Annotated in this window: 102 protein-coding genes (2 of these 102 cut by a window edge); 31 read left to right on the plus strand and 71 right to left on the minus strand. The window is 59.2% G+C overall.

The features are described from left to right. Nucleotides 1-194, plus strand: the final stretch of a protein-coding gene (locus tag VE934_RS12990) for a chromate transporter (RefSeq protein ID WP_324888134.1). The gene continues 391 nt to the left of window position 1, outside the view; the window shows 194 of its 585 coding nt (coding positions 392-585); its start codon lies off the left edge, out of view; its stop codon occupies nt 192-194. Further along, the gene (locus VE934_RS12995) at nt 191-763 is read left to right on the plus strand and encodes a chromate transporter (RefSeq protein ID WP_324888136.1); all 573 of its coding nucleotides are present in this window, start codon (nt 191-193) and stop codon (nt 761-763) included. The genes VE934_RS12990 and VE934_RS12995 overlap by 4 nt, the downstream gene beginning before the upstream one ends. Nucleotides 764-773: 10 nt before the next feature. Here the strand turns inward: VE934_RS12995 and rlmB are convergent, their stop codons facing one another. Further along, nucleotides 774-1,526, minus strand: coding sequence for a 23S rRNA (guanosine(2251)-2'-O)-methyltransferase RlmB (gene rlmB / locus VE934_RS13000; RefSeq protein WP_324888138.1), 753 nt, complete (start codon nt 1,524-1,526; stop codon nt 774-776). A gap of 122 nt (nt 1,527-1,648) precedes the next feature. On the opposite strand from rlmB, the gene VE934_RS13005 reads away from it, so the two are divergent. Continuing rightward, nucleotides 1,649-2,530: a Tll0287-like domain-containing protein gene (locus VE934_RS13005; protein ID WP_324888140.1), complete on the plus strand. Its 882-nt coding sequence runs from the start codon at nt 1,649-1,651 to the stop codon at nt 2,528-2,530. A gap of 94 nt (nt 2,531-2,624) precedes the next feature. Further along, a complete protein-coding gene (locus VE934_RS13010; RefSeq protein ID WP_324888142.1) occupies nt 2,625-4,748 on the plus strand; it encodes a protein kinase domain-containing protein in 2,124 nt (707 codons plus the stop codon). A 76-nt stretch (nt 4,749-4,824) separates the two neighbouring features. On the opposite strand, the gene VE934_RS13015 is transcribed toward VE934_RS13010, so the two are convergent. After that, on the minus strand, nt 4,825-5,541 hold the full coding sequence (locus VE934_RS13015; protein ID WP_324888144.1) for an ABC transporter ATP-binding protein: 717 nt from the start codon (nt 5,539-5,541) through the stop codon (nt 4,825-4,827). 88 nt (nt 5,542-5,629) lie between these two features. On the opposite strand from VE934_RS13015, the gene VE934_RS13020 reads away from it, so the two are divergent. Together VE934_RS13020 and mnmH are read left to right on the plus strand one after the other, a co-directional pair. Then, entirely contained in the window at nt 5,630-6,259 is a 630-nt protein-coding gene (locus VE934_RS13020) for an arylesterase (RefSeq protein WP_414693851.1), read from the plus strand. Between the two features lie 9 nt (nt 6,260-6,268). Further along, nucleotides 6,269-7,324: a tRNA 2-selenouridine(34) synthase MnmH gene (gene mnmH / locus VE934_RS13025; RefSeq protein ID WP_324888148.1), complete on the plus strand. Its 1,056-nt coding sequence runs from the start codon at nt 6,269-6,271 to the stop codon at nt 7,322-7,324. A gap of 141 nt (nt 7,325-7,465) precedes the next feature. Here the strand turns inward: mnmH and VE934_RS13030 are convergent, their stop codons facing one another. The 22 genes from VE934_RS13030 to VE934_RS13135 all read right to left on the minus strand — a co-directional run bounded on the left by VE934_RS13030 (nt 7,466) and on the right by VE934_RS13135 (nt 29,496). After that, nucleotides 7,466-7,636, minus strand: coding sequence for a hypothetical protein (locus VE934_RS13030; RefSeq protein WP_324888150.1), 171 nt, complete (start codon nt 7,634-7,636; stop codon nt 7,466-7,468). A 26-nt stretch (nt 7,637-7,662) separates the two neighbouring features. Next, nucleotides 7,663-8,850: a PLP-dependent transferase gene (locus tag VE934_RS13035; protein ID WP_324888152.1), complete on the minus strand. Its 1,188-nt coding sequence runs from the start codon at nt 8,848-8,850 to the stop codon at nt 7,663-7,665. Between the two features lie 234 nt (nt 8,851-9,084). After that, nucleotides 9,085-9,609 carry a phosphoribosyltransferase gene (locus VE934_RS13040; protein ID WP_324888155.1) on the minus strand — a complete coding sequence of 175 codons (525 nt, stop codon included), beginning with the start codon at nt 9,607-9,609 and terminating at the stop codon, nt 9,085-9,087. Between the two features lie 86 nt (nt 9,610-9,695). After that, on the minus strand, nt 9,696-11,024 hold the full coding sequence (locus VE934_RS13045; RefSeq protein ID WP_324888552.1) for an adenylosuccinate synthase: 1,329 nt from the start codon (nt 11,022-11,024) through the stop codon (nt 9,696-9,698). Between the two features lie 62 nt (nt 11,025-11,086). Continuing rightward, nucleotides 11,087-12,292, minus strand: coding sequence for an ATP phosphoribosyltransferase regulatory subunit (locus VE934_RS13050; RefSeq protein WP_324888157.1), 1,206 nt, complete (start codon nt 12,290-12,292; stop codon nt 11,087-11,089). Nucleotides 12,293-12,419: 127 nt separating this feature from the next. Continuing rightward, nucleotides 12,420-12,608, minus strand: coding sequence for a DUF2065 domain-containing protein (locus tag VE934_RS13055; RefSeq protein WP_324888159.1), 189 nt, complete (start codon nt 12,606-12,608; stop codon nt 12,420-12,422). An 8-nt stretch (nt 12,609-12,616) separates the two neighbouring features. Continuing rightward, on the minus strand, nt 12,617-13,513 hold the full coding sequence (gene hflC, locus VE934_RS13060; protein ID WP_324888161.1) for a protease modulator HflC: 897 nt from the start codon (nt 13,511-13,513) through the stop codon (nt 12,617-12,619). Between the two features lie 11 nt (nt 13,514-13,524). Further along, nucleotides 13,525-15,009: an FtsH protease activity modulator HflK gene (gene hflK, locus VE934_RS13065; RefSeq protein ID WP_414693846.1), complete on the minus strand. Its 1,485-nt coding sequence runs from the start codon at nt 15,007-15,009 to the stop codon at nt 13,525-13,527. 45 nt (nt 15,010-15,054) lie between these two features. Continuing rightward, nucleotides 15,055-16,188 (minus strand): GTPase HflX, encoded by a 1,134-nt coding sequence (gene hflX / locus VE934_RS13070; protein WP_324888163.1) that lies wholly within the window; start codon nt 16,186-16,188, stop codon nt 15,055-15,057. 44 nt (nt 16,189-16,232) lie between these two features. Then, entirely contained in the window at nt 16,233-16,484 is a 252-nt protein-coding gene (hfq, locus tag VE934_RS13075; RefSeq protein ID WP_414693847.1) for an RNA chaperone Hfq, read from the minus strand. 68 nt (nt 16,485-16,552) lie between these two features. Next, complete coding sequence (der, locus tag VE934_RS13080; protein ID WP_324888167.1) at nt 16,553-17,896, minus strand: ribosome biogenesis GTPase Der; 1,344 nt, start codon at nt 17,894-17,896, stop codon at nt 16,553-16,555. Nucleotides 17,897-17,956: 60 nt separating this feature from the next. After that, nucleotides 17,957-19,123, minus strand: coding sequence for an outer membrane protein assembly factor BamB (bamB, locus tag VE934_RS13085; protein WP_324888169.1), 1,167 nt, complete (start codon nt 19,121-19,123; stop codon nt 17,957-17,959). Then, nucleotides 19,123-19,833 carry a tetratricopeptide repeat protein gene (locus VE934_RS13090; RefSeq protein ID WP_324888171.1) on the minus strand — a complete coding sequence of 237 codons (711 nt, stop codon included), beginning with the start codon at nt 19,831-19,833 and terminating at the stop codon, nt 19,123-19,125. The genes bamB and VE934_RS13090 overlap by 1 nt, the downstream gene beginning before the upstream one ends. 52 nt (nt 19,834-19,885) lie before the next feature. After that, nucleotides 19,886-21,199 (minus strand): histidine--tRNA ligase, encoded by a 1,314-nt coding sequence (hisS, locus tag VE934_RS13095; protein WP_324888173.1) that lies wholly within the window; start codon nt 21,197-21,199, stop codon nt 19,886-19,888. A gap of 13 nt (nt 21,200-21,212) precedes the next feature. Continuing rightward, nucleotides 21,213-22,475 (minus strand): flavodoxin-dependent (E)-4-hydroxy-3-methylbut-2-enyl-diphosphate synthase, encoded by a 1,263-nt coding sequence (gene ispG, locus VE934_RS13100; RefSeq protein ID WP_324888175.1) that lies wholly within the window; start codon nt 22,473-22,475, stop codon nt 21,213-21,215. Nucleotides 22,476-22,486: 11 nt separating this feature from the next. Next, nucleotides 22,487-23,494: a helix-turn-helix domain-containing protein gene (locus VE934_RS13105; protein WP_324888177.1), complete on the minus strand. Its 1,008-nt coding sequence runs from the start codon at nt 23,492-23,494 to the stop codon at nt 22,487-22,489. After that, complete coding sequence (gene pilW, locus VE934_RS13110) at nt 23,487-24,296, minus strand: type IV pilus biogenesis/stability protein PilW (protein WP_324888179.1); 810 nt, start codon at nt 24,294-24,296, stop codon at nt 23,487-23,489. Before pilW ends, VE934_RS13105 begins: the two co-directional genes overlap by 8 nt. Then, nucleotides 24,293-25,438: a 23S rRNA (adenine(2503)-C(2))-methyltransferase RlmN gene (gene rlmN, locus VE934_RS13115; protein ID WP_324888181.1), complete on the minus strand. Its 1,146-nt coding sequence runs from the start codon at nt 25,436-25,438 to the stop codon at nt 24,293-24,295. Before rlmN ends, pilW begins: the two co-directional genes overlap by 4 nt. A gap of 96 nt (nt 25,439-25,534) precedes the next feature. Further along, nucleotides 25,535-25,960: a nucleoside-diphosphate kinase gene (gene ndk, locus VE934_RS13120; RefSeq protein WP_324888183.1), complete on the minus strand. Its 426-nt coding sequence runs from the start codon at nt 25,958-25,960 to the stop codon at nt 25,535-25,537. A gap of 108 nt (nt 25,961-26,068) precedes the next feature. Continuing rightward, nucleotides 26,069-27,688, minus strand: coding sequence for a pseudouridine synthase (locus VE934_RS13125; protein ID WP_324888185.1), 1,620 nt, complete (start codon nt 27,686-27,688; stop codon nt 26,069-26,071). Between the two features lie 8 nt (nt 27,689-27,696). Next, nucleotides 27,697-28,401, minus strand: coding sequence for an SMC-Scp complex subunit ScpB (gene scpB, locus VE934_RS13130; RefSeq protein WP_324888187.1), 705 nt, complete (start codon nt 28,399-28,401; stop codon nt 27,697-27,699). A gap of 111 nt (nt 28,402-28,512) precedes the next feature. Then, nucleotides 28,513-29,496 carry an RluA family pseudouridine synthase gene (locus VE934_RS13135; RefSeq protein WP_324888189.1) on the minus strand — a complete coding sequence of 328 codons (984 nt, stop codon included), beginning with the start codon at nt 29,494-29,496 and terminating at the stop codon, nt 28,513-28,515. Nucleotides 29,497-29,555: 59 nt separating this feature from the next. Between VE934_RS13135 and VE934_RS13140 the strand changes: the two genes are divergently transcribed. Continuing rightward, complete coding sequence (locus VE934_RS13140) at nt 29,556-30,377, plus strand: outer membrane protein assembly factor BamD (protein WP_324888191.1); 822 nt, start codon at nt 29,556-29,558, stop codon at nt 30,375-30,377. Here the strand turns inward: VE934_RS13140 and VE934_RS13145 are convergent. Both VE934_RS13145 and VE934_RS13150 read right to left on the minus strand, forming a co-directional pair. Then, nucleotides 30,340-32,343 carry an ATP-dependent DNA helicase gene (locus VE934_RS13145; protein WP_324888193.1) on the minus strand — a complete coding sequence of 668 codons (2,004 nt, stop codon included), beginning with the start codon at nt 32,341-32,343 and terminating at the stop codon, nt 30,340-30,342. The genes VE934_RS13140 and VE934_RS13145 overlap by 38 nt on opposite strands. Next, a complete protein-coding gene (locus VE934_RS13150) occupies nt 32,343-32,546 on the minus strand; it encodes a DUF465 domain-containing protein (protein ID WP_324888195.1) in 204 nt (67 codons plus the stop codon). The genes VE934_RS13145 and VE934_RS13150 overlap by 1 nt, the downstream gene beginning before the upstream one ends. A gap of 84 nt (nt 32,547-32,630) precedes the next feature. On the opposite strand from VE934_RS13150, the gene VE934_RS13155 reads away from it, so the two are divergent. Then, nucleotides 32,631-33,389, plus strand: a complete 759-nt coding sequence (locus tag VE934_RS13155; protein ID WP_324888197.1) for a PP2C family protein-serine/threonine phosphatase — start codon at nt 32,631-32,633, stop codon at nt 33,387-33,389. A gap of 7 nt (nt 33,390-33,396) precedes the next feature. On the opposite strand, the gene VE934_RS13160 is transcribed toward VE934_RS13155, so the two are convergent. The 13 genes from VE934_RS13160 to VE934_RS13220 form a co-directional block, all read right to left on the minus strand. Beyond that, nucleotides 33,397-34,044, minus strand: a complete 648-nt coding sequence (locus tag VE934_RS13160; RefSeq protein ID WP_324888199.1) for a hypothetical protein — start codon at nt 34,042-34,044, stop codon at nt 33,397-33,399. Then, nucleotides 34,041-35,141 (minus strand): cell division protein ZapE, encoded by a 1,101-nt coding sequence (gene zapE / locus VE934_RS13165; RefSeq protein ID WP_324888201.1) that lies wholly within the window; start codon nt 35,139-35,141, stop codon nt 34,041-34,043. Before zapE ends, VE934_RS13160 begins: the two co-directional genes overlap by 4 nt. A 71-nt stretch (nt 35,142-35,212) precedes the next feature. Then, nucleotides 35,213-36,640 carry a dihydrolipoyl dehydrogenase gene (gene lpdA / locus VE934_RS13170; protein ID WP_324888203.1) on the minus strand — a complete coding sequence of 476 codons (1,428 nt, stop codon included), beginning with the start codon at nt 36,638-36,640 and terminating at the stop codon, nt 35,213-35,215. Between the two features lie 10 nt (nt 36,641-36,650). Beyond that, nucleotides 36,651-37,925 (minus strand): 2-oxoglutarate dehydrogenase complex dihydrolipoyllysine-residue succinyltransferase, encoded by a 1,275-nt coding sequence (odhB, locus tag VE934_RS13175; protein WP_324888205.1) that lies wholly within the window; start codon nt 37,923-37,925, stop codon nt 36,651-36,653. 61 nt (nt 37,926-37,986) lie between these two features. Continuing rightward, complete coding sequence (locus VE934_RS13180) at nt 37,987-40,869, minus strand: 2-oxoglutarate dehydrogenase E1 component (RefSeq protein ID WP_324888207.1); 2,883 nt, start codon at nt 40,867-40,869, stop codon at nt 37,987-37,989. Nucleotides 40,870-41,114: 245 nt separating this feature from the next. Then, nucleotides 41,115-42,830, minus strand: a complete 1,716-nt coding sequence (soxB, locus tag VE934_RS13185) for a thiosulfohydrolase SoxB (protein WP_324888209.1) — start codon at nt 42,828-42,830, stop codon at nt 41,115-41,117. Between the two features lie 71 nt (nt 42,831-42,901). Further along, a complete protein-coding gene (soxX, locus tag VE934_RS13190; protein WP_324888211.1) occupies nt 42,902-43,546 on the minus strand; it encodes a sulfur oxidation c-type cytochrome SoxX in 645 nt (214 codons plus the stop codon). 14 nt (nt 43,547-43,560) lie between these two features. Continuing rightward, entirely contained in the window at nt 43,561-44,358 is a 798-nt protein-coding gene (soxA, locus tag VE934_RS13195; RefSeq protein WP_324888213.1) for a sulfur oxidation c-type cytochrome SoxA, read from the minus strand. Between the two features lie 34 nt (nt 44,359-44,392). Beyond that, nucleotides 44,393-44,704, minus strand: a complete 312-nt coding sequence (gene soxZ / locus VE934_RS13200) for a thiosulfate oxidation carrier complex protein SoxZ (RefSeq protein ID WP_324888215.1) — start codon at nt 44,702-44,704, stop codon at nt 44,393-44,395. A gap of 153 nt (nt 44,705-44,857) precedes the next feature. Further along, nucleotides 44,858-45,325, minus strand: a complete 468-nt coding sequence (soxY, locus tag VE934_RS13205; protein ID WP_324888217.1) for a thiosulfate oxidation carrier protein SoxY — start codon at nt 45,323-45,325, stop codon at nt 44,858-44,860. A gap of 138 nt (nt 45,326-45,463) precedes the next feature. After that, on the minus strand, nt 45,464-46,573 hold the full coding sequence (locus tag VE934_RS13210; protein ID WP_324888219.1) for a c-type cytochrome: 1,110 nt from the start codon (nt 46,571-46,573) through the stop codon (nt 45,464-45,466). Then, nucleotides 46,557-47,882, minus strand: a complete 1,326-nt coding sequence (soxC, locus tag VE934_RS13215; RefSeq protein WP_324888221.1) for a sulfite dehydrogenase — start codon at nt 47,880-47,882, stop codon at nt 46,557-46,559. Before soxC ends, VE934_RS13210 begins: the two co-directional genes overlap by 17 nt. Further along, nucleotides 47,879-48,262: a metalloregulator ArsR/SmtB family transcription factor gene (locus tag VE934_RS13220; protein WP_324888224.1), complete on the minus strand. Its 384-nt coding sequence runs from the start codon at nt 48,260-48,262 to the stop codon at nt 47,879-47,881. The genes soxC and VE934_RS13220 overlap by 4 nt, the downstream gene beginning before the upstream one ends. Before the next feature lie 241 nt (nt 48,263-48,503). Between VE934_RS13220 and VE934_RS13225 the strand changes: the two genes are divergently transcribed. After that, on the plus strand, nt 48,504-49,832 hold the full coding sequence (locus VE934_RS13225; RefSeq protein WP_324888226.1) for a porin family protein: 1,329 nt from the start codon (nt 48,504-48,506) through the stop codon (nt 49,830-49,832). A gap of 21 nt (nt 49,833-49,853) precedes the next feature. Next, on the plus strand, nt 49,854-51,329 hold the full coding sequence (locus VE934_RS13230) for a FecR family protein (protein WP_324888228.1): 1,476 nt from the start codon (nt 49,854-49,856) through the stop codon (nt 51,327-51,329). 7 nt (nt 51,330-51,336) lie between these two features. On the opposite strand, the gene VE934_RS13235 is transcribed toward VE934_RS13230, so the two are convergent. Continuing rightward, entirely contained in the window at nt 51,337-52,362 is a 1,026-nt protein-coding gene (locus VE934_RS13235; RefSeq protein WP_324888230.1) for a glycosyltransferase, read from the minus strand. A 126-nt stretch (nt 52,363-52,488) separates the two neighbouring features. Between VE934_RS13235 and VE934_RS13240 the strand changes: the two genes are divergently transcribed. Beyond that, entirely contained in the window at nt 52,489-54,570 is a 2,082-nt protein-coding gene (locus VE934_RS13240; RefSeq protein ID WP_324888232.1) for a tetratricopeptide repeat protein, read from the plus strand. A gap of 29 nt (nt 54,571-54,599) precedes the next feature. Next, nucleotides 54,600-55,493, plus strand: coding sequence for a glycosyltransferase family protein (locus VE934_RS13245; protein WP_324888234.1), 894 nt, complete (start codon nt 54,600-54,602; stop codon nt 55,491-55,493). Between the two features lie 50 nt (nt 55,494-55,543). Here the strand turns inward: VE934_RS13245 and VE934_RS13250 are convergent, their stop codons facing one another. The 4 genes from VE934_RS13250 to VE934_RS13265 form a co-directional block, all read right to left on the minus strand. Further along, nucleotides 55,544-57,457 (minus strand): propionate--CoA ligase, encoded by a 1,914-nt coding sequence (locus VE934_RS13250; protein ID WP_324888236.1) that lies wholly within the window; start codon nt 57,455-57,457, stop codon nt 55,544-55,546. Nucleotides 57,458-57,655: 198 nt separating this feature from the next. After that, nucleotides 57,656-58,795, minus strand: coding sequence for a DUF3616 domain-containing protein (locus VE934_RS13255; RefSeq protein ID WP_324888238.1), 1,140 nt, complete (start codon nt 58,793-58,795; stop codon nt 57,656-57,658). A 27-nt stretch (nt 58,796-58,822) separates the two neighbouring features. After that, the gene (locus tag VE934_RS13260) at nt 58,823-59,455 is read right to left on the minus strand and encodes an isochorismatase family protein (RefSeq protein WP_324888240.1); all 633 of its coding nucleotides are present in this window, start codon (nt 59,453-59,455) and stop codon (nt 58,823-58,825) included. Nucleotides 59,456-59,520: 65 nt separating this feature from the next. After that, nucleotides 59,521-60,261, minus strand: a complete 741-nt coding sequence (locus tag VE934_RS13265; RefSeq protein ID WP_324888242.1) for a DNA-formamidopyrimidine glycosylase family protein — start codon at nt 60,259-60,261, stop codon at nt 59,521-59,523. Nucleotides 60,262-60,477: 216 nt separating this feature from the next. On the opposite strand from VE934_RS13265, the gene VE934_RS13270 reads away from it, so the two are divergent. The 3 genes from VE934_RS13270 to VE934_RS13280 all read left to right on the plus strand — a co-directional run bounded on the left by VE934_RS13270 (nt 60,478) and on the right by VE934_RS13280 (nt 63,079). Next, the gene (locus VE934_RS13270) at nt 60,478-61,218 is read left to right on the plus strand and encodes a glutathione peroxidase (protein ID WP_324888244.1); all 741 of its coding nucleotides are present in this window, start codon (nt 60,478-60,480) and stop codon (nt 61,216-61,218) included. A gap of 113 nt (nt 61,219-61,331) precedes the next feature. Further along, on the plus strand, nt 61,332-62,036 hold the full coding sequence (locus VE934_RS13275; RefSeq protein WP_324888246.1) for a hypothetical protein: 705 nt from the start codon (nt 61,332-61,334) through the stop codon (nt 62,034-62,036). Between the two features lie 131 nt (nt 62,037-62,167). After that, nucleotides 62,168-63,079, plus strand: coding sequence for a DMT family transporter (locus tag VE934_RS13280; protein WP_324888248.1), 912 nt, complete (start codon nt 62,168-62,170; stop codon nt 63,077-63,079). On the opposite strand, the gene VE934_RS13285 is transcribed toward VE934_RS13280, so the two are convergent. Next, nucleotides 63,045-63,503, minus strand: coding sequence for an Lrp/AsnC family transcriptional regulator (locus VE934_RS13285; RefSeq protein WP_324888250.1), 459 nt, complete (start codon nt 63,501-63,503; stop codon nt 63,045-63,047). The two genes, VE934_RS13280 and VE934_RS13285, sit on opposite strands and share 35 nt — an antisense overlap. A gap of 284 nt (nt 63,504-63,787) precedes the next feature. Here VE934_RS13285 and VE934_RS13290 point away from each other — a divergent pair, with 284 nt between their 5' ends. Beyond that, complete coding sequence (locus VE934_RS13290; RefSeq protein ID WP_324888252.1) at nt 63,788-64,759, plus strand: tripartite tricarboxylate transporter substrate binding protein; 972 nt, start codon at nt 63,788-63,790, stop codon at nt 64,757-64,759. A gap of 68 nt (nt 64,760-64,827) precedes the next feature. Then, complete coding sequence (locus VE934_RS13295) at nt 64,828-65,439, plus strand: thioredoxin fold domain-containing protein (protein WP_324888254.1); 612 nt, start codon at nt 64,828-64,830, stop codon at nt 65,437-65,439. Nucleotides 65,440-65,507: 68 nt separating this feature from the next. On the opposite strand, the gene VE934_RS13300 is transcribed toward VE934_RS13295, so the two are convergent. The 3 genes from VE934_RS13300 to VE934_RS13310 all read right to left on the minus strand — a co-directional run bounded on the left by VE934_RS13300 (nt 65,508) and on the right by VE934_RS13310 (nt 69,895). Then, nucleotides 65,508-66,452: a DMT family transporter gene (locus tag VE934_RS13300; protein ID WP_324888256.1), complete on the minus strand. Its 945-nt coding sequence runs from the start codon at nt 66,450-66,452 to the stop codon at nt 65,508-65,510. Between the two features lie 147 nt (nt 66,453-66,599). Beyond that, nucleotides 66,600-68,834 (minus strand): hybrid sensor histidine kinase/response regulator, encoded by a 2,235-nt coding sequence (locus VE934_RS13305; protein ID WP_324888258.1) that lies wholly within the window; start codon nt 68,832-68,834, stop codon nt 66,600-66,602. After that, a complete protein-coding gene (locus VE934_RS13310) occupies nt 68,834-69,895 on the minus strand; it encodes a 5-methyltetrahydropteroyltriglutamate--homocysteine methyltransferase (protein WP_324888260.1) in 1,062 nt (353 codons plus the stop codon). The genes VE934_RS13305 and VE934_RS13310 overlap by 1 nt, the downstream gene beginning before the upstream one ends. A 137-nt stretch (nt 69,896-70,032) precedes the next feature. On the opposite strand from VE934_RS13310, the gene VE934_RS13315 reads away from it, so the two are divergent. Next, nucleotides 70,033-70,617 (plus strand): restriction endonuclease, encoded by a 585-nt coding sequence (locus VE934_RS13315; RefSeq protein ID WP_324888262.1) that lies wholly within the window; start codon nt 70,033-70,035, stop codon nt 70,615-70,617. 55 nt (nt 70,618-70,672) lie between these two features. Here the strand turns inward: VE934_RS13315 and VE934_RS13320 are convergent, their stop codons facing one another. The 10 genes from VE934_RS13320 to VE934_RS13365 form a co-directional block, all read right to left on the minus strand. After that, a complete protein-coding gene (locus VE934_RS13320; RefSeq protein ID WP_324888556.1) occupies nt 70,673-71,863 on the minus strand; it encodes a YbfB/YjiJ family MFS transporter in 1,191 nt (396 codons plus the stop codon). Between the two features lie 47 nt (nt 71,864-71,910). Continuing rightward, nucleotides 71,911-72,603, minus strand: a complete 693-nt coding sequence (locus VE934_RS13325; protein WP_324888264.1) for a hypothetical protein — start codon at nt 72,601-72,603, stop codon at nt 71,911-71,913. Next, nucleotides 72,600-73,583: an MlaD family protein gene (locus VE934_RS13330; protein WP_324888266.1), complete on the minus strand. Its 984-nt coding sequence runs from the start codon at nt 73,581-73,583 to the stop codon at nt 72,600-72,602. Before VE934_RS13330 ends, VE934_RS13325 begins: the two co-directional genes overlap by 4 nt. A gap of 6 nt (nt 73,584-73,589) precedes the next feature. Further along, nucleotides 73,590-74,393 carry an ABC transporter permease gene (locus VE934_RS13335; protein ID WP_324888268.1) on the minus strand — a complete coding sequence of 268 codons (804 nt, stop codon included), beginning with the start codon at nt 74,391-74,393 and terminating at the stop codon, nt 73,590-73,592. 29 nt (nt 74,394-74,422) lie between these two features. Further along, on the minus strand, nt 74,423-74,857 hold the full coding sequence (locus tag VE934_RS13340; RefSeq protein WP_324888270.1) for a response regulator: 435 nt from the start codon (nt 74,855-74,857) through the stop codon (nt 74,423-74,425). Between the two features lie 122 nt (nt 74,858-74,979). Beyond that, complete coding sequence (locus tag VE934_RS13345) at nt 74,980-77,133, minus strand: response regulator (RefSeq protein WP_324888272.1); 2,154 nt, start codon at nt 77,131-77,133, stop codon at nt 74,980-74,982. After that, complete coding sequence (locus tag VE934_RS13350) at nt 77,130-83,447, minus strand: HAMP domain-containing protein (RefSeq protein WP_324888274.1); 6,318 nt, start codon at nt 83,445-83,447, stop codon at nt 77,130-77,132. Before VE934_RS13350 ends, VE934_RS13345 begins: the two co-directional genes overlap by 4 nt. A gap of 239 nt (nt 83,448-83,686) precedes the next feature. After that, nucleotides 83,687-84,655, minus strand: coding sequence for a class I SAM-dependent methyltransferase (locus tag VE934_RS13355; RefSeq protein WP_324888276.1), 969 nt, complete (start codon nt 84,653-84,655; stop codon nt 83,687-83,689). Between the two features lie 189 nt (nt 84,656-84,844). After that, on the minus strand, nt 84,845-85,696 hold the full coding sequence (asd, locus tag VE934_RS13360; protein WP_324888278.1) for an archaetidylserine decarboxylase: 852 nt from the start codon (nt 85,694-85,696) through the stop codon (nt 84,845-84,847). 48 nt (nt 85,697-85,744) lie between these two features. After that, entirely contained in the window at nt 85,745-86,893 is a 1,149-nt protein-coding gene (locus VE934_RS13365) for a PQQ-dependent sugar dehydrogenase (RefSeq protein ID WP_324888280.1), read from the minus strand. Nucleotides 86,894-87,110: 217 nt separating this feature from the next. Here VE934_RS13365 and VE934_RS13370 point away from each other — a divergent pair, with 217 nt between their 5' ends. Beyond that, on the plus strand, nt 87,111-87,662 hold the full coding sequence (locus VE934_RS13370) for a C40 family peptidase (RefSeq protein WP_324888282.1): 552 nt from the start codon (nt 87,111-87,113) through the stop codon (nt 87,660-87,662). 98 nt (nt 87,663-87,760) lie between these two features. Here VE934_RS13370 and VE934_RS13375 read toward each other — a convergent pair whose 3' ends face one another. Further along, the gene (locus VE934_RS13375) at nt 87,761-89,566 is read right to left on the minus strand and encodes a hybrid sensor histidine kinase/response regulator (RefSeq protein ID WP_324888283.1); all 1,806 of its coding nucleotides are present in this window, start codon (nt 89,564-89,566) and stop codon (nt 87,761-87,763) included. After that, nucleotides 89,563-90,225 carry a response regulator transcription factor gene (locus VE934_RS13380; protein WP_324888285.1) on the minus strand — a complete coding sequence of 221 codons (663 nt, stop codon included), beginning with the start codon at nt 90,223-90,225 and terminating at the stop codon, nt 89,563-89,565. Before VE934_RS13380 ends, VE934_RS13375 begins: the two co-directional genes overlap by 4 nt. A 281-nt stretch (nt 90,226-90,506) precedes the next feature. On the opposite strand from VE934_RS13380, the gene VE934_RS13385 reads away from it, so the two are divergent. Continuing rightward, nucleotides 90,507-90,878 (plus strand): MAPEG family protein, encoded by a 372-nt coding sequence (locus tag VE934_RS13385; protein WP_324888287.1) that lies wholly within the window; start codon nt 90,507-90,509, stop codon nt 90,876-90,878. Beyond that, on the plus strand, nt 90,875-91,768 hold the full coding sequence (locus tag VE934_RS13390) for an alpha/beta hydrolase (protein ID WP_324888289.1): 894 nt from the start codon (nt 90,875-90,877) through the stop codon (nt 91,766-91,768). The genes VE934_RS13385 and VE934_RS13390 overlap by 4 nt, the downstream gene beginning before the upstream one ends. 99 nt (nt 91,769-91,867) lie before the next feature. Here VE934_RS13390 and VE934_RS13395 read toward each other — a convergent pair whose 3' ends face one another. After that, a complete protein-coding gene (locus VE934_RS13395) occupies nt 91,868-92,257 on the minus strand; it encodes a hypothetical protein (protein WP_324888291.1) in 390 nt (129 codons plus the stop codon). A 292-nt stretch (nt 92,258-92,549) separates the two neighbouring features. On the opposite strand from VE934_RS13395, the gene VE934_RS13400 reads away from it, so the two are divergent. Next, entirely contained in the window at nt 92,550-93,197 is a 648-nt protein-coding gene (locus VE934_RS13400) for a hypothetical protein (protein ID WP_324888293.1), read from the plus strand. Between the two features lie 226 nt (nt 93,198-93,423). On the opposite strand, the gene lpdA (VE934_RS13405) is transcribed toward VE934_RS13400, so the two are convergent. Genes lpdA (VE934_RS13405) through aceE form a run of 3 tightly spaced genes read right to left on the minus strand, consistent with a single transcriptional unit; the run spans nt 93,424 to nt 99,732 of the window. Next, nucleotides 93,424-95,262 carry a dihydrolipoyl dehydrogenase gene (gene lpdA, locus VE934_RS13405; RefSeq protein ID WP_324888295.1) on the minus strand — a complete coding sequence of 613 codons (1,839 nt, stop codon included), beginning with the start codon at nt 95,260-95,262 and terminating at the stop codon, nt 93,424-93,426. A 40-nt stretch (nt 95,263-95,302) separates the two neighbouring features. Continuing rightward, on the minus strand, nt 95,303-96,970 hold the full coding sequence (gene aceF, locus VE934_RS13410; protein WP_324888297.1) for a dihydrolipoyllysine-residue acetyltransferase: 1,668 nt from the start codon (nt 96,968-96,970) through the stop codon (nt 95,303-95,305). A 20-nt stretch (nt 96,971-96,990) separates the two neighbouring features. Beyond that, nucleotides 96,991-99,732, minus strand: a complete 2,742-nt coding sequence (aceE, locus tag VE934_RS13415; protein ID WP_324888299.1) for a pyruvate dehydrogenase (acetyl-transferring), homodimeric type — start codon at nt 99,730-99,732, stop codon at nt 96,991-96,993. A gap of 305 nt (nt 99,733-100,037) precedes the next feature. Here aceE and VE934_RS13420 point away from each other — a divergent pair, with 305 nt between their 5' ends. The 4 genes from VE934_RS13420 to hemP all read left to right on the plus strand — a co-directional run bounded on the left by VE934_RS13420 (nt 100,038) and on the right by hemP (nt 105,016). Continuing rightward, nucleotides 100,038-102,548 (plus strand): PAS domain S-box protein, encoded by a 2,511-nt coding sequence (locus tag VE934_RS13420; protein ID WP_324888301.1) that lies wholly within the window; start codon nt 100,038-100,040, stop codon nt 102,546-102,548. Nucleotides 102,549-102,580: 32 nt separating this feature from the next. After that, entirely contained in the window at nt 102,581-103,207 is a 627-nt protein-coding gene (locus tag VE934_RS13425) for a response regulator transcription factor (protein WP_324888303.1), read from the plus strand. Between the two features lie 84 nt (nt 103,208-103,291). Continuing rightward, nucleotides 103,292-104,146, plus strand: coding sequence for a bifunctional methylenetetrahydrofolate dehydrogenase/methenyltetrahydrofolate cyclohydrolase FolD (gene folD, locus VE934_RS13430; RefSeq protein WP_324888305.1), 855 nt, complete (start codon nt 103,292-103,294; stop codon nt 104,144-104,146). Nucleotides 104,147-104,803: 657 nt separating this feature from the next. After that, entirely contained in the window at nt 104,804-105,016 is a 213-nt protein-coding gene (gene hemP, locus VE934_RS13435) for a hemin uptake protein HemP (protein WP_324888558.1), read from the plus strand. Between the two features lie 212 nt (nt 105,017-105,228). Here hemP and VE934_RS13440 read toward each other — a convergent pair whose 3' ends face one another. Next, on the minus strand, nt 105,229-105,636 hold the full coding sequence (locus tag VE934_RS13440; protein WP_324888307.1) for a heme-binding protein: 408 nt from the start codon (nt 105,634-105,636) through the stop codon (nt 105,229-105,231). Nucleotides 105,637-105,829: 193 nt separating this feature from the next. Between VE934_RS13440 and VE934_RS13445 the strand changes: the two genes are divergently transcribed. Continuing rightward, nucleotides 105,830-106,519, plus strand: a complete 690-nt coding sequence (locus tag VE934_RS13445) for a Bax inhibitor-1/YccA family protein (protein WP_324888309.1) — start codon at nt 105,830-105,832, stop codon at nt 106,517-106,519. Nucleotides 106,520-106,561: 42 nt separating this feature from the next. Here the strand turns inward: VE934_RS13445 and rlmD are convergent, their stop codons facing one another. Further along, a complete protein-coding gene (gene rlmD, locus VE934_RS13450) occupies nt 106,562-108,034 on the minus strand; it encodes a 23S rRNA (uracil(1939)-C(5))-methyltransferase RlmD (protein WP_324888311.1) in 1,473 nt (490 codons plus the stop codon). 65 nt (nt 108,035-108,099) lie between these two features. On the opposite strand from rlmD, the gene VE934_RS13455 reads away from it, so the two are divergent. After that, nucleotides 108,100-108,528, plus strand: a complete 429-nt coding sequence (locus VE934_RS13455; RefSeq protein ID WP_324888313.1) for a VOC family protein — start codon at nt 108,100-108,102, stop codon at nt 108,526-108,528. Between the two features lie 59 nt (nt 108,529-108,587). Here VE934_RS13455 and VE934_RS13460 read toward each other — a convergent pair whose 3' ends face one another. The 4 genes from VE934_RS13460 to surE form a co-directional block, all read right to left on the minus strand. Then, on the minus strand, nt 108,588-109,373 hold the full coding sequence (locus tag VE934_RS13460; protein ID WP_324888315.1) for a 3'-5' exonuclease: 786 nt from the start codon (nt 109,371-109,373) through the stop codon (nt 108,588-108,590). A gap of 84 nt (nt 109,374-109,457) precedes the next feature. Beyond that, the gene (locus VE934_RS13465) at nt 109,458-110,351 is read right to left on the minus strand and encodes a peptidoglycan DD-metalloendopeptidase family protein (protein ID WP_414693852.1); all 894 of its coding nucleotides are present in this window, start codon (nt 110,349-110,351) and stop codon (nt 109,458-109,460) included. A 79-nt stretch (nt 110,352-110,430) separates the two neighbouring features. Next, nucleotides 110,431-111,237, minus strand: coding sequence for a protein-L-isoaspartate(D-aspartate) O-methyltransferase (locus VE934_RS13470; protein WP_324888319.1), 807 nt, complete (start codon nt 111,235-111,237; stop codon nt 110,431-110,433). Beyond that, a complete protein-coding gene (surE, locus tag VE934_RS13475) occupies nt 111,234-112,022 on the minus strand; it encodes a 5'/3'-nucleotidase SurE (protein WP_324888321.1) in 789 nt (262 codons plus the stop codon). The genes VE934_RS13470 and surE overlap by 4 nt, the downstream gene beginning before the upstream one ends. Nucleotides 112,023-112,128: 106 nt before the next feature. Here surE and VE934_RS13480 point away from each other — a divergent pair, with 106 nt between their 5' ends. Together VE934_RS13480 and VE934_RS13485 are read left to right on the plus strand one after the other, a co-directional pair. Further along, nucleotides 112,129-113,103 carry an NADPH:quinone oxidoreductase family protein gene (locus VE934_RS13480; protein ID WP_324888323.1) on the plus strand — a complete coding sequence of 325 codons (975 nt, stop codon included), beginning with the start codon at nt 112,129-112,131 and terminating at the stop codon, nt 113,101-113,103. 56 nt (nt 113,104-113,159) lie between these two features. Continuing rightward, the gene (locus VE934_RS13485) at nt 113,160-114,098 is read left to right on the plus strand and encodes a hypothetical protein (RefSeq protein WP_324888325.1); all 939 of its coding nucleotides are present in this window, start codon (nt 113,160-113,162) and stop codon (nt 114,096-114,098) included. 95 nt (nt 114,099-114,193) lie between these two features. Here the strand turns inward: VE934_RS13485 and VE934_RS13490 are convergent, their stop codons facing one another. Next, nucleotides 114,194-114,697, minus strand: a complete 504-nt coding sequence (locus VE934_RS13490; RefSeq protein WP_324888327.1) for a hypothetical protein — start codon at nt 114,695-114,697, stop codon at nt 114,194-114,196. Nucleotides 114,698-115,046: 349 nt separating this feature from the next. On the opposite strand from VE934_RS13490, the gene VE934_RS13495 reads away from it, so the two are divergent. After that, nucleotides 115,047-115,343: the 5' portion of a DUF6538 domain-containing protein gene (locus tag VE934_RS13495; protein ID WP_324888329.1), read on the plus strand. It continues 1,068 nt past the right edge of the window; 297 of the gene's 1,365 nt are visible here — the first part of the coding sequence; its start codon is at nt 115,047-115,049; its stop codon lies beyond the right edge, outside the window.

A 115,343-nucleotide genomic window follows, 5' to 3' on the forward strand; every position in this document is an offset into this window, starting at 1 on the left:
CCGGCTTGATTGCTGCAACTGGCTTGAAATTGATGGGTGCTCTTAAAACTCATCCCCTCGGGACTCCCATTTGCACTGCCCTGGCGGCGCTGTGTTTTGCGGGCATCGCCCTGCTGCGCCTGCCTCTCGTCTATGTGTTGCTCGGTCTGGGCGTGGTGGCGTGCACCTTGACTTATCGCAGGCTTGCCCCATGAGCGTTACCTTGCAAGCCAGCGACTGGCTGGCCATGTTCGGACACTTTTTGGTGCTGTCCTTGCTGTCAGTTGGTGGAGCCATCACAACCGCTCCGGACATGCACCGTTATCTGGTGGACCAGCAGCACTGGATGACGGATCCGCAGTTCAATGCCTCGGTGGCGCTGGCTCAGGCGGCGCCCGGTCCCAATGTGCTGTTTGTAGCGTTGATGGGCTGGCACGTGGGCCTTAATGCAGGCGGCGAGTTGATGGGCCTGTTTGGCGTGCTTGTGACCATGCTGGGCATCATGCTTCCCAGCACCACCCTCACCTACCTGGCGGCAAGCTGGGGCCATCGCAACCGTCAGTTACGCGGCGTCCGGGCCTTCAAACAGGGCATGGCGCCCATCGTGATTGCCCTGCTCATTGCAACCGGCTGGATTCTGGCCAGCGCCAACGCCAGCAGCCTCAAGGACTGGCCTGTGGTGTTGCTGACCGTGGTCACCGCAATCGTCGTCTGGCGCACCAAAGTACACCTGCTCTGGCTGCTGGGCGCGGGCGCAGCGCTGGGCGCTGCCGGCTTGATCTGAACGGACGCTGCTACAGAATGCGCTGGCGCATGGCCTCGTAAAGGCAAACGCCGCTGGCCACCGACACGTTCAAGCTCTCGACCGCGCCCCGCATGGGAATGCTCACCAGTTCATCACATGTTTTGCGGGTCAGCTGCCGCATGCCTTCACCTTCGGCGCCCAGCACCAGCGCCACCGGCCCGGTCAGCTTGACGTCGTAGATGGTCTTGGGCGCGTCGTCACTGGTGCCTATACACCAGATGTTGCGCTCTTTAAGCTCGCCCAGCGTCCGGGCCAGGTTGGTCACCATGAAATAAGGCACGGTTTCGGCCGCACCGCTGGCCACTTTGGCCACGGTGGCGTTGATGCCGGCCGCGTGATCTTTCGGCGCAATCACAGCATGTGCGCCGGCCCCATCGGCAACCCGCAGGCAGGCGCCCAGGTTGTGCGGGTCGGTTACGCCGTCCAGCACCAGTAGCAATGGGGGTTCTCCACCCCCCGCTTCCAGTTGCTCCAGCAATTCATCCAGCGACTTGACCTGCGCCAAGGGGTCTACCCGTGCCACCACGCCCTGGTGCCCGTGGCTGCCACACATCTTGGCCAGTCGCAGGCCGTCAGACTCAATAAGCCGTATGCCGGCCTCCCTCGTGCGGTCCACAAATTGGCGCATGCGGGCATCACGGCGCGAAACATCAAAAAAAACTTCAAAAACGGACTGGGGAGCGGTTTTAATACGCACTCCCACGGCGTGGAAGCCAAACAGGACTTTGGGGGTGGAAGACATCCCCGGATTATCACTTGCCACTGGAGCAACCGATAACAGGCGCCGCATGCCGGACCGGCGGTGGAGGCAAATCCGCCAAAAAGTAACAAAATGTTGGACAAAACAGGGATAACAGGGATGTCATGGGGCTGAGACTTAAATTCAATCTGGTGCTGGTCATCGTTTTCGTCGCCGGCCTCTCCGCCGTCGGGCTGATCTCGCGTGAGCTGCTGCAGGCCAATGCCCGGGAAGAAGTGCTCCGCAATGCCCGCCTGATGATGGACACCGCCCTCTCAGTGCGCGCCTACACGGTTGAACAGGTCAAACCGCACCTGGACAAGCAGTTACAGGAAGTCTTTTTGCCGCAAACCGTACCGGCTTATGCTGCGACAGAGACCCTGCACCACATTCAAAAGAAATACCGCGACTATGGCTACAAGGAAGCAACGCTGAACCCCACCAATCCACGCGACCGCGCCACCGACTGGGAAGCGGACATCGTTCAGCAGTTTCGCCTGAACACGGATTCGCAAGAGCTTGTATCCGAGAGAAGCGGCGCAACGGGGCGCATCCTGTACATCGCCAAACCGATTCAAATCACCAATGCCGCTTGCCTTCAGTGCCACAGCGTGCCCGCAGCGGCGCCAGCCAGCATGATCAAAATTTACGGCGAGGCCAATGGTTTTGGCTGGAAGCACAACGAGATCATTGGGGCCCAAGTGGTGACCGTGCCCATGGAAATCCCCATCCAGAATGCCGATCGCGCGCTCAAAACCTTCATGATTTCCGTGGCGGGCGTGTTTTTAATCGCGTTTATTGCGCTGAACCTGATGCTGAACTGGCTCATCGTGCATCCCATCCGCAGCATGTCGCTGGCTGCCGACAAAGTGAGCACCGGGGATTTTGACGTCCCTGAATTTTCGGATGCAGGAAAAGACGAAGTCGCGGTGCTGGGCAGCTCGTTTAACCGGATGCGCCGCAGCCTCGAAAAAGCCATGCAGATGATTGAGCGCGACGGAGCCTGACCATGCCGCGGGCCATTTTGACAATCAGCCCAAAAGACCCCGGGCATTGGGTGGGTGTTGATACGCCATGGCGCTTGCCTGGAGCAGGCGGTACATGAACACCATTCCGGTCATGGACACCGAGCGCAAAGCCGCCAGCATTGATCCGGCCGCCCTGCCGCCCGGTCACAAGATTTTTGAATATCGCATCGACAAAACCCTGGGCGGCGGCGGGTTTGGCATCACCTACCTGGCGCAGGACATCAATCTCGAGCTGCCTGTCGCCATCAAGGAATATTTCCCGGGTGATGTCGCGCTTCGCGCCGCCGACCTGTCGGTCAACGTCAGAACAGCCGACGGCGAAAAGCAATTTCACTGGGGGCTGGAACGCTTTCTGGACGAAGCCCGCGCGCTGGCCGCATTCCGGCACCCCAACATCATTCGCGTGCTGCGTTACTTCAAGGTAAACGGTACCGCCTACATCGTCATGGAGTACGAATCGGGCGACCCCCTCAAGCGCTGGCTGGCCAGGCTGGCCGAGCTGAACCAGAAGACGCTGCTCAAGGTTGTGTATCCCTTGCTGGATGGTCTGGAGTCGGTGCACAAACTGGACTTTTTGCACCGCGACATCAAACCGGACAACATCTACATTCGGGCTGACGGCACCCCGGTTTTGCTGGATTTTGGAGCGGCGCGCCGCCTGGTCCACGAACGCGACATGACCAACATTGTCAGCCCCGGTTTTGCGCCTTTTGAGCAATACCACAGCCAGGGCAACCAGGGACCGTGGACCGACCTGTACTCACTGGGTGCGGTGATGTACTGGATGGCAACGGGCGAAAAACCTGTCGAGGCGGCGGCCCGTGTGCAAATTGACACCATGCCCAAGGCTGCGGCCATCGGCGACGCCTGTGTCTTTGGCGACGAGCTTTTGCGCGCCATTGACTGGGCGCTTACCCCGGATGAAAAAAGCCGGCCCCAGCGCGTGTCCGACCTTCGGGAAGCCCTGGTAGCAGCCGAACACGCCCGGGATGACTCGCTCACGCTGAAAAACCGCCCGATGACGGATTCCCAGACAGGACCCAGCAGCGATGTGCTCGCCTTCGTCGCCAAGTCTCAGTCGGTCTCGGGCGGCAGCGCCGACAAGATCCGCAGAAACGTGTTGGGCACGGTGATGGTGCTGACGCTGGTGGGCTACACCCGACAGTCGGTTGATGACCAGGTGGTGATCAAGGCCAGGTTCAACGAACTGATGGACAAGTCACTCAGGGGCGTGCCGGAAGACTCGCGCGTAGTGATTGACGCGGGTGACGGCGCCGCCACGTGTTTTCTGGGTGATCCGGAGGAAGCCCTGCAATCGGCCATGTTGCTGCGCAGTCTGCTGTTGCAAAAATATGGGCAAATGCTGTCGATGCGCATAGGCATGCATTTGGGCCCGATACGCATCCTGACCGATGTCAACCAACAAGTCACCGTGGTGGGCGATGGCATCAATGTTGCCCAGCGCATTGCCGCTTTTGCGCATCCAAACCAGATTGTGGTGTCGCGCGCCTATTACGACATCATCTCGCGGATCACGGACCACGCAATCGGCATGTTCAACGCCCTCGGGCCACATCTGGATCAGCACCTGCGCTCGCATGAAATCTATGCTGTCCTGGACCTCCAATCCCGACCACAACATCCGCCGGTGCAGCGCCACAGTGAGTTTGAAAACACGGCTTCGTTTGCGGCACTCGCTTCATTGACGCCGGAAATGGTGGCCGAAATTGAGGTTGAGCTAGCCAAAAGCATAGGGCCCCTTGCCAAGGTGCTGGTCAAAAAAGCCGTGCCGCGTTCCATCAGCGCCCAGGGATTGCGCGATCTGCTTGCCGTGTCCATTCCGGACCCGACTGCGCGCGACCTTTTCATCAGACCCAAGAGCCACAAGACCCTGCCCCCAACTCACTCGGGGAGCCGTTCCGACGCAAGCATTGCTTTCAGCCGGACTATGGCAGACGTGAGTCAGCCCATCAGCGGGCGATCGGGGCCGGTTTCATCGCCCAACTTCTCTGACTCCCAGTTAGCGTTGCTGGAGCGGGCCCTGAGCCAGTTTATTGGGCCACTGGCAAAAATGATCCTGAGGAAAGAAGTGGCGAGACACACCTCGCTTCAGGCCTTGCGCCAGGCATTGGCCGCCCAGATTGACAAGCCGGGGGACCGGGAGAAGTTTTTGTCGTCTACCCACACCCCACACTGACTTGCATCAAAATGCTATGCTTTTCATAGCATTCTTCGCCCGTGTTTAAAGGGCCAGTGGTCGATTTGATTGATGTTTACACCAACTGACCGGCTTCAATGGTGATGCGACGCTCACAGCGTTTCGCAATGCCTTGATCATGCGTAACCAGTACCAGCGTGGTGCCCAGCTCTTGATTCAGCTCAAACATCAGCGCCATGACTTTCTCGCCGGTCGCAAAGTCCAGGCTACCAGTGGGCTCGTCGGCCAGCAGCACCGCCGGGTGCACCACAAAGGCCCGGGCCAGCGCCACGCGTTGCTGCTCCCCGCCCGACAGCACTTTGGGGTAATGCCCCAGCCGCTCGCCCAGTCCCACGCGTTTGAGCATTTCTGTGGCCTGACTGCGGGCATTTTTCACGCCCGCCAGCTCCAGCGGCAGCATCACGTTTTCCAGCGCGTTGAGGTTACCCATCAGCTGAAAACTCTGAAACACAAAACCAACCTTCTGGGCACGCAAGGCGGCGCGATCGTCTTCGCTGATGGCAAACAGGTCCTGACCGGCCAGCCGCACGGTCCCCTGCGTGGGCGTGTCCAGCCCGGCAATGATGGACAGCAAGGTGCTTTTCCCGGAGCCAGAGGCCCCCACAATGGCCGCAGTCTCCCTGGGGGCCAATGCAAAATGAATATCGCGCAAAATGGTCAATGTGCCGGTTGAATCACTCACGCTCTTGAAAACGTGCTCAACAGAAACAATTGAAGAAGTACTGGACGCAGATGAGACGTCGTTCAGCACATTAACCGCAGGTTCAAACATGGCAGCCTTGTCAAAAAACTTGAAATCCGACTTTACCAAGCTTGTCCACGGTGTGGCACACAGCCTTGCAAGACCCCTGGGCGCGCTAATGGTCAGCGCCTTGGCGGCAGGACCTACCTTGGCTCTGACAACTGCCGAGCCTGCCAAAACCGGTAAAGGCGCGGAGGTCATCCTGATCGTTGGCGACTCGCTGAGCGCGGAGTACGGCCTCAAGCGCGGCACGGGCTGGGTCACGTTGCTGGAGAAACAGCTCGCCAGCGAAAAAAAGGTGGCGAAGGTCATCAACGCCAGCATCAGCGGCGACACCACCTCGGGCGGCCGCTCCCGCCTGCCCGCCCTGCTGGCGCAGCACAAGCCGACCACCGTGGTGCTGGAGCTGGGCGGCAACGATGCGCTGCGCGGCTTGCCGCTGGACATGACCGAAAAGAACCTCACCGCCATGACACAGGCAGCCCGTAAGACCGGCGCCAAAGTCCTGCTGCTGGGCATGCAGGTGCCGCCCAACTACGGCGGCGCCTACGGTGCAACTTTTTCAGGCCTCTTTACCAAGGTGGCAAAAGCAGAAAAAGTCGCGCTGGTGCCCTTTTTCCTCAAAGGCGTGGCCGACGTAGAAGACCCGGTCGTCAATTTTCAGGCGGACCGCATTCACCCGAACGAGGCATCTCAGGCAAAAATGCTGGCCAACGTGTGGCCCGAGCTGAAAAAGCTCATCAAGTAACAATACCGCATGAGTCTTGAACGAATTTCCGCCAGCGATGCGCTTGGCACGCTGCAAACTTACTCCGTCGTGATTGACGCTCGCAGCGAAGGGGAATTCGCCGAAGACCGCCTCCCCGGTGCCGTTAACTGGCCCAGTTTGCATGACGATGAGCGAAAAATCGTCGGCACGCAATACAAGCAGATCAACGCCTTTGAAGCCAAAAAGCTGGGTGCAGCGCTGGTTGCCAAAAACATCGCCGAGCACATCCACCGCGAAGTGTTGGACAAGCCCAAAGACTGGCAGCCGCTGGTGTACTGCTGGCGCGGCGGTAAACGCAGTGGGTCGCTGGCCTTGATCCTGGATCAAATCGGATTTCGGGTCACGCTGGTTGATGGCGGGTACAAAGCTTTTCGGGCAGCGTTGGTCGCTGATTTGACGGAGCTGGCTTCCCGCTTTCAATACCAGGTGGTATGCGGCACAACCGGTTCAGGCAAAACCCGCCTGCTGCAGGCCTTGCAGGCCCAGGGTGCACAGGTGCTGGACCTGGAAGCGCTGGCCAACCACCGCAGCTCAGTGTTGGGGCTCATTCCCGGTGTCCCCCAGCCGAGTCAAAAGGCTTTTGATACCAGCATCTGGGAAAGCTTGCGCAGCTTTGACCCCGCGCGTCCGGTCTATATCGAAAGCGAAAGCAAAAAAGTTGGCAACGTCGCCCTGCCGGAAGGCTTGGTGACAGCCATGCGCTCAAGCCCATGTTTGCAGCTGGATCTGTCAGAGTCCGAACGGGTGGCGCTGCTGCTTGAGGACTATGATTTTTTCGTCACGGACATCGAGTTTTTCTGCGAGCGCCTGGGCGCGCTCACGGAAGCGCGTGGCAAGGAAACCGTGCGCGACTGGCAGGCCCGTGCCCGCAGCGGCGATGTGGCGTTTGTGGTGCAGGAGTTGCTGGTTCGTCACTACGACCCGGCTTACCTGCAGTCGATACGCAGAAATTTCACCCAGTACGGCACAGCAAAGGTGCTTACACCGCGCGATCACAGCGAAGCCGCCATGCGCGAGGTGGCCCAGGCCCTGCTAACGGACTGAGGGTCGCCCAAAAACAAGGCCCCGGGGACAGCGTACTGTCCGGCGGAGCCTGTGGGGAATAGTTTGCTACCTATTCAATAGCAAACTATTCCCGTCGTTATTGGGCAGAAGTTCAATTTTCTTGAGACTCTTCGCTGAAACTCAGGCGGAGGGGTCTGCTGGTGCATGAGCGTCACCCGCTTCACCATCGGCCGCATCGTCATCAGGCAGGTCCGGTTTGCCTTCGGCTTTGCGTTTGAGTTTTTCCTCTTTCTTCTTCTTTTTGGCCAGCTCTTTCTGGCGCTTTTCGTAGGAGTAATTGGGAGTTGCCACGGTGTGCTTTCTTCAGGGGAGATGTGTCAACTGTACTGCATCAGTGCCAGCGCTTGGGCCAGGTCAGCCTGCAGGTCAGCCACAGCCTCCAGCCCGATCGAAAACCGCACCAGACCACCTTTATAAGGCCATGGCGTGGTGCGGATAGACGGCACGTCGTAAGGCGCGCACAGGCTCATGGGCCCTGCCCAGCTGTAACCGAGTTTGAACAGGCGCAGGCTGTCACAAAAGCGGTCTATCTCAAGCTGGGAATATGCGGGCTTGAAAACAACGCTGAGCAAACATGCGGCTGCCGAGCAATCGCGTTCCCAGATATCGTGGCCCGGAGAGCCAGGCAATGCCGGATGAAGCACCGCTTCGATCTGGGGCTGCTGCTGCAACCACGTCGCCACCGTGCGTGTGGCCGTGTCCTGCGCGGCATAACGCAGCGCTATGCTGCCCAAACCGCGCAGCACCAGCTCTGCATCGTTGCCACTCACGCCGTAACCCACACGCATATGGCAAAAATGCACGAGGTGGTGAAGTGCTTCATTACGCGTGACCACAGAGCCCATCAGCACATCGGCGCCGCCGCTGGGGTATTTGGTCAGGGCTTGCACACAAATGTCAGCGCCAAGCTCAAAGCCGTTGAAAGCGATGCCGGCACCCCAGGTGTTGTCCAGCGCAGTCACGATGCCCTGAGCGTGTTTGTGAGGATGCGCCTTCACCGCGGCCACCAGCGCCGGCAGATCCACAAACTCCAGCGTGATCGAGCCCGGCGCTTCCAGCCAGACCAGACGGGTTTTGGCGCTGAGTTTGGCCGCCAGATCACCCGGAGACATCGGGTCGTAATTGCGATACGTGACACCCCAGCCAGCAAGTTCGTGCTCGGCGAAATTCTTGTTCGGACCATAGGCGTTGTCGGGAATCAACACCTCGTCACCAGCCTCGAGCAGCGCCATATCCACCAGAGCCACAGCAGCCAGACCGCTGGGAACCAAGGTACAAAATTTGCCGCCTTCCAGCGTGGCGATGCGCTCTTCTAGCGTAAACGTGGTGGGCGTGCCGTGCAGGCCGTAGGTGTAGCCGGTCTTGTGTTTCCAGTCGCGGTTGCGCAGTGCGGCAACGTTTGGAAAGATGACGGTCGAGGCCTTGTGAATGCCGGGCTGGACGGCAGCAAAACCGGCTGGCGGCTTGTAGGGGTGGTGGATTAGATCTGTAGACTTTTCGCTCATGCGCTCATGTTAACGGCAGAGGCAGTCTGCATTTGCCCACGTTTGTCATCCGGACTTGATCCGGGATCCAGGCGACATTTCAGCGTGCGAGCATGGATTGCGGATCAAGTCCGCAATGACGACACCGATGGCTATCTTATTCAAGCGGGAGCAGCGGAACCGGCTCCACCGGGCCGCAGGCGCAACGGCCCCCTCGGGAGGCAGGAAGCTACGCGAAGCGAGCAACCGTGGGGGCTATATCTTCCACTTCTCCATCAACTGCGCTGGCTTCAAGGCGTCATACCCTTCAAACGGCTGATGAATCCACGGATTGGTGGGCAGAAATTCGACTGAGTAGTCGGGCGAGAAGGTCGAGACGCCCTTGGTCCAGATCACCGCGCTGCGCAATTCGGTGATCGGCTTGTAGTTGTTGCGCAGCTGATGGATAACGGCGTTGAGCGTGTGGCCGGTGTCTGCCAGATCATCGACCAGCAAGACCTTGCCGGCAATCTCGCCTTTGGGCGTGGTGATGAAACGTGCAATGTCCAGATTGCCCTGGGTCATGCCCGCATCGGCCCGGTAGGAGCTGGTCGACATGATGGCGAGCGGCTTGTCAAAAATACGCGAGAGGATGTCGCCGGGGCGCATGCCGCCGCGGGCCAGACACAAGATGGTGTCGAACTCCCAGCCCGACTGGTGCACCTTGATGGCGAGTTTTTCAATCAGGTTATGGTATTCGTCATAACTCACGTAGAGGTGCTTGCCGTCTTCTGTCAACATACATTTGCTCCTGATTTAATAGCGTCTTCCGCCCGTACTATATGGGCAAACAGGCGATTTGACTATGAATGTCGGGTTGAATGGCTTCAGGCTGTGAACGGGTGGCGCAGCAAGATGGTGTGGTCTCGGTCGGGGCTGGTGGAAATCATGTGAATCGGCACGCCGGTCACTTCCTCAATGCGCTTGAGGTAGCGTTGCGCTGCGTCCGGCAGCTTGTCATAGTCGGTCACACCAACCGTGCTTTGTGTCCAGCCTGGCAGGGTTTCGTAAATGGGTTTGCAGCGCGCAATGTCTTCAGCGCCCATGGGCAGGATGTCTATGATCTGGCCGTCCAGCTCGTAGCCCGTGCAGAGTTCAAGCTTTTCAATGCCGTCCAGCACGTCAAGCTTGGTGATACACAGACCCGACAAGCCATTGACCTGGGCTGAACGTTTGAGCAGCGCCGCATCGAACCAGCCGCAGCGGCGGCTTCGGCCAGTGGTCACGCCTTTTTCAGCGCCCACGGTACTCATGTGATAACCCGGCGTACCCGGTGCTTCCCAGTCCAGCTCTGTCGGGAAAGGGCCGCCCCCGACGCGGGTGCAGTACGCCTTGGTAATGCCCAGGATGTAATGCAGCATGCCGGGGCCGACGCCCGCGCCTGCGGCCGCGTTACCAGCCACGCAGTTGCTGGAGGTGACAAAGGGATAGGTGCCGTGGTCGACATCTAGCAGCGTGCCCTGTGCGCCCTCGAATAGAAGATTCGCGCCTTCGGCGTTGGCGTCATTGAGTTCGCGCGAAACGTCGGCCATCATGGGCTTGAGCAGTTCGGCGTGGCGCATGGCCTCGTCATACACCGGCTGAAATTCCACTGCCGGTGCATTCAGGTAACCGGTCAGCACAAAGTTGTGCAGGTCCAGCAGCTCGCGCAGCTTGGCTGCAAAACGCTCGGGGTATTTGAGGTCCTGCACGCGCAGGGCGCGGCGTGCAATCTTGTCTTCGTAGGCGGGCCCAATGCCCCGGCCGGTCGTGCCAATCTTCACAATGCCACCGGTTTCACGGCGGGTCTCACGCGCAACATCAAGCGCCACATGAAAAGGCAGAATCAACGGGCAGGCTTCGCTGATGCGCAGGCGCGAGCGCACCTCAACACCGGCTTTCTCAAGCCCTTCAATTTCTTCAAACAGCTTGGCGGCAGACAGCACGACGCCGTTGCCGATGTAACACTTGACGCCCGGGCGCATGATGCCGCTGGGGATCAGGTGCAAAGCCGTTTTGACACCATTGATGACCAGGGTGTGGCCGGCGTTGTGGCCGCCCTGAAAACGAACCACGCCCTGCGAGCTTTCAGTCAGCCAGTCAACCAGCTTGCCCTTGCCTTCGTCGCCCCACTGGGTACCCACGACCACCACGTTACGGCCGGCAGTTGCGGCTATTGTTTTTGTCATCTGTTTGCTCTCTAAAGATTCGTTGGGGATGCGGTGTGTTAGGACGGCAATCAAGCCTGCAGGGGCCGGACCTGCCACTGCCCGGATACGTTAGCCAGTTCACGGTCGCAGGCAAATTCGTCGACTTCATGTTCGTGACCGGGCAACACGCAGGCTACGGTTTCGCCGCTGGCGCGGAGACCTGCAATGGCAGCACGCAGATCGGGCTCTTCCCCCCACGGCGCGCGGATAGCGGCTCTTGGTGGCTTCGGAAGCAGCACGCTGACAAGTTCTTTGAGGTCGAGGCTGAAGCCTGCCGCGGGGCGATTGCGTCCAAATACCGCGCCGACCTCGTCGTAACGACCGCCGCGAACCAGCTCAGCGCCATGCGCGCCCTCGCGCGGACCGTGCCCGTAAATGGCAAAACGCGTGCCGCTGTAATAGGCGTAGCCCCGCAGGTCAGCAAGATCAAAGCCGATTTTGACGCCCGGCGCCAAACCGGTCACATGGGTTGCCAGCCAGTTCAGATTTTTCAGGGCCAGCAAAGCTTCGGGAAAGGCCTTGAAGGCCTTCTCTGCTTCAGCCAGAACCTTGTCATCACCGTACAACTGCAGCAAGGTCGACAGGCCCTGCTGCGCGGCGGCAGGCAACTCGTTGCCAAGACTGGAGGTCAGGCTGGAAAGCTCACTGGCATCCTTGGCTGCAAGCGCCGCGTGAATTCGGGCGAGCATTGAGGTGCTGACCTTCGCGCCGGCCACCAGGCTGCTGACAATACGAACATCGGCCATGTCTACCGAGAGTTGCGTCACGCCCGATGCGCTCAGCCCCTCAAGAGCCAATAGCTGGGCTTCCAGGTCCGCCTCAAGTCCGGCGTGACCATAAATTTCAGCCCCGAATTGCAAAGGCTCGCGCGTGGCGTGCGGCCTGTCAGCCCGGGTGTGCAGCACGGGGCCGCAGTAACAAAGCCGCGCAACGCCCCGGCGGTTCAGCAAATGGGCGTCGATGCGGGCAACTTGCGGCGTGGTGTCAGCGCGCAGACCCAGGGTGCGGCCAGAGAGTTGATCTACCAGTTTAAAAGTCTGCAGGTCTAGCGCCTCACCGGTGCCGGTGAGCAGGGACTCCAGGTGCTCCAGCAGGGGCGGCATGACCAGCTCATAGCCATAGCTGCGGGCCGTGTCCAGAAACAAGCGGCGTAGCTCTTCGATGTGGCGCGCCTCGGAGGGCAGGACATCGGCAATTTGATCCGGCAATTGCCATGATGACGACCAGGCGGGCATGTATTTATCGGAGGCTGTTAAAAACAGGATTTTACCGGGCTTGGGCGCTGTTTTCGGCCACTACAGAACCGGATGCGACATTGCGCCGCAAAATCCGGGATCAGACAGGCGGGAGCTGGCCCGCCGGTCAGAGCAGGATGGCCAGCAGAACCAGGCCGACAGCCACACTGCAGAGACCGAAAAAACGGATCTGCCCGTTGCTCATCTTGAGGATTTGCTCGAACATGCCCCGCCAGCCAGCGGGCGAAATAAATGGCAGCAAGCCTTCAAAGACCAGCATGCACGCGAGTGCGAGCCAAAGCGTGCTGCTGTCCAACGGAAAATTTATTTTTTGGCTGGCGCAGCGCCCGCGCCTGAACCGCGCATGGTCTTGAAAAACTCCGAGGAGGGATCAATCACCATCACATCGCTCTTCTTGCTGAAGCTCGCCTTGTAGGCGTCCAGGTTGCGGTAGAACTGGGCGAACTGCGGGTCTCGGCCAAATGCATCGTTGTAGATGCCCGCCGCCTGGGCATCGCCCTCACCCTTGATTTTCTGTGCATCACGATAGGCGTTGGCCACGGTCACTTCGCGCTGGCGGTCTGCATCGGCCCGGATCTTTTCGCCCTCGGCAGCACCCGTAGAGCGCAACTCATTGGCCACACGCTTACGTTCAGCTTCCATCCGGCGGTACACCGACTCGGTAATGGCTTCTACATAGTCTGCGCGGGTCAAACGCACATCGACAATCTCCATACCCCAATTTTTGCTGCGAACCTTTTCCTGCACCTCGCGCTGCACTTCGGTCATCAGTGCGTCGCGTTTGGTAGAAATCAGTTCGCGCACCGTGCGTTTGCTGATCTCTTCCTGAAAAGCGTTGCGAACTTCGCGGCTCAGCTGGTTGGCGCCGGCTTTTTCGTCAACACCAATGGCACGGATGTATTCGGACGGGTTGGTGATGCGCCAGCGCAAATACCAGTCGATCACCAGACGCTGCTTTTCTGCCGTGAGCACGGGCTCGGTGTCAGTACTGTCCAGCGTGAGCAAACGCTTGTCCAGGTACTTCACATCCTGAAACGGTGGTGGCAATTTGAAGTTGAGCCCTGGCTCGGTGATGACTTCCTTGATCTGGCCCAGGGCGTACACCACGCCAAACTGGCGCTGGTCGACAACAAACAACATGGAACTGGCCAGCGCAAGCACGACCAGCAGGGAAGAAGCAATTAATCCAACTCTGTTCACTTTGTTCTTCCTTAGCGGGTGTCGCGGTCACGTGTGCGCGATGCATCACGGGCACGGGTGTCGGTCGTACTCGTGGCTGGCACGGCTGGAATCGCCGGAGCTACAGGGGCAGCACCATTGGCAGGCTCGGCGGCCGCAGCACCTGCCGTCTGCTGCATGATTTTGTCGAGCGGCAAATAAAGCAGGTTAGAGCCCTGCCGCGACTCGACCATGACCTTGGTCACACTGCTGTAGACCTGCTGCATGGCATCGGTATACATGCGGTCGCGGGTCACCTGCGGCGCCTTCTGGTACTCAGTCAGCACCGATTTGAAGCGCTGCGCGTCACCCTGGGACTGAGCAACGATACGGGCTTTGTAGGCTTCGGACTCTTCCTTCAGGCGTGAGGCAGAACCAACTGCCCGGGGAATCACGTCATTGGCATAGGCCTGAGCTTCGTTTTTGGCGCGCTCCCGCTCCTGGCCGGCTTTGAGAACATCGTCAAAGGCTGTTTGTACCTGCTCAGGGGGACGCACACCGCCCTGCTGCATGTTGATGCCTACGACTTCTACCCCCACCTTGTAGCGATCCAGAATGGTCTGCATCAGCTTGCGGACGCGTGGGCCGATTTGCTCACGCTCCTCGCCCAGAGCTGCATCCATGCGCATTTTTCCAACCACCTCACGTACCGCCGTTTCCGCGGCTTGCACCACAGCATCGGCCGGGTTTTTGCTCTCAAACAGATAGGCGCGCGCGTCGTTCAGACGGTACTGCACGGCAAACTTGATTTCGACAATATTTTCGTCTTCGGTCAGCATGGCCGACTCACGCAGGCCGGTTGACTTGACGATGCTGTCACGGCCGACGTCAACCGAACGGATCTGGGTTACGAAGAGCACCTCGTGACGCTGCACGGGATAAGGCAGACGCCAGTTAAAACCCGCCCCGACCGTCGACTTGTATTTGCCGAACTGGGTAATGACCGCCTGCTGGCCCTCTTGCACGATAAAGAAACCGGTGCCCAGCCAGATCAGCACCGCCACACCTGCAATCAGTCCGATGCCGATGCCGGCGTTTTTCATATCAGGCTGAAAACCACCCGGGCCGCCGGGGCCACCACCGCCGGTTCCGCCGCCGCGCACCCGCTGGCCGGCATTTTTGGCTCCGCCAAACAGCCCGCCCAGCTTCCGATTGAAGTCGCGCCACAGTTCGTCCAGGTCAGGCGGACCTTGATTGGGGCCTTTTCCCTGGCCTTGCGGACGCTGGGGAGCCGGTGGCCTCACAGGAGGTGGTTCTTCGCGGCCTCCTTCGGGTTTCGGCTCGTCGGTAGAGGTCTTGTCGTCGTCGCGGCCCCACCGGGGATCGTTCAAATTAAACATTCCCCGCGCGCCTCGCTTCAAACGCTCCGCCAGAGTCAATTGCTCCGATGCTTCGCGCTGCCCGGCAGGGTCGGTTGCTCGATCGGGACGGCCCGCCGTAGCGCGTGTCAGCGTCTGTAGCACTGTGTTCAGGTTCATGGGATCAGGCTCACTTTATTTTCAATACTCCGACATTGTGCCCAATCAGGCGACCGCTTCACCAAATGGAGGGGTATCCGCAAGGGGTAATAGGGACGCCTGCCGGGCCAGCAACTGGCGCAACAAGGGCAAACCCTCCCCGGTTTGCGCACTCACAAATACCCGGTCGACGCGGGCACCGGTGTCCGAAAAGGCGTCCTTGATCTCGAAACTGTCACTCAATTGAAGCGGCCGGTGTGCTTTTTCAAGGGCGTCGAGCTTGTTGAACACCAAAATTTGCGGCACTGTTGCGGCGCCGATTTCTGCGAGCACACGCTGAACTTGCTCGATTTGCTCCAGATGGTCTGGATTTGCAGCATCGACCACGTGAAGCAGCAAATCAGCATCTGCCGCCTCCTGCAAGGTGGCTGCAAAGGCGTCAATCAGCCCATGCGGCAAGTCGCGAATAAAGCCGACCGTATCCGAAAGCGACACCGAACGGGCTGCGTCCCCCAAATACATCTGGCGGGTGGTGGTGTCCAGGGTGGCAAACAACTGGTCTGCGGCATAGGCGCGCGCCTTGACCAGCGCATTGAAGATGGTTGATTTGCCGGCGTTGGTGTATCCCACCAGAGAGACGGTGAAGGCGTTGCGACGCTCGCGCTGACGGCGCTGGGTTTGTCGCTGCTTCTTGACCTTGCTCAAGCGTTCTTTGGTGCGTTTGATCGATTCGCTGATCATGCGTTTGTCCAGCTCGATCTGCTTTTCACCGGGTCCGCCGCGCACACCCGCACCGCCCGTCTGGCGCTCAAGGTGCGACCAGCGGCGAACCAGTCGCGTCGACAAGTATTGCAGACGCGCAAGCTCCACCTGCAGCTTGCCCTCATGACTGCGGGCGCGCTGCGCGAAAATTTCGAGGATCAGCATGGTCCGGTCATTGACCGGCATTTCCAGCAGGCGCTCAAGATTGCGCTGCTGTGCGGGACTCAGTGACTGGTCAAACAGGATTTCAGTGGCACCGGTTTCGACTGCCAGCATCTTGATCTCATCGGCCTTGCCACTGCCTATGAACAAAGCCGCATCTGGCGCCTTGCGTTTGCAAACCACACGCGCAACCGGCTGCATGCCGGCCGTTTGAGCAAGCAATCCCAGCTCTTCAAGGCCGGCATCGAAGTTGGGGAGACCCAGGTCGACCCCCACCAGAATGGCCGATGGAGGCTTTGGCTGGCGTAAGTCCGGAGAACTCAGCTGGCAGGGCTTTCTTGGGTTTCAGCAGCCGCAAAGTTTACGGCGCGGCCAGGAACAATGGTCGAAATGGCGTGTTTGTAAACCATTTGCGTCACGGTGTTGCGCAACAACACGACGTATTGATCGAAAGATTCGATCTGACCTTGAAGCTTGATGCCGTTCACGAGGTAAATCGAAACCGGCACATGCTCACGGCGCAAAGTGTTGAGGAAGGGGTCCTGCAACAGCTGACCTTTGTTATTGCTCACGATATTTTCCGTGTTCAAGAGTTAATGGAAGTTCACCTTACCACAGGGTTTCCGCCGCCAACGTAGTCCTAAGCTGATTCTTTGTCCGCAAAAGGGTTGCTCGAAGATTTCATCTGGATGCGCAGCGGCGTGCCGACGAGATCGAACTCCTTGCGAAAGCGCCCTTCCAGAAAACGCTTGTAGGCGTCAGTCACATGCTCCAGCGAATTGCCGTGAACAATGATGATGGGCGGGTTCATCCCACCCTGATGGGCGTAACGCAGCTTGGGACGGAACATGCCGGCGCGCTGCGGGCTCTGAAATTGCACGGCTTCCATCAGCAGGCGGGTCAGCACCGGGGTGGACATCTTGCGATTGGCCGAGGCATGGGCCTGGATGATGGACTTCCACACCGGGGCAAGGCCCTGCCGTTTGATGGCTGAAATGTTGTGGATGGTCGCAAATTTCAGGAAGGCCAGACGTGTCTCTATGGACCGCTCAAGAATTTCCCGCTGGTAGCTATCCACCGCATCCCACTTGTTGACGGCCAGCACAACAGCGCGGCCACTTTCCAATATGTAGCCGGCAATGTGCGCTTCCTGGTCGGTCACGCCCTGGGTCGCATCCAGCAGCAGCAATACGACGTTGGCGCTTTCGATGGCCTGCAGGGTCTTGACCACCGAGAACTTTTCAATGGCTTCAAAAACCTTGCCCTTGCGGCGCAGCCCAGCGGTGTCGATCAACTCAAACTTTTGCCCCGCGCGCTCAAAAGGCACGGAGATGGCATCCCGCGTGGTGCCGGGCTGGTCAAAAGCCACAAGCCGTTCCTCGCCAAGCCAGGCGTTGATCAGGGTGGACTTGCCCACATTGGGACGCCCGGCCACTGCCAGCTTGATCGCAGAGGGATCAGCGAGCAGATCCTCGTCCGCCGGATCTGGAAGGTTCAGTGGCTGCAGCGCCATTTCCACCAGCGAACGCATGCCTTGACCGTGAGAAGCTGACACGGCCAGCACTTCACCAAGTCCGAGCTCGAAAAATTCTGAAAGCTGTACGCCTTCGGTCATGCCCTCGGCTTTGTTGGCCGTCAACACCGTCGGTTTGCCGAGTTTGCGCAAATAGCGGGCGATTTCGTGATCCTGCGCGTTGACCCCTGCCCGCGCATCCACGACAAAAACCACGACATCCGCTTCAGCAACCGCCTGGCGGGTCTGCTTGGCCATTTCTTTGTAGATGCCATCAACCGCGTCTGGTTCGAAGCCGCCCGTATCAATGACGATGAACTCCTGCGGCCCCAGCCGGCCGTTACCGTAATGGCGATCTCGCGTCAGACCGGCGTAGTCGGCCACAATCGCATCGCGCGTTTTGGTCAGACGGTTGAATATGGTCGATTTGCCTACGTTGGGGCGACCGACCAGAGCGAGAACAGGTTTCAAGAAATATCCAGCGGAGGTGGCAGCGAACTACGCGAAGCAAGGAGCGTGGTGGACACGCATTTATTCGGGGGCAAAACCATAAACACCGCCGGCACGTGTGACCGCGATCAATGTGCTGCCAGCCAGTAAAGGCGAAGCTGCAATGGACGTGCCGTCCGTCGTGAGCCGATTCAAAGGCGATCCATCTTCCCGCGAAAGCAGGTGAATCAGACCAGCCGAGTCGCCTATGGCGATAGACCGACCCACCACCAGCGGGGAAGTCAAGCTGCGGTACCGCAGAAGATCGGTGGACCACACAGGCTCGCCATCAGCCCGGCGTAATGCCAGCACCCTGCCGTCAGCCTCAGCACCAAACACATAGCGCTCGTCGCTGTCTACGCCTTGGGCCGCATTGGCGGGTTTGGTCCAGAGCAAGGCGCCGCGCTGGGCATCCACACAACCGATATTGGCCTGGAAAGCGCGAGCGCAGACGGTGTTGCCATTACGGCCAACGTGCCCAACCAGGTCTACCAGCCGCTCGACGTCATTCACGCCGCGGGGTGAAGCGATCGGGGCCTCCCAACGGATGCTTCCGTTCAGCGGGTTCAGCCCGGTCAGGCGTCCTGCCAGACCGACAACCAGCGTATCACCCACGGCCAGCATGACGCCCCCCTGGCGCAGAACCAGGGGTTCGCTGGGTCGTTGCTGGGCCCAGAGTTTTTTCCCTGTCTGTCCATCGAATGCATTGACCGACCGGTCCGCCGCGAGAACAAACACGCGGCCGCCTGCAACAAACGGGGAGGTGAAGGCCTGAGCCGCCAGCTTTTGACGCCAGATCTCACGCCCGTTGTCCAGAGCCACGACCTCGTTAGCGCGGGTGACCACGGCAGCTACTTTTCCATCACTGCCCACCCCCGCTGCAATAGGCGCGCCAATACTGGTGCGCCACCGGTCACGTCCGGTGCGCGTGTCCAGCGCTGCAACCGTGCCATCGTTGCTTGCCACTACCAGGGTTTCACCGCTGATATTGCCCTGAAGCGGAAACGTCACCTCGCCAATACGTGCACTCCAGACCTGCCGTGCAGGTACAAGCGCGACAACGGGCTGCAGCTCAGCGGGTTGGGGCTTTTTCGCGGAGCCTCCGAAGAAGCCGCTGAATGTGGAGCACCCGGCAAGAGTTGCTACCAAAATAATAGCTGCCGGCGCCCGTAGTGATTGGGCAAAGGGCCTAAAAGACTTGATAAACATCACTGTTTGACCTCCGTGGCGGACGCGGGACTGGCTGCGGCAGCGACCGCAGGGGTAGACGCAGGGGGTGCAGGATTGGCACCGAGCGCATTGAGTTTGACCTCGACCAGACGCCGGTATTCGCTGCGGGAATCCATATCTTTGTAGGCTTTTTCGTATTCGGCCCGGGCTTCACTCTTCTTGCCCTTCGCCATCAAAACGTCGCCACGGCGGTCAGCTGCTAAAGCCGCGAAGTCTTTGGGAAAAGCCGGAGTCAGCACTTTTAATGCCTCGTCATAAGCCTTGGCTTCCATCAGCAGGCCGGCCAGACGGAGGCTGGCGATGGCTTGATAACCTTCGTCGGCATTTTTCCCTGCCACCCAGGCGAGCGATGACTTGGCGCCTTCGATATTGCCCTTGTCGTGATAGGTTTTGGCGGCAAGCAACCCGGCTTGCTGCGCAAACGCGGTGCCACCAAAACGCTCCTTCATGTCGGCCAATGCACGGTCCAGCTTGGGGATTTCTCCAGACTGAACGGCGCGCTCCACCTCGTCATACATCATGGCCGCCTGGGCGGACTGGTTGCGCTGCCAATAGTTATAGCCGTTCCAGGCGGCGAACGCGCCCAGAATGATCACCAGCGCCCAGGTGATGCGATCGCCGTATTGCTTCCAGAAGTGCTTCAGCTCGTCGAGCTGTTCCTGTTCTTCCAAATCGAGATGTTTTGCCATAAAGCTCTGTCTGTTCTACCCAATGAATGGTGGTGATTGTAGGGCGCTGGCGTCAGCCAACCGTGCGCAGGGTGTGCGCCCAGCTGGCGACGCTGCCCAATGGCTGCAAGGGTTGCGCCTCAGCTGCGTTGGTTTTTTCGCCGCGCAAAGGCTTGACAGCCACACAGCCCTGCGCGAGTTCGGCCTCGCCAAAGATCAGCGCAAACCGGGCCCCGCTGCCGTCTGCTTTTTTGAACTGTGATTTCATGCTGCCCATGCCATCGCTGGTCGCTGAGCCGTGCATTTGTACGCTCACGCCCAGCTCACGCAAGGCCTGCAGCGTGCGCAGCACCACTGGCAGTGCCGATGATTCGGGCACGATGGCGTAAGCATCGGGCTGCGGGAGAGGGATTGCGGCGCCCTGCTCCTTGATCAAATCCAGCACCCGCTCAACCCCCAGGGCCCAGCCCACGGCTGGAGCGGCTTTGCCACCCATTTGCCCGATCAGGTAGTCATAACGCCCACCCGCGCAAATCGTGCCCTGCGCACCCAGTCGGTCCGTCACAAACTCGAACACGGTGAGGTTGTAGTAATCCAGGCCACGCACCAGGCGGGGGTTTAGGGTCCAGGCCACGTCGTTGGCGTCCAGGATGGCCTTGAGGCCGTCAAAATGCGCCAGTGATTGCGGCCCCAAAAAATCAATGAGCCGGGGCGCACTTTCAACAACTGCCTTCATGGCCGGGTTTTTGGTGTCCAGAATCCGCAGCGGGTTGCTGTGCAAACGCCGACGCGCTTCTTCGTCCAGCTGATCAGCGTGCTTTTCAAGGTGGGCTATCAATTGCGCGCGGTGCTGGGCGCGCTCCTCAGGCTGACCCAGGCTGTTGATTTCCAGACGCCAATCGCTCAGGCCCAACTCTTTCCACAAGACTGCGGCCAGCAAAATCAACTCTGCATCAACTTCCGGCCCGGCAAAGCCCAAGGCTTCAGCACCGATCTGGTGGAACTGCCTGTAGCGACCACGCTGCGGCCGCTCACGGCGAAACATGGGCCCCATGTAATAAAGGCGCTTGCCGCCCTCGTACAACATGTTGTGTTCGGTCACCGCGCGCACCACACTGGCGGTGTTTTCCGGCCGCATGGTCAGGTGATCGTGATCACCGTACTTGTCCGAGCGGTCTTCAAACGAATACATCTCCTTTTCAACGATGTCGGTGACCTCACCAATACCCCGGATGAACAGCTGTGTGTGTTCCAGAATGGGCGTGCGGATATTGCGGTAGGCATACCGTGACATCAGCGAACGCACTTTGTCTTCAAGCCACTCCCAACGCGCAGAGTCGGGCGGCAATATGTCGTTCATGCCTTTGACGGCAGTTAATTTGTCCATGAAAGGGAAGGTGTTAAGCGGTTTCAGCGACGGCTTGTGTGCCAAAACGCTTTTCAATGTAGTTTTCGACAATGACGCGAAATTCCTGCGCGATGTTTTCGCCGCGCAGGGTGACGCTTTTCTCGCCGTCAATGTAGACAGGGGCGGCCGGCGCCTCGCCAGATCCCGGCAGGCTGATTCCGATGTCGGCGTGTTTGCTCTCGCCCGGGCCATTGACAATGCAACCCATCACCGCGACCTTGAGTTTTTCGACACCCGGGTATTGCGCCCGCCAGACCGGCATTTGGGCACGCAGGAAATCGTCAATCTCTTTGGTCAACTCCTGAAAAGTAGTGCTGGTGGTGCGGCCACAACCAGGGCAAGCGGTCACGCTGGGCACAAAACTGCGCAGCCCGAGCGCCTGCAATATTTCCGAAGCAATGAGAACTTCCTGAGTTCGTGCTTCGCCGGGTTGAGGCGTGAGCGACACCCGAATCGTGTCGCCAATGCCTTCCTGCAGCAACACAGCCAGGGCAGCGCTGGAGGCCACAGTGCCTTTCGTGCCCATACCGGCTTCGGTCAGACCGAGGTGGAGCGCGTAGCGAGAGCGTTTGGAGAGTTCGCGATAAACCGAGATCAAATCCTGAACGCCGCTGACCTTGCAGGACAAAATGATCTGATTTTTATTCATGCCCATTTTTTCTGCCAGCACGGCAGAGTCAATGGCTGAGGTGATGAGCGCCTCGTACATCACTTGCTTGGCATCCCAGGGCTGGGACCTGCGGCTGTTTTCGTCCATCAGGTTTGCCAGCAGCTCCTGGTCAAGGCTGCCCCAATTGACGCCAATCCGCACGGGTTTGTCCCAGCGAATCGCTGCTTCGATCATCTGACCAAACTGTCTGTCGTGTTTGTCGCCTTTGCCGACATTGCCAGGATTGATGCGGTATTTGGACAGTGCCTCTGCGCAAGCGGGATAGTCGGTCAGCAGACGATGGCCGTTGTAATGAAAGTCACCAATCAGCGGGACATCAACGCCCATGCGGTCTAACTGCTCGCGCACATAGGGCACCGCCTGCGCCGCCTCGGGCGTGTTGACGGTGATCCGCACCATTTCCGAGCCGGCAAGAGCGAGTTCCTTGACCTGGATCGCGGTTCCGATTGCGTCCACCGTATCCGTATTGGTCATAGACTGCACGCGCACCGGGGCATCGCCACCCACCGTGACGACCCGCTGCCCCCAAACCACGCGCGCCTGTTCAGACACACGCGCCTTGGGCGCCGCCGATTCGACTGGCAAACAGGGGCTCACTATTTCACCTCGAAACGTGCAACGTTGTCTTTGCTGACCGCGCTCAAGTCAAAAGCCTTGCCGCGAACCTGAACCTGTGTTGCGTCAGCACGGCCGACCACTGCCGCCAGCGGAAGGGAGCCCGAAGCACTTGCAGTTTCGCCAGACGTCAGGGTGCGGCGAAGAACCACGACGCCCTTGGCGTCTGTCACTTCAACCCAGGATTCGCCTTTAGCTTGAAAAACAATGATTCCATTCGCTTGCGCGGTTGCCGCTACCGGCGCCGAGGCTGGCGCAGCGGATTGTTGAGCTTGCGCGGGCCCCGTTACCGGCGGCAAATTCGGGGAAGCAGTCGGCACAGGGGCCGGGGCAACTGCAAGCGGCACAGAAGAAACCGAATTCGTCACATCAGCAGGGATGGACGGGACGATCTTCGCGCTCTCGACCAGCTCAACACTTGCCATGGAAACACCCGACTGGCTTGTTGAAGCCTGGCTACCCAAGGTAGAGGCGCCGCCAAGAGGCTCGGAAATCGGCTGCGCCGCCTTGTACTGCTGCTGAACAAAGGGCAGAAAGATTAAAACAAGAGTCCCCAACACAAGAAGGAGACCCGCGAGCACCGCAGGCTTTGACACTTGTGCCCACACTGACGGGCCGGGTCCGTCGCTGGGTGAGCGAAACGGCGTATTGATGCTGGTACGCTGATGGTCCAGACGCGGCTTGCCGGTTTGGGGCAACAACGCCAGCACCTCGGTCGCATCAAGTTTGAGGGTGCGGCAAACGCTCGCAGCCAGTGCCCGCACAAAGACAGCATCAGGCAACAGGTCGAACCGATCGGACTCCAACGCCTCCAGTTTTTTAACCGGAACCTTCAGCGACACCGCCAAAGCTGCGATATGCAGTCCGGCCGCCTCGCGCGCACATTTGAGCAAGGCGCCCGCAGTGATGCCAGGTTCGGCCACGACGGGTACACCCGCATCGTTTTCCGGGACGGCCTCGTCCCGGGCCTGGCCGTCCCACTCACTCATTGAAAGCACCTCTGTCATAGGCGGCCGCCTCACGCGATTGTCCAAAGCGCTTCTTCAACTGCCCCACCAGTTGCATCATGGCTTCCCGATTGCCCAGGCTACGCTCAACCTTGATGCCCAGCCACAGGGTCTCGGCATTGGCCAGGTCACTGTTGTTTAAACGCCTGATATAAAACTGCGCACGCGGCAGGTCGCCGCGCTGAAACAAGGCGTTGGCCAGGTGGTAACTGGTCACCGGATTGCCCGCGTCAAGTTCAAAGGCCTGAAGCAGGCTGCGTTCGCCTTCAGCATTGCGGCCAGCCCGAACCTGACAAATGCCATGCATCGTCATCGACTTGGCCTGCCCGGTGTAGGTGGGACTTGTAATGGCCCGCTCAAACAATGCTGATGACTCCGGGTACCGCGCCTGCAGACACAGGAGCCATCCATAGTTGTGCAACACGTCGCCGTCGCGCGGGCTGATTCCCATCCCACGCCGAAAACTGTCTTCTGCCAGCGCGTTGTCGTTCAGCCGCATATAAACGAGCCCGCGCAGGTTATAGGCATCAACAAACGTCGGATCTGCCGTCAGCGCCTGCTTGATCTCATCAAGCGCTACATTGGTCTGACCCTGCTGGAAATAATTGCTGGCCAATTCCAGGCGGATACGTGCACGCTTGCGTGTGTCCGGCTCATCGGACTCAGTCATGACTTCGCCGCGCCCGCCACTTGAGGCCGGCGCGCCGGCGTTGCCCGCACAACCGGCGAGCAGTACCAGCATCCAGCACGCCGACAGCCCCATGATTTTGCGAACGAGCTTCATACACCTACCTCTTTGGAGACGATCTTGATACCCTTGAGCATACCCTGCCGCTGCGTCGCCATACGCTCCTGAACCCCCGTTCGATCCTGTACATCTCCGGCCAGTTGCCCGCAGGCAGCATCAATATCATCGCCGCGGGTTTTACGGACTGTCGTGACAATGCCTGCGTCCATCAGGACTTTGGCAAATGCCATCACCTCCGGCATCGCTGAGCGTTTCAGGCCAGAGGCGGGAAACGGGTTGAACGGGATGAGGTTGAACTTGCAGGAAAGACCCTGCTGAGCATGTTTGCGCATCAACGCCACCAGCATGCGGGCATGCTCGGACTGATCGTTTACGCCATCAAGCATGCAGTATTCAAAGGTGATGAAATCGCGGGGCGCTGCGGTCTGGTACCTTGCACAGGCCTCCAGCAATTCAGCGATAGGGTACTTCTTGTTCAGAGGTACAAGGTTGCTGCGCAACTCGTCTTCTGGGGCGTGCAAGGACACGGCCAAGGCGACAGGACAATCCTTCGCCAAGCGGTCCATCATGGGAACAACACCGGATGTGGAAACCGTCAAGCGTCGGCGTGACAGGCCGTAAGCATGGTCGTCCAGCATCACCCGGAGTGCAGGAAGTAACTGGGAATAATTTTGCAGCGGCTCGCCCATTCCCATCATCACGACGTTGGACACCACACGCTCGGTTTTGCCAAGGTGCTGACGCAGAAAGTGCTCTGCAAACCAGAGCTGTCCGACAATCTCGGCGGTCGTCAGGTTTCTGCTGAAACCCTGGTGGCCCGTTGAGCAAAACCGGCAACCGACGGCGCAACCCGCCTGCGATGAAATACACAGGGTTCCACGGTCGGATTCCGGGATGAAGACGGTCTCGATAACATCACCGGCGCCTACGTCGAACAGCCACTTGATCGTGCCGTCCGCCGAGTCATGCCGGGAAACAACCTTGAGGCCTTGAATGTGAGCAGAGGCGGGAAGCTTCTCGCGAAGGGACTTCGCCAGATCGGTCATCTGGTCAAAACCGGTCGCGCCTCTCTGGTGTATCCAGCGAAAAAGCTGGGTGGCCCGAAAGCGTTTTTCGCCGAGCCCCTCGCAAAAAACAGCCAGCCCTTCCAGATCAAAATCAAGCAGGTTGACTGTCATTGCATTGGAAATTCGCACCGGCGCAGTGCCGGGTCGCCCCACGCGCGCCGAAGCCTGGTGGGGCAGCGGAACGCAGTGACGCGTGGGAGCGACATTTCAGCGCGAGTAAATGTTCATGCCGGGGAAGAAAAAGCTGATCTCCACCTGGGCGGTTTCCGGTGCATCTGAACCGTGAACAGCGTTGGCGTCGATGCTCTCAGCGAAATCGGCGCGAATGGTACCGGCAGCCGCTTTCTTCGGGTCAGTGGCGCCCATGAGGTCGCGGTGCTTCAGAATTGCGTTTTCACCTTCCAATGCGGAAATCATCACGGGGCCGGAGATCATGAAACCCACGAGGTCTTTGAAAAACGGGCGCTCTTTGTGAACGGCATAAAACGCTTCGGCTTCGCCGCGTGAGAGGTGGGCCAACTTGGCGGCCACGACTTTGAGGCCGGCAGCCTCGAAGCGGGCATAAATTTGACCAATGACATTTTTAGCCACTGCATCGGGCTTGATGATTGAGAGGGTGCGTTCGATCGCCATGAGATTTCCTTAACCTTGATTTTCGTGCTTTATTCAAATCGAATAAAGCCTCTGATTTTAACCCGCGCCCGAGTGAGTTATCACCTGAACACCCGTCGGGCAAAGGGATTAACGGTTTCCACCCCGGTTGCCACCGCCGTTCCCGCGATTGCCGCCACCACGGTTTCCCCCACCGCCGCCGCCACCTCGGCGCGGGCCACCCGCCCCGCCCCCGTTGCCCGTGCCACCACCCCGCCGTTGGCCTTGACCCGGCCCCTGGCCCAAGCGTTGCCGGGTGAAAGTTTCCGCGCCGATGTAACCGAAGGAGGTTTTCATCGGGTCGGGCTGGGCTCCGCCCGGGAGCTTGTCGCCGCGATCACCGCGGTCATCCCGCCGGTTCTGCGCTGGCGGGCCGGAGTTTCCCCGGAAATTCCCGGCTCCGTTACCCCCACCTGGAGCGCGACCCTTGCCCCCGCGACGGCGATTGCCCTCGCGCTGCGCCTCAGTGCGATTCAAGGAGGGCTGCAAGTCATTTGGTTCATGATCAAAGTCGCCTGCTGGCCCCGGCGAGGCTTGCTGTGGGCCAGTTGCAGGGAAACTTCCCGTTTCCGGGCGCCCACGTCCACCGCGTGGTCTGTCATTTCGTCGCGGGCCCCTGCCCTGACGACCTTCACCGCCAGCGCCGTCCGCTGGATTTCCCGCTTTCCTGGGGCCTCGTGGATCTGCCCGCGATTCCGAGCGACTGACAGCGCCAGTCAAATCCTGGATGTCGCGCTCGTCCAATTCCACAAAAGCGCCGCGCTTGAGACCACGGGGAAGCACTACGGCGCCATAGCGGATGCGGATTAGGCGACTCACCGCATGGCCAACGGCTTCAAACATGCGACGCACCTCGCGGTTGCGACCTTCTGAAATCGTGACCCGATACCAGCAATTGGCGCCTTCGCCTCCGCCAGCCTCGAGTGAGCTGAACTGGGCCAGGCCGTCGTCCAGATTCACGCCGTCGAGCAGGCGTTTTTTCTCCTCGTTGCTCAATGCGCCCAATACCCGCACAGCGTACTCACGCTCCAAACCAAATCGCGGGTGCATCAGCCGGTTGGCCAACTCGCCGGAACTGGTCAACAACAGCAGGCCTTCAGTATTCAGGTCAAGGCGGCCGACTGACTGCCACTTGCCCTGAAACAACTTGGGAAGCCGGCGAAATACCGTGGGGCGATTTTGCGGGTCGTCATGGGTCACGACTTCACCAGCAGGCTTGTGATACGCAATCACCCGAGCCGGCGGTGGATCAATACGCACGCGGATAGGCTTGCCGTTAACCTTGACGGTGTCGCCAAACTGGATGCGCTGACCGATGTGCGCTGGTTCGGCGTTAACCGAAATCCGTCCTTCCAGAATCAGTTGCTCCATCTCCAGCCTTGACCCCAACCCGGCCTGGGCAAGCACCTTGTGCAATTTGGGACTCTCGGGCTGAGCGGATAACACCCGCTTGGGCAACTCCAGGGCAACGTCTTCTTCATCGGCGTCAAATTTGCCGGTCACCACATCTTCAAATCGGTGGGCGGGCTTAAGCGCAGCCGGTGCGCGGGTGTGCGTTAAGGTGCCCGCATCCATCAGGGGGCCCCCCTGATCCGCTATCAAATCAGTAGCTAGAACGTCCGGAGGATACTGGGCCAAAGCCGGTTTTGATGCTACAGCCTCGGGCTCAGGCATCAGGGGGGAGTCAGCCGGATGATCTGGATGATTCATATATTCGTTCAGACGTTGGTGTCCGTAGATTGCTGGCTGGTGCCCGGGCCTTCAAGAGGAGCCGGGTAATCGGTCGATTCGAGAACTGATGCTTCGCCATCCTGCGCATCCCCAGCCTGAGCCTCCGCAGCGTCGACTTCATCAGGTGAACCCGTCGCAGTCAGGCCAAATTCGATCTGCTCAAGCAAGGCTTCCTCGGCTGCCGGGTGATCCGTAGCCGGCAACTGATTCAAAGACTCCAGCCCCAGATCGTCCAGAAATTGCCTGGTGGTGGCATACAGGCCGGGGCGGCCGACAGTCTCCCTGTGGCCAATGACTTCAATCCAGCCCCGGTCTTCCAGTTGTTTGAGCAGCAGGCTGTTGATCGTGACGCCACGGATATCCTCCATATCGCCTCGTGTTACCGGTTGACGGTAGGCGATGATGGCCAGGGTCTCCAGCGTCGCCCGGGTATACCGCGGCGGTTTTTCCGGGTGCAGGCGGTCCAGATACTCGCGCATTTGCGGGCGGCTTTGAAAACGCCAGCCAGTAGCCACGTGAACGAGCTCCACACCGCGTCCAGACCAGTCGTTCTGCAGGTCTTCGAGCAACAATTTAAGCGTGTCGGCCGTCAGCGCCCCGTTGAACAAAACACCCATGTCGCGCAATGGCAGCGGCTGCTGCGCGCAAATAAGTGCCGTTTCGAGGACGCGCTTGGCATCCGTCGTCATCATGATCTTGGTTCCGAAATAATTCGAGCTAAAGCGCCTGAGAGCGCATTTCACCTTCGTGCGCAACCACTTTAAGAGCAGGCGCTATGGTGAGGGTAGAAGAAAACTACAGCCTCAATTGTATCTTAGCCCCAACTGCAGAAGCGCTTCAGACAGATCGGGAGGAAGCGCCGACCTGAACGTCAAAGTCTCGCCCGTCACCGGATGATCGAAAGACAACTGACAGGCATGCAACGCCTGCCTTCTGAGGCCAGCCGCCGGCTTTCCGCCATACACCTCGTCTGACACCAGGGGATGGCCGATTGAAGCCATGTGAACCCGAATCTGGTGGGTCCGACCCGTCTGTAATTTACAGCGCACCAGGCAATAGGCCCCTTCGCTCTGAATCAGGGCAATTCCGGTCGACGCCGTCTTGCCCGAATGCCTGTCCAGATCGACGACCGCCATGCGCAGGCGGTTTCGAGGGTCGCGACCAACAGCTGCGTTGACCTGAATCGATGAAGCCCCCTGCCAGGCGCCGTTCCCAATGGCGATGTATTCCCGCCCCACGGTTCTCGCTGCGATCATCGCCACCAGTTGATCCATGACCTGACGCCGGCGCGCCACCACCATCAGTCCGCTGGTGTCTTTATCGAGCCGATGCACAATGCCAGCGCGGGGCAATTGCGTAGCCTGCGGGTCGCGTGCCAGCAAACCGTTGAGGAGCGTGCCACTCCAATTGCCCGGGGCCGGGTGCACGACCAGCCCCGCAGGCTTGTTGATGACGAGCAGATGATCATCTTCGAAAACAACATCCAGCTCCATCGCCTCGGGTTGAAAAGCCTGACTCTGCGGCGTGGGCTTGAGCTCTATCCGCAGATCGTCCCCAGCCTTCACCTTTGCGGACACCTTGGTCACCGTCGCGCCGTTGATCTGGACGGCCGCCGCCTCGATCAACTGCTGAAGATAACTGCGCGAGAACTCGGGCACAATCCCAGCGAGCGTGCGGTCCAGACGGGCGCCGTGGCTGGCGGCGGGCACCATCACCTGCCGCAATTCAAAATCTGCGCCCGCCTCGGCATCGTCCAGGGTCTCTTCGGCCTGACCGACTGACGCCATAGCGCTCGATATAATCAATTTGCTTTGTTCAGAATCAGTCATCAAGAGGATCAATTGCGATGTTTTCCACCAAATTATCGGTTGTTCCAGTGACATCCCCTTCCACCGCCGCCCTTGTGGCCTGCGCACTGCTTCTCACAGCGTGCTCCACCCCAGTCAAGGACCCTACCGCCGCTTGGAGCCCCAACAAGATTTATTCCGAAGCGCGGGACGAAGCCAACTCCGGCGCTTATGACAAAGCCATCCCGCTGTTTGAAAAGCTCGAAGGTCGCGCGGCTGGCACGCCACTCGCTCAACAAGCCCAGCTGGAAAAGGCATACGCCCAATACAAGGGCGGGGAGCAGGCACAAGCTCTGGCCACCCTGGACCGCTTCATCAAATCGCATCCGTCCAGCCCTGCGGTGGACTATGCCCTTTACCTCAAGGGCCTGGTCAACTTCAACGAAAACTTGGGCCTCTTCAGTTTCATTTACAGGCAGGATCTGTCCGAACGCGATCAAAAGGCCGCCAAGGAGTCCTTTGAATCCTTCAAGGAACTTGTCAACCGCTTCCCTGATTCCAAGTATTCAGTGGACGGGCGAGCGCGCATGGTCTATATCGTGAATCTGCTGGCCCAGTACGAAGTGCATGTGGCTCGGTATTACTACAACCGCGGCGCTTATGTCTCGGCCCTCAATCGCGCGCAACTAGCCATTACCGACTATCAGGACGTGCCCATCCTGGAAGAAGCGGTTTTCCTTTTGTACAAATCCTATGACGCGTTAGGCATGACCCAACTCCGGGACGATGCCAAGCGAGTGCTGGAGACCACTTATCCCCAGAGCGAATATCTGACTAAGGGTTTCAAGTCGGTGAATGCGCCTTGGTACAGGTTCTGGTAAGCAGATCCAGCCTTGCCTCAAGCTCTTGCTCTGAAGCCAGCCGCTGCATCGCGGGCAAGGCGCGCAGCAGGCGCTTGCCGTAGCCCATCACTGCCAGCCGGCTGTCGCATACGACCAGGACGCCCTGGTCGGTTTCGCGCCGTATCAGCCGGCCCGCCCCCTGCTTCAGGGCGACTGCGGCTTCCGGCAAAAAGTAGTCGTTAAAGGCGCTTTTCCCTACTGACTCCAGCAAACGCGACTTGGCCTCAACCATGGGATCATTCGGCGGTGGGAAAGGAAGTTTGTCGATGATGACCAGCTGCAGGGCGTCACCCGGTACATCAATACCTTCCCAGAACGACGCCGACGCGACCAGAACGCAACCCCGCCCACCATGGCTGTCGCCCTCGCGAAAACGCTCGATCAGCATCCTCTTTGGCATGGCGCCCTGTACCAGGACTTCTAGTTCGGTGGAATTTTCAAATGCAGTCTGCAGGGACTCCCCGATACTGCGCAAGGCCCGCAAGGTTGTGGTGAGAACCATGGTCCGTCCGCCGAGGCGACGGCTCCAGGCAGTCGCAACTGCAGCAACGGCAGCGGTATGCGCAGGGTCGGCTGGCTTGGGAAAGTTTTGGGGTATGTAGAAAGCAGCCTGGCGGGCATAGTCAAAGGGACTGCCCACACGAAGCACTTGCGCACCTGTCAAGCCGCAGGGCTGCGTAAACCAGCTTAATGCTTCATCGTCCCCCAATGTTGCCGACGTAAAAACCCAGGTCTTGGCAGATTCGCCCTCTCCAAAAACCTTGGCCTTCACTGTTTTTGAAATATCCAGCGGGGACTCCACCAGTCGCAACTGGGTGCCAACATCCAGCCAGCGTACGCCCCCGGGCTCTGGGAACCCGGCGAAAGCCTGGGCGCGGGCAGCCAATTCTGTCGCACGCTCATGTAGCCGAACAAAATCGGGCGCGATCTCGCTCACTGTGTCGAGCGCGTCACGGGCAGGCAGCAACGCCGCCCCCAGGGCGTGCAACGCAGAGCTCCACTCCGAGGCGTCCAGCCCTTCAGGTGTGACATCAGTCCAGCGCAGCTTCGTACCGGGGTACGCCTTTCCCACAGACAGGCGCAGATCTCGCGCCGCATGTTCCACAGCCCCTGCCAACTGGCTCCAGTCGAGCAGACCCCGCGCGAGCTGGAGCCCTGCACCCAACATATCGCGCGAAAAATCAAGCAGTTGCCCGGTCGACAGGTTTTTGCCCAGGAATTGCACACCGGTTTCATTGAGCTGGTGAGCCTCGTCAAAAATGGCGATTCGCACGCTGGGCAGCAGCTCGGCTACGCCGGACTCGCGCACAGCCATGTCGGCAAAGAAGAGGTGGTGATTGATCACCACAACGTCCGCAGCCAGGGCCTCCCGGCGTGCATGATTCACGTGACAGGCACGAAACCGGGGGCACGGCGCGCCCAGGCAGTTTTCGCGCGTTGAAGTCACCCACGGGATAACCGCAGACCGTTCGTCCAGACCTGGCAGTTCGGCAAGGTCACCGGTTCGGGTGACGGGGGCCCAGGCTTCCACCTTGGCCAGTGCACGCAGCGCAGTGCGCTCAGGAAAGTTCGCATCATGGCGCGCCATTTCCATGCGGTGCAGGCAAAGATAGCTGCCACGCCCCTTCAACAGCGCGGTACTCACCGGGACTCCAAGGGCCTTGACCAGTGCGGGCAGGTCACGTCCAAACAACTGATCCTGTAGCGCCTTGGTAGCCGTCGACAGCAAGACGCGCTCGCCACTGAGCAGTGCGGGAACGAGGTAAGAAAATGTTTTTCCGACGCCGGTGCTTGCCTCCACCACCAGGGGGTAAGCGCCTTCTATCGCGCGGGCAACTGCCAGCGCCATCTCGGTCTGGCCTTCGCGTGGAAGAAATTGATCAGTGGCACGTGCCAGCACGCCGTCAGACGCAAAAACCGCCTGGACTTGGGACTCAAGCTTCATCAGGCGGGTTCAGGCGGGTCGAGCGACAGTTCGAGCTGGTGAATCTGATCACGCAGGGACAAGCGGCGTTTTTTGAGGCGCCTGAGCAGCAACTCATCGATGGGGATGGCGTGGCAGGAGATGTCTACCAAGGCATCCAGGTCTGCGTGTTCAATCTGGAGTTCAATCAGGCGACGCGCCGGGGAGTGTAAATTCAGGTCCACGATTATTTTGTCCGGGGCGGTATGCTTCGTCTGATAATACGTCGATTACGGAGATAAATCGAGTCAAAGGCTCGCGCATACAAGATGTCCAAAGGTTATCGAATCACAGCGTCCACCGGAATCCACAAGGGAGACCGCGACTATCAGCAAGACCAGGTGGCATTGATTACCCACTCCCGCATCCCCGGTTGCATGCTGGGCATCGTGGCCGATGGCATGGGGGGCCGCAGTGGCGGGCGCAAGGCTTCCGACCAGGTCATGATGACTGCGAAGCAACTCTTCGAACGTTATTCACCCATAACCGACGACCCCGTGGCGATGCTCAAACAGCTGGTTGAGGAAGCACACACGGTGATCAAGCTAACCGCCATCTCGGCGGAGCAGGAGCCCCACAGCACGCTGGCTGCGTTTTTAATCAACCCTGCAGGCGACTGCCACTGGGTGCATGCAGGCGACTCCCGGGTCTATTACTTTCACGGCAGCAAGATGGTCAAACGGACCATCGATCACTCCTATGTTCAGACCCTGGTCGACAAGGGCGAGATCACGGATGAAGAGGCCAACGTCCATCCCCAGTCCAATATTTTGATGGGATGCCTGGGCACGGAGGAAGGGCCGCCTGTCAGTCAACACTTCATCCCGCAGCTGATGCCAGGCGACACTTTGCTGGCTTGCAGTGACGGGGTCTGGCATTACTTCAGCCCCAACGAAATGGGCTCTGCCTTGTCCATGCTGTCGCCCCGCGAGGCATCGGAATTTTTAATTCAGAAAGCCAGATCGCGGGCCAATGGTGGTGGAGACAATTTGTCTCTGGTCATCGTCAAGCTTGAGGCACTCGCCTGAGCCATAGTTAGCTGGCAGGGGTTGGCAGAGGCTTGGCGGCAGGCTTCGTTTGCTCGCGCAACTCTTTCTCCCGACTTGCCTTTCTTTCCCGGATTTCGCGCTGCTTGTCGTTGTACTTTTTGACCTCCTCCGCAGAGGCGGCCTGCTTTTCTCCGCGAGCCTGCGCTCTTTCCTCAGACCCCTTTATCTTGTTCGCAGCCTCAGCTGCATTTGTTGGCTCCTGTTGTTTGAGATCGCCCCGCTCCTGCGCCTTCAAGCGCGTCCGCTCTACACGGGAACGCTCATCTTCGAGAGCTTTGGCACGGCGCTCCGCAGCTTGCTGCTGCACTTCCAGAGAATTCTTTTCTGCCGTTTTGGCGATTTGCTCCTCCGCCTTGCGTTTGCGCGTCTCGTCATTCAGCACGACTTCCTGACGCTTCAACTCAGCCATCGCGTCCCGGCGCCTTTCCTTGACTTCGTTCAAACACATATTCACAAAGAATTTTTTGTAACAGGCAGCGTCCTCCGCATCGAAACCGGCTTCCAATGCAAGACGCTGCGCATTGATCCGGCTTTGCTCCTGAGCGGAGGCCGCCTCAGCCAGGTCAAAGGCCGTTTGCGCGCCGGCGGCAAAACTTGTTGCCAGAGCCATCCATGCTAAAAACCGCTTGTTCATGTGAGTGTGGTGTCCACGTTTCTGCGCTCCAGCGCCAAAAATTCTGCTGACTGCATCTCGCCAAGACGTGAGACCGTCCGGGGAAACTCATGAGCCAAAGGGCCCTCGGTGTACAACGCCTCCGGCGCCACTTCTGCCGACATGATGAGTTTGACACGGCGATCGTAAAGAACATCTACCAGCCAAGTAAAGCGTCGCGCCTCCGATGCCATTCGCACCGGCATGTGGGGTACATCGCTGAGCAGAACCGTATGGAACTGACTGGCAATCTCCAGGTAGTCGTTCTGCGAGCGCGGTCCACCACACAACGCCTTGAAATCGAACCAGACAACGCCGCCCGCTTTGCGTCTGGCCTGAATTTTCCGGGATTCAATATGCAGGATCGGCGTTTCGTCGTGGGACTCGGCCAGGCGCTTGAAGGTTTCCTCCATCTCCAGATCGGCCTGCGGCCCCAGAGGCGTGTGGTACAGCTTCACCTGCTCCATCGTGCGACGGCGATAGTCGGTACCGTTGTCAACACTCAGCACCTCCAGCTTTTCCTTAAGGAGATCGATCGCAGGAATAATCCGGTCGCGATGCAGGCCGTTCGGGTACAGATCATCGGGATGAAAGTTCGACGTGGTCACAAACCCAACGCCATTTTCAAAAAGAGCCGCCAGCAGCCTGTGAAGGATCATCGCATCGGTGATGTCGGCCACGTGAAATTCGTCAAAGCAGATCAGGCGATATCGTTTGGCGATTCGCTTTCCGAGCTCGTCAAGGGGGTTCACTACGCCCTGCAAATCACGCAGCTCCCGGTGAACCTCGCGCATGAACTCGTGAAAATGCAAACGCGTCTTGCGCTTGAGTGGCACCACGCTGTAAAAGCAATCCATCAGAAAGCTTTTGCCGCGCCCCACCCCGCCATGCATATAGACGCCGCGCGGAACGTCGGGTCGGTTAATAAGCTTCTTTAACGGGTTGGAGCGCTGCTCCCTGAACTCAGCCCATTCGCGCGCGCACCGATCCAGTTCCTCGACGGCACGAAGCTGCGCGGGGTCCCCTTGATAGCCGCGAGCAGCCAGTTCGCTCTGATACTGCTCAAGGACGGATGTCATAAGCCGACGCCGGGCGGCCCCGAGGCGGCTACGCCCCACACGACCTGGGAGAACGTGGGGGCCGCCATGCCTCAGAAGTTCAGTGTCCGCTTGTCCACCGCCAAAGCCGCTTCTTTCGTCGCCTCGCTGAGCGACGGGTGGGCATGGCAGATTCTGGCGATGTCTTCCGCGCTGGCCCTGAACTCCATGGCCACGACACATTCGGCAATCAATTCGCTGGCCATTGGGCCCACGATGTGCACACCCAGAATTTCGTCGGTCGCTGCATCAGCCAGCATTTTCACCATGCCGGTTGTGTCACCCAGCGCCCGCGCACGACCGTTAGCCATGAACGGGAAAGTACCCGCCTTATAGGCGCGGCCCGCAGCCTTGAGCTGCTCTTCGGTCTGACCCACCCACGCAATCTCGGGGTTGGTGTAAATGACCCAGGGAATGGTGTTGAAGTTGACATGACCGTGCTGGCCAGCAATGCGCTCGGCCACCGCAACGCCCTCTTCTTCTGCCTTATGCGCCAGCATGGGGCCGCGCACCACGTCACCGACCGCCCAGACATTGGGCAGGTTGGTTTTGCAATCGCCGTCAACCACAATGGCACCGCGCTCGTCGAGCTTCAGGCCCACGGCTTCAGGCGCCAGACCAATGGTGTTAGCCACCCGGCCGATGGACACAATCAACCTGTCGACCTCCAGCGTCTGGGCTTCGCCCTTGGCATTGGTCCAGGCGACAGACACGCCCTTCTTGCCGGATTTGATTTCCCCAACCTTCGCACCAAGTTCGATCTTCAGACCCTGCTTGACGAAAGCCTTATGGGCTTCCTTGGCAATCTGCTGGTCGACTGCGCCCAGGAACGTGGGCAGGCCTTCCAGCACCGTCACTTCGGCGCCCAGGCGACGCCAGACAGACCCCATCTCCAGACCAATCACGCCAGAGCCAATCAGGCCCAGCTTTTTCGGCACAGCGCCGATGCGCAGGGCACCGTCGTTGGACAGGATGTTTTCCTCATCGAACGGCGCACCCGGCAAGGCACGCGCGTTGGAGCCCGTAGCCACGATGATGTGTTTGCCGGAAATCATTTCTTCAACCGCTCCAGCGACCTTGATGTCATACAAGCCGTCTTTTGCAGCGACAAAAGAACCACGACCGTGGAAAAACGTGACCTTGTTTTTCTTGAACAAGTAAACAATGCCATCATTGTTCTGCTTGACCACGGTGTCCTTCCGGCTCACCATCCTTGCCACATCCAGAGTCAAGCCCTTGACATCGATGCCGTGTTCGGCAAAGTGGTGGCTGGCATGGTCATAGTGCTCGGACGACTGCAACAAAGCCTTGGAAGGAATGCAGCCCACGTTGGTGCAGGTACCGCCAAGCGCAGGCCCACCCTTGGCGTTTTTCCACTCGTCGATACAGGCCACGTTAAACCCCAGCTGGGCTGCGCGAATGGCGGCAATATAGCCACCGGGACCGCCGCCGATGACGATCACGTCAAATTGTTTGGACATGTCTTGCTCCTTAGATGTCAAACAACAAACGTGCCGGATCTTCCAGCGCTTCTTTCATGGCCACCAGTCCGAGAACGGCTTCGCGGCCGTCGACGATGCGGTGGTCATAACTCATGGCGAGGTAGTTGATGGGACGTACAACAACCTGGCCGTTTTCCACTACTGCACGGTCTTTGGTGGCGTGCACACCCAAAATTGCGGACTGGGGTGGGTTGATGATCGGCGTAGACAGCATGGAGCCGAACACGCCGCCATTGGAGATGGAGAAAGTTCCGCCTGACATTTCTTCAATACCCAGCTTGCCGTCGCGTGCCTTGGCACCGTACTCGGCGATTTTCTTTTCGATGTCAGCAAAGCTCATCTGGTCTGCATTGCGCAAGATGGGCACCACCAGGCCACGCGGCGAACCGACCGCGATGCCGATGTCAAAGAAGCCGTGGTAAACAATGTCGTTGCCGTCCACAGAGGAGTTGAGCACAGGGTATTTCTTCAGTGCATGCACAGCAGCTTTGACGAAAAAGCTCATGAAGCCGATCTTCACGCCATGCTCTTTTTCAAACTTTTCCTGGAAGCGTTTGCGCATCTCAATCACCGGTGCCATGTTCACTTCGTTGAACGTGGTCAGGATGGCGTTGGTGGACTGCGACTGCAGCAGACGCTCGGCAATACGGGCGCGCAGGCGGCTCATGGGAACGCGCTGCTCCGGACGCTCGCCCAGGCTGTCTTTTTTGGCGGGGGCTGCGACTTGAGGCAAAGAAGTGGTCGGCGCCCCAGTAGGTATGGCGCTGGCAGCTACTGATTTAGGAGCAGAACCGGCGGCGACTGCACCCAGTACATCGCCCTTGGTGACGCGCCCGTCTTTGCCGGTGCCTGGCACAGAGCCTGATGCCAGCTGGTTATCCGCCATCAGCTTGGCGGCGGATGGCATGGCCACACCGGCCATGCTGCCACCGGCAGCAGCTGGAGCCGCAGCAGGTGCTGCCGGCGCAGCGGCGGTGGCAGCAGCAGGCGCTGCCGCGGCGGGAGCTGCAGCGGAGGCTTTGCCCTCGGTGTCGATTTTGGCAATCAGCTGCTCAGCGGCGACGGTGCCACCATCAGCAATGAGGATTTCGGACAAAACGCCGGCCGACGGTGCGGGCACTTCAAGCACAACCTTGTCGGTTTCGATTTCGATGAGGATTTCGTCGATGGCGATGCTGTCGCCCACCTTTTTCTTCCACTGCAGCATGGTGGCTTCAGCGACGGACTCGGACAACTGGGGGACTTTGACTTCTACGATAGCCATTTGGATTCTTTCGGGTGTGTGGGGTTGGGAGCAGGCACGCCAAGGGGCGCGCCTGTTTCGCTTATTTGGTCAGGACGAAGCCTTTGAGCTTGGCAAACGCTGCATCTACCAGTGCTTTTTGCTGCTCCTGGTGCAGATGTGAGTAGCCGACTGCAGGCGAGGCAGACGCTGTCCGACCGGCGTAACCGAGCTTCTGTCCCTCTGCCATGTTCTCGTGGATGTAGTGCTGCACAAAAAACCACGCGCCCTGGTTTTGCGGCTCGTCCTGGCACCAGACAATCTCCGAAAGATTGGAATACTTTTTCAGCTCGGCCGCAAAGGCCTTGTGCGGGAATGGATACAACTGCTCGACGCGCACGATGGCGACGTCGTCAATTTCTTTTTCTTCCCGCTTTTTGGCCAGGTCGTAGTAGACCTTGCCCGAACAGGCAATCACGCGCTTGACCTTGTCTGCCTTCAGCGTGCCGCTATCAGGAATCACGGTCTGGAAACTGCCCTTGGTGAACTCGCTGAGCGGGGACGTAGCGTCCTTGTTCCGCAGCAGCGACTTGGGCGTCATGATGATCAGCGGCTTGCGCAGGTTGCGCACCATCTGGCGGCGCAGGACGTGGAATATCTGGCTGGCGGTTGTAGGCTGAACCACCTGCATGTTGGTGTCGGCAGACAACTGCATAAAGCGCTCCAGGCGCGCTGAGCTGTGCTCGGGACCCTGGCCTTCGTAGCCGTGCGGCAGCATCAAGGTGATGCCGTTGACGCGGCCCCACTTCACCTCACCCGAGGCGATGAACTGGTCGATCACAACCTGCGCGCCGTTGACGAAGTCGCCGAACTGGGCTTCCCAGATCACCAGGGTGTTGGGGTCGTTGGACGCATAGCCGTATTCGAAAGCCAGCACGGCTTCCTCGGACAGGATGGAGTCAATCACCACAAACGGCGCCTGATTTTCAGCGACGTTTTGCAGCGGCACATAGGTGCCGGTGTCCCACTTCTCGCGGCTCTGGTCGTGAATGACCGCATGACGGTGGGTAAAGGTACCGCGTCCGCAGTCTTCGCCCGACAAACGCACGGGGTAACCACTGGCCACCAGCGATGCAAAGGCCATATGTTCGCCCATACCCCAATCCACAGGGATGTCGCCGCGGCCCATGGCAGCGCGGTCGTCATAGACTTTTTTGACCAACTGGTGTGCTGTCACAGTTGCAGGGATGGTGCTGACCTTGTCGGCAAGGCGTTTCCACTCGGCCATGGGGATGGCGGTATCACCCGCATCCGTCCACTTTTTGCCAAGGTAAGGACTCCAGTCAACGGCGTAGTTGCTCTTGAAGTTGGTGACCACCGGGTCAAAGGTGCTTTTGCCAGCATCCAGTGCAGCACGCACGGCCTTGACCATGTCGTCGCCCAGCGTCTCCCCCATGCCCTGGGCCGACAGCCTGTCGGCGTACAACTTGCGGGTGCCGGGGTGTTGCGCAATTTTTTTGTACATCAGCGGCTGAGTCAGGGCCGGTGTGTCCTGCTCGTTGTGGCCCAGCTTCCTGAAACAGATGATGTCGACCACCACATCTTTCTGGAAGGCCATGCGGAACTCAAGCGCCAGCTGGGTTGCCAGCACCACGGCCTCTGGATCATCGCCGTTGACGTGCAGCACCGGCGCTTCAATCATCTTGACGACGTCTGTGCAATACAGGGTCGAGCGGCTGTCGCGTGGATCGCTGGTCGTGAAACCGATCTGGTTGTTGATCACCAGGTGCACCGTGCCGCCGGTGGAGTAACCACGGGTCTCGGCCAGCGCCAGCGTTTCCATCACAACGCCCTGCCCTGCAAAGGCCGCGTCACCGTGCACCAGCACAGGCAGAACTTGCAGACCCTTGGGGTCGGCGCGGCGGTCCATGCGGGCACGTACCGAGCCTTCAACCACGGGGTTGACGATCTCAAGATGTGAGGGGTTGAAAGCCAGGCTCAAATGCACCGGGCCGCCCGGGGTGGTCACATCAGAGCTAAAACCCTGGTGGTATTTAACGTCACCGCTGGGCAAATCTTCGGGAGCGGTGTGGTCAAACTCGGCAAACAGATTGGCGGGCACTTTGCCCAGCGAATTGACCAGAACATTCAGGCGACCGCGATGCGCCATGCCAATCACAATTTCCTTGACGCCTATGCTGCCGCCGCGCTGGATCAGCTCGTCCATGCTTGCAATAAAACTTTCGCCGCCTTCGAGCGAGAAGCGTTTTTGGCCGACGTATTTGGTGTGCAGGAAGCGCTCCAGTCCTTCCGCCGCTGACAGACGATCCAGAATGTGAAGCTTTTTCTCAGGCGTGAAATTGGGCTTGCTGCGGATGCTTTCCAGTTTCTGCTGCCACCAGCGCTTCTGGTTCTGGTCCGTCATGTACATGTACTCGGCACCAATGGTGCCGCAATAGGTCTCACGCAGTGCGTTCATGAGCTCGCGCAGGCTCATGGTTTCTTTGCCGAAGAAGGTGTTGCTGGTGTTGAACACCGTTTCCTGATCAGCATCGGTGAACCCGTAAAACGCCGGATCCAGCTCGGGAATGTTGTCGCGCTCGGTGCGCTTGAGGGGATCCAGGTCGGCCCAACGCGCGCCGACATTACGGTAGGCGGCGATCAGCTGCTGCACAGCGGTGCGTTTGCGGCCCAACTCGGCATCCTGGCTGGCTACAACAACCCGCGTGCCCCCCAGTTTGGCGCGCTCGGCAAAAGCGTTAACCACAGGCAGGTGCGGAACGTCTTTGGCGTTGCTGCCGTCGACGGCGGGGACATGCTGGAGTGCGTCGAAATACTCGCGCCAGTTGTCGGGCACGCTGCCGGGGTTGGCGAGATAGTTTTCGTACATCTCTTCGACGTAAGGCGCATTGCCCCCGAAGAGATAGGTGTTGCCTTGATAGGCTGAATAGACGGACGAAGACGCCGACTGCGAGTTAGAACTCATTACGCTGACCTCCGTTTCCCTTTGGGAAACATTAGCTGGCCATAACTGGGTATGGCTGGTTGATTAACCTTCCGCAACACGGCTGGACCGATTAGCGGATGCGACTGTGGCAAGGAAGGGCCTTCAGAAACAGAGTCGATTGTGCCACTGAATGGAAAATACACCAAAGGCTTGTAGCACTTCAGTCGTACGAATTGATATTTACGTTTGTCATGCCAGCGTCAAAATAGCGCTGATGTGCCGGCTCAGGCGAGGCCGGGATTTCCGGCCATACCCACGAGAGTCGGCAAATTCAGTTTGGGTGGTTTGACCACTTTTTCGGCTTTGAGATAAGTCTCGACGACTTCCCACGCGGGTGGTCCGGCGTTTTTGCTGGCTTCCTGCACGGGCGCCCACCCGGCCACCTTGTAGCTTTTGTCCGCCTCAATGAGAACACCTTTCAGGCGCATGTCCTGGATGCGCGCTCCCATTTTGGCGCCGGGTTCGCAGCGGTAACTTAAACCGCCCACACGCACCATGTCGCCGCCCTGCTGGTAATACGGATCGGGGTTGAACAGATTGTCGGCAACGTCTTCAAGCACCGTTTTGATCATGTCGCCGCGCATGTCGGTCAGCGTGGTCCAGGGATAGGTAATGGCGGTCTGATCCATCACATGCTCACGAGTGATGGCCTGGCCCGGCAAGAGCGAGGTACCCCATCGGAATCCGGGCGAAAAAGCGATGTCGGCGCCGCGCACGGCCATCAATGCGTCAAGGATCAACTGGTCAAAGGTGCCGTTGAAGTTGCCACGGCGGTACAGCGTGCCCTCCGTCATGGCCAGTTTTTCTGACAATTTGGACTCGTAAGGACCGCGGACTTTTGCGATCAGCGCATTCATGGCCGGATCTGCGGGCAGCAAACGCGAGAAGACGGGCAGCAGGCGGTATTTGAACCCGGCAACTTTTTTGTCCCTGACGTCGAGATCGAGCACTCCGAGGAACTTGCCGTTGCTGCCCGCGTTGGTTACAACGGTCTGACCGCCAGCATTTTTGACGATGACCGGCACCGGCACGCCGTCATGGGTGTGCCCACCCAGAATGGCGTCGATGCCCGTGACGCGAGATGCCATTTTGAGGTCTACATCCATGCCGTTGTGGCTCAGCAGCACCACCGCGTGTGCGCCTTTGGCTCGCACCTCGTTGACGGTTTCCTGCATCTCGCTTTCGCGGATACCAAACGTCCAGCTTGGCGTCAGCCAGGCGGGATTGGCGATTGGCGTATAGGGAAAGGCCTGGCCGATGATGGCAACCGGCACCCCGTTCATTTCCCTGATGACATACGGTTTGAAAACCGCATCGCCAAAGTCAGCGGTCTTGACGTTCTGGGCAACAAAGTCGATCTTCCCGGCAAAGTCCTTCTCAACGATAGTCTTGATACGCTCCTCGCCGTAGGTGAAGTCCCAGTGGCCGGTCATCACATCAACGCCCAGCAATTTGGCGGCGTCCACCATGTCTTGCCCCTGAGTCCAGAGAGCCGTTGCGCTGCCCTGCCAGGTGTCACCGCCGTCCAGCAGCAAGGCGCCCGGCCGGTCGGCGCGCAGTTGCTTGACCAGCGTGGCGAGGTGCGCAAAACCGCCAACCTTCCCGTACTGGCGCGCGGCGCGCTCAAAGTTCAGATAGGTGAAAGCGTGGGCCTCTGGCGTGCCCGCCTTCAGGTGCGCCGCCTTGAGCAGATGCTCGCCCACCAAATGCGGCAGTTGCCCCCGCATGGCACCCACGCCCAGATTGACCGACGGTTCGCGGAAGTAGCTGGGAACAAGTTGCGCGTGGCAGTCGGTCATGTGCAGCAAATGCACATTGCCGGAGCGCGGCACGTCGTACAGGCTGGCAGATTGCGCTGCACTGGCCTCGCGCTGAAGCGGGAAACCAGCGGCCAGTGCCGCCGCCATGACGCTGGAGAATTCGCGGCGGGAAAGATTCATGCGACTTTACTATCAAATCAATAGCAAACTATGCCCGCAGTTAAAGGGCAAAGTGCCAAAACAGTCAATAACTACTTGTTGACAGGCGATTGTGGGTCAAGCAGTAGCGCCATCACGTGTCGCAACTGCGTTTCATTCAGGATGCCCGCATGGCCAAACCGCGGCATGCCCGAGCATGCGTTGTAGGCCTTGGCATTCCAGAGCTTGCCCCAGGTGTAGTCAACAATGGGCTTGCTGTCCGCAGCAGCAGGATTTGCCACGCCGCGCAGTTTGCCGTAGTTGTAAAGGCTGGGACCGATGGAGCCGAATGAAAGCTCTTCCTTGCTGATCTGATGGCAGTTGTAGCAGCTGCCGCCGTTGGCAGAGCCGGCCGGGTCTGTCCAGGTCATGCCACGGCCGTTTTGGGCGATTTTTTCGCCCTCGCGCCAGTCGCCAATAAATTTGCCGTCGGTGGGCATCTTCACAGTTTCGAGATTGGCGGTTTCAATGGCCTTGGCCAATTTGTCGTCCAGAGCGGCGCCTTGGGCTTCTGAGCAGTTTTTGTTCGATGCGTCCTGAACCAGCCAGGCGGTCTTGGCAATGCCCTGGTCACGAAACGATGACTGCAAGACTTTTTGTGTGGCCGCCGCAACATCCTGCGGTGAAGGGCCCGCAGCGCAACCGGCGAGGAAAACGCCCAACACCAGCCAGGCAGCACGTTTGTAAGTGTTTTTCATCTTGAAGTTCTCCTTCAACGCTTGAGGGCTGGTGCAGTGGAAACGCCGCCCTTGCCGTTGACGCCCATGTAGACACCCAGGGCAATGGTGACGTCAGATGCGTAACCCGGGAACGGAAAGCGCTGCTGGCGGTAGCAGTCATTCAGGCGCCTCTGCATGCTCCACAAGTCGCCACTGGAAACGCGGTAGGCCGGCCAGGCGCCAAATCCATCTCCGGCACCCGGATTTTTGGTCAGGTTGGGCAGGTCTTGCAGGCGCACACGCTTGTTGTCTTCTCCATGGCAGGAGGCGCATGAAAAATCGTAAGGGCCGGCACGCTGGTAGAAGACCTGCTTGCCAACCGCGTACATCAGCTTTTCCTGGGTATGGGCCTGCGGCAGATTGAACTTCATGCCGCGCGATTCGCCGGAGATAAAGGCCACCAGCGATTCCATGGTCTTTTGCTCGTCGCGGCCAAAAGGAGTTTTGGCAATGGCGTCCGCACTGAAACCCTGAAGGCTTTCCATGCAGGTCAGCAAGCGCGACTCCAGGTCTTGCACCCGCTGCGTGTCTGGGAAATAGCGCGGGAGTTCAACAAACGCGCCTTTTGTGATGCCCGGGCCCTTGCCCAGGTCGCACTTTTGAAGGCTTGCGTTTTTAGGGCCTCGGGCCTGCTTCCACAAGGCCTCTCCTCTGGCTTCAAACAGTTCGGCAGGGTTGCCATCGGCCAGCATGGCGCGGTACTCGGCAATGCCCTCCGCTGTGCTTTTCTGCGCAGCTGCGGTCATGGGCAGCAGGCCAGCCGCGACCAATCCCAATAGTTTCCAATTCATCGCTCGCTCCTCGTTTTTGTTTGGGGGGCTTTTGTCAGGTGATGACTGCTTCGTCGCTCCGTTTGTCGCCCTTGTTATCGGTCCAGCTTACGATGAGTTTCTCGCCCGCCTTTCCACCTTTAAAGCTGAACTGAAGATAGGGGTTTTTGGAGACGGCGGGACCCCACTGCGCGCTCATGACGGTTTTGCCGTTGTGCACGGCGCTGATGTTCTGGATAAACCAGGCTGGCACGGTGTTGCCTGCAGCGTCTTTGCGCTGGCCGCTTTCCATCTCGTGGCTGACCAGCACACGCACCGTCGTTTTGTCGCCTTGGGCCTGGGCCCGGATTCGCATTGGTTCTGACATTTTTTTCTTCCTTCAAATTGTTGATAACAACCATCGGCGTAGCGAGCGACTGTCAGCCTAGGCGCGGGTGGCTGGAAACCGGAACGTACTTCAGGTACGTGAGGATTGCCAGACGGGGCCCGCAACGACGGATCACAGCCGCGAAGTAGCCGATCAGCCGCCGCAGCCGCCCAAAGTGACCTTAACTTCCTTCACGGCATAAAAAAGCTTGTCGCCTACCTTGGCCAAGGCGTACACATTGGAAGACTGGCCCATCTTGAGATTGGTAGACACGATGGCGTCAGTGCCGGCAGGAATGTCAAACAGCGCGGCCAGCGCGTTGGGGTTTTTCTCGACTACCAGCGCCACTTGCGTGGTGCCTGGAATATTGCTCTGCGCGCCCACCCTGACCACACTGCCGTTTTCGGCAATTTCCGGGGCTTGCAGAATCAGGTCCTTGCTTTCGGCAGGGGCACCACTGCCGCCCAGAGCGCGAGCCGCTTCTGCAAGGGTTTTGCTCTCAAATGCGGTTTTGTTCCAGGCTGCGCTGGTCTGGGCCTGCGCGGGCGACAGCCCTGCGGAAGCTGCCAGCGCCAAGGCTGTGGCGCCAGAACTGCTGGCTAAAAAATGACGACGTTCCATGGTTTGAACTCCTTTACCTGTCTATAACTCAGTTTGAAATACTTGCGAATACTTGCGAATACTTGGGATCGATTGAACACAGAATTTGCGGTTTGCGTGAGGGTATTCACCCCAGCACCGCCCGTTCATTACAAACCATCACCGGTCGGGAAAGTCCTTTACCAGCCACTGGGCCAGCAGGCCCGCTTCGGCTTCACTAAGCGCCTGCGCTGGCATCGGCATGTTGCCCCAGACGCCCTGCCCGCCATCCTTGATTTTGCCCGACAGGTAATTCACCGCGTCAGCACGGTCTTTGTATTTGCCGGCTATTTCCCTGAAGGATGGCCCCAGTACTTTGTTGTCCATGCCGTGGCAGGCCATGCATGCATTTTTTTGCAGCATGGCTGTCGTGTTTTGGGACGCTATCCTTTCGGGAGCAGGCTTCGCCCGTGCTGCAAGGGCAGAAGGCCTGTTTGACTCAGAAAAATCTGCGGAAGGCCGGGAGGTATCTGCGCCGCGGCTGGGGCCCAGCGGTCTGGACTGCTCGGCCAGCTGCCCATGGGCATTGCGCGCGTAATCCGGCAAAAAGCTTTTGACCACCACTTCTTTTTTGCAGTCCCGCACGCAGGCCGAGCCTTGGACGTCAACCCTGGTTTTGCCGCCCAGTTCGCGGCCGGGCCACATCGCGTGACTGGTTGTCATCCCCCCGCGGTTGGGCAGGCGCTCCTGCACCTCGCGGACATTGCCATCGGACAGCGTGAAGTCTGCAGGCAGCACATCGCCCAGATGCAGCATGTAAGCCGTGAGGGCGTACACCTCGTCCGCGCTCAGCGATTTGGGTGCATTCCACGGCATCGCGCGGTTGATGTAATCCCACAGCGTGGACAGCGTTGACAGCTTCATCAGGCTGGTGCGCTGCGGCTGATTGGCGCCAGGCTGCAGGCTGTCAACGCGCCCGGTTTTTATGTCCTGCGCAGACGTACCGCCCACCAACGGTGTGAAGATGTCGGCCGATTCGCCAAAGCTGCCATGACAGGAAACACATTGCGCTTCCCATAGAACCTCCCCCTGCCGTACCGTGCCACGGCCTTTTGGCAAACCCTTGAAGTCGGGCCGGACATCGATGTCCCAGGCTTTCACTTCAGCAGGCGTCGCCGTACGACCAACGCCCGGGAATTTTTCAGCCGTCGCTTGCGCTGCAGCGCCGAACGCAGCGCACGTTGCCAGGACTACGGCGGCCAGCCTAAAAAGCCTAAGACAGCTGGACATTCTTGACCTCGCCGTTTTCTTCCAGCGCCCAGGATTGAATGGCGTTGTTGTGATAAATGCTGCGTGAGGCCCTCACCTTACGGAGTTCGCCATAGGTCGGCTGAATCTGGCCGGTTTCATCCACCGCCCGGCTTTGAAAAAACGCGGGCTTGCCGTCCCAGACAAAATCACTGTTGAAACGCGTCAGGCATTTCGAGAGGATCGGGCCTTCAAGCCGCGCCGGCTTCCAGTTTTTGCCGCCATCGATCGACACATCCACCCGTTTAATCTTGCCGCGACCACTCCAGGCCAGCCCGGTGAGGTTGTGAAAGCCTTTCTCAAGAAGCACCTGCCCACCGCTGGGTGATGTGATGACGCTTTTGACTTCCTGGATGCTGGTGTATTGCCGGTGCAGCCCGTCGGGCATCAAGTCCACGTAGTGAAGGGTCTCGTCCTTGCTGCCATACGGCATGTCGCCCAGCTCGATGCGGCGCAGGTACTTGACCCAGCTGACGCCCTGCGCACCCGGCACGATAAGGCGAAGCGGGTAGCCGTTTTCGGGGCGCAGCATTTCCCCGTTTTGACCGTAAGCCAGCAGCACCTGGCCATCCATCACCATGCTCATCGGAATGGTGCGGGTCATGCCGGAACCGTCTGCGCCCTCCGCCAACACAAATTTGCCACGCTTGAAATCAGCGCCGCACAACTCGAGCACCGTGCGCAGCGGCACGCCGGTGAACTCGCTGCAGCTGATCATGCCGTGCGTGTACTGCACCGTGGGCACAGCCACATTGCCCCATTCCATGCCGGTGTTGGCGCCGCACTCAATAAAATGCATGCGGCTGACGCTCGGCAGGCGCATCAGCTCATCCATGTTGAAAACCATGGGGCGCTTGAGCATGGCGTCGTCCGAACCGTTGACCATCAGCCGGTGTTTGGACGGGTCTACATCCCACCAGCCCTGATGGTGCCGTTCAAAATGCAGGCCGCTTGGTGTGATGATCCCAAAAAGGCCCTGCAGAGGCGAAAAACTCACGCTGGACTGCGGCACGCGCGTCAGGCCCGGGCTTTCGCGCCGCTGCAGGTTTTTTTCCCACTTGCTCGGCACGCCGTAACCGCGCGCGGCCACGGGTTGACCCAAGGCCTTGCTGTGTGGTGGCAGGTTCAGGATATGAGGGTCGCCCTGCGCGTGGGACTGGCCGGAGACCATGGCTCCACCCGCTGCGGCCATCGCACTCGCCAGAAATCCACGGCGACCTGCTCGTACCTCCTGGATCTGCTGCCGGCTCAGAAAGCTCTCTGGCGCGCGGCGGATAAACCTGCTCATCATGTCGAGCCTTCGTGCAAACGCGGCGTCAGACTCTGGCCCTCGGCCATCGTCCCGGGCTCGTCCAGCTCAATGGCGATCTGGGTGCAGACGCTTCGGCATAAAGCCACAGCTTTTTCACTTTGGACACGGTAGATCACCTGCGTACCTTCTTTCCGCTTGGCCAACACCCCGGTCCGAAACAACACAGCCAGGTGCTGGGAGAGATTGGGCTGGGTAGTGTCGATCTCGGCTAGCAACTCATTGACCGATTTCTCCCGCTCGCAGAGAGAGCTGAGCACCCTCAGGCGCATGGGCGTCGCCAAGACTGCAAACAGCTCAGCCGCAAGCTCAAACACCCGTCCTTGGTCTGAATGCCCCGCGGTCTGAATCATGTCGTTCATTGAATAGCTTGCCTGCACCATATATAAGCAATGACTAATATTAAACTTTACGGGATCCAACAGTGCTTCGGGCTTACCCTCGGTCACACTCGCGCAGCTGCAAGCAAGCGTACATCCGCCGCAAGCAGCTGTTGCCATCATGCAGACTTCACAGCCAAAGTGGCCATAAAATCACGATCCTGTCTACATCGCGTGCTATAAAACCCGCAGTGTCCCAAGGTTGTTGCTTATGCTCACATATATGTTTTCCAAACCCTCCGTTTTTTCATCAGGCATCTGCCTGGCTGCGTGTTTACTCGGGAGCGGGGTACGGGCGGAGGTCGATGCGCTCGTCAGAGAGTCCGTGGTACTGATCAACGAAGGCAAGGCCCAGCAAGCGTTTGACAAACTTGCCGCCGTCGAGACCACGCGCGCGGGTGACCCTGACTTTGACACGGCGCTCGGCATTGCCGCCAACGACACGGGCCAGTTCACCCGCGCTGTTTTCGCACTGGAACGTGTTCTGTCGGTCCAACCCGGCAACTCCCGCGCCCGCGCAGAGCTGGGCCGGGCCCTGTTCTCCTTGGGCGACAACCCCTCGGCCCGCCAGGTGCTGCAAGAGGCCAAACGGGACAACATTCCGCTGGAAGTCAGCAAGAAAATTGACGACTTCCTGCAAGCCATTGACCGAAACGAAGAGGCCGCGCGCTCGTCCGTGAAGGCCTATGTCGAATCCAGCTACGGCATAGACAGCAACATCAACAGTGGCCCAGCCAATGCCAACGTCGCTGTTCCCTTGTTTGGCGGTCTCGTCTTCACGCTGGCCCCCTCCAGCGTCAAACTGAAGGATGACTTTTACACGGTGGGCGCAGGCGTCTCCGCCCGCTATGTCATCGACCCTCGCCTGTCGCTGATTGGAAGCGCCAGCGGAAGCTTCCGTTTTTACAACGACTTCAATGACTTTGACACCCGTCAGACCGACCTCACCGCCGGTGCGACCTACCGACTGGAAAAAAACGAGTTCACAGCCGTCGCCCAGGTCGGGACTTTTTATGCCGACAACCGCCGGGCGCGTGATCAACGGGGGGTCCAGGCAGAGTGGACTCACCGCGTGGATGCTGCCAGACAATGGAGCACTTATCTGCAATTGTCCACCTTGCGCTACCCTGACCAGCACGTCCGCGACGCCGATCGCTACGTGCTGGGCACCTCGTATGCCACCGCCTTTAGCAGCGGCTTGCTGCTTTCCGGCGGTGTTTATGCAGGTACCGAGAGGGAACGCGCCAACGCCGTCCCCCACCTCGGACATCGCCTGGCGGGCGTGCGGGCGGGTATGCAGCAAGCTGTCAATGCTGACCTGGACCTGTTTGCCAGCCTGGGCTACGAATCCCGGCGTTATGGCGGGCAAGACCCGCTGTTTTTGGTCACCCGCCGAGACCGCCAAAGCAGCATGAGCCTGGGCCTGAATTGGGTGCCTGCCTTCAGCTGGCGAGTGACGCCCCAGTTGACCATGCTGAGAGTCCGCTCCAACATCGCCATTTCTGATTTTTCCAAGCAGGTTCTGTCAGTTACCGTGCGCAAAGATTTTTGAAGTTCCCACCGAGGCATCTCCATGAAACACAACTTTCAACTCAAGAACGCCGCCCTCCTGATGGCGCTGGCTGCCGCTTATCCGCTGCAGGCGTACGCACTGGCGGGGGTTGCCCAGTTCACCGCAGGCGAAGTGAACATCCGCCAGACCGATGGAAGGGTCACCGCGCTGGCCAAAGGTGGGGATATTGACAGCGGGCAGGCCATCGTGACGGGAACCAATGGCCGGGCTCAGGTCAAGTTCACAGATGGCGGGATGATTTCCCTGCAACCCAACACCGAATTCAAGATCGCCAACTACGTCGATCAAAACGACCCCAAGCAGGATCGCTTTCTGGTGGACCTGCTGCGCGGCAGCATGCGCGCCATCACCGGCCTGATCGGCAAGCGCAACCGGGACAACTACAAACTCACCACCACCACGGCCACAATCGGCATCCGGGGTTCGGGTTTTAAAGTGGGCTACAACGCAGACGGGTCGCTTGGCATCACGAGTGAACTCGACAAAATTGAGGTTTGCAATCAGAGCGGCTGCATGGGTTTAGTCGCTGGCGAATCTGTCAAGGTGCTTGACAACGTGACGCCACCCGTCAGGACCAGCGAACAACCAAAAGTGGATACTCCGCCTGCGAAGAAGGAGACCAACGTGGCGGCCGAAAAGGTGACAAGTGCGGGTAAGGCCGTGATAGTGGAGGACGTTAAGCCAGCTCCGGCTCCGGCTCCGGCTCCGGCTCCGGCTCCAGCTCCGGCTCCGGCTCCAGCTCCAGCTCCAGCTCCAGCTCCAGCTCCAGCTCCAATTCCAGCTCCGGCTCCTGCTCCAGCTCCAGCTCCCAACACAGGGACTTTCTCCGATATGCGCGGGGTTATCCATTACCACACGGTGCTGAGTTCTGCCGACCAAGTCGGCACCTTCGCCTCGTCATCAAGCAACGGTTCGGCCACGCTGTCGGCGGGCAAACTCACCGAAATAAACATCAACGGATCGACCTTCAAAGTCGGCACCGCGACCCACGGGGATTCATTGGGAACCATTGCCAATGGCGACTTCATTGGCTGGGGTAATTGGGCCAGTGGTACCAAGGAAGTCACCGGTTCCACCAACATTTTCCAGGGACACTATGTCGTCGGTAAGCCCACCGCCGTTCTGCCCACCACAAGCGGCACCACTTTTGCGACCTACAGCCGTGTCGGACATACAGAACCCACCAACTACCTGGGTACCAGCGGCACGCTGACCAGCGCCACCCTCCAGGTCAACTTTGACCCGACGCAGATAGGGGGGCGAATGCTCAGATTTAGCGCTAGCACCTCGTTCGGCGATGTGACCGAAAATTTTGTTTATTTCTCAAGCTCCAGTTTCGCCAGCGGCAGTGGCAAAGTGGTCGGCATATTCACAGGCGCCAATGCGGAGCGGGCCGGCGTCGTCTATAACGGCACCGTTACCACGGGCACCGTTGGTGGGTCGTTTACAGGCACTGCCGTTTTCCTGAAACCCTGAATCGGCCTCATTGCAGATAAAAATCGAGGTCGCTTTCGGCTGCATCCTGGCCATGCAGTTCCAGCGCTTTTTGGCTGGCCGCCAGGCCTGTTGTCCGCCTCAACCCAGTCGAGCTACGTAAAAGCATCAACGAATCCCAAGCCTGCTCCTGGGTATTGATCAAAAAGCCGGAATTTCCTTCTTCGATAACCTCGGCATAACCGCCGCGCGCATGGGCGACCACCGGTAGCCCGCTCGCCATGGCTTCCAGCACCACCCGCCCGTAAGCCTCCGTGGAAGCACCTGTGCGATAGAGAAAAACATCCAGTCCGCCGTAAAAATCCGCCGCCGGGATAGCCCCGGCCGGCAGCAGCTCTATGCCCTCTACACCGGCTAGCGCGGGCATCAGGCAAGTGCCGCCCATAATTCGAACGCGAATACCACGGCTGGCAAGCATCCGGTAAAGCGCCGGGTCATCGGGGTGGTGTTTGTCCAGCGCGTCACGGCTGACCCGTCCAACGGTAAAAGGCCTCGGCCCGGGTCCGGTGGGCGCATGCGATGGCAAAGCAGCCAGGCGATTTTCTGCAACGAGTAAAAACGGCCTCAGGTCGATCAGGCTGCGAATCACCCGGCCCGACAGACCGACACTCCGCTGCAACATGCGAGAGACAAATACCAGTTCGGGATCAATGCCAGTGCCATTACGCACGGCCTCGATCGCTTCAAACAACTGACCGTGGTTAGCCAGGTTGTAGAACAGGATGATTCGATCAAACTTGGTGTATTTCAGCCACAGCCCCGGGCGCATGTGGACGCCAGCAATGAGCAAAACGCCGTTTTTAGGAAACTGGTGCGCAAAGGGCTGGACTGTGACGAGGTTTTCGCCCGCATAGGCCCGGTGCGGCGCTACGTCTGACCAGATTCTCACCGGCCGTCGGCCTGCGACAAGGCGCCGAATATCCAGCAGTTCCCGCTCGGCACCGGTGAAAAGGTCGGTGAAGTGCCCCAGCAGGTGAAGGGTTGAAGTGGGGCGATCCGGCACAGCAGAATACATGCATGGATCATAGTCACCAAGCCAGCGCCGCAGCAAAACACTGCAACATAATCGGTGGATATGGAGAACTGCCCGCACAACAGACTACCCCAAGACACTCAGGTGCAACCGGACCACGCAAGCTGGATGCAAACCGGCAGTCGGCTGCATGCCGGCGGGCAAGCGGAGGAAGCCCTGCTTGCTTTCGAAAATGCGCTGGCACTCCAGCCCCAAGACCTGAATACCGCGTCGGCCTGTGCCGCCCTGCTGTCGTCTCTGGGAAGACCTCTGGCTGCATACAACACCCTGCTGTCTGTGCAAGACGGCTTGCTGGCTACCGCCGATGGTACGGCCAACCTGGCCATTGCCGCAGAGGTCTGTGGCGACATAGAAAAGGCTCAACATGCCTACCAGCGCGCACTGGCGGTTGATCCTGACCATCTGCGCAGCCTGAACAACGTCGGCCTACTGGCAGCCAGAAATTCCCAATGGGGTCTGGCCGTATCGTGTGCACGCCGCTGTGTGACATTAGATCCGGCCCAAGCCGCTTACCACGCTCATCTGTCGGATGCGCTTTGCGGTGCGCGTGATTACGCATCAGCTCTGGAGGTGCTTTCTGCGGCGCTGGGACGCTTTCCGCAAGCCCCTGCCCTGCTCTGCCGGCGCATTGTTGTCCTCGCTTTCCAGGGTGAACTGGCCGAAGCCGATGCCGCGCGGGCAGAGCTGGACACCTCGGGTCAACACCACTTCGAAGGCTTTCTGGCAAACTGGCGAGATGCTTTGGCGGACTCAGGTCCATCGTCGGGGAAGCTGCCAGATAATGCCCGCCTTTTCTTGGAGCAGGCTTTTGAAGCCCTGGACATTTGTGACTGGCGGGGACTCGATCAGTTAACCGCTACGCTGCGGCAACTGCTGGATGCTGATCTCCGCCAGGGACGGCATCGCGAGTGGCACAGCGCCGGCTTCCATGCCCAGGCACTGGCGCTGACAGAAGATGAATTAGTGCCTCTCAGCAGCCCGGCTGAGGTAGCTCCCGGCGCGCTGGTACGCGGCCGGCTCTCGGCTTTTGTCCATCGAAAAAATTCTTCTTTGCATAAAGATGGACGGATTCATGTGGGTCTGGCTGTCCCCGATTTGCATGACTGCCGCCAGCTGGAAGCCCTGAAGCAACATGTCGCCCTGCATGATGCTTTACGTTTCGCCTTCCATACCTATTCTTTCGCCTCTCCACTCCTATCGCAGCTCGGCGATCTGCTCTTGCCGCATGCCGGCACGGTGGTGGAGCTTGGCCACATGACGGACGCTGAAGCCGCAGGCCGTATTCGACTAGACCAGCTGGATGTTTTTGTGGACATGACCGCGGACGCCAAGCACTTCCGCCCCGCCATTGCTGCCCTGCGTGTGGCACCCGTGCAACTGCGTCAATCGGCATGGAACAGGCGCCACATGCCGGGCTGCTGGGACTACATTGTTTCTGATCACTGGATACACCCGGATGGCCCGGAACGTCCCGAATGTGGCGCCGTTGCGCGGCTGCCGCTCACCTGTTGGCTTGCAACCAACCACGAAAAGCCCGAACCCGGCGAGAACAGCCGCCAGGCCTGCGGGATACCTGAGGACAGACTGGTGCTTTCTTCGATGTTGACCCCGGTCAATATCGACCCCGAGAGCTTTGCGATCTGGATGAAAGTCCTGCGCGAACTCCCAGACGCGGTGTTGTGGCTGGCGTCCTGTAACTTGGCGACGGCGACCAACCTGGCTCGCGAGGCCGAGGCAGCAGGCGTAAACGCCAGCCGACTGCTATTTGCAGCGCCCATGAGCCGTACCCATAGGCTGGCGGCTTTGGGTCAAAGTGACCTGTTTCTGGACCCACTTCGCTTTAACGCCGGCCAGGGCCTCGCCGACGCCGTACGCCTCGGTGTCGCGGCTATTACTTGCTCGGGCCAGAGCATGGCTTCGCGAATTGGCGGCAGCATTTTGCGCGCTGCAGAAATTCCGCAATGTGTTTTTGACAGCCCGCGCGCCTACGCGGCGGAAGCGGTGCGCATGGGGCGCAACGTACAGGTGTTGCAAAGTGCGCGCCGTGAGCTTCAGATGAGCGTGCCCAGCGCTCCGCTTTTTGACGTCGCTGCAAGGGTAAGGGAATGGGAGACCGCTTGGACGGTCATGGTGGAGCGCACACGCGCTGGTCTACCCGCCGCTGCCTTCGATGTGGAAGCGAGCGCGTGAACCGCAGTTACAGACACGATTCTTGATTCATGAAAGTTCACATCTACACGGATATCGCCAGCCTGTTTGGCCAGGCATGCCGGATCTGGATGACAGTGCTGGTGGAAGCCGGCCATGAAGTCGAACTGGTTGATATGGGCATGACCACCGACAAGCCCTTGCCCGCGGTCGGGACTGCCGACCTCAATCTCCTTGTCACCGGTATTTTCGCCTTTGAGCGCTTCAAGGCGTGGGGACTGCCAGCCCGGGGCAAAAACGTATTGTGGATGTTTGACCCCCTGACGCAACAGCGTGAAGCCACCATGCACAGCCATAAGTGGTTGGCCTTTGATGCGATAGCCGCGCAGTTGGACGCGGTCATCGCGATGGATGCATCCATCGCCAGCTACGTCCGTACCTGGCACCCAACGCTACCGACACTGCAAATTCCCTATCTGGTAGCGGAACAGGCCATCACCAAGCCGCTTGCAGAGTCAGAGAGAAACGGCCAAGTCCTTCTTATGGGTGGCCATACGCCGCGCAGGGCAGCTGTCGAGGAGGCCCTCCAGGGCGTGGGCGTGGCGACTGAATTCTTGTGGGCCGGTGTATGGGGCGCGGAGCGCCATCAAAAACGACAACGCAGTCGCATCAGCCTGAACATCCATGCGGACCCGGTGCACACCTACTTCGACCAATTCCGCACCCTGGAAGCCTGGGCAGCGGGAACCGTGGTTGTCACCGAAAGCACGGACGGGCTGCAGCCCTGGGGAGTGGTGCCTGGTGTTCATCTCGCGATGGCTGACCTGAATGCCCTGCCGCCGATGTGCGTGGAGCTTCTTGCCGATGCACCACGCCGCGCGCAAATGACCCGCGAAGCACGAGACCTGCTGCGCGCTCAGTTTTCTCCAAAGCGCTGGCGACAGGACATGCTGTCCATTCTTTAGCGAGCGCGGCAGTCACCGCTCCTCAAGGAACGGCCAGCCGGGCATCGACTTCAACCGACAGACATCAAGTCCCGTATCTGCTGCAACGCAGCCGGGTCGTCCATGGTCGTCAGATCACCAGCATCGCGGCCTTCGCACACCGCCTGAATCGCGCGTCGCAGCATTTTTCCGCTGCGGGTTTTTGGCAACACCGAGACAAAACGCACACGTGAGGGCCGGGCCAAAGCACCCAGATCCTGGTCCACGCACTTCATGATCTCGCCTTCCAGCTTCAGAGCGCTGGCGCTCTCCTGCAACACGCTGCTGTCCTTGGGCACGACAAAAGCCATTGCCACTTGACCCTTGAGGTTGTCGGCCACGCCCACCACGGCCACCTCGGCCACGCCCGTGTGGCCTGAGATACTTTCTTCGATCTCGCGCGTGCCCAGCCGATGCCCGGCCACGTTAATCACGTCATCTGTGCGGCCGAGGATGAAGTAATAGCCGTCCTCGTCGCGTATACCCCAGTCAAAGGTGCTGTAGACCATCTTGCCCGGCACACTTTTCCAGTAGGTGTTGACAAAACGCTCGTCGTCTTTCCAGACGGTCTGCATAAAGCCGGGCGGTGTCGGGCCTTCCAGCACGACGACGCCTTTTTCGTTCGGTCTGGTCAGCTCCTCGCCGGTCGATTCATGCAGCAGCTTGATCTTGTAACCGTACATCGGAATGCCCGGGCTGCCAAATTTGCTGGATTTTTTCTCCACACCATTGGCAATGGTCAGAATCGGCCAGCCGCTTTCGGTCTGCCAGTAGTTGTCAATGATGGGCACCTTCAGGCCGTCACTGATCCAGCGCGCGGTGGGCTCGTCCAGGGGCTCGCCAGCCAGGTACAAGGCACGCAGGCTGGACAAGTCGTATTTGGTGAGCAGGGCCGGATCCTGCTTTTTCAGCACACGCACCGCCGTGGGTGCGCTGAACATGGCCGTGACCTTGTACTTCTCGACCAGCTGCCACCAGATGCCGCCATCAGGCTGCTGGTCCAGCCCGCGGGTTGGGAGTCCTTCGTACATTAACGTGGCCATGCCGGCAATCAGCGGGCCGTAGATGATGTAGCTGTGGCCAACAACCCAGCCAATGTCGCTGGTGGAAAAGTAAGTCTCGCCGGCCTTGGAATCAAAAATATGCTTCATGCTGGCCGCCAGCGCCACCGCATAACCGCCGGTGTCGCGCTGCACGCCTTTGGGTTTGCCGGTAGTGCCGCTTGTATAGATGGTGTAGCTGATGGCGGTCGAGTCCAGCCATTCGCAGGGGACAGTTGCCACCATGTGTTTGCTGCGCAACTCGCTCCACAAGTGGTCGCGCCCCGGCACCAGATCCATGGCCGCAAGCTGGCGGTCTGTCAGCAGTACAGCAGCGGGTTTGTGGCTCGCCAGACGAATCGCCTCATCAAGCAACGGCTTGTACGGCACCACCTTGCCGCCGCGCGAGCCAGCATCGGCACTCACGATCACCTTGGGCGTCGCATCGTCAATACGCGACGCGAGTGAGCCGCTGGCAAAGCCACCAAACACCACGCAGTGGATGGCGCCAATGCGCGCACACGCCAGCATTGCAAACGCTGCCTCGGCCACCATGGGCATATAAATCAGCACCCTGTCTCCTTTTTGCACGCCCAGGGCGAGCAGGGTGGCGGCCATGCGCTGCACTTCGGCATGCAGCTCGGAGAAGCTGTAGGTTTTTTCAAGCCCGGTTTCGGTCGACACGCAGATCAGAGCAGGCTGATCGGCGCGGTCCTTCAGGTGCCGGTCGACCGCGTTGTGGCACAGATTGGTTTGTCCACCCTCAAACCAGTGAACAAAAGGCGGCTTGTCGTGGTTGCAAACGCGGGTAAAGGGCTTGTGCCAGTCAATTAACCGCGCCTGCTCGGTCCAGAAGGCATCGGGCTCATCAATGGAGCGGCGGTAGAAATCGGCGTAACTTGTCATGGGTCGGTCTCCGTGAATGTTTTGGCGCAGCCCTCAGATTTTCACCACGGTACGGCCACGCACCTTGCCCGGCATCAACTCCGCGGCTTTCGGTGACAGCCGCTGAAAGCCGGCCCTGCCTTTCCTTCGGCTGATGCCAAAACTGAATTTATAATTATTGATAATGTTCTTGCACGGGGCTGACAGCTCTTGGTGTCGCTAGCGCGCTCGGCTGGAAGGCTTGGGCAGCGTGAAAACATCAGCCCACATGGCGCTTTGCCCGGGTTGCCGCGACGTCGACGCTGCGTCGTACACCACCACCAGCCCATTAGCGCCACCGCCCGGCGGCGACAGCAGGCTCATGCCCTCCGGATGGTCCACCCCCTGCCCGTAAGGCAGGTCAAGGATTTTTGGGAGTTCCTCGGCGCCAAGCAGCTGCTCGCCTTTGGCAGAGCCCGCGTCCGGCCAGCGAAACACGCTCACGGGACCATCCAGCACCATCGTTGGTCCGGCCAGAATCAGCATGTCCTTGCCCTGCATGCACAGGTCCCGGATGCCGAGGCCGCCCAGTTGCAAAAAATGTTTGCGGTAGAGGCGTTTTTTGCGCCCAATGGGTTTGAGCTGCAGTTCGGCCGTCGAACCAGAACGGAGCTCGGGCTCGATTTCCACAATCACCGCCCAGCCATTGAGCACCGGGCCGCGCAGGCCGAGAAACAGGCGCTTGCCCACCACCGCCAGCCCTTCAATGTCAAAACCGTTGTCTTTGCCCGGAACCGCAAGAAAAGCGCCCAGGTGTTTGTCCCGCTTCAGGGCCTGGGTCAGCGCATTGCCTTTGGCATTCCCCTTCAACTGCGCGGCAGTACGCTGCCTGCCGCGCTGCGTGGTCTTTTTGCGGAGGGTCCATGAGCCCTCTTCCTCCACCAGCGGAATACGTGCCAGCAGGTACCGATTGCCGTCCACGCTGATCTCGGCCAGTAACTTGTGACCCGAGCCAGCAGCCTCGTCCTGCGCCGGCTTTTTGCGCTTCAGGCTGTGCGAACCGACCAGCCACATGTAGCCCTGGGCATGCGCCAGGCCCTCAATGTCCACTTCACCAACGTCGGCTCCCTTGCCGGGCTCCGGCAAACGCAGATAGTCGGCCAGCGCAAACTGCCGGTGCTGCCCGGCTTCACGCCACTTGCCCGAGGTCCGGCCCTCTCCCAGCACCAGCCGCTCCAGGCTGGTGGATTCGTCGTTGGCCACCCACAAGGTGTTGCCCACCTGCAGGGCAACCGACAGTCCGTCACGCAGTTCCTTGCCGCCGCCCATCTCGTCATGACGGGGAAGAAAGGACAGCTTGATCGTGTGCAATGGTTTCATGGCCATTCCTCAACTCAAGTCGCTGCGCTATTTGACCAGCCCAAGTACATCCCTGAACGCCGGATGGTCCGCCGTACGCAGCCACTCAAAGGCCACCATCTCGGTCGTCACCAGTTCTGCACCAGCTCCAGCCAGTCGGTCGAAGGCGGCGTCGCGGTTGCGCTCGGTGCGGGAGCTGCAGGCGTCGGTCACTACCCAGACCTCAAACTCTTCGTCCAGCAAGCCGAGTGCAGTTTGCATCAGGCAAACATGTGCTTCGCAACCGGCGATCACAATCACGCCCCTGCCCTCTTCCTCTTCTTCGGCAGGTTTTTGCATGTGTTTGGGCAGGCTGCGCGCATTGCCGCGAGGTGGGCCGGGCGGTGCCTTGCGTGCTGGCGGGCGCAGCCAGTCTGAGAGTCCGTCGTCGACGGCGTTGAAATGCATCTTGGAGAGCGTCTTGCCCCCGGCCGCGTGGATGGCCGCATCCAGTTGCTGGTCGGTGGGGCCGAGCTTTTCCGGGTTTTGAACCGTCGCCCATAAAGGCACCTGCATCAAGGTCGCAAGACGGGCCAGGCGGAGGGCATTGGCCAGCACCAGCTCATGCTCAAAAATGGCCGGCATCAACCGACCCTGATAGTCAATCAGCACAAGCTGGGATTCATCGGCGTCAAGCAGCATAAAAAGTTTCCTGAAATGTAAGCAGTGCCCGATTATGGAATCATCCACTGGCCGATCATCATGTTTTAGCTGGAGACGTGTTTCGTCTGACACGTTTCACAAAAAAAACTGCGCCTGTTGGTTTTGCCCAGATAGGCCTTGGTCAAAGCCCCCTCGCAATTGGGGCACTTTCTTTTGGTGTGGACCAGCCAGTGCTTTTTGAGTTCAAACGCTTTCTTCCACGCCAGAAAATCAAAGCTGTATTCACGCGCCTGCGCCACCAGGTCGCGCAATCGCGCCACCGGCAGGGCGCCCACGGTAGACAACGGGTGCACACGGATGCGGAACAAGACCTCGTTTTTGATGATGTTGCCCACGCCGGCAAAAACATCCTGGTCCAGCAGGACGTCGCATACCAGCGTGCCGGGCATGGCGCGCAGTTTGCGCCTGGCTTTGGCCGCGTCCCAGCTATCAGCCATCACGTCGCCCGCCCAGTCATACGTATCATCCAGCGCGCCCTCCACATAACGAACGGAGCAGGTATAAAAGTTGAGCTCCTGCCCGCGCGCGAAGCCCAGGCCCAGACGGCTGGGGCCTTCCTTGCGTTCGTTGATTCGGTAGGTACCAAACATCAGGAAATGGATGCGCAGGGAAAAGCCCTTGAACTCCAGCAACAAGTGTTTCCCCCAGCTACGCACTGCGATCAGGCGCTGCTGAAGAAGCCTGTCCTTGTCGATGGTGGTGTTGCCCTCGACGCGGAGTACTTTTTTTCCGGCAAAGCCTGCAGCAAGCTCTCTTGCAATCACCAGTGATGGGCCTTCAGGCATACAAATCCTTCGTGTGAAACAGCCAGAGACAGAGTTTGCGCAAGAGTCGGGTTGCTCACACGCATCCTTTGGCGCGCCGATGTGCAGGCTCACGCCCCGCACCGGCGCCTGCTTTCCTACGTCACTGTCGTCACTGTCCGACAAGCCTCAGGGCGCCCTTACAGCAAACTGGAAAGTGTCCGGTCAATGCCAAACAATGCCAGCCAAGGAAATCGAATGCTTTCAAATCGAGAAGGGCAACGCGTCCCTGAAGTCACTTTCAAAACGCGGCGCGACGGGCAATGGGCCAACGTTTCAAGCGCAGACCTCTTCAGCGGCAAGACGGTCGTGCTCTTTGCTCTCCCGGGCGCCTACACACCGACCTGTTCATCGACCCATCTGCCGGGTTTCAACGCACTTGCGCCCGTGCTTAAGAAGCACGGTGTTGACGATGTGATCTGCCTTTCTGTCAACGATGCGTTTGTCATGAACGAATGGGCAGCCTCCCAGGAGGCACAAAACCTCACCCTGATCCCTGACGGCAACGGCCTTTTCTCTGAAGGAATGGGCATGCTGGTCGACAAAAGCGATCTGGGCTTTGGCAAGCGCTCGTGGCGTTATGCCATGCTGGTCAAGGATGGTGTGATCGAAAAAATGTTTATCGAACCCGAAAAAGAGGGGGACCCGTTTGAGGTATCTGATGCCGACACCATGCTGAAGTACGTCGCTCCGTCTGCCCGTGCCCCGGAGTCCATGACCATGTTCACCAAGCCGGGTTGCTCTTACTGCACCCAGGCCAAGGATCTCCTGCAGCAGTCCGGCATTGAATATGAAGAAATTTCGCTTGGAAAAGGCATCAGCACGCGTTCGCTTCAGGCAGTAGCCGGTGCCCGAACCACCCCCCAAATATTCAGCGGCGGTAAACGGGTCGGCGGCCTGGACGAGTTGCAAACATGGCTGAAAGAAAACCGCGCATGACACGTGCCCTGGAGAGCCCTGTCAGTGATAGCATCTTTTGTCGGATGGCAACTTGCTCCGACATTAGCTGGCAGGCGTGGTTGTCCACCTGCAACATTGAGGATTGAGGATTTATGACTTCGCAAATCGCCATCAGCCCGCAAATGGCCGGCAACACCAAAAGCACCATGCGGGAAGAGTCAGCCCGTTATGCGCTGATGCGCCGCATCGCGCCGGCCCTGCGCCACCACATGGCAGGCACCTTGCAGCCCATTGGCATGATCTCCGCCATTCTTGACAGGCGCCTGCAGGCGGCGGAGCCCGATCTGAATGTCCTGCGTGAGAACAGCAAGTCGATTAGCACGCTTTCCCGGTCCGCAGCCAGTGCCTGCATGAACCTCATCACCTGGGTCGCACCCAAGGAAAATGGGGTCATTCCTCTGCACGCGGGGGTGGAGGAATGTGTAGGCATGCTGGCGACAGACCTTGCTTTTCGTGGTTTTTCGGTGACCAACTCCATCTCCACGGCGGACATTTCCATGCCGCTCACCACGCTCAGAACGGTTTTTACCGCTGCGCTGATTGCTTTGACCGATACAAGTAGGGCACCAGCTACTGTGCTGCTGGCCTGTGAGCCGGCCGGTGACCAAACTCGCATACGTATCACGGTGACCCCTGAACCCAACGCCGCACTGCCAGAAGAAGCGCGCCAATACCGCGCGCTGGGCTTGGACGACGTCCAGGCACTGGCTGATGCGGAAAACATCGCCTTGCGCTACAAGGAAACATGGGTGGAGATGCTGTTCACTTCCGTTCAGAAGGACGAGCTCATCGCCTGACGCGCCACTGAGGCGCTATTGAGACGCCCTTGAGACGCTATCCTATTCATAGCTAATACGGGCCACCGTACAAGGGCGAACACCACATTTCTCTTGCGAGTTCGCAACACCGGGCAAAATCCAGGTTGCGAATGAATAAAAGTGGCATCCATCTTCACATAACCGGGCTTTGGCTGCTGTCGGTACTGGACGCATCGGGCAAATGGCTGGTCATGGCCGGGGTGTCGGTGCTGATGGTGGCGTGGGTTCGGTACGCAGTGCACACCGCGCTCATGACCGTCATCGTATTGCCGTCGCGCGGCACGGCCATCTTCAAGACAAAGTCGCTACCGCGCCAACTGCTCCGCGGACTGCTGATGATCGCCACGACGGTGCTGTTTTTTTCTGTGCTCGGACGCTTGCCGCTGGCTGAAGGCACCGCCATGAACTTCATGGCGCCGCTTTTTTTGATGATGCTGGCTCCCTGGTTGCTGCACGAGCCGCACCGCCTGCATCGGTGGCTTGGCGTGATGGCAGGTTTTGCCGGCATGTTGCTCGTGGTAAGACCAGGCACAACGCTGGACCCCGTTGGCGTTGCGCTCGGTCTGCTCACCGCGCTGGTTTTTTCGTTTTTCCAGATCGCCACCCGACGCGTGGCCAACGACGACCCGCTCACCACCAATTATTACGGCGGCCTGTTCGGCACTATCGCCCTCACCCTCGCCCTGCCCTGGTTCTGGAAAACGCCCGAGCTTTCGCCCTGGCAGTGGCTGCTGCTGGTGTCTACCGGGGTCAGCGGTTTTCTGGGCCACTGGCTGCAAATTGCTGCCTTCAGCAAAAGCCCCGCCACGCTGCTGGCCCCCTTCAGCTATTTGCAGATACTTGCCGCCACCACCCTGGGCTGGCTGGTTTTTGGCCAATTGCCAGACCGCATCACCGCCCTTGGCATCGCGCTGATCTGTCTGGCTGGCGTTGGTGTGGCCGTCACTGAAGCCCGTATGGCGTTTGTGAGGTCGCGAGTGCGGGCCATCAATCCTGAAAAAGCGGCAGATCCGCCTTCTTGAGCGTGCGCAGCACAAAGCTGGACTTGCTGTGCCTGATGCCCTTGATCTTGTAGAGCCGCTCGCGCAGCAGCCGTTCATAGTCCGCGGTGCCGCTCACGGCGATTCGCAGCAGATAGTCGTAGTCACCTGAAACAAGGTAGGCCTCAATCACCTCCGGGATCTTCGCCAGGGTTTCTCCAAACTTTTCCAGTGTGTTGTCGGAATGGCTGTCCAGCGTGACCTGCACTAGAACCGTGTCACTCAGGTCCAGCGCCGCGGCATTGATGCGCACGGTGTAGCCCTCAATCACACCGGACTCCTCCATCTTTTTGATGCGGCTCCAGCACGGTGTTTGGCTCAGACCAACGGCCTGGCCAATTTCCTGCAGGCTGGCGCGGGCGTTTCCTTGTAAGACCTGCAGTATTTTTCTGTCAATTTTGTCCATAAAGTAATATTTCCTTTATTTTTGGTTAACAAAGGAATTATTACCTTATTGGAGCGGGTATCAAGGAAATACAGAAGCACTTTCCAGTACCGAAGACTCATACTTCTTTCTGGCAAGCGCATTTACCGATGCGTGTTGCAAGGCAAACGTCCAGGGGGTTACCGCCCGCTGGACGTTTGGGCATGTCTCCCGCGCGACGGCGCGCCGCGTAAACCTTGATGACACAGCAGGTGCGCGGCGATAGGCTGCTGAATCCCTTCAGCCTTCCTTTTCCCGGAGACACCATGACCCAGCGCCGCGCCTTTCTGTCTGCCACCACAGCCCTTGCCACCAGCCTCGCGCTGCCTTCGCTGGTACGCGCGCAAGCGTGGCCGGCCCGCCCCATCAAATTCATCTGTCCCTGGGCCGCCGGTGGATCTACCGACGCGGTGATACGCGCCCTGGCAGAAAGCGCAGGCAAGTCGCTTGGCCAAACCATCGTTGTTGAAAACAAAGGCGGCGCAGGCGGCATGCTCGGCGCCATTGAAATGCTGAGCGCCAAGCCCGACGGCTACACGCTCACGCAAATTCCCCACGGTGTGTTTCGTATCCCGCACATGCAAAAAGTGGCTTATGACCCGCTCAAAGATTTCACATGGATCGCCTGCCTGACTGGCTACACCTTCGGGCTGGTGGTGCCCGCAGACTCGCCCATCAAGAGCATCAAGGACCTGGTGGCCTACGCCAAGGCCAACCCCGAAAAATTTACCTACGGCTCCACCGGGACGGGAACCAGTCCACACCTCGCGGTTGAAGAGTTTGCCCAGCGCGCCGGCATTAAGCTCACCCACGTCCCGTTCAAGGGCAACGCCGACAACATGCAGGCCATTCTCGGGGGCCACGTCATGGGCGCCAGCGACGCCACCGGCTGGGGCCCTCATGTTGAATCGGGCAAGCTCCGGCTGCTGGCCACCTACGGCAGCAACCGTACCAAACGCTGGCCCACCGTACCGACGCTCAACGAACTGGGTTACAAGACCGTCTCAGACTCACCTTTCGGCGTCTGCGGACCCAAAGGCATGGACCCGGCCATTGTTGCCACCTTGCACGAGGCTTTCAGGCGCACCCTCAACGATCCTGCGGTACTGGCCGTCTTTGACAAGTACGACCAGTCGGTGATGTACATGAACACCTCGCAGTACACCCGCTTTGCCCGAGACACCTTCGCCGCCGAGAAGGAAACGATTGAGCGGCTGGGCCTGACCAACAAGGGCTGATAGCCTGGCATACCGCGGCGTACACTTTGCTGCGTTATGCTGTCCGCTTTCCCATCTTGCACGCTGTCATGACCTTCAAACCTCACGCCGTTTTTCCTGCTTTGCTCATTGCAGCAAGCCTGTTTGTCTCTGGCTGCAAGGACGCCAAAGAAGCTGCGGCGCCCGCTGGCGCTGCGACAACACCGGTTTCCAGGGCGGTCATTGCGGCCGAGGCGAAAGGTTTCACGGTCGGCTCCGCCATGAGCACCCGCACCGTCTACGTGTTTTTTGATCCGCAGTGCCCGCACTGCAACGCGCTGTGGGAAGCCGCCAGACCGCTCAAATCCCAAGCCAAATTTGTCTGGATTCCCGTCGGGCTGCTGAACGCAACAAGTACCGCGCAAGGCGCCACCCTGCTGGGGGCCAAAGACCCCGTGGCCGCAATGGATGAACACGAGGCTTCGATGCGGGCGCAGCGCGGCGGCATTGGAGCCGGCGGCGATATTGACGCGCAAAAAGGCAATGTCACCAGCAACACCGCGCTGCTGACCCGACTTGGGTTTTCGTCGATACCGACCATCATTGGCACGCATGCACAAAGCGGCGCGCTGGTCACGAAAGAAGGATCGCTGTCCACCCCTGCTCTGGCTGCATTCCTGGGATTGCAAATGCCAACGGCGCCATCAACGCCAGCGCAATAACTTTGGTCTTGATCCGGGCCTGAAGCCCGTGGTGGTTACGCGCGTTCGCCTTTCCTTCCGGCTACGTCTCAGTCGACGGGTGCAGGCGCTTCCCGCGCGCCGCGGCTGGTGAACTGTGCCAATGCAACACCCGCCAAAGTGAGCCCGGCACCGGCCAGTTTGATGCCGGTGTATTGTTCACCCGCAAACAGCCATGCAACCAGGCCCGCCACAGGCGGCATCAGGTACATCAGGGGCGCTGTACGCGCGACGCCGCGCACACTGTTGACCCAACCCCACACCAGCCAGCCCAGAAATGCCGACACCGTCACGGACCAGATGAGGCTGGCCCACACGGCCAGAGACACACTGCCCCACGGCGCGGACAAACCGGCGGACAGCGTGAAAAGAACCACGGGCACACTGCCAAACAGCGTCGCATAACTCATGGTGACCACCCCGCCATGGCGCTCGATCAACGGCTTGGCAGCAACGGTGTAATAAGAGAACAGGCTTGCGGCCACCAGCAAAAACAAGTCACCCCCGGTTGCGCGCCAGTTGCCTCCCACCAGTTTGTCAGACAGAAAAATCAGCACGCCCACAAAGGCAACAGCGACTCCGGCGATCTGGGCCTTGTGCAGCCGCTCAAGGCCCATGATGCGCAGGATCAACAACGTAAAAATGGGTCCGCAAGCCAGAATAAGCGAGCTTGAAAAAGCAGTAGACCAGTGAATGCCGTAGGTCACCATCCCCACGTGCAGAAAATGCCCGACAACACCCAACTGCGCAAGCTGCCAAAACTCGCGCCTGGTTATCCTCGGGAAATGCCGGCCGAAGCGCCATGCCAGCAACAGGACCGCGCATAGAGGCATGATGAGGTAACGCGCAAACAAAAAGCCACCGGGGCCGACGACGTTGAACACAAACTTCTGCAGCGAAAAGTTGATGCCCCAGATGACGATGAGGACGAGGGCTGCGACCAGTGCGAGGGAAGCTTGTCGGCCAGACGAGTGGTTCGATCGCGGGAGAGCCATCAGGCTTGTTTTGCCGGGTGTGACGTCATATGTGAATGAAAATAGCCCCGTGCCCAGCAAGGACGGGAACAGTTAGCTATCATTTTTGAAGCATACCATCTTGAGCCGGGCGCTGCAGCGGACCGCCCTGCTGTCCCCACGTCCTGTTCAGGTATGGCTCGCCGTCAGTTCCTCAAGCTGGTCCAGGTCGACCGGCTTGGTCAGATGATGGTCAAAGCCCGCCTCACGCGTCTTGCGTTTATCGTCGGCCTGGCCCCACCCTGTCAGCGCGACGATGGTGGTCTTGCTCAAGGTCTCCATCTTGCGAATTTTGCGACAGGCTTCGTATCCGTCCATGCGCGGCATACCGATGTCCAGAAAGATCATGTCGGGCCTGAATTCCGCAGCCGCTTCTATCGCCTCGACGCCATCGTTGGCTATGCGCAGCTCGTGACCCATCATGGACAGCAGCTGGGCCAGCGTTGCAGCAGCGTCCACGTTGTCATCCACCACCAGTATCCGGCGCACGCTCTGTACGCCGACTGCCCCCGGCGCTTCTTGCCCCGGAGCCACCGCAACCTCAGGCAATGCCTCGCTAACCGGTAGCCACACCACAAATTTGCAACCGTCGCCTTTGCTGCAATTTTCTGCACGCACATATCCGCCGTGCATTTCGACAATCTTGCGGACCAGGGTAAGACCGATGCCCAAACCCCCTTGCGTCTTGGACGTGGATGAGCCCGGTTCGGCCTGAACAAACATGTCAAAAACGCGTGCGTGCAAATGCGCAGGAATGCCGATGCCGTTGTCCTCGACCGTTACCCGGACACCACCCTCGGCAAGCTCGGCACGCAACTCCACCACGCCGCTCTCCGGTGTGTACCTGGCCGCGTTGTTGAGCAGGTTGGTGAATGCCTGCGACAGCCGGACCAAATCAGCGGTGACGGTGACTGACTCATCCGGCAAGGTGACCCGGAAATCATGCTGCCGCTGCGTCATCGCGGGGCGGCTTGTTTCGACGGCGCTGCGCAGGGCGTCGGCCAGGGTCACCTGATCCAGGCGCAGCTCCAGCTTGCCGCGGCTGATGCGGCTGACATCAAGCAAGTCGTCCACCAGCCGCGTCATGTGTGCAATCTGCCGGTCCATGACCGCGCGTGTCTGCTCCAGCTCGGCAGGGTTAGTGGCCACGCGCCGCAGAATTTCCACGCTGTTACGCAAAGGGGCAAGCGGGTTGCGCAACTCGTGCGCCAGCATTGCCAGAAACTCGTCCTTCATTCGACTCATCTGCTCGGCATCGGCGCGCGCGGCGCGCTCGGCTTCCAGAAGTTTTTCACGCTCTTGTGCAGCTTCCTTGGCTACCTCGTACAGCCGCGCGTTGTCGATGGCCACACCGGCCTGCGCCGCAATGCCCACCACCAGCCGCTCGGCACGCTCGTTAAAAATCGCGACTTTCGGGTGGCCAAAGAACAGCGCACCGATGACATCGCCCGAGCCGGACGCAACCGGCACCGCCAGAAAACTGCGAACCTTCGGGTGGCCTGCCGGCATGCCCAAATGGGGAAGCATGTGTCCGTAGCGGGTGTCTTGGGTTACGTCGTCAATGCGTACGGGCGGCGCGCCGCTGAAGGTGGGACCGAACAGCGCCGTGGCACGTGGATGGCCAAATTTTTCGAAAGCGTCGCGCGGCGCACCCGAAAGCGTGTAGAGAAAGAGCTGGCTGCCATCGGATCCGCCAACTTTGTAGAAAAAAGCGCCAAATCGCGCGCCACTGATCTCCGTCGCGGCATCAGTAACAGCCTGAACCAGTTCGCGCACTTCCAGCTTGGCGGTGAGCGAAGTACCGGTCTTGTTGATCAGCTCCAGCATGCGGGTTTCGTCCTGCAAAGCCTCCTCAGCGCGGCGCTGCTCGGTGATGTCCCGAAAAACCCAGACCCGCCCCACGTTGCGTCCTTCAACAAACTGGATCTTGGACGCGCGCTCAAAGATGCGCCCGTCGCGCAAGTTCAGCAGATCAAAACTTTCAGGCGGCGAGATTCGGTAAATCTCGGCGATGCGTTCAACAAAGGCCTTGGGATTTTCAAAGTTGACGCTGTTGACGGACACCAGGCGTTCGTGGTCACCGGTCTGCAATACGTCGGCAGACAGCCGCCACATCTGGGCGTATTGCTGATTCACTGCAGTGACCAGCCCTTTGTCGTCCGTCACCAAAATGCCATCACGGCTGGCTTCCAGCGTCGCCCGCATCATTGCGACCGAGACGGCCAACTCTTCCGTTTTCCTCTCAAGACCCTGTTTGGCCGCGAGCAAGGCCGCTTCGGCGCGCTGCCGAGCCAGCAGAATGCTCTGGGCGTTTTGCAGCGCCACGGAGCGCAGAAGGCCCTCTTCCGTGTGGCGATCCGGCATCACTCGGCTCCGAGTCGGCTGGCCGCCAGCGCGGTCCCCTGTACACGCGCCCGGATTTTGGCGAATGCTGTTTCACGACTCGTCGAGATGTCATCGCAGAAAGGAGAAAAACCGCAGTCATCGGTCGTGCCGAGCTGCGACACAGGAATGTATTTGGCGGCCCGCAAGACACGCTCGCAGACGAGCTCCGGCGTCTCGATCTCGGATTGAATTGGCGCTACCACGCCTACAAATACCCGCTGGTCGGGCTTGATGTACTGACTGATGATCTTCAGAACGCGCTCGGGATCCTTCTCACACGCCAGCGCGATATAAAAATTCCCGGCCCGCAGCTCAAACAGGCTGGGCAAAAGTTCTGCATAGTCAACGTCGGCGCTATGCGTGGAGTCCCTGTCACCGCCCGGGCAGGTATGAACGCCGATGCGCTGCCTGTCCTCGGCGGAAAACCGGTTCAGCGCCAGGTTGTTCAAATCGATAAAGCTGCTGAGCAGCTCGCCCGAAGGGTCGATTTTCATGGCCAGGCGCCCTTCAGTGAAATCAATCTGCACCTTGTGCGCACCCTTGTCCAGACAGCGCCGGATCTCGGTCTCGTGTTCGCCCAGCAAATCGTCAAGAAACTGCTCGCGTGTGTAACCTTCAATGCCTTCGGCCGGGTACATAAGACTAAGCGCGGAAGGCGAAATTACCGCCTGCTTGAGTGCGACATTGGTGTGGCGCATCGCCACATCCAGATAGCTGTCTGCATAACGCATGTAGCGGAAAGGTCCTCCAGTCAGGCGGGGCATACGGCGAACATGCCCAGCCGCAAAAGGAATCTTGAATCCGTCGGGACTGGTGTTGGGCAAGCCATGGACACAGTAGGTCCAGAAGTTGTGATACTTGCGCTGCTCCCCATCGGTGATGACGGGGGATCCCGTCTCTTCAAACCGCGCCAGCGTATCGCGAATCGCCTCGTTATACATGGCATCAAGCGCCGCCGAATCTTCGCCGCCCCGATGCACGGCCTCAATGAGTTCCAGCGGGCGCGGGATGCTGCCAATCGGTTCAGTTGGAATATGCATGGGCGCCACTATAAGTAATAATTCCTCAGCTAGATGTAGGCGAAAATCCATAGAAAATTCGTCCATTTGCGCCTCTCAAGCACATCCGAGGTGGAAAAACCAACCACCCCCGGCAACCCTCCATAAGGACCTTCCCCTTGAAATTCAAAATGGCTGAAAAGTCACTGTTCGCCGTGCTGCTGCGCTCGCCGTGGTGGATTAGCATCGCCCTTGCCATGGGCTTTGCCCTGGCCGCCAAAGCCCTCTTGCCAGAGAAGTACTTCGTGTTCGGGGCGATCGGGGGGTTCCCTTTTGTGGTGGTGGGCGGCATTGCACTGTGGCGCCAGTTGCGCGCACCCAGCACCGCGCATGTTCCAGACACGCTGGCGCTCATCACGGCCATGTCCTGGCGCGACTTTTCTGCGCTGGTCGAGAAAGCGTTTATTGCTGATGGTTTTGAGGTCACCCGAGTGAATGGCGACGCGGCCGACTTCAAACTCACCAAGGGCAGCCACGCCACGCTGCTCAGTTGCAAACGCTGGAAGGCAGCCCGGCTGGGGGTCGAGCCTTTTCAAGGCCTGGAGGCAGCCCTGTACACCCATGACGCCAGCGCCGGCCTGTGCATCACCACAGGCGCGGTTACTGACAATGCGCGGCAGTTTGCAAGGTCGCACCACATTACCGTGATGGAAAGCACCGAGCTGGCGCAGCTGCTCAAACCGGTGCTGGTCAGCCGCATGTGAGCAAATCGGGCTCTTGCCCTTTACTGACGGACGGAGTTAGCTATTCTTTTTATAGCTACCGGGCCGATGGGCCTTTGACCGGATAGGCGCTCACCATCCACAGGTACAGCGCGGTGCCAGCCAGCAAGGTTGCTGCGGCAATTTCCAGCGACAAGGTAAATCCGCTCCCCAGCGTCGGGCTTGTGCGCAGGATGACTGCAACCAGTGGCGGACCAGCGATCTGCCCGATACCGTACATGGCGGTGAGCAGACCCATGTAACTGGCAGCGGCATTGGGGCGCAGTCGCCGAACCTCCTGCATCGCAAAAAAGGTAATGGCCGTAAACGGTATGCCCAGCAGAAGGCTGCCGATGGCAAAACCGGCGAGGTTGGGGCTGACCACACTGGCTGCGATGCCCAGCGCCTGCACCGCGTAACAACCGGCCAGCAGATAACGAAAGTCTCCCGTCGTGGGGATACGGGTGGCCAGCAAGGCACCGGTAATCACACCAAGGCCAAAGATGGGCCAGAAAAAGTCGATCCAGACAGAGCCTGGCATCGCTTCGCGTGCGATCACCGGCAAAAATGTGGCGGTGATGATGTATCCAAAGCCAGCGAGTCCATAAGCCAGCGAGAGCAGCAACATCTGCTTGCGGCCCGCCGGTGCCGCCCCATGGCCAGTGGATGCTGTTTGAGCGACGCCCACAAGCTGCAAAGCACCGTCACCAAACGTGCGCCACACACATGCGGTCAACGCGGCAGCCAGCACTCCAAAAAGGAGCCAGCCGGCAGCAGCCGTCCAGTGCAGCGCCACCATGCCGCTGGCAAACAGGCCGCTCAGGGCAATGCCGATTCCGGGCCCGGTGTAGATGACGCCGCCCAGATGCGGCGCATGAAGCCTGGCCAGTTGGGCAAGGCACCAGCCTGAGGTGTAAACAAACACCAGCGCGCTGGCTACGCCTGCGGCAAAACGCAGCACCGGCCAGGCCCAGGGGAGGTGGATGGCCATGCTGAGTGTGAGTACTGTTGTTGCCACCAGTCCGACACGAACCCACGTGGAACCGGCCACCTGAGGCAAAAAAGAAAACCGCTTCCAGATCCAGGGCTGAAAGGTGCAGAGCAAGGCCCCCACGAGATAGCCAAGGTAATTAGCGCTCGCCAGCCAGCTGGCCGAGGGCAGATCGATCACGCCGTCGCTGAGCATCATGGGCAAAAGCGGCGTGAAGGCGAATCGGCCAATACCCATGGCCGTCGCCAGTGCCAACATGCCCGCAACAGCCACCGCACCGCGGCTGGCTACCAAACCGCCAGCCGTCAAGGTTTAGGGCCGGCGGTGCCGGGTGCACCGGAAACACCTGGCGAAGGATTTTCGGTGAGTGCAATGCGTCTACGCAGTCGAGCAGCTTCAGAAGCGTCACCGGCCTTGTCGGCAAGTTGCGCCTGTACGCCCAGCCAAGCCAGCAAAGGTCGCCGCCACCCTTGACTTGACGCCGTGTCTACGGCCTGTTGAACAACTGCCGGGCTGGCGCGCCCCGTTTGAAACAGCACGCCAGCAGCCACCAGCTGCGACAAAGGGTCCGCGATGCCTTTCAAAGACGCGACGTCGCCCGTGGCGGAAGCGCGTTGCGCGGCGGGCAGCAAGGCTGCGTCCTGCGGCTGCAGCTTGCCGGCCAGGTAATCCGCGTAGGCTCGTTCTGCTGCAGGCGCATCCTGGCGCAGGCGCTCAAATCCGGCGCAGGGCTCCAAGACCAGACTGGCCACCCTGCTGGCACAACGCAGGAGTTCTGCGCGGGCCATCAGGTCCGCGCGACCGGTGCTGGACACCTCACTGCGCGCGCGGCCAAACTCCATCGCCTCGACCCGGGAGTTTCCTTCCATATAGGCATTCACGGAACGCTCCATCGCGCTTTTGGCTTCCATCTGCCAGTCGGGCGCCTTGGGGCCGCTGCTGCAGGCCACCAGCGCCGCGCATGATGCCGTCAATAAAAATTTGAAATGGGCGTTCATGGCAATCTGATCTCCGTGTCGCGGGCAAACGGCCATTTCCGGTTGATCTCATTGATCAGGCCATCCACTTTGCGCAGACTGGACTCGACCTCCGCGCGCAGCGCACCCAGATCATCCGTGGCGGCACGGACATTGCCTCCCACCGCCTGGGCTTCAACCAGCACGGCGTCCACCTTCTTCAAGCTGCCTCGGGCCTCGGCCAGCAGGGTGTTGAGCCTTTCGACGGTCACGCGGGTGGCGGGCAGCACACCCTTGTCGCCAAATACCTGCGTGTCTGTTTTGGCCGCCAGGCCGTCCAGTTTCGTGAGCAAGGCATTGGTCCGGTCCAGTGTGGCGATCAGCTTCTTGGCCTCGGCATCACTTCCCAGCAAGACCGTCAACGCACCGCCGGGGCCGTTCAATCGGCTTGTGAGTTTTTCCAGATTGCCCAGGCTGGCACCGAGTGCGCCCTCGTTGCTGGTCAGGCTGTTCAGGTTTTCGACCAGCTCTTTGGCGGCGGCGATCAGCTTGGGGACCTCGGCCCCGGTATCGCCACGCAGCACCTCGCGCATGGCTCCGTCTGGCAGCGGTGGGTCGGCGAGAATGCCGCTGTAGGCCCGGATGTTGGTGCTGCCCACCAGCCCGCGCACCAGGGTGAAGACACTGGAGGTACGCAACCAGTGCGCGTCTTTGGTCGGTACATCAATGATGATGCGGGCTTTGCCGTCATCCGCCAGCTCGATGCGGCGCACGCGCCCAATCGGAAAACCGGAGAACGTCAGGTCCATACCAACCACGACGCCTTCTGAATCATCGGACTGCAGAATCAGCGTCTGCGTGCTTTCAAAGGCGCCGCGTGCATACAGAACATAAACCGCTGAGCCGACGACCAGCAGGGCCATGAAGATCAGTAGCAAAACAGCCTTGAACTCCAGATTTGCTACCTGAGGCATTCCTGCCGGGCCGTCAGGAGGTGGGAGGGATTCTTTGGGTTCGCTCATGAGGACTTAATAATAATTGCCCATCAGGGACACCACTTCAATCACCAGAATAACCGCAAACATGCGCACCAGCACACGCAACTCGGCACTGGCACGAAAGCGCAAGTCGGCTTCGTCATACATGGCAGATGCCATGGGGATCAAGGACACCGCAAGGCTGAAAAACAGCGTCTTCATCAGAAAAATCACTGTGACGGCCGGATTGAAAACCTGGCCGAACAAACGCGTGTAACCCACCACGCCCGACAGGGTAAAGCCATACACCGCAAGGTAAGCCATCACCAGCGCGACCACACAACTCAGGGCGGCAAGTGTGATGGTTGAAAAAATTCCAGCCACCACGCGGGGCAGCACTTCAATCCGGACAGGGTCCAGCCCGCGTTGCCGCAAAGCGTCCAGCTGCCCCAGTCGGCGCATCTGTGCAAGCTCGACCCCGCTGGCAATGGCACAGCGCAGCGCCACAAACAATGCTGCCGTCAGGGGAATCAGCTCCAGCACCAGCACGCGAATCACAACCTGCAAGGCGTACTGCGTGAGCCCATAACTCAGCGCGGTGACAATCACAATGCGTGTGATGACCACGGTAATAACCGCGCACATCAGGGTGAAGCCCAACAGAATGGGCGCTGTATTGTGATAAATGTGCCGCGCCAGCAGAACTCGGTTCTGGCGCGAGTAGCTCGATGGCGACATCGTCAGCACCAGAATCATCGCGCCCAGATATATCAGTCGCCACCAACCGTTTAGCCAGTCGCGCGCCTTGCGATTGAGGCCAGTAAGCGTTGTCAGCCTGAGTGCCGGGAGAGTCATGCGCTCATGATACCGACGCCGCGGCGCGCTCAAGAAATCAGAGCATTTTTGGGCGCCGCCAAATCCCGGCAATAGTCGAGAAAACTGTCCATTTGTGTGGATTTGTCGAACACCGCGTCAGACCCGAGTGCCAGGCACTGGGCGCGTACGTCAGCCGTAAGTTCACCACTGAGCACCACGACACGCTGGTCGGGTCTGCGGGTGGTGCACCAACTCAACGCGCCAACGCCACTGCCCTGCTTCAAATGCAAATCCACAACGGCCAGGTCCCAGGCACCATCGTGCGAAGACAGCCAGTTGGTGGCAGAGACTTCATTGTCAGCAAAAAAAACGACGTCGACATGGGGTATCTCGCCAAGCGCTTCGACCATGAGCTGACGCAAGGTGACATTGTCTTCAATGACAAACACATTCAACGCGCGCTTTTTCGCGCTGTTTGCTCCGGTTATTTGGGCTTGGCTCATCGGTGTACGTAATCGGGATAAACCAGTTTAGGGTCGCGGCGCGCCACCAGTCGTTCAAAAAACGACCAGACGGTTGTAGGACAGCTCCGCCGGGAACCCGCCCTTAACCCGCTGGTTTGACTTTAGACCTTGCGGGGGCTTGCCTGACTGATGAGGCCCAGCAGGAGATCGATGTCTGCGGGCTTGACCACGTGATGATCAAACCCCGACTTGCTGGAGCGCAAGCGGCTTTCCGCCTCGCCGTAACCTGTGAGGGCTATCAGCAATGCGTCCCGCGTTTCCTCACGCTGCCTCATCTGCTGCGCCACTTCAAACCCGCTCATTCCGGGAAGCCCGATGTCAAGAATGACAACGGACGGAGAAAACTCCTTGGCCGCGGCCAGCGCAGATGGGCCGTCGCCTGCTATCTGCACCACATACCCTTCAGACTCCAGCAGCACTTTCATGGTCTCCGCCGAGGCCAACAGGTCATCCACCACCAGCACCCGTGTGGCCCCAGCCACCCGAACCGGCGCCGAAGGTGGTCGCACCACTGGCGCCATACCCTCAGCGTCCGTCACACGAGCGGGCAAACGAAGGGTGACTTCAGCGCCAAGCCCCAAACCTTCGCTAAACACGCGGACGTCACCGCCATGCAGCTCGACAAGATGTTTGACGAGCGTGAGCCCAATACCCAGCCCGCCCTGAGCGCGATCCAGCGCCTGATCTCCCTGCGCAAACAGATCGAACATATAGGGCAAAAAGGCGGGGTCTATGCCCTGACCGTTGTCCTTGACGCAGATCTCCACGTCAGGCCCGTTCATCTCCGCAGAGAGCTCGATCACACCATCAGGCGGAGTGAATTTGGAGGCATTGTTAAGAAGGTTTGACAAGACCTGACACAGACGCACGGTGTCGCCTTCGATGAGGACATGATCTTGTGGCAGTGCAAGGGTCAGCCGCTGTTGTCGCGAATTGATCAGGGGCGCGCTGGCTTCCACGGCGCGCTCACACAACATTGCCAGGGACAAAATTTCCGTCTGCACCGTCACCTTGCCACGGGCAATACGCGAGACATCCAGCAAGTCGTCCACCATGCGTGACATGTGGTCCACCTGACGCCCGATGACGTCCCGCGCCCAGATCATTTTTGAGTCTGCCAGGGCCGCGCCCTGCATGATGCGTACGGCGTTGCGTATGGGGGCTAGAGGATTGCGCAACTCGTGGGCGAGCATTGCCAGAAACTCGTTCTTCCGCCGGTCTGCCTCCTGCACCAGGCTGTACAGTCGCGCGTTTTCCATTGCAATGCTGGCGCGGCTGACCACTTCTTTGATCAGGGAGATCCGGGTTCCGGTAAAGTGATCCGGACGCCCAAACAGCAACAAGGCTCCCAGTGGTCGTTCGCCTGCAAAGAGCGGGCACAAAGCCACCTTCTCCACGGCGGCAGGCAGGGCAAGAACGCCCTCGCCGCTCTCGTCCGCGCGCCGCTCTGTCCAGAGACCAACAGGCGCGACAAATTCAATTTCCCGTGACAGCATGGCCGAGCGCATGGCCTGCGTCATCTCGGGATTAAGCTTGCGCGAGCCAGCAACCGGCAATGACAACGCGGGGCTGGGTGAGTCCACGATGTCGGTACAAATCAGTTCGCCGTGGCTGTCGAGCAAGGCCACGGCCGCCATGTCGGCCAATGCGGGCAGTGCTATCTGCACCAGCGCCTGCACAGTCGCATCAACATCAAGCGAACGCGACAAGGTCTGGCTGGCCTCGGACAGATAGTGAGCCCGCTGGATGGACTCCTCGGCCGCCACGCGTGCTGCCTCCGACCGTGCCAGCGCCTCCCTCTCCGCGGCCTGCGCCTGCAGCTGGCGATTCATGCGGTGCAGGTCAACAAAAACCTTGACCTTGGAGCGCAAAATCTCCGGAACCACAGGCGAGGCGATGTAGTCCACAGCGCCCAGGGCATATCCCTGGATAGCCTGCGTCTCATCCACGTAGGCCGTGATGAAAAGGATGGGGGTCTTAGCCGTCCTCTTGTATTGCCGGATGAGCTTGCCGGTTTCCAGACCGTCGATATCTGGCATGTTGACGTCCAGCAGAATGACCGCGAAATCCATGTTCAGGATCAGCCGCAGTGCCTCCTTGCCAGACCGTGCATGAAAAACGTTCTGTTCCAGCTCCTCCAGAATCGTGCCAAATACAACGTGTTTTTCTGGCAGGTCATCAACCACCAGAATGTTGGACTTGAAATCGTCACTCACCGGTGGTCGCGACGAAGCAGTGGCGAGAACAGCACTCATTGGGGAAGCCAGGCTCGTAGAACCGTCAGCAGGTCTGTGGTGTTGACCGGTTTGGAAAGGTAGTCCCATGCACCTGCTTCAATGCATTTTTCCCGGTCGCCTTTCATGGCTTTGGCAGTCACAGCAATCATCGGCAAATTTTTTCCATTGGGCAGTTTACGGATTTCCTGCATGGTCACCATGCCGTCCATCTCGGGCATCATGATATCCATCAGGACGATTTGAATGCTTGGGTCCGCCGCAACCTTGGCGATGGCGTCTTTTCCGTTGTCCGCCCAGATCACGTCCATGACTTCGTCTTCAAGGACAGTGGCCAGGGCAAAAATATTGCGCATGTCGTCATCCACGATCAGCACGCGTTTCCCCGCCAGCGTCTTGTTGGCCTCATGAAATTTTTTCAACTCAGCATGGCGGGCATCCGACAGCCGGGCTGGACTGATGTGGAGTGCATGCAGGGCCAGGTCGAAAAGCTTGGGCAGTGAGCGGGCCTCGCGCATGGTTATTTCCTCGCCGGACTGCCATGCCTCAGCTTCGCCCGGACTGATCAGCTCATCACGGTAGACGATCACCGACATGGGACCCAGCAACTCCTGCGACGCAAGCGCCTCGCGCCACTGGCCAAGCTCCGAGGCAACGCTGCTTTCGTCCACGACCAGGCAATCCCAATGTTCAGACTTCAGGCGTGCCACGATGTCCTGGGGCGAGGCAACCGAGATTGTCGTGACACCCTCAGCCTGCAAATACTCGCTGATCTGGTTGCGGCCATCGAAATCGCCGACATGCAAAAGCACCTTGCGGTTGTCGCTGGCGACGTAGTTGTAGAGCTGGTCCAGCATCTGGTCCAGCACCTCCTGATTCGGAATGGGCTTTTCAACAAAGGCGATGGCGCCTGAACGGAAAGCGCGCTCTTTGGAGTCGTCGGTAGAAATAACACACACGGGAATGTGCCGCACGGTCATGTCCTGCTTGAGGCGGTCCAGCACCCGCCAACCCTCCATGTCGGGCAAGTACATGTCCAGCGTAATGGCGGAAGGTGCGAACTGGTTCGCAAGCGTCAGCGCGCCCGCGCCGCGCGAGGTCACCAGACCCTTGAAGCCTTTGGCACGCGCCGCGTCCAGCAGGAAGCTGGCAAATGCGAGATCGTTCTCCACAATCAGCAATACACGGTCGCCCGGCTGGATGATCTGGCGGTCGTCGGAAGCTTCATCCAATGGGGTGGAAGAATCAGAACCCAACTCTGCGTAACCCGAGTCCGCGTCCGGAGGCATAGGCCTGAACTGGCTCGGGGCGATCTGCGGAACCGCTTCGGCTCGGGACTCCATGGCAGACCTGCGCAAGGCGCGAGTCGTCGCGAAGTTGATGGGCAGGTAAAGCACAAACGCACTTCCCTCACCCGGTGCGCTGGACAGCCGAATCTCACCGCCCAGCAGCCGTGACAGCTCGCGGCTGATGGCCAGACCCAGGCCAGTACCGCCGTACTTGCGGCTGGTACTGCCGTCGGCCTGCTGGAAAGCTTCAAAAATAATTTGCTGTTTGTCTGGCGAGATACCGATACCGGTGTCGGTGACCGTGAAGGCAATCACCTGCTGCGCGCGGTTCAGCTCCTCATGGTCCGGGCTCCAGCCGGTGAAGACCTCCTCAATTGACAAGGCCACATGCCCGTTGTGCGTGAACTTGAACGCGTTGGACAAAAGGTTTTTCAGGATCTGCTGCAGACGCTTCAGGTCGGTCACCATGGATACGGGCAACTGCAGACCGGTGGTCAGCAGAAACTCAACGTTTTTCGCTTCAGCAACGTGGCGGAAAGACCGCTCCACATACAGCTGCAGGTCCGACAGGCGAATTTCGCTGACATCCACCACCACGGTGCCGGACTCGATCTTGGACAGGTCAAGAATGTCGTTGATCAGCATCAAGAGGTCATTGCCCGACGAGTGAATCGTCTTGGCAAATTCAACCTGTTTGGGCACCAGATTGCCCTCAGGATTTTTGCAAAGCTGGTCAGACAGAATCAACAGACTGTTCAACGGCGTGCGCAGCTCGTGCGACATGTTGGCCAAAAATTCAGACTTGTATTTGGAGGTCAGCGAGAGCTGTTTGGCTTTTTCCTCCAGCGCCTGGCGGGCCTGCTCCACCTCCTGGTTTTTGCGCTCCACCTCATGGTTCTGGTGCACCAGAAGGCGCGCTTTTTCCTGCAGCTCTTCGTTGGTCTGCTGCAGCTCTTGCTGCCGGCTCTGAAGCTCTTGCGCCAGCGACTGGGACTGCGTCAGCAAGTCCTCTGTCCGCATATTCGCCTCGATCGTGTTGATCACGATACCGATACTTTCTGTCAGTTGGTCCAGGAACGCCTGATGCGCGGGGTTGAAGCGCTCAACCGAAGCCAGCTCCATCACGCCCCTGACCTGTCCTTCAAAAATAATTGGCAAGACCAGCACATTCAACGGCGCAACCTCGGTCATGCCGGAAGAAATACGCAAGCTCTCCGGGATGGACGAGGTCAGCAGAATCTTCTCTTTGTCATACGCGCACTGCCCAACAAGGCCCTGCCCGAGCGCCACTTCTTTGCCGTAGGAACCGTGGCCGTCCGAGGCATAACTTGCCATGAGGCGCAGCATGGGCTGCTCCTGGTTGTAGCGCAGCACGTAAAACTCGGCTTGCTGCGCACCCACCACAGGCGCCAGTTCGGAAAGGATAAGGTGACCCACCGCCACCATGTCTTTTTGGCCCTGCAACATGCGGGAGAACTTTGCAAGATTGGTCTTGAGCCAATCCTGCTCGGTATTCACCTGCGTGGTGTCCTTCAGGTTGCGGATCATCTCGTTGATGGTGTCCTTCAGCGCGGCCACCTCGCCCAGCGCTTCCACCGTGATGGAGCGGGTCAAGTCACCCTGCGTCACGGCAGTCGCCACCTCGGCAATGGCTCGCACCTGTGTGGTCAAGTTGGCGGCCAGCTGGTTCACGTTTTCGGTCAGACCTTTCCAGGTACCGGAGGCACCCGGCACCTTGGCCTGACCACCCAACTTGCCTTCCACACCCACCTCACGCGCCACGCTGGTCACCTGGTCAGCAAACGTGGCCAATGTGTCCGTCATGCCGTTAATGGTGTCGGCCAGCGCGGCAATTTCGCCCTTGGCCTCCACGGTCAGTTTGCGTTCAAGGTCGCCGTTAGCCACCGCGGTCACCACGCGGGCAATACCGCGCACCTGAGAGGTCAGGTTACCGGCCATGAAGTTCACGTTGTCGGTCAAATCCTTCCAGGTACCGGCCACGCCCTGCACGTCCGCCTGACCACCCAGCTTGCCTTCGGTACCCACCTCGCGGGCCACCCGGGTTACTTCAGAAGCGAAGGAGCGAAGCTGGTCCACCATGGTGTTGATGGTTGCCTTCAGCTCCAGAATTTCGCCCTTCACGTCCACCGTGATCTTTTTGGACAAGTCGCCTGCCGCCACGGCTTTTGTCACGTCTGCAATGTTTCGCACCTGAGACGTCAAGTTACCGGCCATGAAGTTCACGTTGTCGGTCAAATCCTTCCAGGTACCCGCCACACCCTGCACATCGGCCTGACCGCCCAGCTTTCCCTCGGTACCCACTTCTCGCGCAACCCGCGTCACCTCGGAGGCAAAAGACCGGAGCTGGTCCACCATGGTGTTGATGGTGTTCTTGAGTTCAAGAATCTCGCCCTTCACGTCCACCGTGATCTTTTTGGACAAGTCACCCGCCGCCACAGCGGTTGTCACTTCGGCAATGTTTCGCACCTGCGCTGTCAGGTTGGAGCCCATGGAGTTAACCGAATCAGTCAAGTCTTTCCAGGTACCGGCCACACCCTGCACATCGGCCTGGCCACCCAACTTGCCCTCAGTACCCACTTCTCGCGCAACGCGAGTCACCTCGGAGGCGAATGACGACAACTGGTCAACCATCGTATTAATGGTGTTCTTGAGTTCGAGAATCTCACCCTTCACGTCCACCGTAATCTTCTTGGAAAGGTCGCCAGCGGCCACGGCTTTCGTCACCTCGGCAATGTTTCGCACCTGGCCCGTCAAGTTGGAGCCCATGGAGTTGACCGAGTCGGTCAAGTCTTTCCAAGTACCTGCCACACCCTGCACATCGGCCTGGCCGCCCAGCTTGCCCTCTGTACCGACTTCTCGCGCCACCCGCGTTACTTCAGACGCAAAGGATCGCAACTGGTCCACCATGGTGTTGATGGTGTTTTTCAGTTCAAGAATCTCGCCCTTCACGTCCACCGTGATCTTTTTGGACAAGTCACCGGCCGCCACAGCAGTTGTCACCTCGGCAATGTTTCGCACCTGGCCGGTCAAGTTACCGGCCATGAAGTTCACGTTGTCTGTCAAATCTTTCCAGGTACCTGCCACGCCCTGCACATCGGCCTGACCGCCCAGCTTTCCTTCGGTACCCACCTCCCGGGCCACCCGGGTCACCTCAGAAGCAAACGATGACAGCTGATCCACCATGGTGTTGATGGTGTTTTTGAGTTCAAGAATCTCGCCCTTCACGTCCACCGTGATCTTCTTGGACAAGTCGCCAGCGGCAACGGCTTTCGTCACCTCGGCAATGTTTCGCACCTGACCTGTCAGGTTGGAGCCCATGGAGTTGACCGAATCGGTCAAGTCTTTCCAAGTACCTGCCACACCCTGCACATCGGCCTGGCCGCCCAGCTTGCCCTCAGTACCCACCTCTCGCGCAACCCGCGTCACTTCGGAAGCGAAAGAGCGGAGCTGGTCCACCATGGTGTTGATGGTGTTCTTGAGTTCGAGAATTTCGCCCTTCACGTCCACCGTGATTTTTTTGGACAAGTCACCCGCCGCCACAGCTGTTGTCACCTCGGCAATGTTTCGCACCTGACCCGTCAGGTTGGAGCCCATGGAGTTGACCGAATCTGTCAAGTCTTTCCAGGTACCCGCCACACCCTGCACGTCGGCCTGGCCGCCCAGTTTTCCTTCGGTACCCACCTCCCGGGCCACCCGCGTCACTTCGGACGCAAACGATGACAACTGATCCACCATGGTATTGATGGTGTTCTTCAGTTCCAGAATCTCTCCCTTCACATCCACCGTGATCTTTTTGGAGAGGTCGCCCGCCGCCACCGCGGTTGTCACATCCGCGATGTTTCGCACCTGAGAGGTCAGATTACCGGCCATGAAGTTGACAGAGTCGGTCAAGTCTTTCCACGTACCCGCCACACCTTGCACATCGGCCTGACCGCCCAGCTTTCCTTCGGTACCCACTTCTCGCGCCACCCGCGTCACTTCAGACGCAAAGGATCGCAACTGGTCCACCATGGTGTTGATGGTATTTTTCAGTTCAAGAATCTCGCCCTTCACGTCCACCGTGATCTTTTTGGACAAGTCGCCGGCCGCCACAGCGGTTGTCACCTCAGCAATGTTTCGCACCTGCGCCGTCAGGTTCGAACCCATGGAGTTGACCGAATCAGTCAAGTCTTTCCAGGTACCGGCCACCCCCTGCACATCGGCCTGTCCACCGAGTTTTCCTTCGGTACCCACCTCGCGCGCAACCCGCGTCACCTCTGCAGAAAACGTACCCAGCTGCTCCACCATCTTGTTGATGATCATCGCGGTGCGTAAAAACTCGCCTTCCAGCGCCCGGCCTTCGGCCTCAAGCGCCATGGACTTGGACAGGTCACCCTGCGCCACCGCACCAATCACACGCGCCACCTCGCTGGTGGGGTGCACCAGATCGGCGATCAGGGAGTTGATCGATTCGGCCGAATCGCGCCAGAAACCGCTGGCATTGGGGACGCGGGCACGCTCCTTGAGCTTTCCCTCCTTGCCGACCACGCGACTCAGGCGAGCCAGTTCTTCGGACATCCGCACGTTCTCGGACACAACGTCGTTAAAGACATCAGCAAGACGGCCCGGCAATCCGGTCCAGTCCAGCGGGAGGGCGGCCGCGCTGTCGCCTTTTTTCAGCGCAACCAGCGCTGTCAGAAAAGTCTTTTGTTGCTCGGCGCTTGTCTCGGCCTCCTGAACAAAGGTATCCACGGCGGCGAGGCTGTCAGACCAGAACCCCGTAACGCGCGATTGAGCCGATTTTGCGGGCGCCTTGTTGCCTGCAGGTTTGCGCGCTTTCAGGGCCTTGACCTTGTCGGCAGTGTTGACGCTGACTGCCGCCAACTGGTTGAACTCCGTCGCCAGCTTGCCGAAAATGCCATCCCACTCAGTGGGCAATGCAACATTGGGGTCTCCCCGGCGCAACGCTTCCATGGCTTTGAGCAAGGTTTCAAGCTCGATTTCTTTATCGCGCGCAACTACAGGCAATCGTGCTATAGCCTCCATGGGGAGTCCTCTAAAAAGTAATAAAAATGGTCAAACGTGGGGATGGTCCCACCCGCCTGCGAGGTTACCTTCTGTCACGTACGCAGACAACGATGCGCAGTGCTTTTTCGACAAAATTTCAGCAAGTTTTTGCAGGGACCAAACACTTTACAAACTATGGAAGTTGGCCTACAAAAAAATCTTGAAACCAAAATTACAGTGAGGGATTTTTCACCTCAAATGCGCGCCAACAATGCGCGTCAGGCCTTGACCGCCACCAGTCCAACGGCGGCAATCCGGTCGGCCCCCTCATAGGCTGGACGCTCCAGCTCTTCACCAAAAACGTCCGGGTCAATTTCGCAGTACGTGTACGTACAGGCTGCCTCACCTAAAAACGGCTCCATGTCCTTGATGAAGTGATCTACTCCCTCGACGATGGCGACCCCCGTATACAAGATCAGACGCCCGCCGGGCGATAGTCGTTGTAGGGCCTGCGCACCGATGCGGACACTCAAAGCCCTCCCAAGGTCTTCCCCGCCGTGCCGATAGGCGCGCGCGGCATCATCTACAAGGTAGGGTGGATTGGATAACACCACGTCGAAATTGCTCGACAAGGCAGCCACAGAGTCGCCCTGCGCAAGCTCAACATGAAGACCAGCAGACTCGGCATTGATGCGGGCAAAACGAAGGGCGTGTGGGTTGATATCGTTTAAAACGACGGCCGCACCCACCCTCAGGCGGGCCGCCATGATGCCGCCCGCGCCACTGCCGCAACCTATGTCCGCAATGCGCAATGGGGCTTCAGGCCTGGCCGCCGGAAGGTGATCGCGAATCAGGCTGAAAAAACGTGAAGTGTCCGGCCCAAAAAATACTGCGTCGTGCTCAACAGTTGGAAAGGCGGAATGCAAAAACAGATCTGTGTCCAGAGTGCTGACGCGTACCCGACTGCGGTACAAACCGCCCTCTTCCCGATTCAGAACATCGGCCCGAAGCAAGGTATCCATCAGCGAAGGGCGCAGTGCGTGAATGCCAAACGGCATGGACCAGCCAAAAATATCCTGCAGTGATTTGCCCAAGGCACCGCGCCGGTTGCGAAGCACCCTCGCCTGGGTTAATGGCGTGACGGTGGTGAATTCATAGGCTGCGTCGCGGAGCTGATCCAGAAGCGCCTTCAGTGCACGGTCCTGAGCATCCAGTGCGCCGGAACCGTTCGAATAAACATGAGCCAAGTAACCCCCAGCGCAAACAATTTGCGTGGGAAGAAGATAAGTTCTCAGGCTCGTGTGGTCTGTAGGAAAGGGATGAAGAAGGGGTAGTCGCCTTCACTGACGCCAGCAAGTTGCTTATGGGCAAAAACCCGTCTTCGCCCAATAAACACGTGGATAGTTCGCTACAAATAATATAGCAAAGCGACCTGATTACTGGTCCTGCAGGTTTGCCATCATCTCGCCCAGGCGGACCGCGCTGCCGGGCTCCCATGCGGGATTGAAACGGCATGGCCCCTTCGGGAAAAGCATGACGACGGTGGAGCCCAGCAAAAAGCGGCCCATCTCATCGCCCTGACGCAAGTGGACGGCCGGACTGTCGTATGTCCACTCACGCACTTCACGCGTGCGGGGCGGGTTGACGACGCCATGCCAAACCGTGGCCATGCTGCCCACGATGGTGGCACCCACCAGAACGAGAACAAACGGGCCGCGTGCAGATTCGAAAACGCACACCACCCGCTCGTTGCGGGCAAAGAGGCCTGGCACCCCGCGGGCGGTCGCGGGGTTGACCGAAAACAGCTCTCCGGGCACGTAAATCATGCGCTGCAAACGCCCTTCAGCCGGCATGTGAATCCGGTGATAGTCCTTGGGGCTGAGGTAAATGGTGGCAAAACTGCCGCCGTCAAAACGCGCCGCCAGTGCGCGATCGCCGCCCACCAGGGCCGTCGTGGAATAGTTGTGGCCTTTTGCCTGAAAGATCTGGTCGCCATCAATGGGGCCGAACTGGCTGATCGCACCGTCGACCGGACAGATCAGATCCGCCGCTGCCAGCGGCCGTGCGCCCGGCATGAGAGCGCGCGTAAAAAAGTCATTGAAGCTGGCGTAACTGGTGATGTCGGGATTGGCAGCCTCAGTCATGTTCACGCCGTACTTGCCAATAAACCAGCGAATGATGGACGTGGTGACCGCCCCGCCGCGCATGGAGGCAATGTGGTGGCCAAATTCGGTCATGGCCCGCTTGGGCATCACATACTGCAAAAGGACTTCAAATCGTTCGGACACGCGTACTCACTCTCAGTCGGGAAGGGCTGTCCATTCTATATAGGGTGTCTAGCCGGGCTGCAGACGCAGGAGGCGTCCCCTCGGGCTGTCAGTCAACACATATAACAAGCCGTCGGGGCCCTGCCGCACATCACGGATACGCTCACCACCCTCCAGCAGTTTGTGCTCCCGCACCACCCTGCCCTTGAAAGGTTCGCTCAGTTCGATCCGGTTCAGATAACCAAACTTCAGGGAGCCCACGAAAAGATTGCCCTGCCAGGACTTTCCGTATTTGTCGCTCGTCAAAAAGGCCATCCCCGAGGGCGCAATGGAGGGCTCCCAGTAGTGCAGTGGGGGCTCCATACCCGCTTTGACGGTAAGCCCCTCTCCCACTTTCCCACCGCCATAGTTTTCGCCAAAGGTCACCACGGGCCAGCCGTAGTTGCGGCCCGGCTGGGGGAGGTTGATCTCGTCGCCGCCCTGCGGGCCGTGCTCATGTGTCCAGTAGGTGCCGTCCGGCGCGACTGCCGCGCCCTGCATGTTGCGGTGGCCATAGCTCCAGATTTCTGGCAGCGCACCGGCCCTGCCCACGAAGGGATTGTCTTTGGGAACCGTGCCGTCCTTGCCCACCCTGATGACCTTGCCATGGTGGTTGTCCAGTTTTTGCGCGTCCTGCATCCGTGAGTAGCGGTCACCCAGCGTCAGGAGCAAGGTCCCGTCGGGCTTGCCTTCCTTGCGGGCTTCCACGATGCGGCAGCCAAAGTGGGCACTGCTGGAAAATTTCGGCTTCTGGCTGAAGATGACCCTGACGTCGTCCAGCCGGGTGTTGTCAGCCGAGAGTGTGGCGCGCGCCATGGCCGTGCTGTTGCCACCCCCTGAGGTGGCCGGCTCGGCGAAGCAGAAGTAAAAACGGCGGTTGACGGCAAAGTCGGTGTCGGTGATCACGTCGTGCAGGCCGCCTTGCCCGCCGGCATCAATGGCGGGCAGGCCGGCAAGCGGAGCCCCAACCTGCCCATTGGCCTCCACCACGCGGAGTCGCCCGGCCCGTTCCGTCACCAGAAATCGGCCGTTGGGCAAAAAGGCCAGCCCCCATGGGTTTTCCAGTCCTGTAGCCACGGCTTCGGGCCTGACGGTCTGGGCGTGGGCCCCAAAGCCGGAGAGTCCGAAAACTATAAAAACAATAGCAAACGGCGCAAGACGGATAAGGGCGGAAGGCATATTTGACCCCTGAAAAGCTGGTAAAAGCGGCAAAAAGCCGCCGAAACCCATAAATATGCCACTCCCGGAGCGCCCAATCAGGTTCCAGGGGTTAGTCAGCAATGGCGCCTCAATGCGATAAATTGTATTAAATCCTTACAAATCAAAGACTTGAATCCGCAATCTAGAAAAAACTTTATCTTGACGTAGGACAGGTCCTTCAAGTAATCTAGCGCCCATGCGTTTGACCCTCATCGCCAGTTGCCTCTTCTTCTCCGCCTTCGCCCACGCCACGCCTGGGCAGTCCGGCGATGAGATGGACAAATTCCTCGCCGACAAAGGCCTTCTCAACAAGATTGAGCAAGTCCGCCAGTCGGTGGGCCACAAGGCATCGGAGCTTGTCGTCAACGCCATGGGATTTTTAGGCGTGCCTTACAAGCGCGGCGGCAATACCGCTGAAACCGGTTTTGATTGCAGCGGTTTTGTCCGCGCCATATACCAGCAGTCCGTAGGCCTGATCCTGCCGCGCCGCGCCGAGCAGCAGGCGGCCGCCACCCAGAACATCGATAAAGCAGAGCTTCAGCCGGGCGATCTGGTATTTTTCAATACCCTGAAACGCACCTTCAGCCATGTGGGCATCTACGTCGGCGACGGCAAGTTCATCCACTCGCCCAAGCCCGGCGCTGAAGTCCGGGTAGAGAGCATGCGCATCGCCTACTGGGCGAGCCGTTTTGACGGTGCGCGCCGTGTGGCGGGAGTCCCTGCCGCAACTGACCGCACGGGCGAATAGTTCAGGCTGCCAGCCCCACGCGTAGGCAGGTCGGCGCCAAGCAGGCTTCAAGCGCACCGTTCTCGCATTGACTATTTAGCCCCTCTGTTAGCCGATCGTCACGCCTTGGCCCACGTGACCAGTATTGCGCGAAGCTGATCAGAGTTCAGGGGCTTGCGCAACACCAAATAACCTTCTTCGCGCGCCTCCTCCAGTTCGGGCGAGTTGATCTCGCCGCTGACCATGGCGCCGCTGGCCGATGGGCATCGTGCCAGAAGCGCCCGCAGGACATCAAACCCACTCTCGCCTGATCGCAGACGTTGATCGCAAAAAATGGCGTCGGGCGTGAAACCATCGTTAAGACAGGCCATTGCCTCGCCTGCGTTCCCGGCGTATCGCCCTTTCACGCCCCAGCCTTCCAATAAGGCCCTCCACGCACCGATCACCTGCGGGTCATCATCGAGCACCAAACACCGGCCACCGATGGGTTTCACAGTGACGTTTTGCATCTCCGCCGCCTCGGGTATCGTCGCCGTCACAGAACGCGAAGACTCATACGCAGGGATCAGCAGCCAGAAGCGCGAGCCCTGCCCCATTCGCGATCGAAATCCGAGGGTAGCCTCCATCAGACGCGCGCACCGCGCCACCACTGCCAGCCCCAGCCCGTGCCCCGCACCGTCGATGCGCCACGCATGTTCATTGCGGAAATACGGCGAGAAAATCTGATCCTTGTCTTGCTCAGCTATGCCGATGCCGGTGTCACACACCTCTAGCTGCCAGCCCCCCGAGCGCCGACGCAGCCCAATCAGAATCCCGCCCCGCTGCGTATAACGCAGTGCGTTGTGCACCAGGTTAACCAGGGCCTGGCGAACCAACGCCGAATCAGCCCAAACGACGGCCTCTTGCCGAGGCACGTGCATACGCAACTGCAGGCCGCGTTGATTGGCCTGCTCGCGAAACAGGGTGACCGTGTCGCGCACCAGCGTGTTCAGCACTACCGGCGCAGACCTTTGCGGCAGCGCACCGGCTTCCAGCCGGGAAAGATCCAGCAGCGCATTGAACATCTGGTTCATCGACGCCATGCAGTGCTTCAGATCCACCAGCAGCGGGGTTACCGGCGCCTGCTTGTTGCGCAGGGAAATTGCCTCTACCAGCAAAGACATGGCATGAATCGGCTGGCGCAGATCATGGCTTGCTGTGGTGAGAAACAGGTTCTTCTCCTGCAATGCCGCCTCTGCCTGCTCCTTCGCCGCCCGAAACTGCCCGGCCAGCAGTTCGCTGTTCTCTTTTAACTTCACCTGCTCAATGGCGTACCGGTGCGATGTCAGCGCGTGCCGGTAGATCACCAGCGTGTAAATCAGACCCAAAGGGATTGCGACGCGCCAAAGGTCAGGGAACAGCCAATACATCAGCAGCACCGGGATGTGCCAGCCAAGCGCGAAAAAGCGAAGAAATACGCCAAAGGTGGGCGTCTGGTGTGTTGTGTTGGTGGCCACAATGTGGGCGATCACCACGTACAGAAGCATGCGGAATTCTGCGGAAGCGCCGGGTACCATTGCCAAGACCGATAAGCCCAGGCCGGCACCATGCACCCAGGCCAGGTTCTGGACCCGTGGAAGCCAGCGTGTCACCAGTGCAGGGTCGGAGAGGCGCCCTTGATCCCCGGCATAACCACGCGCAAGGCGGCGCACTAACCCGGAGAGCAGGAGGTAAGCTGATCCCCACACAAGCACAGGCACGGCATCTTCTTTCCAACCGAAGTATGCAAGCAAGGGCACTGCGATCAGCGGCATCATGTAGACGCTGAATCTCAGGCGCGAAAAACTCATGTCGAGCAACTCGGCCTGACTTTTGGCGCTGAGCAGCGCAATACCGCCAGGACAAAGCACCGCTTTCGCCCTGCCTAACCAATCCGTCGCCCTCATGTGCCTTCCGACGGAACCACCTGACGACCCTGCATCGCCATAATCGCCTCCACCCGCGTGCGCACATTCAATCGCTCCAGAATGGCCGTCACATGCTCCTTGACTGTGCTTTCGGTGATGTCCAGCGTCAGCGCGATACGTTTGTTGGACAAACCTTTGAGAAGCAGGATCAGAATGTCGCCCTGCCTCGAAGTCAGGCCCAATTCGGCAGCAGTTACTTTCCACTCGCGCTTTGCGGAATCCTTGATGCCCATCGCGGGCCCGGCTTCAAACCACTGCCCGCCATCCAGCACCGTAAAGACGGCCTGACCAAAAGTCTCTGGCGTAGCCTGCTTGTGAACAAACCCTTTCGCACCAGCGGCGCGCACACGCTCAACTGTTACGGGATCCTCGTCAGCACTGATGGCCAGCCAGGGTATGTCTGGGTGCGCCGCATGCCACTGCGTCAGCAAAGGAAGGCTGTTGCCTTCGACCAGCCACACATCGGCCACCAGCACGCGGGGGTAGCCGTTTGTATCAACAAGCGCCAGTGTCTCGTCCCAGCTTGTGGCCGTGCAAACGTTCAGCTCCGGTCTTACCGATTGCAAGTATTGAGCCATTCCACGCCCCACCAGCGGGTGGTCGTCCAGAATGATTGCGTAAGGGCTTGAGGTGAGCATGAGCTCCGGAAATCGTAGCATCCATCCCCCTCGCGCGCATCTTTTCGACACCCGACTTGGGTAGGGTTGCCTAAGGTGTACCGAACGTCCACAATCGGCGACCTGTTCCGAACCATCCAATCCACGCCTATTTTCCTCGCCGTGTCCAGGAGCAAGCCTCGTTGGAGCCAGGGACTTCAAAAAATGCGTTGAATCGTCAATGTGACGCCCTTCTTTGGTAGGGTTCACACACGCGATTCGCGTCGGGAGAATCAATTTCTTTTTGATGAAAAAGGAATTGGATGAATCTCACTTCTGCACACGTACTGGCATCACTGGCGGTACTGCTCACCCTGCTTTCACTGAACGTCTCCCGACTTCGCCTCAAGTTCAAAGTCAGCTACGGCGACGACGGACACAGGGATCTCACCGTGGCCATCCGCGCGCACGGAAATGCGCTGGAGCAGTGCCTGCTGTTTGCCGTGTTGGCGCTTGCGCTGGACGCACAATCCAGTGACACGGTGCCACTTGCATGGCTTGGCCCTGTTTTTCTATTCGCGCGCGTACTGCACCCGGTGGCCATGTTTCAGCGTTGGTTGCGCCTGCGGCAACTGGCCCACATCACCAGCCTGCTTGTCCACTTAACGCTGGCCTGGCTGCTGATGCAGCGATGAGCACCGAGCTCACGCCGGGTGTGCAGGAGTGGTTCTCGCACGGGAAACTCGTTGCCTATCGAGGTCACAAGGTGTTTGTGCGGGTTGGCGGGTCAGGCCCTGCGCTTTTGCTGATTCACGGGTACCCCACGGCCTCGTACGACTGGCACCGGATCTGGTCAGCTCTTTCACAACTCCACACCCTGATTGCGGTGGATATGCCCGGAATGGGCTTATCGGAAAAACCTGCTGATCTGGCCTACTCCATCAAGGAACACGCTGACCTGCATGAGTGGCTGATTGCTGCGATGCGCCTCAAACGCTTGAGCCTCATGGCGCACGATTTAGGGGTGAGCGTGGCTCAGGAAATGCTGGCAAGGCGCATGGCGGGCGAGCCTCTGGCAAAAGTCGATGCCGTGGTCATGCTTAATGGCGGGCTCTTCCCGGAGGCATATCAACCACGCCTGATTTTGCGCATGCTTTCCTCACCGCTTGGGGCCTTGATCGGTCCGCGCATGTCGCGGCGTGCGTTCGGGCGCACGATCAAACCCCTGTTCGGACAAAACACACAGCCCGGGGAAGCCTTGCTGGACGATTTTTGGGGCATGGTCACGCACAACCAGGGGCTCCGTGTCACACACAAGGTTGGCCGCTTCTGGCGGGAACGACTCGCTTTGCGCGACAGACTGGTGGAGCCCCTGCTCAAGCGCGCCTTCCCCCTGCTGTTCATCAACGGCACCAGTGATCCAAACTCCGGGCAACACATGGTGGATCGCTACCGCGCCCTTGTGCCTGATGCCAGCGTTGTGTGCCTGGATGGCACTGGGCACTGGCCCCAACTGGAGGAGCCTGAAAAAGTCGCCGCACACGCCAAGAAGTTCCTCGCAGCCGGCGCTGCAAGCGAACACTAGCCACGCTGCCCGCAGGACCGGACAGCGTGGTTGAGGATTACCACTAGGGTCAGCGCACGCCCGTAGCCGCGTAAAGCCTGCGGCTCAAGCGCTGCACTGTCAGCACCTTCCGGCCGCCTTGAGTAAGGGATTGCAGCTGGCCCCGGGTTTGTCGGCGGCAGCGCTAGGACCACCGCGTCCCATTTGCGTGCAGACAGCGTCAGAGTGAGGCGTCTGCCCAAATGACATGGCCTTCTGGAACCCAGTTGCGGAATACATATAGCACTGGTATGCCGCGCCGTCTTTCGTCTTGACTGTGTAGTTGATGCGCCCTCCCGTCTCTTCGCCCGTTTTCGCGATGGTGAAGGTACCCACACTGCGTCCAATAGCGGTAGAAGTGCGTTGCTCGAGTCCATCATCGCGGATGGTTGCCGCGCAACCACTCAAGCCCAGAAGAAGTAGTGCCATGGCGCTCAGACAGGCGCCGGATTTCAGGTTACGGATGTTCATGCGAAAAGCCTCTTGATAGTTGCAACATTCGCAGTATTGGGAATCCGCCGGTGGAAGTGAACCCTCCTCAAGTAGGGTGTCTGTCTCGAAGGGATGGGTTAGAGTTTGGGGACTACAGCCCAAAGGTCTCCGTACCCCCACGGCACTACGACATACAGGACCTCTCGCCACGAAAAGCATCATGCAACCCATATCCGAACTCCGCAAACTGAAGTCCCTGTCAGGCCTCGTGGTCGCACTCTATTTCGGGGCCAGTGGTGCTTTTGTACATGCTCAGTCACACAGTGAGTCCATGAGTGCACTTTCCGCGCAAGCATTCCACAGGGACGTTCAGAGACGTATCAGTGCGTCAACGCACAGCGGCCCCACCTACTACCTGCGAGGTTACGAAGCCGTTACGCCAGAACAGAAACGCGCCCTTGAACAATACAACCGGGAAATTGAACAGTTACGTCAGGACGCTCAAAGACTCCAGCAACTTCGCAAAGACCCTGTCCTCATGCGACACGTCAATGGCTATTGGCAGCACTACAAGGCAAGACAGCCAGCCTCCCCAGGGGAGTTTTGCGCCGCCACTTATACGAATCTTCACGGGTCTATCACCCTGAGCGGAGTCGACAAAAGTTGGGAGGGCGGCCTCCTCACTTTTATCGGTAAAAACATCCCCCAACCAGATCGCTTCAGAGAGATCTCTGCGACCCTAAGCCAGTCAGGTGGGTCTCCTTCAACCGTCAGAATTTTCAATGCCCAGACCACCCCTGCAATGCGTGGTTACGGGACACTCACCTTCGCCGTACCAAGCATGAACGCTGCCCTTGCCGGTATGCCGGACCAGCAGGAATTTGCAGTCAGCATTGAGGGGAAAGAAGTGTTCCGGATGAGCTGGAAGGATGGCTCCGGTGCTCGTGATACCTTGCGCACTTGCATGCGTCGGGGCTAAAAAATTTGTCGAATGACTGGCGTGGAAACCTCATTCGCTTATAAGCGCCAGGGCGCGGAATCCCTCTCGCCTACCCGCGGACTCTATTTAAGGTCGGTTGCGTCCGGCGGGACTCCTTGAACGGTGCGAACAGGGCAATCATTTATGCGATTTTACAAATGGAAAAGCCGCGCGGCCCTTTTGGAACATGCGCGGCTTGCTACTGAATCAGTAGCGTCTCGAAAGGCTACTTCCGCGCCGGTGGCAAATCTGTGCAACTGCCATGTGCCACCTCAGCCGCCATGCCGATGCTTTCGCCGAGCGTCGGATGGGGGTGGATGGTTTTGCCGATGTCAACGGCATCTGCGCCCATTTCGATAGCAAGAGCCACCTCGCCGATCATGTCGCCAGCGTGTGTGCCGACCATGCCGCCGCCAAGAATTTTGCCGTGGCCATGCGCCTCAGGGCTGTCATCAAACAGCAGCTTGGTGACACCTTCGTCGCGGCCATTGGCAATGGCGCGTCCGGAAGCGTTCCATGGGAACAAGCCCTTCTTGACCTTGATGCCTTGCGCCTTGGCCTGGTCTTCTGTCAGGCCAACCCATGCGATTTCGGGGTCGGTGTAGGCCACGCTTGGAATGACCCGGGCATTGAAAGCCGCGCTGGCCAGCTCCTTGTTGCCTTGCAGCTCGCCTGCAATGACCTCTGCGGCCACATGAGCCTCATGCACGGCCTTGTGCGCCAGCATGGGCTGGCCGACGATGTCACCGATGGCAAAAATGTGCGGCACGTTGGTGCGCATCTGGATATCCACCGGGATGAAGCCTCGGTCCGCCACACTAACGCCGGCTTTTTCTGCTGCGATCTTTTTGCCGTTGGGTGTGCGGCCTACCGCCTGGAGCACCAGGTCATAGGTCTGCGGAGCCGGAGCGCCCTCGCCTTCAAACGTCACTTCTATACCTTTCGCTGTTGCTTTGGCGCCCACGGTTTTGGTCTTGAGCATGATGTTGTCAAAACGCGGCGCGTTCATCTTTTGCCAGATCTTGACCAGATCGCGGTCGGCGCCCTGCATCAGGCCGTCCATCATCTCCACCACATCAAGGCAAGCGCCCAGTGTGGAGTAGACCGTGCCCATCTCCAGTCCGATGATGCCGCCGCCCAGGATCAACATGCGCTTGGGGACTTCTTTCAGGTTGAGCGCGCCTGTGGAATCGACCACGCGCGGGTCCTCCGGCATGAAGGGCAAACGCACAGCTTGCGAGCCTGCGGCGATGATGCAGTTCTTGAAAGCAATGGTCTGCTTCTTGCCATTTTTTTCTTGTGCACTGCCGGAGGTTTCTTCCACCTCGACATGGTTGGCGCCGACAAAGCTGCCATACCCGCGCACCACAGTCACCTTGCGCATCTTGGCCATGGCGGCCAAACCACCGGTCAGCTTGCCCACTACTTTTTCCTTGTGGGTGCGCAGCTTGCCGATGTCCAGCTTGGGCTCACCAAAACTCACACCCAGGCTGTCAAAGTGCTTGACCTCGTCCATCACTGCGGCGACGTGCAGCAAGGCCTTGGAGGGGATACAGCCGACATTGAGACACACGCCGCCCAAGGTTGCGTAGCGCTCGACCAGCACTACTTTCAACCCGAGATCTGCTGCGCGAAAAGCGGCTGAATAACCGCCAGGGCCTGCGCCCAGCACCAGCAAGTCGCAATCCACATCCGCATTGCCCGAAAATGCCGCGGGAGCTTGGGGTGCTACTGTTTTAGGAGCAGCTTGCGCCGGTGTTACCTGGGCCGGAGCCGGTTTTGATTCAGAAGTCGACGCTGCGGGCGGTGCCACGGGTACAGTGACTCCATCAGCTTCCAGAACCAGTACAACCGTCCCCTGCTTGACCTTGTCGCCCAGCTTGACCTTGAGTCCCTTGACCACGCCGGCGTGGCTGGCCGGAATTTCCATCGAAGCCTTGTCGCTTTCAACTGTCAGCAAACTTTGATCGACCTTGATCGTGTCGCCTTCCTTGACCAACAGTTCGATCACCGTGACCTCGTCGAAATCACCGATATCGGGAACCTGGATATCTATCAATGCCATGTGTCTTGTCTCCGCTTGATTTTTCTTGAAGCTTGATGAGTTACAGGAGAACCCTGCGGAAGTCACCCAGAATTTGTCCTAGGTAGGCGTTGAACCGCGCTGCTGCTGCGCCGTCGATGACGCGGTGATCCCAGCTCAGGCTGAGTGGCAACATCAGGCGCGGCTGGAAGGCCTTGCCGTCCCACACAGGTTCGGTTGTCGATTTGCAGACTCCCAGAATGGCAACTTCAGGAGCGTTAATGATGGGCGTGAAATACCGCCCACCAATGCCACCCAGACTGGAGATGGTGAAGCACGCACCTGACATTTCAGCCGGGCTCAGCTTTCCATCACGCGCTTTTTTCGCCAGCTCGCCCATCTCCTGCGAGATTTGCATAATCCCTTTTTTGTCCGCGTCCTTGATCACCGGGACCATCAGGCCATTGGGCGTATCCGCCGCAAAGCCAATGTGGAAATACTGCTTGAGGACAATCTGGTCGCCATCAATGCTGGCGTTGAAGTCAGGAAACTTCTTGAGCGCAGAGACACAGGCCTTGATCAGGAAAGCCAGCATGGTGACCTTCACGCCGCTCTTCTCGTTCTCTTTATTGGTAGACACGCGGAAGGCTTCCAGATCGGTGATGTCGCAATCGTCATGGTTGGTGACGTGCGGGATCATGACCCAGTTGCGATGCAGGTTGGCGCCGCTGATCTTCTTGATGCGGGACGTGTCCTTGCGCTCAACCGGGCCAAACTTGGTGAAGTCAACTTTCGGCCATGGAATCAGACCGAGGCCAGCGCCGTCTCCTCCCGTTCCGGCCGCTTTTGCCTGAGCGCCAGCAGCCAGGGTTTTGACCGCGCCGCTCATCACGGATCGGGTAAAGGCCTGAACGTCTGCTTCCGTAATGCGTCCTTTGAGGCCGCTACCCTTGATTTCAGCCAAAGGCACGCCAAGCTCACGCGCAAACTTGCGCACCGATGGTGAGGCATGGGGCAAGTTGCCCTGCGGCGAGACAGTTGGGTCGTGCGCGGGCACAGGAGCGGAAGCAGGCGCGGAGGCCGCAGCAGCGGCTGGCGCAGCCACAGTGGCAGCGGCAGATGTGGCCGGTGCAGCAGCGGGAGCAGCAGGAGTAGCAGGGGCGGCCGCGCGTGCAGGCGCGGCGCTTCCTTGCAACACGGCAATCAAATCGCCAATGTTGACCTTGTCACCGAGCTTGACCTTGAGCTCCGTTACCACGCCGGCTGCGCTGGACGGGATTTCCATTGAGGCCTTGTCCGACTCCACCGTCAAAAGCGATTGCTCCACCTTGACGGTGTCGCCGACTTTGACCAGGACTTCAATCACAGTGACATCCTTGAAGTCACCGATATCGGGGACTGTCACCTGTACCGGGCCTGAAGCTTCCGCAGGGGCTGCAGCAGCAACAGACGCAGCTGCGGCTGCGGCGGGCGCTGCTGCCGCGGCCGGAGCTGCAGCAACGGCAGCCGCCTCAGCCGATTCAAGCGTCACAACCAGAGAGCCCTGCTTGACCTTGTCGCCAAGTTTGACCTTGATCTCCTTGATCACGCCACCCTGGCTTGATGGAATCTCCATCGAAGCTTTGTCAGATTCAACGGTGATCAGGGACTGATCGGCTTTCACCGTATCGCCCGGTTTGACCATCAACTCAATCACGGTGACTTCGTCAAAATCCCCAATGTCGGGGACAAATATTTCTACCACTGCCATGTTCTTGTCTCCGGATGTTTTTATGCGTACAAGGGGTTGATCTTGTCGGCGTTGATGCCGTATTTTTTGATGGCCTCGGCGACCTTGGCCACCGGCACGGTACCTTCTTCGCTCAGCGCCTTCAATGCGGCAACCACGATGTAGTGGCGGTTGATCTCAAAGTGCTCGCGCAGCTTGTAGCGGAAGTCGCTGCGACCAAAGCCGTCGGTACCCAAGACCTTGTAGGTCCGGCCTTTTGGAATAAAGGGGCGGATCTGCTCGGCATAGGCCTTCATGTAATCGGTAGAAGCCACGACCGGTCCGGCGTGTTTTTCAAGCTGTTGACTGACAAAGGACACGCGAGGCGCCTTGTCAGCCGGATGCAGCAGGTTGTAGCGCTCGCAATCCTGGCCTTCACGCGTGAGCTCGTTAAAGCTCGGGCAGCTCCAGACGTCGGCGGAGACGCCCCAGTCTTTTTCCAGCAGCTCCTGCGCGGCAATCGATTCGCGCAGGATGGTGCCGGAACCCAGCAACTGCACACGGGTCGTCTGCTTGCCGCCCTCTTTGCAGAGATACATGCCCTTGATGATCTGCTCTTCAGTGCCGGGCTTGAGGCCTGGCATCGCATAGTTTTCATTGAGCAGCGTGAGGTAGAAGTAAACGTTGTCCTGCTTTTCCACCATGCGTTTGAGGCCATGGTGCAGGATCACGCCGACTTCATGCGCAAAGGTGGGGTCGTAGCTGATGCAGTTGGGAATGGTGCCAGCCATGATGTGGCTGTGACCGTCTTCGTGCTGCAGGCCTTCGCCGTTGAGCGTGGTGCGGCCGGATGTGCCGCCCAGCAGGAAGCCTCGCGCTTGCATGTCACCCGCCGCCCAGGCCAGGTCGCCCACGCGCTGGAAACCGAACATCGAGTAATACACATAAAACGGCACCATGATGCGGTTGTTGGTGCTGTAGCTGGTGGCCGCTGCAATCCAGCTTGACATGCCGCCAGCCTCGTTGATGCCCTCTTGCAGAATCTGCCCCTGCTTGTCTTCCTTGTAATACATGACCTGGTCTTTATCGACCGGCGTGTACTTCTGGCCTTCAGGGTTGTAAATGCCGATCTGGCGGAACAAACCTTCCATACCAAAGGTGCGAGCTTCATCAACCAGAATCGGCACCACCCGTGGGCCCAAAGCCTGGTCACGCAGCAACGTGGTCAGGAAACGCACGTAGGCTTGCGTGGTGGATATTTCACGGCCCTCAGGCGTAGCCTCCATCACTGATTTGAAGGTGTCCAGCGAAGGCACGGTGAACTGCTCATCGGCCCGGGTGCGGCGATGCGGCAGATAACCACCGAGCGCTTTGCGGCGCTCATGCAGGTACTGCATTTCCGGCGTGTCGTCAGCCGGCTTGTAAAACGGAATGTCAGCAATCTGGCTGTCAGGCACCGGGATGTTGAAACGGTCGCGGAAGATCTTGATGTCTTCGTCGGTGAGCTTTTTGGTCTGGTGCACATTGTTCTTGCCCTCACCACTTTTGCCCATGCCATAACCTTTGACGGTTTTGATCAGCAGCACTGTGGGCTGGCCCTTGTGGTGCACGGCCTGGTGGTAGGCCGCGTAGACTTTTTGCGAGTCATGGCCGCCGCGCTGCAGGCGCCAGATGTCCTCGTCACTCATCTTGGCAACCATCTCCAGCGTGCGGGGGTCCTTGCCAAAGAAATGCTTGCGCACATAGGCGCCGTCGTTGGCCTTCATGGCCTGGTAGTCGCCGTCCAGCGTGTCCATCATGAGCTTGCGCAAAGCGCCGTCCTTGTCGCGCGCCAGCAGCGGATCCCAGCTGCTGCCCCACAACAATTTGATGACGTTCCAGCCGGCACCGCGGAATTCGCCCTCCAGCTCTTGCACGATCTTTCCGTTGCCGCGGACTGGTCCGTCAAGGCGCTGCAAATTGCAGTTGATGACAAAAATCAGGTTGTCCAGGCCTTCCCGTGCGGCCAGACCAATGGCACCCAGGCTTTCCACCTCATCCATCTCGCCGTCACCGCAAAATACCCAGACCTTGCGGTTCTCGGTGTTGGCGATGCCGCGTGCATGCAGGTACTTGAGAAAACGCGCCTGGTAAATCGCCATCAGCGGGCCCAGACCCATGGAGACGGTGGGGAACTGCCAGAACTCGGGCATCAGCTTGGGGTGCGGGTAGCTTGACAATCCTTTGCCGTCCACTTCCTGGCGGAAGTTGAGCAACTGCTCCTCGGTCAGCCGGCCTTCCAGATAGGCACGTGCATAAACGCCGGGGGAAACGTGGCCCTGAATGTAGAGGCAATCGCCCCCGTGCTCTTTGCCAGGCTCAGCGCTTTCGGCATGCCAGAAGTGGTTGAAGCCAGCGCCAAACAAGCTGGCCAGCGATGCGAATGAGCCGATGTGACCGCCCAGATCACCGCCGTCTTCAGGGTGATGGCGGTTGGCCTTGACCACCATGGCCATTGCGTTCCAGCGCATATAGGCGCGCAGGCGCTCTTCAATTTCGAGGTTGCCAGGGCATCGCTCTTCCTGGTCGGTTTCGATGGTGTTGACATAACCGGTCGTTGCCGAAAACGGCATGTCGATGCTGCTTTGGCGCGCGTGCTCCAGCAATTGCTCCAGCAGAAAATGGGCGCGCTCTGGGCCCTCGCTCTCAATCACGGCGGTCAGGGCATCAAGCCACTCCCGCGTTTCCTGTGAGTCTTTGTCGGGCACCCCATTCGTCGCTTGGGCCAAAGTGTCGACACGTGCCTGTTCCGGATTTGCAGCCATGGTTTTGTCTCCTGCTGGTGCTGTTTGTTAGCTTGTGGGTTGCTAGCCTCTTCATCACGTTGTAACGCAATTTAGATTCAAGTCTCTAGTTTCCCACAAATTTCGCTCAATTTCAAATAGTGCTTGTTGATTTCACATTAAGAAATTTTATGAAAATTGGATTTGATCTGAGGACCGAGCCCAAGCCATCCAAGTGGCTCACTTGCCGCGCAGACATCCAAGTCCTTTAAACTGAACGCCCCCTTATGCAGCCACCCGAGCTACCCCCTCCTCTCCGCACGGCCAGCCCGTCCAATCCAGCCCCCATGGCTCGCTGGCACCGGTGGTGGCGCAAGCAATCCCCAACCCGGCAAGACCGCTTTGTCACGCTAGGGCCGCTGCTTTCGGTCGCCCTGTTCCTGGCCGCGGTTATCGCCGCCTTTGCTTACCTTCGTCTGGAAGAAATTGACCGGGAGCAGCAAGCGGTCAAGCGAGACGTTGAATACGCACAGCAGCGTCTGCGCCTTCGCCTGCTGGAGCGCCAGGAGCAACTGATGCGCCTGGGACGCGACGTGTCCAACAAGGAAGTCGATGCCGATGAATTCATCGCGCAAGCCGAGTCGCTGGTCAACCAATATCCAGAGCTGATGGCAGTGACTTGGGTAGACGGTCGTCGCAAGGTCAGGGCCGCCTATACCTCGCCGAGCGCCAATGCCACCCAAATCCGGGCGACGGGCGATCAGCTCAAACAAGGAGAGACCGAAGGCACCTTTGGACTGGCCCGCGACTTGAGGCAACCCGTTTACTCGCGCCCGCTAACGGTAAAAGACGACGCCAGCTACAACGCGCCCAGCCTCCAGTTGCATGTGCCTCTTGATGACCAGGGCAAATTTGGGGGCGTCATCCTTGGTGACTATTCGTTTGATGGCTTGCTGCGCTTCGGTGTTCCCACGGAAGTCAGCGCCAAATATGCTGTGGCGCTGCTGGACGACCAGAGCAAACTGCTGGCGGGAAGCCTGCCACCGCCGCGCAATACGGCGGCCAAGCTCTTGCCATGGTCCGACGAAGCCCCGGAGTATGAAATTCCGGTGTCGCCTGTGGGCAATGGCCTGCTTCTGAAGGCGCAGGGATACCGCGCGTCGCTGGGCGTCGTCGGCAGCGGCTTCTTCTGGCTGGTCAGCGCGTTGAGTGCCATGACAGTCTGGATGCTGCTGGGTACCTGGCGCCACACACGGCGTCGCATGCAGGCGCAAGAAGCTCTGATTACCGAAACCAATTTCCGCCGCGCAATGGAGAACTCCATGCTCACCGGCATGCGCGCACTGGACCTTCAGGGACGCATCACCTATGTCAACCCGGCGTTTTGCCAGATGACGGGCTGGAGCGAAAGTGAACTGGTGGGTCGCACCGCACCTTTCCCGTATTGGCCCGAGCAGGACAGGGAAGCGCTGGCAGCGCGGCTTGAGGATGAGCTGCATGGGCGCACCACCCCCGGCGGTTTTGAAGTTCGAGTCAAGCGCAAAGGCGGCGCTATTTTTGATGCTCGCATGTATGTCTCGCCCCTGATTGACCCGCGCGGCCAGCAGACCGGCTGGATGACTTCGGTGACGGACATCACCGAACCCAAACGCATTCGTGAAGAACTCTCGGCGTCTTACGAACGCTTCACCACGGTGCTGGAAGGGCTGGACGCCGCAGTATCGGTGGCGCCACTTGGCAGTGAAGAACTTCTTTTCGCCAACAAGCTGTACCGCGCCTGGTTCGGTGCCGAGGTGTCCGGTCACATGAACCTGATTGCGCAAGCGGGGGTCCCGGCCATTCCCCCGACTGACGACGCCACAGACCCGGTGGACGGCCTTGCTGGTTTCCCTACCGATACGCTGACGACCGCACAGACTGAAAACGCCGAAATTTTTGTGCCCGATCTGGGCAAATGGCTGGAAGTCAGGTCACGCTACCTGACTTGGGTGGACGGGCGCCTTGCGCAAATGGTCATTGCTAGCGACATCACCCCGCGGCGCCATGCGGAAGAACAGGCAGCCCAACAGGCCGAGCGGGCCCAGTCGGCCAGCCGCCTGATCACCATGGGTGAAATGGCGTCAAGTGTGGCGCACGAACTGAACCAGCCACTGACCGCCATCAACAACTATTGCAATGGCATGGTCTCGCGCATCAAGGGGCAGCAGATCACCAACGAAGACCTGCTGGTGGCCCTGGAAAAAACCGCCAAGCAGGCTCACCGGGCCGGGCAAATCATCCAGCGCATCCGCTCATTTGTTAAACGCAGCGAGCCCAATCGCAGCTCTGCGGAAGTCACCACCATGGTCAGCAACGCCATGGAACTGGCCGACATCGAACTGCGTCGCCACAACGTTCGCCTCAGCCACTACATTGCGGCCCGGCTGCCCTCAGTCATGGTGGACCCGATTCTGATTGAGCAGGTGCTCATCAACCTGATGAAAAACGGCGCGGAATCCATTGCGCAGGCGCGCCGCCCCGCCGCGCGCCGCAGCGTTGAATTGCGTGTGGTCCCCAAGTTCATTGAAGACCAGAGCGTGGTTGAATTTTCCGTGCTCGATTCCGGCAAGGGACTGTCGCCGGAAGTGATGAGCCGGTTGTATGAAGCCTTCTACTCCACCAAGGCCGAAGGCATGGGCATAGGCCTGAAACTGTGCCGAAGCATTGTGGAGTCCCACCAGGGCCGGATGCAGGCAGAGAACCTCTACAATGGCGATGAAGTTGTGGGGTGCCGGTTCACCTTCTGGATCCCTGTGACACCCCTTGTTTTACCAGTCGCTGCGGCCGCAGAAGCACCCCCCACCCGGGCTGGCATTTAAGTTTCCTGACACCGTCTACGCAAAGGTTTGGCATGAGCTTGATTCCGAAAAAAGGCACCGTTTATGTCGTCGATGACGACGAAGGCGTGCGCGACTCCCTCCAGTGGTTGCTGGAGGGCAAGGACTACCGGGTACGTTGTTATGACTCGGCGGAAACTTTTTTGAGCCGTTACGACCCGCGTGAAGTGGCCTGCCTGATTGTGGATATCCGCATGGGCGGCATGACAGGCCTCGAGCTGCAGGACCGCCTGGTTGAGCGCAAGTCGCCTTTGCCTATTGTGTTTATCACCGGCCACGGCGACGTCCCCATGGCGGTCAACACCATGAAAAAAGGCGCAATGGATTTCATCCAGAAACCTTTTCAGGAAGAAGCACTGGTTAGCCTCGTCGAACGCATGCTGGATCAGGCCAAGGACACCTTCAGCGAACACCAGCAATCCGCCAGCCGCGATGCCCTGCTGGCCAAACTGACCTCCCGCGAGGCTCAGGTGCTGGAACGAATTGTTGCCGGCCGCCTGAACAAGCAAATTGCCGACGACCTTGGCATCAGCATCAAGACGGTGGAGGCGCACCGCGCCAACATCATGGAAAAACTCAACGCCAACACCGTGGCCGACCTGCTGAAAATTGCACTGGGCCAAGCCGCACCCAAAGCCTGATAAGCCACCCTGATGCTATATCTTTGGTAGCATCTACCGCCCACTCCGTAAGGACAGTGGGCGTTTTTCATTTGAAAGCACTACATGACCATCTCCCCTGCCCGCAAAATTGATGGCCTCGCCCTCTCCGCCAAGCTGCGGTCAGACATTGCGGCACGCACGCAGGCTTTGAAGGTCAGGGGAATCACTCCGGGACTGGCTGTCATTCTGGTGGGCGAGGACCCGGCCAGTGCGGTGTACGTCCGCAACAAGGTAAAAGCGTGCGCCGATACGGGCATTCATTCGGTGTTTGAGAAGTACGAGGCATCCCTCAGCGAAGCTGATCTGCTCGCACGTATTGACGCCCTCAATACCGACCCCCGGATTCACGGCATCCTGGTGCAGATGCCCTTGCCCAAACACATCGACCCGCACAAGGTTATTGAGGCCATCTCAACCAGCAAGGACGTGGACGGTTATGCAACGCTGAGTGCGGGAGAGCTGATGACCGGGCAGGCCGGATTCCGGCCCTGCACACCCTACGGCTGTATGAAGCTGATTGAAACGACTGGGATTGACCTGCGTGGCAAGCACGCCGTGGTGATAGGACGGAGCAACACAGTTGGCAAGCCCATGGCGATGTTGTTGCTGCAAGCCAATGCCACCGTCACGGTGTGCCACAGCGGGACTACAGACATGGGTCACCATACCCGGCAAGCAGACGTCATCGTTGCGGCTGTTGGGAAACGCAACATTCTCACCGCTGACATGGTCAAGCCCGGCGCCATCGTCATCGACGTTGGCATGAACCGCGACGACGCTGGCAAGCTTTGCGGCGACGTCGACTACGCCGGCGTCAGCCAGGTGGCAAGCCACATCACGCCAGTGCCGGGCGGCGTCGGGCCCATGACCATCACCATGCTGCTAGTGAACACGCTGGAAGCTGCTGAACGGGAATAACGGCGTAGCAGGCGACAACGTCGCTGCAAATCAACCGCTCTCGCTCATGCCTGATAGTGCATAGCCCTCCACACGATGCTCGATGTTCCCATCGAGACGGTGGCGGGGCAATGACCGGCCACAACAAGAAGCGGATCAAGATTTATTTTGACTCTCTCAGCCCCATCGAATACCGAGAGAGTCTTGGACTTACGGCGTAAACCAGTCCAGGTTTTTGCACACATCCCCCTCGGGTCGGATTTCAGCGGAATTCAACAGTGAAACAAAAAAAACGAGCCTTAGAAGTGATTTCTAGAGGCTCGTTTTGGTTAGGTTTTAGCACCAACCTCTCTCAGGCCAGTCATCCCCATAAATTACTGGATATGCATAGGGACTTGCAATGGGCGCTTCCGAAAATGTTAGCAAGGAACAGACTGCTAAGAACCCCATGATCAAACCTAACTTCAATTTTCTCAGCACTTTTAACTCCTTTTTTGATGCGTTTATTGCGCAGAAATCCTTGGAAAACATATGCTAGCAGGCGCGAACTGCTTCGATGGCTTGGTGATCGAGGGATTGCAATTTTTAACAAAAAGCCGTCCTCCTCGCTCAATTTCACTTGCCTCACTTATTGAGAATGATTATCATTATCGAAATTCATTTTTCAATTATTCCGACATGTCTCAAACCCTCTCCTCCAGAACATTGAGCTTGCCTTCTCATTCCGCGGGCCTTGGCGCCGCGAGTCTTGCGCCTGATGTCAAAGGTCCGTGTGGTGCAGTTGATAGCTCAGAGCTGTTGCGCGGCAACAAGACTGTGGAGATTCAACACAACGGATTGATCTATCGCCTACAGGCGACGCGGCTGGGCAAACTGATCTTGACCAAGTAGGAAGTTTTCATCGTGGGGCGATCGGGGGCCTGAACAGGCCTCACAGATCGTTTTTTCGCCAGCCAGCCATGGGCCTTTTGGGCCGGTGCATTAGCCAGGCTTTTTTCGCCACCCATACAAAAGCCGGCTTGAGCCGGCTTTGTTCTAAGAAAAATCGGGCTGTTGCCCTTATTCCACGGGAAGAGTTTGCTATTACTTCAATAGCACTTGTTTTACAGCCCTATTGCTGCCATGCCGGCGCGCGCAATCTGGGCGTCTTCGGTGGACTTCACGCCGCTCACGCCGACTGCCCCCAGGCATTGGCCGTCTTTCATGATGGGCACGCCGCCCTCCAGCATGCCTTTCACATCCGGCGCGCTCAAAAACGAGAAGCGCCCACCATTGATGATGTCTTCGTAGATTTTTGACTCGCGGCGCCCCAAAGCCGCGGTATTGGCTTTTGCCGGGGCGATGTGAGCGGATAGGGGTGGAGCACCGTCAAGGCGCTGCAGGTGCAGCAGGTGGCCGCCGTCGTCGACAATCGCGATTGTCACCGCCCAGCTGTTTTTGGCAGCTTCTGCGGCAGCGGCAGCCGCAATGGCCTGAACGTCGGAGAACTCCAGCACGGGTTTGGATTTCATGTTTTCTTCTGTATGGTTGAGCAAGGCGCAAGCATACTGAACTTTGCGGAACAACTTCGACCTAATTACGGCGCAATCGGTCGATTCTGCCCTGACAAATTGTGGTTATTGAGGGGGCTGAGACCTTGAAAAGCGCCCCGCCACCCCTAAAATGACGATGCCTGCATTTGCTGGCCAAAACGGAGAAGTTCTCATGAATGACAATGTTCAAACCCTTGACCATGGCTATGTTGCCTCTGCTGAGCAACGCAACCGGGTCTTGCGCAATACCTACTGGCTGCTGGCGCTGAGCCTGTTGCCCACGGTGCTGGGCGCCTGGGTCGGCGTGGCAACTGGCATTACCGCCTCTTTGAGTGGTGGGCTGGGCCTGATTGTTTTCCTTGGCGGGGCCTTCGGTTTCCTCTACGCCATCGAAAAAACCAAAAACTCTGCAGCCGGCGTGCCCGTGTTGCTGGCCTTCACCTTCTTCATGGGTCTGATGCTCTCGCGCATGATTGGCATGATTCTGGGCTTCAGAAACGGCTCTGAGCTGATCATGACGGCCATGGGCGGCACGGCTGGCGTGTTTTTTGTCATGGCCACTTTGGCCAGCGTCATCAAGCGCGACATTTCCGGCATGGGCAAATGGCTGTTTGTTGGCGCCATGGTTGTCATGGTGGGCGGCATTATCAACGTGTTTGTTGGCTCCACAGCCGGCATGATGGCGCTGTCGGTCGCCGTGATCGGTATCTTCAGTGCCTACATGCTGTATGACCTGAAGCAGATCATGGACGGCGGTGAGACCAACTACATCTCTGCCACCGTGGCGCTGTACCTGGATCTGTTCAATGTGTTCCAGGCGCTGTTGGCCCTGTTGGGCATCATGGGCGGTGAAAAAGACTAAGCGCTCTGCGCTGTCAAAAAAGAGGGCCTCACGGCCCTTTTTTTATTTCAGCTCAAACACGGCAATGCTCTCGACATGCGCCGTGTGCGGAAACATGTTGACCACGCCAGCTGCCGTGCAGCGGTACGCACCGCTTTCAACCAGTACGCCTGCGTCACGAGCCAGCGTCGCCGGGTTGCAGCTGACATAAACGATGCGTTTGGGTGGCGTCCAGCCTGCCAGTTGCAGGCTTTGCTGCTGCGCGCCGTCATCACAGGGCACGCCGCTCAGCATTTGCTGGTGCAATGCGGCCAGGGACTTGAACAACTCATAGGCGCCTTCGCGCGGCGGGTCCACCAGCCACTTGTCGGCGCCGCCGTCTTTGACCAGCAGCGCGGGGGTCATTTCAAACAGGTTGCGTGCTACAAATTCAGTAGCTGACAGCGCCCGCCCTCTGTGGGCAGTAGCCTTGTTTGACTCATAATTTTCGCGGGAGCGGGCCACCAGCACCTCACTGCCCTCCACTCCCAGAACCTCGCGTGCGCGGGTGGCGAGCGGAAGTGTGAAATTGCCAAGACCGCAAAACCAGTCGATCACGCGCTCATGCGGCTGCACGTCCAGCATGCGCAGCGCGCGCGAGACCAAAACCTGATTGATGTGCGGATTGACCTGGGTGAAGTCCGTTGGTTTGAAGGGCATGAGCACCTCAAACTCTGGCAGGCTATAACTCAAGGTCTGCACTTCAGCATCGAGTAACTTGACGGTCTCCAGACCGCCGGGCTGAAGCCACCACTGCAAGCCAGGGTGTGCTTTTGCGAAGGCTCTTAACTTGTCCAGGTCACCCGGGCTAAGAGCCTCCATGTGGCGCAGCACCAAAGCCGTTACCTCGTCACCACAAGCCAGCTCGATCTGCGGCACGGTCTCCTTGGCGTCCATACTTGCGATCAGCGCGCGCAGCGGCAGCAGCAAGTCGCTCACGTGTTGGGGCAACACATGGCACTCGCGAATATCAGCAACGTAGCCGCTTTTGCGCTCATGAAAGCCAACCAGCACCTCACCTTTCTTGCGCACAAAACGTACTGACAGGCGGGCGCGGTAGCGGTAGCCCCAGGCCGGGCCCTCAATCGGGCGGAGGATGTTTTCGGCTTTGAGCTTGCCGATGTGACGCAGGTTGTCTTCCAGCACGCGCTGCTTGACCGCCACCTGCGCGCCGACGTGCAGGTGCTGCATCTTGCAGCCGCCACAGGCGCCAGTGTGTAGCCCAAAGTGTGGGCACTGGGGCCGTACTCGTTGCGAAGACTCACGCAGCACAGCCATCAGCGTGGCTTTTTCAAAACTGGGTTTCTTGCGGTACACGCTGGCGCTGACCGTTTCAAAGGGCAATGCTCCGTCAATAAACACCACCTTGCCATCCTCGCGGTGGGCGATGCCCTGGGCTTCGATGTCGAGCGACTCAACTGTCAGCAGATCAAGGGGGTACTCTGTGGGTGCAGGGACTGCTTGCCGGGGGGCTTTGTCATGTTTTCTTCGGGACATGTACCCATTGTCTCAGGCTGCGCTACCATTTTCGGATCAGCGGTCTGCTGCTTCAGGAGCACACGATGGAATTGCGTATTTGTATTGACGTGAACGACATGGAGCGCGCCGTGGCGTTCTATATAGAAGGTCTCGGTCTGCACGTTGGCAGGCGCTTTCAAAGCGGGTTTGTCGAGATCCTGGGAGCGGGCAGCCCCATTGACTTGCTGCTGCAAGCCGAGGGCAGCATGCCCCTGCCCGACCAGACGACCATCACGCGCAGCTTCCAGCGCCACTGGACGCCCGTGCATCTGGATTTTGTGGTGGACGACATCGACAGTGCCCTTGCACGACTTCTACGCCACGGCGCTGTGCTCGAGCAACCGGTTACTGATCGCGTCTGGGGGCGGATTGCTGGCTTGGCCGACCCCTTTGGTCACGGCATCGACCTGCTGGAATTCAAGGGCCGTGGTTATGACGACATACCGCAAGGGCAAGACACGCTACCAACTTGATAGCAAACTATTGCCGCAGTTAAAGGGCAAAGTGCCAAAATTGCTCACAACGCGAGTGCTTAGACCCACGCCTTGAGGTATTCGTCCCAATGCGCCTCGTCGGGCGCCAGATTGCCCAGAGTCTGTTTGACGAGTTCGATCTCCTGATCGTATTCCGCCTCCAGCAAGCCGCTTCGCATCTTCTGAAAACGGCAGTACAGAAGATAGGTGTTCATGACATCGGTCTCGCAATAGCGGCGTATCTCGTCGGTCTTCCCGGCCAGGTAGGCCGGGTACACCGCCGAGCCATCCATGCCCAGCTTGCCGGGAAAGCCGCACAGCTTGGCCATGGCGTCCAACGGCGCATTGTTCTTGGGCTGGTACATCGCCAGCAGGTCCATCAAGTCAAGATGGCGCATGTGATAGCGGCCGATGTAGTTGCTGAACTTCCAGTCGCGGTCGGTCTCGCCTACTTCCCAGTATTGACTGGCCGTCACGCCGTGCTTGAGGCCGCGGTAGTGCAGCACCGGCAAGTCAAAACCCCCACCGTTCCAGCTGACCAACTGGGGCACGTGTTTTTCAATGCTGTTGAAGAACGTCTGGATGACCTTGCCTTCCGAGGCGCCATCCTTGTCCACAAAGGAATGGATGCGCAGCCCCTCGGCATTGCGAAACACGCAGCTGATGACCAGAATGCGCTGCAGATGCAGCGGCATGAAGTCGCTTTGCCCTTTGGCTTGCCGCTCGGCGACATAGCCGGCATAGACCTCGGCATCGCTCTTGTCTGCGCTTTCGCCACGCAGGGCACGTAGCCCGGCCACATCGGGAATGGACTCAATGTCAAATACCAGTACAGGCCAGGCCATGGGTCAAACTTTCTTCAAGAATTGATGGGCATAAAAAAGGGAGCCGTGCATTGCAGGCTCCCTGATTCTTCAATCTGCGCGCGCTTATTTGGCGGGCAGATACCGTGCGGGGTCCACCGGCTTGCCTTGGCGGCGGATTTCAAAGTGCAGCTTCACGCGGTCGGCATCGGTGCTACCCATCTCGGCGATTTTCTGGCCTTTGCGCACCGTCTGGTCTTCCTTGACGAGCAAGGCCTGGTTGTGGGCATAGGCTGTGAGGAAGGTGTTGTTGTGCTTGAGGATGACCAGGTTGCCATAACCCCGCAAGCCGGCACCGGCGTACACCACCCGGCCATCGGCGGAAGCGATCACCGCGTCGCCAGCCTTGCCCGCAATGTCCAGCCCCTTGTTCTTGGCTTCATCAAACCCGGCCAAGACCGTGCCTGCGCCCTGCACCGGCCAGATCCACGCCACGTCATCTTCGCCCGCGGTGGGGGCCGATGAGCTTGCGGTTGCCGCTGGCTTGGGTGCGCTTGCTGCGGCAACCGGGGCGCTGGCCACGGTTGCCGGAGAGGCGGCGGTGGCACCGCTGGATGTCACAGGCCGCACGACAACGCCTGTGGCCTCTACTGGAGGCACCACGCGCAAAACCTGGCCGACCTCGATCAGGTTGAGGTTTTCAAGATTGCTCCAACGGCCGATGTCGCGATAGTTCTGGCCGGTGTCCAGGCCGATGCGGATCAGGGTGTCGCCGGGCTTGACGGTGTAGTAACCGGGCTTGCCAGCATTTTCAGCACCCGGTAGCGGCTTGACAGCGCTGGAGTCCACCACACCCGGCAAAGGCCGGTTCATGCCCGCACCGCGGTCTTCAACAGGGGCACGGTTCAGGCCGCGTGTGCTGCAGGCGGACACCAGGAACACCGCTGCCAGCACGAAACCAGCGGTGGCAAACCTGCGCCTTCTGAGCTGTTCAGAGCTACCTGATCCAGACGCTGCCATGAACGACCCTGCTATTTGATTCATTGCTTGATTTACCTTTGTTGCATTTGCCGCGAATCAGGCTTTGAAGCCCGCCCGCTCAGCTTGTTCCCGATTTTAAAGGTACAAAGTGAACAGCCTCCAAAACCGTCTGTGTAACACCCTGTGGGGTCTTGTCGATCACCACCAGGGCCTGGGCACCGCCAGCAATCTGCATGGGTGCGACCAGCCGCCCCCCAACGGCAAGCTGTTCCACCCAGGCCGACGGAATGGCCTCGCCGCCTGCAGCTGCAATGATGGCCGCATAGGGCGCGCCCTTGGCATAACCCACCATGCCATCGCCAAACAACAAATGAACATTGGCCAGACGAAACGTCCGCAGATTCTCGCGCGCCTTGTCGTGCAGGCCGCGCAGGCGCTCAATGCTGTAGACCTCGCTCGCCAGTTGACCCAGAACTGCTGCCTGATAGCCACAACCCGTTCCTATCTCGAGTACACGACCCAGACGTGTAGGCCGCCCTTGCAGCAGCAACTCCAGCATGCGCGCCACCACGTTGGGTTTTGAGATGGTCTGGCCCAGGCCAATCGGGAGGCTGGTGTCTTCATAAGCCTGGTTGACCAAGGCGGTGTCTACAAAGCGGTGCCGCTCCACGTGGCCCATGGCCGCCAGCACCTGCGCATCGGAGATACCCTGTGCTGCCAGCTTGTGCACCATGCGGGCCCGCACGGCTTTGGAATCAAGTCCCAGGCCGCTGGTCTGTATTGACTTTACCGGCTTCTTTACATCAATCAGACCGGTAGCCCTTTCCGGGTGGGCGCGACCAGCTATCTTTTTGGTAGCAGACGGCGTACCTGCGTCGGGCGCCAGACGCACCGGGAAACCGGGCCGCTTGGGAGGCGTCGTCATGCCAGCGCTTGTGTGAGCTTGGTCGCGGTCTGCGTCCAGTGGGGCAGGCGCTCGTGGTCTGTCAGGTCCACCTGCAGGGGCGTGATGGAGATGAAATGTTGGCGCGTGGCATGAAAATCTGTGCCCTCCCCCTCTTCCTTGGCCGGGCCTGCACCGCCAATCCAGTACATGGTTTCACCACGCGGGCTGGTTTGGGTGATGACTCTTTCGGCTGCGTGACGACGCCCCAGCCGGCACACCTTGAAGCCCTGAAGCTCTGCCTCTGGCAGATTGGGAATATTCACGTTGAGCAACCAGGGCGCCACCGCTGGCTGCGTATCGCCAGCAGCCTTCTCCAGCGAAGGCATTAGTTGCTGCACCAGATCACGCGCGCGCTGGCCAGCCACGTCAATGTGCGCCCAGCCTTTTTCAGTTTGCGAAAACGCGATGGCCGGAATGCCAAAAAGATAGCCCTCCATCGCCGCGCCGACGGTGCCCGAGTAAATGGTGTCGTCGCCCATGTTGGCGCCGTTGTTGATGCCGGAGACCACCAGATCAGGCCGGTAGCCCAACAAACCCGTTAGCGCGATATGCACACAGTCGGCCGGTGTGCCGTTGATGTAGCGAAACCCGTTGGCGGCGGTATGCACATACATGGGCGAGTGAAGAGTCAACGCGTTGGATTTGGCACTGTTGTTTTGCTCGGGTGCTACCACCTCTACGTCAGCGATGTCTTTCAGGGCTTCATACAGGGCAATGATGCCGGAGGCCTGGTAGCCATCGTCGTTGCAGATCAGGATTTTCATGAGTCAATTCTACGGTCTCGGGCGTGACAAGCGGGAGGCCCGCAATAGCCGCGGCAACGCTTCTTCTGCCTATGATGCGATGACCTGAACGACAACGGAGAACCCCATGCATGCCTGGCTTTGTGAAGACCCCACCGGCGTTGACGCGCTATCCTGGAAAGAGTTGCCCACGCCCGAGCCCAAGGCCGGCGAAGTGCTGATTGCAATCAAGGCCGCGAGTCTGAACTTTCCCGATCTGCTGATCGTGCAAAACAAATACCAGATGAAGCCAGCGTTGCCGTTTGTGCCGGGTTCCGAATATGCGGGCGTGGTTGAAGCCGTTGGCGAAGGGGTGAAACACCTCAGGGTTGGCCAAAACGTCGCCTGCCTCTCAGGTACGGGCGGTTTTGGTACGCACACCATTGCACCCGCTGCGCTGTGCATGCCTCTGCCCGACGGGTTTCCGCATGTGGATGCCGCCGCCTTCATCATGATTTACGCCACTTCCCACCACGCTCTGGTGGATCGCGCCCAGCTTAAGGCCGGCGAGACCGTACTGGTGCTGGGGGCCGCTGGCGGCGTCGGTACGTCGGCCATTCAGATTGCGAAAGCCATGGGCGCGAAAGTCATTGCTGCGGCATCGACCGACGAAAAATGTGCGCTTTGCAAGTCCATCGGGGCCGACGCCACCATCAACTACAGCACCGAAAACCTGCGCGAAGCCATCAAGGCCCTGACTGATGGCAAAGGCCCGGATGTGATTTACGACCCGGTGGGAGGCGAGTTTGCAGAGCCGGCATTTCGCTCCATCGCCTGGCGGGGTCGCTACCTGGTGATCGGGTTTGCTTCGGGTCCGATTCCTTCGCTGCCCCTGAACCTCACCCTGCTCAAGGGTGCGTCCATCGTGGGTGTGTTCTGGGGCGGTTTTGCCAAAAACGAACCCAAAGCCAGTGCCGCCGCCATGGCCGAGCTGGCCCAGTGGTACGCACAGGGAAAAATCAAACCTGTCATTGACCGCACCATGCCCATGGCAGACCTCAAGGCAGCCTACGCCCACATGGGCTCGCGCGGCGTGAAGGGCAAGCTGGTGATGGTGAACTGAGAGCGGTCAAAAATCCCGGAAGCCTACACTCCATGCTTAACAAGGAGTGGTGAGGCATGAATGGCATTTCCGCATCAGGGCAGATTCTTTCGCCAAAGCTTGCGACAGGCTTGGGGACGGCGCTCATCGTTGTAGCGTTGGCCCTCCCTTTCCTTGCCAGTTTTGGGGGCTACATCAGCCCGGCCGCAGCCAGCTACGACGCTGCCAAATTCCCTGGCTTGTTTTTGGGTTTGGGCTTGCTGATCTGGTTGGCAACCAGACACCGGGACAAAGCCGTGAAAGCCTATGCCATCGTGCTGACCGGGCTGGGGCTATGCTTGTTTTCAGGATGCCATCCGATTCAGCCCAATGGCGAGACAGACGCAGAGACACGGTTCGTCATTGCTTCGGTTGCTCACCACGCACGCCAAACGGCCGAATTCACTGAACTGGAGGGCAAGTTTGAGAAGGTTGACATGTCTCGCATCCTGACTCCCCACACGCTCAGTACCCGGGAAGGACTCACGGAGGCACAGGCAGGTATTTCAAATTACCGGGCGCTGGTCACGGAACGACGCGTGCTGATGCAGACGCAGCTCACCGAGTCCGACCGCTTTATCAACGAACATCTCTCCGCGGGCGTGGCCCGCGAGATCGGAGCGCTGCGAATGAATGAGGGCAGGACCGCCCTGGTCAAAATGTACTCAGACATGGACCAAGCCGACACACGGCTGCTCGATGCCATGTCGAAGCTGGTGGATTGGGGCGTGGCGCAGGATGGTCGACTGGGCCTGCATCAGGGGAATTTTGTATTTCAGAACAATGCCCAAAAAGTCGAATTGCAGCAACTGGTGGCTGCGGTCCTTCAAGCCGACGCCGCACGCGATGCGATCGTCCGTGCCACCACATTGGGCCAGGCAAAAGCCGAGCAAAGGCAAGACAGAAACGCAGCGGGCGTTGAGAACTTCATGAAAAACGAATCCAGGACTTTAAATCCTGCAAGTTCCCCGCGGTAAGAGCCTTTGGGGCGCGCTCCAGATATAGGAGCGTCCCCACAAAAAACGGGCGTCGGTTGAGCTCGTGATGGAACTGAGCGCAAGCTGAGGACAAGTCAGGGCACGTTGTCCGGCAAAAAGAAGTCCTCCTCCATGCCGGGATGTGCGCGTTGCACCACCCCGTTGCGATCGAGGTAGACCCAGTAAAACATGTTCTGCACGTCAAACCACTTGTAGGTCAGGATATCGCCCTTCCACGAGGCAACGTGATCAACAGAGGACGGAGGGCCAAACTCCCGCAGCACGTCCTGTTTGGTCCACTTCCCCAACTCAATGCGGGCAAAGTCCTGCGAATTGAGCACTTGACGAATGCTGAGCACGCGACCGGACTGATCAAGGTCGACCATATAGGCATAACGACCTGCAGGCTGAAGTGAGTATTGCAGGCGCGTCCCCTTGTTTAACGGCACTACTGCACGCGGCGTACCCATGCGCGCAACGACCTCGTCACGTGAAAGGCCTGGTGTCACACTGTACAGGGGATTAAAAGCGCAACCGCTCAGTACCGCCACGAATGCGGCAACAGCGACACGGCGGCCTGCCCGAAGATTAAAAATCATGGTGTATTCCTTGGCCCGATCCCAAAGCTCAACAAGGCCTGGAGATGCTCTGGCAGCGAATGAATTTATACACCTCGCCGAGCCGCCGCCCGGCGCGCGACATGAACAACCCGTGCACCAAAGTGGCTAAGTCGCAAGAAGGTGGCGGGGGATATGGCCTCAGCCTGGACCCAGCGGGACCGAGCCAAGAAAAAAGCCTGCTACCGTTTTGGTAGCAGGCTTTTTATATCCGATATGGGGTGGCTGATGGGGTGAAGCGACACGGGGCCAGAAAACAACGAACGCCATTGGTGGCGCGGCTTTTGTGGGAAGATCATGCACCCACACTCTGCACCCACACTGCCCCTCTATGGCTACCAAACGCGGCAACCCAGATCAGTATCTTCAAAAGGTAGGCGGCACGTATTACGCCCGCGTCCGTGTCCCTCGCACCCTGGAGAAGTATCTAGGCCAAACCCACATCCGACGCACTTTGAAGACGGGCGAAAAGGCTGAAGCCAACCGCCGTAAGCATGCCGTAGTGGGCCGAATAAAGGGGGAGCTTGCGCGGCTTCGTCTGTCACCCAACAAAGCCGATGAACGCGGCATCTCCTTTGCTGAGGCCAAACAGTGGCGGGAAAGCCTCTTAGCAGCAGAGACCGAGGGC

The sequence above is a fragment of the Polaromonas sp. genome, from assembly GCF_035638815.1.
Classification (GTDB): Bacteria; Pseudomonadota; Gammaproteobacteria; order Burkholderiales; family Burkholderiaceae_C; genus Polaromonas.

Bases quoted from the DNA above. Each gene is read 5' to 3' on its own strand.
- VE934_RS13140 (WP_324888191.1), top strand. From the start codon at position 29,556: ATGTTTTCCACCAAATTATCGGTTGTTCCAGTGACATCCCCTTCCACC.
- VE934_RS13310 (WP_324888260.1), bottom strand. From the start codon at position 69,895: ATGCATATTCCAACTGAACCGATTGGCAGCATCCCGCGCCCGCTGGAA.
- VE934_RS13210 (WP_324888219.1), bottom strand. From the start codon at position 46,573: ATGTCCAGCTGTCTTAGGCTTTTTAGGCTGGCCGCCGTAGTCCTGGCA.
- soxZ (WP_324888215.1), bottom strand. From the start codon at position 44,704: ATGTCAGAACCAATGCGAATCCGGGCCCAGGCCCAAGGCGACAAAACG.
- VE934_RS13485 (WP_324888325.1), top strand. From the start codon at position 113,160: ATGAATGGCATTTCCGCATCAGGGCAGATTCTTTCGCCAAAGCTTGCG.
- VE934_RS13160 (WP_324888199.1), bottom strand. From the start codon at position 34,044: ATGAACAAGCGGTTTTTAGCATGGATGGCTCTGGCAACAAGTTTTGCC.
- VE934_RS13350 (WP_324888274.1), bottom strand. From the start codon at position 83,447: ATGGAGGCTATAGCACGATTGCCTGTAGTTGCGCGCGATAAAGAAATC.
- VE934_RS13395 (WP_324888291.1), bottom strand. From the start codon at position 92,257: ATGAACATCCGTAACCTGAAATCCGGCGCCTGTCTGAGCGCCATGGCA.
- VE934_RS13125 (WP_324888185.1), bottom strand. From the start codon at position 27,688: ATGAATCATCCAGATCATCCGGCTGACTCCCCCCTGATGCCTGAGCCC.
- VE934_RS13480 (WP_324888323.1), top strand. From the start codon at position 112,129: ATGCATGCCTGGCTTTGTGAAGACCCCACCGGCGTTGACGCGCTATCC.
- VE934_RS13425 (WP_324888303.1), top strand. From the start codon at position 102,581: ATGAGCTTGATTCCGAAAAAAGGCACCGTTTATGTCGTCGATGACGAC.
- VE934_RS13305 (WP_324888258.1), bottom strand. From the start codon at position 68,834: ATGCCGGATCGCCACACGGAAGAGGGCCTTCTGCGCTCCGTGGCGCTG.
- VE934_RS13300 (WP_324888256.1), bottom strand. From the start codon at position 66,452: ATGGCTCTCCCGCGATCGAACCACTCGTCTGGCCGACAAGCTTCCCTC.
- lpdA (WP_324888295.1), bottom strand. From the start codon at position 95,262: ATGGCATTGATAGATATCCAGGTTCCCGATATCGGTGATTTCGACGAG.
- VE934_RS13245 (WP_324888234.1), top strand. From the start codon at position 54,600: ATGAAAGTTCACATCTACACGGATATCGCCAGCCTGTTTGGCCAGGCA.
- hemP (WP_324888558.1), top strand. From the start codon at position 104,804: ATGTCTCAAACCCTCTCCTCCAGAACATTGAGCTTGCCTTCTCATTCC.
- rlmN (WP_324888181.1), bottom strand. From the start codon at position 25,438: ATGACAGTCAACCTGCTTGATTTTGATCTGGAAGGGCTGGCTGTTTTT.
- VE934_RS13455 (WP_324888313.1), top strand. From the start codon at position 108,100: ATGGAATTGCGTATTTGTATTGACGTGAACGACATGGAGCGCGCCGTG.
- VE934_RS13390 (WP_324888289.1), top strand. From the start codon at position 90,875: ATGAGCACCGAGCTCACGCCGGGTGTGCAGGAGTGGTTCTCGCACGGG.
- VE934_RS13005 (WP_324888140.1), top strand. From the start codon at position 1,649: ATGGGGCTGAGACTTAAATTCAATCTGGTGCTGGTCATCGTTTTCGTC.
- rlmB (WP_324888138.1), bottom strand. From the start codon at position 1,526: ATGTCTTCCACCCCCAAAGTCCTGTTTGGCTTCCACGCCGTGGGAGTG.
- hflK (WP_414693846.1), bottom strand. From the start codon at position 15,009: ATGAACCTGAACACAGTGCTACAGACGCTGACACGCGCTACGGCGGGC.
- VE934_RS13380 (WP_324888285.1), bottom strand. From the start codon at position 90,225: ATGCTCACCTCAAGCCCTTACGCAATCATTCTGGACGACCACCCGCTG.
- VE934_RS13440 (WP_324888307.1), bottom strand. From the start codon at position 105,636: ATGAAATCCAAACCCGTGCTGGAGTTCTCCGACGTTCAGGCCATTGCG.
- VE934_RS13290 (WP_324888252.1), top strand. From the start codon at position 63,788: ATGACCCAGCGCCGCGCCTTTCTGTCTGCCACCACAGCCCTTGCCACC.
- VE934_RS13325 (WP_324888264.1), bottom strand. From the start codon at position 72,603: ATGAACGCCCATTTCAAATTTTTATTGACGGCATCATGCGCGGCGCTG.
- aceF (WP_324888297.1), bottom strand. From the start codon at position 96,970: ATGGCAGTGGTAGAAATATTTGTCCCCGACATTGGGGATTTTGACGAA.
- VE934_RS13035 (WP_324888152.1), bottom strand. From the start codon at position 8,850: ATGAGCGAAAAGTCTACAGATCTAATCCACCACCCCTACAAGCCGCCA.
- mnmH (WP_324888148.1), top strand. From the start codon at position 6,269: ATGAGTCTTGAACGAATTTCCGCCAGCGATGCGCTTGGCACGCTGCAA.
- VE934_RS13250 (WP_324888236.1), bottom strand. From the start codon at position 57,457: ATGACAAGTTACGCCGATTTCTACCGCCGCTCCATTGATGAGCCCGAT.
- VE934_RS13345 (WP_324888272.1), bottom strand. From the start codon at position 77,133: ATGAGTGCTGTTCTCGCCACTGCTTCGTCGCGACCACCGGTGAGTGAC.
- VE934_RS13335 (WP_324888268.1), bottom strand. From the start codon at position 74,393: ATGACTCTCCCGGCACTCAGGCTGACAACGCTTACTGGCCTCAATCGC.
- bamB (WP_324888169.1), bottom strand. From the start codon at position 19,123: ATGTTTATCAAGTCTTTTAGGCCCTTTGCCCAATCACTACGGGCGCCG.
- surE (WP_324888321.1), bottom strand. From the start codon at position 112,022: ATGAAAATCCTGATCTGCAACGACGATGGCTACCAGGCCTCCGGCATC.
- VE934_RS13285 (WP_324888250.1), bottom strand. From the start codon at position 63,503: ATGGACAAAATTGACAGAAAAATACTGCAGGTCTTACAAGGAAACGCC.
- VE934_RS13240 (WP_324888232.1), top strand. From the start codon at position 52,489: ATGCAAACCGGCAGTCGGCTGCATGCCGGCGGGCAAGCGGAGGAAGCC.
- VE934_RS13105 (WP_324888177.1), bottom strand. From the start codon at position 23,494: ATGAGTGAGTGGGACGGCCAGGCCCGGGACGAGGCCGTCCCGGAAAAC.
- VE934_RS13340 (WP_324888270.1), bottom strand. From the start codon at position 74,857: ATGAGCCAAGCCCAAATAACCGGAGCAAACAGCGCGAAAAAGCGCGCG.
- VE934_RS13050 (WP_324888157.1), bottom strand. From the start codon at position 12,292: ATGCCCGCCTGGTCGTCATCATGGCAATTGCCGGATCAAATTGCCGAT.
- VE934_RS13040 (WP_324888155.1), bottom strand. From the start codon at position 9,609: ATGTTGACAGAAGACGGCAAGCACCTCTACGTGAGTTATGACGAATAC.
- VE934_RS13280 (WP_324888248.1), top strand. From the start codon at position 62,168: ATGAATAAAAGTGGCATCCATCTTCACATAACCGGGCTTTGGCTGCTG.
- soxB (WP_324888209.1), bottom strand. From the start codon at position 42,830: ATGAATCTTTCCCGCCGCGAATTCTCCAGCGTCATGGCGGCGGCACTG.
- VE934_RS13400 (WP_324888293.1), top strand. From the start codon at position 92,550: ATGAGTGCACTTTCCGCGCAAGCATTCCACAGGGACGTTCAGAGACGT.
- lpdA (WP_324888203.1), bottom strand. From the start codon at position 36,640: ATGTCCAAACAATTTGACGTGATCGTCATCGGCGGCGGTCCCGGTGGC.
- VE934_RS13220 (WP_324888224.1), bottom strand. From the start codon at position 48,262: ATGAACGACATGATTCAGACCGCGGGGCATTCAGACCAAGGACGGGTG.
- VE934_RS13370 (WP_324888282.1), top strand. From the start codon at position 87,111: ATGCGTTTGACCCTCATCGCCAGTTGCCTCTTCTTCTCCGCCTTCGCC.
- VE934_RS13235 (WP_324888230.1), bottom strand. From the start codon at position 52,362: ATGTATTCTGCTGTGCCGGATCGCCCCACTTCAACCCTTCACCTGCTG.
- VE934_RS13260 (WP_324888240.1), bottom strand. From the start codon at position 59,455: ATGCTGCTTGACGCCGATGAATCCCAGCTTGTGCTGATTGACTATCAG.
- VE934_RS13275 (WP_324888246.1), top strand. From the start codon at position 61,332: ATGACTTCGCAAATCGCCATCAGCCCGCAAATGGCCGGCAACACCAAA.
- VE934_RS13010 (WP_324888142.1), top strand. From the start codon at position 2,625: ATGAACACCATTCCGGTCATGGACACCGAGCGCAAAGCCGCCAGCATT.
- VE934_RS13155 (WP_324888197.1), top strand. From the start codon at position 32,631: ATGTCCAAAGGTTATCGAATCACAGCGTCCACCGGAATCCACAAGGGA.
- soxX (WP_324888211.1), bottom strand. From the start codon at position 43,546: ATGAAAAACACTTACAAACGTGCTGCCTGGCTGGTGTTGGGCGTTTTC.
- scpB (WP_324888187.1), bottom strand. From the start codon at position 28,401: ATGATGACGACGGATGCCAAGCGCGTCCTCGAAACGGCACTTATTTGC.
- VE934_RS13490 (WP_324888327.1), bottom strand. From the start codon at position 114,697: ATGATTTTTAATCTTCGGGCAGGCCGCCGTGTCGCTGTTGCCGCATTC.
- soxA (WP_324888213.1), bottom strand. From the start codon at position 44,358: ATGAATTGGAAACTATTGGGATTGGTCGCGGCTGGCCTGCTGCCCATG.
- VE934_RS13020 (WP_414693851.1), top strand. From the start codon at position 5,630: ATGGTCAGCGCCTTGGCGGCAGGACCTACCTTGGCTCTGACAACTGCC.
- pilW (WP_324888179.1), bottom strand. From the start codon at position 24,296: ATGAAGCTCGTTCGCAAAATCATGGGGCTGTCGGCGTGCTGGATGCTG.
- VE934_RS13460 (WP_324888315.1), bottom strand. From the start codon at position 109,373: ATGGCCTGGCCTGTACTGGTATTTGACATTGAGTCCATTCCCGATGTG.
- hisS (WP_324888173.1), bottom strand. From the start codon at position 21,199: ATGGACAAATTAACTGCCGTCAAAGGCATGAACGACATATTGCCGCCC.
- VE934_RS13375 (WP_324888283.1), bottom strand. From the start codon at position 89,566: ATGAGGGCGACGGATTGGTTAGGCAGGGCGAAAGCGGTGCTTTGTCCT.
- VE934_RS13470 (WP_324888319.1), bottom strand. From the start codon at position 111,237: ATGACGACGCCTCCCAAGCGGCCCGGTTTCCCGGTGCGTCTGGCGCCC.
- VE934_RS13420 (WP_324888301.1), top strand. From the start codon at position 100,038: ATGGCTCGCTGGCACCGGTGGTGGCGCAAGCAATCCCCAACCCGGCAA.
- VE934_RS13015 (WP_324888144.1), bottom strand. From the start codon at position 5,541: ATGTTTGAACCTGCGGTTAATGTGCTGAACGACGTCTCATCTGCGTCC.
- VE934_RS13270 (WP_324888244.1), top strand. From the start codon at position 60,478: ATGCTTTCAAATCGAGAAGGGCAACGCGTCCCTGAAGTCACTTTCAAA.
- VE934_RS13445 (WP_324888309.1), top strand. From the start codon at position 105,830: ATGAATGACAATGTTCAAACCCTTGACCATGGCTATGTTGCCTCTGCT.
- rlmD (WP_324888311.1), bottom strand. From the start codon at position 108,034: ATGTCCCGAAGAAAACATGACAAAGCCCCCCGGCAAGCAGTCCCTGCA.
- VE934_RS13295 (WP_324888254.1), top strand. From the start codon at position 64,828: ATGACCTTCAAACCTCACGCCGTTTTTCCTGCTTTGCTCATTGCAGCA.
- VE934_RS12995 (WP_324888136.1), top strand. From the start codon at position 191: ATGAGCGTTACCTTGCAAGCCAGCGACTGGCTGGCCATGTTCGGACAC.
- VE934_RS13145 (WP_324888193.1), bottom strand. From the start codon at position 32,343: ATGAAGCTTGAGTCCCAAGTCCAGGCGGTTTTTGCGTCTGACGGCGTG.
- VE934_RS13135 (WP_324888189.1), bottom strand. From the start codon at position 29,496: ATGGCGTCAGTCGGTCAGGCCGAAGAGACCCTGGACGATGCCGAGGCG.
- VE934_RS13320 (WP_324888556.1), bottom strand. From the start codon at position 71,863: ATGTTGGCACTGGCGACGGCCATGGGTATTGGCCGATTCGCCTTCACG.
- VE934_RS13255 (WP_324888238.1), bottom strand. From the start codon at position 58,795: ATGAAACCATTGCACACGATCAAGCTGTCCTTTCTTCCCCGTCATGAC.
- VE934_RS13180 (WP_324888207.1), bottom strand. From the start codon at position 40,869: ATGAGTTCTAACTCGCAGTCGGCGTCTTCGTCCGTCTATTCAGCCTAT.
- folD (WP_324888305.1), top strand. From the start codon at position 103,292: ATGACCATCTCCCCTGCCCGCAAAATTGATGGCCTCGCCCTCTCCGCC.
- zapE (WP_324888201.1), bottom strand. From the start codon at position 35,141: ATGACATCCGTCCTTGAGCAGTATCAGAGCGAACTGGCTGCTCGCGGC.
- VE934_RS13330 (WP_324888266.1), bottom strand. From the start codon at position 73,583: ATGAGCGAACCCAAAGAATCCCTCCCACCTCCTGACGGCCCGGCAGGA.
- VE934_RS13265 (WP_324888242.1), bottom strand. From the start codon at position 60,261: ATGCCTGAAGGCCCATCACTGGTGATTGCAAGAGAGCTTGCTGCAGGC.
- ndk (WP_324888183.1), bottom strand. From the start codon at position 25,960: ATGGCGATCGAACGCACCCTCTCAATCATCAAGCCCGATGCAGTGGCT.
- soxC (WP_324888221.1), bottom strand. From the start codon at position 47,882: ATGATGAGCAGGTTTATCCGCCGCGCGCCAGAGAGCTTTCTGAGCCGG.
- aceE (WP_324888299.1), bottom strand. From the start codon at position 99,732: ATGGCTGCAAATCCGGAACAGGCACGTGTCGACACTTTGGCCCAAGCG.
- odhB (WP_324888205.1), bottom strand. From the start codon at position 37,925: ATGGCTATCGTAGAAGTCAAAGTCCCCCAGTTGTCCGAGTCCGTCGCT.
- VE934_RS13465 (WP_414693852.1), bottom strand. From the start codon at position 110,351: ATGGCAGCGTCTGGATCAGGTAGCTCTGAACAGCTCAGAAGGCGCAGG.
- VE934_RS13230 (WP_324888228.1), top strand. From the start codon at position 49,854: ATGAAACACAACTTTCAACTCAAGAACGCCGCCCTCCTGATGGCGCTG.
- VE934_RS13225 (WP_324888226.1), top strand. From the start codon at position 48,504: ATGTTTTCCAAACCCTCCGTTTTTTCATCAGGCATCTGCCTGGCTGCG.
- VE934_RS13365 (WP_324888280.1), bottom strand. From the start codon at position 86,893: ATGCCTTCCGCCCTTATCCGTCTTGCGCCGTTTGCTATTGTTTTTATA.
- VE934_RS13385 (WP_324888287.1), top strand. From the start codon at position 90,507: ATGAATCTCACTTCTGCACACGTACTGGCATCACTGGCGGTACTGCTC.
- soxY (WP_324888217.1), bottom strand. From the start codon at position 45,325: ATGGAACGTCGTCATTTTTTAGCCAGCAGTTCTGGCGCCACAGCCTTG.
- VE934_RS13090 (WP_324888171.1), bottom strand. From the start codon at position 19,833: ATGGCAAAACATCTCGATTTGGAAGAACAGGAACAGCTCGACGAGCTG.